At 52.1% G+C, this 113,712-nt stretch carries 125 protein-coding genes and 1 pseudogene; 36 read left to right on the top strand and 90 right to left on the bottom strand.

Going from position 1 to position 113,712, the window contains the following annotated elements; translation table 11 throughout:
* Window positions 1-20 precede the first annotated feature (20 nt).
* Entirely contained in the window at window positions 21-467 is a 447-nt protein-coding gene (locus CE636_RS25935; RefSeq protein ID WP_004203746.1) for a DUF441 domain-containing protein, read from the top strand.
* On the opposite strand, the gene CE636_RS25930 is transcribed toward CE636_RS25935, so the two are convergent.
* A complete protein-coding gene (locus CE636_RS25930; RefSeq protein ID WP_017898612.1) occupies window positions 451-1,245 on the bottom strand; it encodes an AraC family transcriptional regulator in 795 nt (264 codons plus the stop codon). The genes CE636_RS25935 and CE636_RS25930 overlap by 17 nt on opposite strands.
* A 106-nt stretch (window positions 1,246-1,351) precedes the next feature.
* Here CE636_RS25930 and CE636_RS25925 point away from each other — a divergent pair, with 106 nt between their 5' ends.
* A complete protein-coding gene (locus tag CE636_RS25925) occupies window positions 1,352-2,527 on the top strand; it encodes a CynX/NimT family MFS transporter (RefSeq protein WP_164852398.1) in 1,176 nt (391 codons plus the stop codon).
* A 31-nt stretch (window positions 2,528-2,558) separates the two neighbouring features.
* Here the strand turns inward: CE636_RS25925 and CE636_RS25920 are convergent, their stop codons facing one another.
* Complete coding sequence (locus CE636_RS25920; RefSeq protein ID WP_004203741.1) at window positions 2,559-3,251, bottom strand: CTP synthase; 693 nt, start codon at window positions 3,249-3,251, stop codon at window positions 2,559-2,561.
* 145 nt (window positions 3,252-3,396) lie between these two features.
* Here CE636_RS25920 and CE636_RS25915 point away from each other — a divergent pair, with 145 nt between their 5' ends.
* Together CE636_RS25915 and CE636_RS25910 are read left to right on the top strand one after the other, a co-directional pair.
* Window positions 3,397-3,906 carry a DUF523 domain-containing protein gene (locus CE636_RS25915; RefSeq protein ID WP_004203740.1) on the top strand — a complete coding sequence of 170 codons (510 nt, stop codon included), beginning with the start codon at window positions 3,397-3,399 and terminating at the stop codon, window positions 3,904-3,906.
* A gap of 4 nt (window positions 3,907-3,910) precedes the next feature.
* Window positions 3,911-4,249 carry a DUF488 domain-containing protein gene (locus tag CE636_RS25910; protein WP_074186551.1) on the top strand — a complete coding sequence of 113 codons (339 nt, stop codon included), beginning with the start codon at window positions 3,911-3,913 and terminating at the stop codon, window positions 4,247-4,249.
* Here CE636_RS25910 and CE636_RS25905 read toward each other — a convergent pair.
* The 3 genes from CE636_RS25905 to CE636_RS25895 all read right to left on the bottom strand — a co-directional run bounded on the left by CE636_RS25905 (window position 4,239) and on the right by CE636_RS25895 (window position 6,178).
* The gene (locus CE636_RS25905; protein WP_004203736.1) at window positions 4,239-4,478 is read right to left on the bottom strand and encodes a DUF333 domain-containing protein; all 240 of its coding nucleotides are present in this window, start codon (window positions 4,476-4,478) and stop codon (window positions 4,239-4,241) included. The genes CE636_RS25910 and CE636_RS25905 overlap by 11 nt on opposite strands.
* Before the next feature lie 265 nt (window positions 4,479-4,743).
* Window positions 4,744-4,995 (bottom strand): ogr/Delta-like zinc finger family protein, encoded by a 252-nt coding sequence (locus tag CE636_RS25900; RefSeq protein ID WP_004213128.1) that lies wholly within the window; start codon window positions 4,993-4,995, stop codon window positions 4,744-4,746.
* A gap of 43 nt (window positions 4,996-5,038) precedes the next feature.
* Entirely contained in the window at window positions 5,039-6,178 is a 1,140-nt protein-coding gene (locus CE636_RS25895) for a phage late control D family protein (RefSeq protein WP_017898615.1), read from the bottom strand.
* Between the two features lie 154 nt (window positions 6,179-6,332).
* On the opposite strand from CE636_RS25895, the gene CE636_RS25890 reads away from it, so the two are divergent.
* The 8 genes from CE636_RS25890 to CE636_RS25855 all read left to right on the top strand — a co-directional run bounded on the left by CE636_RS25890 (window position 6,333) and on the right by CE636_RS25855 (window position 14,953).
* Window positions 6,333-7,505, top strand: a complete 1,173-nt coding sequence (locus tag CE636_RS25890) for a phage tail sheath family protein (RefSeq protein WP_017898616.1) — start codon at window positions 6,333-6,335, stop codon at window positions 7,503-7,505.
* Entirely contained in the window at window positions 7,505-8,020 is a 516-nt protein-coding gene (locus tag CE636_RS25885) for a phage major tail tube protein (protein WP_004216461.1), read from the top strand. The genes CE636_RS25890 and CE636_RS25885 overlap by 1 nt, the downstream gene beginning before the upstream one ends.
* 45 nt (window positions 8,021-8,065) lie before the next feature.
* Window positions 8,066-8,383 (top strand): hypothetical protein, encoded by a 318-nt coding sequence (locus CE636_RS25880; protein ID WP_004131585.1) that lies wholly within the window; start codon window positions 8,066-8,068, stop codon window positions 8,381-8,383.
* Entirely contained in the window at window positions 8,383-8,541 is a 159-nt protein-coding gene (locus CE636_RS25875; RefSeq protein WP_075604421.1) for a GpE family phage tail protein, read from the top strand. The genes CE636_RS25880 and CE636_RS25875 overlap by 1 nt, the downstream gene beginning before the upstream one ends.
* Window positions 8,528-11,503 carry a phage tail tape measure protein gene (locus CE636_RS25870; protein WP_025999082.1) on the top strand — a complete coding sequence of 992 codons (2,976 nt, stop codon included), beginning with the start codon at window positions 8,528-8,530 and terminating at the stop codon, window positions 11,501-11,503. The genes CE636_RS25875 and CE636_RS25870 overlap by 14 nt, the downstream gene beginning before the upstream one ends.
* A gap of 15 nt (window positions 11,504-11,518) precedes the next feature.
* Window positions 11,519-12,004, top strand: a complete 486-nt coding sequence (locus CE636_RS25865) for a phage tail protein (protein WP_017898617.1) — start codon at window positions 11,519-11,521, stop codon at window positions 12,002-12,004.
* Between the two features lie 292 nt (window positions 12,005-12,296).
* Window positions 12,297-14,438 carry a hypothetical protein gene (locus CE636_RS25860; protein WP_020480995.1) on the top strand — a complete coding sequence of 714 codons (2,142 nt, stop codon included), beginning with the start codon at window positions 12,297-12,299 and terminating at the stop codon, window positions 14,436-14,438.
* A 197-nt stretch (window positions 14,439-14,635) separates the two neighbouring features.
* A complete protein-coding gene (locus CE636_RS25855) occupies window positions 14,636-14,953 on the top strand; it encodes a hypothetical protein (protein WP_017898620.1) in 318 nt (105 codons plus the stop codon).
* Window positions 14,954-15,201: 248 nt separating this feature from the next.
* Here CE636_RS25855 and CE636_RS25850 read toward each other — a convergent pair whose 3' ends face one another.
* The 16 genes from CE636_RS25850 to CE636_RS25775 form a co-directional block, all read right to left on the bottom strand.
* Window positions 15,202-16,299, bottom strand: a complete 1,098-nt coding sequence (locus CE636_RS25850) for a phage tail protein (protein WP_017898621.1) — start codon at window positions 16,297-16,299, stop codon at window positions 15,202-15,204.
* Window positions 16,299-16,511, bottom strand: a complete 213-nt coding sequence (locus CE636_RS25845) for a hypothetical protein (RefSeq protein ID WP_009486478.1) — start codon at window positions 16,509-16,511, stop codon at window positions 16,299-16,301. The genes CE636_RS25850 and CE636_RS25845 overlap by 1 nt, the downstream gene beginning before the upstream one ends.
* Window positions 16,508-19,534, bottom strand: a complete 3,027-nt coding sequence (locus CE636_RS25840) for a phage tail protein I (protein ID WP_017898622.1) — start codon at window positions 19,532-19,534, stop codon at window positions 16,508-16,510. Before CE636_RS25840 ends, CE636_RS25845 begins: the two co-directional genes overlap by 4 nt.
* Complete coding sequence (locus CE636_RS25835) at window positions 19,524-20,447, bottom strand: baseplate assembly protein (RefSeq protein WP_017898623.1); 924 nt, start codon at window positions 20,445-20,447, stop codon at window positions 19,524-19,526. Before CE636_RS25835 ends, CE636_RS25840 begins: the two co-directional genes overlap by 11 nt.
* A 1-nt stretch (window position 20,448) precedes the next feature.
* A complete protein-coding gene (locus tag CE636_RS25830) occupies window positions 20,449-20,799 on the bottom strand; it encodes a GPW/gp25 family protein (RefSeq protein ID WP_017898624.1) in 351 nt (116 codons plus the stop codon).
* Window positions 20,796-21,383 carry a phage baseplate assembly protein V gene (locus CE636_RS25825; RefSeq protein ID WP_017898625.1) on the bottom strand — a complete coding sequence of 196 codons (588 nt, stop codon included), beginning with the start codon at window positions 21,381-21,383 and terminating at the stop codon, window positions 20,796-20,798. The genes CE636_RS25830 and CE636_RS25825 overlap by 4 nt, the downstream gene beginning before the upstream one ends.
* Window positions 21,380-22,015: a phage virion morphogenesis protein gene (locus CE636_RS25820; protein ID WP_004213114.1), complete on the bottom strand. Its 636-nt coding sequence runs from the start codon at window positions 22,013-22,015 to the stop codon at window positions 21,380-21,382. Before CE636_RS25820 ends, CE636_RS25825 begins: the two co-directional genes overlap by 4 nt.
* On the bottom strand, window positions 22,012-22,479 hold the full coding sequence (locus tag CE636_RS25815; RefSeq protein WP_017898626.1) for a phage tail protein: 468 nt from the start codon (window positions 22,477-22,479) through the stop codon (window positions 22,012-22,014). The genes CE636_RS25820 and CE636_RS25815 overlap by 4 nt, the downstream gene beginning before the upstream one ends.
* Window positions 22,480-22,815 (bottom strand): peptidase, encoded by a 336-nt coding sequence (locus tag CE636_RS29460; protein ID WP_164852341.1) that lies wholly within the window; start codon window positions 22,813-22,815, stop codon window positions 22,480-22,482.
* Between the two features lie 186 nt (window positions 22,816-23,001).
* Window positions 23,002-23,547, bottom strand: coding sequence for a lysozyme (locus CE636_RS25805; RefSeq protein WP_004213111.1), 546 nt, complete (start codon window positions 23,545-23,547; stop codon window positions 23,002-23,004).
* Window positions 23,544-23,828, bottom strand: a complete 285-nt coding sequence (locus CE636_RS25800; RefSeq protein ID WP_004215823.1) for a hypothetical protein — start codon at window positions 23,826-23,828, stop codon at window positions 23,544-23,546. The genes CE636_RS25805 and CE636_RS25800 overlap by 4 nt, the downstream gene beginning before the upstream one ends.
* A complete protein-coding gene (locus tag CE636_RS25795) occupies window positions 23,819-24,019 on the bottom strand; it encodes a tail protein X (RefSeq protein WP_004131559.1) in 201 nt (66 codons plus the stop codon). Before CE636_RS25795 ends, CE636_RS25800 begins: the two co-directional genes overlap by 10 nt.
* Window positions 24,019-24,534: a head completion/stabilization protein gene (locus CE636_RS25790; RefSeq protein ID WP_017898628.1), complete on the bottom strand. Its 516-nt coding sequence runs from the start codon at window positions 24,532-24,534 to the stop codon at window positions 24,019-24,021. The genes CE636_RS25795 and CE636_RS25790 overlap by 1 nt, the downstream gene beginning before the upstream one ends.
* A 104-nt stretch (window positions 24,535-24,638) precedes the next feature.
* Window positions 24,639-25,505 carry a phage terminase small subunit gene (gene gpM, locus CE636_RS25785; protein ID WP_017898629.1) on the bottom strand — a complete coding sequence of 289 codons (867 nt, stop codon included), beginning with the start codon at window positions 25,503-25,505 and terminating at the stop codon, window positions 24,639-24,641.
* A 49-nt stretch (window positions 25,506-25,554) separates the two neighbouring features.
* Window positions 25,555-26,589: a phage major capsid protein, P2 family gene (locus tag CE636_RS25780; protein WP_017898630.1), complete on the bottom strand. Its 1,035-nt coding sequence runs from the start codon at window positions 26,587-26,589 to the stop codon at window positions 25,555-25,557.
* A gap of 9 nt (window positions 26,590-26,598) precedes the next feature.
* Window positions 26,599-27,438: a GPO family capsid scaffolding protein gene (locus tag CE636_RS25775; protein WP_017898631.1), complete on the bottom strand. Its 840-nt coding sequence runs from the start codon at window positions 27,436-27,438 to the stop codon at window positions 26,599-26,601.
* A 156-nt stretch (window positions 27,439-27,594) separates the two neighbouring features.
* On the opposite strand from CE636_RS25775, the gene CE636_RS25770 reads away from it, so the two are divergent.
* From CE636_RS25770 to CE636_RS25750, 5 genes are all read left to right on the top strand, one after another.
* On the top strand, window positions 27,595-29,322 hold the full coding sequence (locus CE636_RS25770) for a terminase large subunit domain-containing protein (protein WP_017898632.1): 1,728 nt from the start codon (window positions 27,595-27,597) through the stop codon (window positions 29,320-29,322).
* Window positions 29,316-30,377, top strand: coding sequence for a phage portal protein (locus CE636_RS25765; RefSeq protein ID WP_017898633.1), 1,062 nt, complete (start codon window positions 29,316-29,318; stop codon window positions 30,375-30,377). Before CE636_RS25770 ends, CE636_RS25765 begins: the two co-directional genes overlap by 7 nt.
* 412 nt (window positions 30,378-30,789) lie before the next feature.
* On the top strand, window positions 30,790-32,256 hold the full coding sequence (locus CE636_RS25760; RefSeq protein ID WP_017898634.1) for an AAA family ATPase: 1,467 nt from the start codon (window positions 30,790-30,792) through the stop codon (window positions 32,254-32,256).
* Window positions 32,253-33,164: a DUF4435 domain-containing protein gene (locus tag CE636_RS25755; RefSeq protein WP_017898635.1), complete on the top strand. Its 912-nt coding sequence runs from the start codon at window positions 32,253-32,255 to the stop codon at window positions 33,162-33,164. Before CE636_RS25760 ends, CE636_RS25755 begins: the two co-directional genes overlap by 4 nt.
* 231 nt (window positions 33,165-33,395) lie before the next feature.
* Window positions 33,396-34,229: an HNH endonuclease gene (locus CE636_RS25750; protein ID WP_032446976.1), complete on the top strand. Its 834-nt coding sequence runs from the start codon at window positions 33,396-33,398 to the stop codon at window positions 34,227-34,229.
* 113 nt (window positions 34,230-34,342) lie between these two features.
* Here CE636_RS25750 and CE636_RS25745 read toward each other — a convergent pair whose 3' ends face one another.
* The 9 genes from CE636_RS25745 to CE636_RS25700 form a co-directional block, all read right to left on the bottom strand.
* Complete coding sequence (locus CE636_RS25745; protein WP_017898637.1) at window positions 34,343-34,861, bottom strand: hypothetical protein; 519 nt, start codon at window positions 34,859-34,861, stop codon at window positions 34,343-34,345.
* A gap of 2 nt (window positions 34,862-34,863) precedes the next feature.
* Complete coding sequence (locus CE636_RS25740) at window positions 34,864-37,413, bottom strand: replication endonuclease (RefSeq protein WP_017898638.1); 2,550 nt, start codon at window positions 37,411-37,413, stop codon at window positions 34,864-34,866.
* Window positions 37,414-37,450: 37 nt separating this feature from the next.
* Window positions 37,451-38,386, bottom strand: a complete 936-nt coding sequence (locus CE636_RS25735) for a DNA adenine methylase (RefSeq protein ID WP_017898639.1) — start codon at window positions 38,384-38,386, stop codon at window positions 37,451-37,453.
* 232 nt (window positions 38,387-38,618) lie between these two features.
* Complete coding sequence (locus CE636_RS25725) at window positions 38,619-39,173, bottom strand: 3'-5' exonuclease (protein WP_017898640.1); 555 nt, start codon at window positions 39,171-39,173, stop codon at window positions 38,619-38,621.
* An 8-nt stretch (window positions 39,174-39,181) separates the two neighbouring features.
* The gene (locus CE636_RS25720; RefSeq protein ID WP_017898641.1) at window positions 39,182-39,406 is read right to left on the bottom strand and encodes a hypothetical protein; all 225 of its coding nucleotides are present in this window, start codon (window positions 39,404-39,406) and stop codon (window positions 39,182-39,184) included.
* Window positions 39,407-39,474: 68 nt separating this feature from the next.
* Complete coding sequence (locus CE636_RS25715; protein ID WP_004213097.1) at window positions 39,475-39,747, bottom strand: hypothetical protein; 273 nt, start codon at window positions 39,745-39,747, stop codon at window positions 39,475-39,477.
* Window positions 39,748-39,762: 15 nt separating this feature from the next.
* Window positions 39,763-40,140 carry a hypothetical protein gene (locus CE636_RS25710; protein WP_017898642.1) on the bottom strand — a complete coding sequence of 126 codons (378 nt, stop codon included), beginning with the start codon at window positions 40,138-40,140 and terminating at the stop codon, window positions 39,763-39,765.
* 15 nt (window positions 40,141-40,155) lie between these two features.
* Window positions 40,156-40,374, bottom strand: coding sequence for a hypothetical protein (locus CE636_RS25705; RefSeq protein WP_004131515.1), 219 nt, complete (start codon window positions 40,372-40,374; stop codon window positions 40,156-40,158).
* A 20-nt stretch (window positions 40,375-40,394) separates the two neighbouring features.
* Entirely contained in the window at window positions 40,395-40,673 is a 279-nt protein-coding gene (locus CE636_RS25700; protein ID WP_017898643.1) for a regulatory phage cox family protein, read from the bottom strand.
* 121 nt (window positions 40,674-40,794) lie between these two features.
* Here CE636_RS25700 and CE636_RS25695 point away from each other — a divergent pair, with 121 nt between their 5' ends.
* The 6 genes from CE636_RS25695 to CE636_RS25670 all read left to right on the top strand — a co-directional run bounded on the left by CE636_RS25695 (window position 40,795) and on the right by CE636_RS25670 (window position 43,948).
* On the top strand, window positions 40,795-41,094 hold the full coding sequence (locus CE636_RS25695) for a helix-turn-helix domain-containing protein (protein WP_048024533.1): 300 nt from the start codon (window positions 40,795-40,797) through the stop codon (window positions 41,092-41,094).
* Window positions 41,095-41,209: 115 nt separating this feature from the next.
* Window positions 41,210-42,193 (top strand): tyrosine-type recombinase/integrase, encoded by a 984-nt coding sequence (locus CE636_RS25690; protein ID WP_017898644.1) that lies wholly within the window; start codon window positions 41,210-41,212, stop codon window positions 42,191-42,193.
* A 264-nt stretch (window positions 42,194-42,457) separates the two neighbouring features.
* Window positions 42,458-43,471 (top strand): sensor domain-containing diguanylate cyclase, encoded by a 1,014-nt coding sequence (locus CE636_RS25685; protein WP_017898645.1) that lies wholly within the window; start codon window positions 42,458-42,460, stop codon window positions 43,469-43,471.
* A 57-nt stretch (window positions 43,472-43,528) separates the two neighbouring features.
* Window positions 43,529-43,630, top strand: a complete 102-nt coding sequence (locus CE636_RS25680) for a YoaK family small membrane protein (RefSeq protein ID WP_004150782.1) — start codon at window positions 43,529-43,531, stop codon at window positions 43,628-43,630.
* Complete coding sequence (gene yoaJ, locus CE636_RS29710; RefSeq protein WP_139988883.1) at window positions 43,630-43,704, top strand: protein YoaJ; 75 nt, start codon at window positions 43,630-43,632, stop codon at window positions 43,702-43,704. The genes CE636_RS25680 and yoaJ overlap by 1 nt, the downstream gene beginning before the upstream one ends.
* 118 nt (window positions 43,705-43,822) lie before the next feature.
* Window positions 43,823-43,948 carry a hypothetical protein gene (locus CE636_RS25670; RefSeq protein ID WP_017898646.1) on the top strand — a complete coding sequence of 42 codons (126 nt, stop codon included), beginning with the start codon at window positions 43,823-43,825 and terminating at the stop codon, window positions 43,946-43,948.
* Between the two features lie 59 nt (window positions 43,949-44,007).
* Here the strand turns inward: CE636_RS25670 and CE636_RS25665 are convergent, their stop codons facing one another.
* The 4 genes from CE636_RS25665 to fraE all read right to left on the bottom strand — a co-directional run bounded on the left by CE636_RS25665 (window position 44,008) and on the right by fraE (window position 47,746).
* Window positions 44,008-44,271: a DUF2534 family protein gene (locus CE636_RS25665; protein WP_004203731.1), complete on the bottom strand. Its 264-nt coding sequence runs from the start codon at window positions 44,269-44,271 to the stop codon at window positions 44,008-44,010.
* Window positions 44,272-44,401: 130 nt separating this feature from the next.
* Complete coding sequence (gene leuE / locus CE636_RS25660) at window positions 44,402-45,040, bottom strand: leucine efflux protein LeuE (protein WP_017898647.1); 639 nt, start codon at window positions 45,038-45,040, stop codon at window positions 44,402-44,404.
* An 89-nt stretch (window positions 45,041-45,129) separates the two neighbouring features.
* Window positions 45,130-46,044, bottom strand: a complete 915-nt coding sequence (gene lpxP, locus CE636_RS25655; RefSeq protein ID WP_017898648.1) for a kdo(2)-lipid IV(A) palmitoleoyltransferase — start codon at window positions 46,042-46,044, stop codon at window positions 45,130-45,132.
* Between the two features lie 658 nt (window positions 46,045-46,702).
* Entirely contained in the window at window positions 46,703-47,746 is a 1,044-nt protein-coding gene (gene fraE, locus CE636_RS25650) for a fructose-asparagine asparaginase (RefSeq protein WP_017898650.1), read from the bottom strand.
* Between the two features lie 303 nt (window positions 47,747-48,049).
* Between fraE and CE636_RS25645 the strand changes: the two genes are divergently transcribed.
* The gene (locus tag CE636_RS25645) at window positions 48,050-49,258 is read left to right on the top strand and encodes an HD domain-containing phosphohydrolase (protein ID WP_017898651.1); all 1,209 of its coding nucleotides are present in this window, start codon (window positions 48,050-48,052) and stop codon (window positions 49,256-49,258) included.
* A 73-nt stretch (window positions 49,259-49,331) separates the two neighbouring features.
* On the top strand, window positions 49,332-51,116 hold the full coding sequence (locus CE636_RS25640) for a sensor domain-containing diguanylate cyclase (RefSeq protein ID WP_017898652.1): 1,785 nt from the start codon (window positions 49,332-49,334) through the stop codon (window positions 51,114-51,116).
* On the opposite strand, the gene CE636_RS25635 is transcribed toward CE636_RS25640, so the two are convergent.
* Entirely contained in the window at window positions 51,113-52,012 is a 900-nt protein-coding gene (locus CE636_RS25635; RefSeq protein ID WP_017898653.1) for a LysR substrate-binding domain-containing protein, read from the bottom strand. The two genes, CE636_RS25640 and CE636_RS25635, sit on opposite strands and share 4 nt — an antisense overlap.
* Before the next feature lie 121 nt (window positions 52,013-52,133).
* Between CE636_RS25635 and CE636_RS25630 the strand changes: the two genes are divergently transcribed.
* Window positions 52,134-53,636 (top strand): UbiD family decarboxylase, encoded by a 1,503-nt coding sequence (locus CE636_RS25630; protein ID WP_004203721.1) that lies wholly within the window; start codon window positions 52,134-52,136, stop codon window positions 53,634-53,636.
* 85 nt (window positions 53,637-53,721) lie between these two features.
* On the opposite strand, the gene CE636_RS25625 is transcribed toward CE636_RS25630, so the two are convergent.
* From CE636_RS25625 to CE636_RS25610, 4 genes are all read right to left on the bottom strand, one after another.
* Window positions 53,722-54,132 (bottom strand): Spy/CpxP family protein refolding chaperone, encoded by a 411-nt coding sequence (locus CE636_RS25625; RefSeq protein WP_017898654.1) that lies wholly within the window; start codon window positions 54,130-54,132, stop codon window positions 53,722-53,724.
* A 135-nt stretch (window positions 54,133-54,267) separates the two neighbouring features.
* Complete coding sequence (locus tag CE636_RS25620) at window positions 54,268-54,954, bottom strand: EAL domain-containing protein (protein WP_004203719.1); 687 nt, start codon at window positions 54,952-54,954, stop codon at window positions 54,268-54,270.
* A 434-nt stretch (window positions 54,955-55,388) separates the two neighbouring features.
* Window positions 55,389-55,544: a hypothetical protein gene (locus CE636_RS29045; protein ID WP_032446979.1), complete on the bottom strand. Its 156-nt coding sequence runs from the start codon at window positions 55,542-55,544 to the stop codon at window positions 55,389-55,391.
* A 45-nt stretch (window positions 55,545-55,589) separates the two neighbouring features.
* Window positions 55,590-56,222, bottom strand: coding sequence for a helix-turn-helix domain-containing protein (locus CE636_RS25610; RefSeq protein ID WP_017898655.1), 633 nt, complete (start codon window positions 56,220-56,222; stop codon window positions 55,590-55,592).
* A 567-nt stretch (window positions 56,223-56,789) separates the two neighbouring features.
* Here CE636_RS25610 and CE636_RS25605 point away from each other — a divergent pair.
* Complete coding sequence (locus CE636_RS25605) at window positions 56,790-56,987, top strand: hypothetical protein (protein WP_004203716.1); 198 nt, start codon at window positions 56,790-56,792, stop codon at window positions 56,985-56,987.
* Entirely contained in the window at window positions 56,947-57,426 is a 480-nt protein-coding gene (locus tag CE636_RS25600) for an FUSC family protein (RefSeq protein WP_117131731.1), read from the top strand. Before CE636_RS25605 ends, CE636_RS25600 begins: the two co-directional genes overlap by 41 nt.
* Here CE636_RS25600 and cydB read toward each other — a convergent pair.
* The 7 genes from cydB to CE636_RS29040 all read right to left on the bottom strand — a co-directional run bounded on the left by cydB (window position 57,344) and on the right by CE636_RS29040 (window position 62,539).
* A complete protein-coding gene (cydB, locus tag CE636_RS25595) occupies window positions 57,344-58,354 on the bottom strand; it encodes a cytochrome d ubiquinol oxidase subunit II (RefSeq protein ID WP_017898656.1) in 1,011 nt (336 codons plus the stop codon). The genes CE636_RS25600 and cydB overlap by 83 nt on opposite strands.
* The gene (locus tag CE636_RS25590) at window positions 58,351-59,757 is read right to left on the bottom strand and encodes a cytochrome ubiquinol oxidase subunit I (protein ID WP_004203714.1); all 1,407 of its coding nucleotides are present in this window, start codon (window positions 59,755-59,757) and stop codon (window positions 58,351-58,353) included. The genes cydB and CE636_RS25590 overlap by 4 nt, the downstream gene beginning before the upstream one ends.
* A 54-nt stretch (window positions 59,758-59,811) precedes the next feature.
* Window positions 59,812-60,699, bottom strand: coding sequence for a manganese catalase family protein (locus CE636_RS25585; RefSeq protein ID WP_004140512.1), 888 nt, complete (start codon window positions 60,697-60,699; stop codon window positions 59,812-59,814).
* Window positions 60,700-60,715: 16 nt separating this feature from the next.
* Window positions 60,716-61,222: a ferritin-like domain-containing protein gene (locus CE636_RS25580; RefSeq protein WP_004203713.1), complete on the bottom strand. Its 507-nt coding sequence runs from the start codon at window positions 61,220-61,222 to the stop codon at window positions 60,716-60,718.
* A 26-nt stretch (window positions 61,223-61,248) separates the two neighbouring features.
* Window positions 61,249-61,743 carry a ferritin-like domain-containing protein gene (locus CE636_RS25575; protein ID WP_008807707.1) on the bottom strand — a complete coding sequence of 165 codons (495 nt, stop codon included), beginning with the start codon at window positions 61,741-61,743 and terminating at the stop codon, window positions 61,249-61,251.
* A gap of 90 nt (window positions 61,744-61,833) precedes the next feature.
* Window positions 61,834-62,019, bottom strand: coding sequence for a general stress protein (locus CE636_RS25570; protein WP_004150795.1), 186 nt, complete (start codon window positions 62,017-62,019; stop codon window positions 61,834-61,836).
* 319 nt (window positions 62,020-62,338) lie between these two features.
* A complete protein-coding gene (locus tag CE636_RS29040; RefSeq protein ID WP_139988879.1) occupies window positions 62,339-62,539 on the bottom strand; it encodes a hypothetical protein in 201 nt (66 codons plus the stop codon).
* Between the two features lie 110 nt (window positions 62,540-62,649).
* Between CE636_RS29040 and CE636_RS25560 the strand changes: the two genes are divergently transcribed.
* Entirely contained in the window at window positions 62,650-63,843 is a 1,194-nt protein-coding gene (locus tag CE636_RS25560; protein ID WP_094354852.1) for a zinc-dependent alcohol dehydrogenase, read from the top strand.
* A 111-nt stretch (window positions 63,844-63,954) separates the two neighbouring features.
* Window positions 63,955-64,182, top strand: a complete 228-nt coding sequence (locus tag CE636_RS25555) for a DUF1272 domain-containing protein (RefSeq protein ID WP_004203710.1) — start codon at window positions 63,955-63,957, stop codon at window positions 64,180-64,182.
* 54 nt (window positions 64,183-64,236) lie between these two features.
* On the opposite strand, the gene CE636_RS25550 is transcribed toward CE636_RS25555, so the two are convergent.
* Together CE636_RS25550 and CE636_RS25545 are read right to left on the bottom strand one after the other, a co-directional pair.
* The gene (locus tag CE636_RS25550) at window positions 64,237-64,782 is read right to left on the bottom strand and encodes a cysteine hydrolase family protein (RefSeq protein WP_004203709.1); all 546 of its coding nucleotides are present in this window, start codon (window positions 64,780-64,782) and stop codon (window positions 64,237-64,239) included.
* A gap of 290 nt (window positions 64,783-65,072) precedes the next feature.
* Window positions 65,073-65,714, bottom strand: a complete 642-nt coding sequence (locus tag CE636_RS25545; protein WP_004203708.1) for a GntR family transcriptional regulator — start codon at window positions 65,712-65,714, stop codon at window positions 65,073-65,075.
* A 157-nt stretch (window positions 65,715-65,871) separates the two neighbouring features.
* On the opposite strand from CE636_RS25545, the gene CE636_RS25540 reads away from it, so the two are divergent.
* The 4 genes from CE636_RS25540 (at window position 65,872) to CE636_RS25525 (ending at window position 67,900) form a co-directional block, all read left to right on the top strand.
* A complete protein-coding gene (locus CE636_RS25540; RefSeq protein WP_004203707.1) occupies window positions 65,872-66,345 on the top strand; it encodes an OsmC family protein in 474 nt (157 codons plus the stop codon).
* 136 nt (window positions 66,346-66,481) lie between these two features.
* Window positions 66,482-66,805 carry an antibiotic biosynthesis monooxygenase family protein gene (locus tag CE636_RS25535; protein WP_004203706.1) on the top strand — a complete coding sequence of 108 codons (324 nt, stop codon included), beginning with the start codon at window positions 66,482-66,484 and terminating at the stop codon, window positions 66,803-66,805.
* On the top strand, window positions 66,798-67,190 hold the full coding sequence (locus CE636_RS25530) for an amino acid-binding protein (RefSeq protein ID WP_017899009.1): 393 nt from the start codon (window positions 66,798-66,800) through the stop codon (window positions 67,188-67,190). Before CE636_RS25535 ends, CE636_RS25530 begins: the two co-directional genes overlap by 8 nt.
* Window positions 67,187-67,900, top strand: coding sequence for an ArsR/SmtB family transcription factor (locus CE636_RS25525; protein WP_017899008.1), 714 nt, complete (start codon window positions 67,187-67,189; stop codon window positions 67,898-67,900). Before CE636_RS25530 ends, CE636_RS25525 begins: the two co-directional genes overlap by 4 nt.
* Before the next feature lie 272 nt (window positions 67,901-68,172).
* Here the strand turns inward: CE636_RS25525 and CE636_RS25520 are convergent.
* The 32 genes and pseudogenes from CE636_RS25520 to CE636_RS25340 form a co-directional block, all read right to left on the bottom strand.
* Window positions 68,173-68,340, bottom strand: a pseudogene (locus CE636_RS25520) (isocitrate/isopropylmalate family dehydrogenase); the annotation flags it as partial.
* Window positions 68,341-68,974: 634 nt separating this feature from the next.
* A complete protein-coding gene (locus CE636_RS25510; RefSeq protein WP_017899006.1) occupies window positions 68,975-69,667 on the bottom strand; it encodes an EAL domain-containing protein in 693 nt (230 codons plus the stop codon).
* A 356-nt stretch (window positions 69,668-70,023) separates the two neighbouring features.
* Window positions 70,024-71,082 carry a diguanylate cyclase gene (locus CE636_RS25505; RefSeq protein ID WP_025999132.1) on the bottom strand — a complete coding sequence of 353 codons (1,059 nt, stop codon included), beginning with the start codon at window positions 71,080-71,082 and terminating at the stop codon, window positions 70,024-70,026.
* Window positions 71,083-71,504: 422 nt separating this feature from the next.
* Window positions 71,505-72,929, bottom strand: a complete 1,425-nt coding sequence (locus tag CE636_RS25500; RefSeq protein WP_017899004.1) for a tail fiber domain-containing protein — start codon at window positions 72,927-72,929, stop codon at window positions 71,505-71,507.
* Window positions 72,930-72,990: 61 nt separating this feature from the next.
* On the bottom strand, window positions 72,991-81,807 hold the full coding sequence (locus CE636_RS25495; RefSeq protein WP_017899003.1) for a phage tail tip fiber protein: 8,817 nt from the start codon (window positions 81,805-81,807) through the stop codon (window positions 72,991-72,993).
* 62 nt (window positions 81,808-81,869) lie between these two features.
* Complete coding sequence (locus CE636_RS25490; RefSeq protein WP_017899002.1) at window positions 81,870-82,463, bottom strand: tail assembly protein; 594 nt, start codon at window positions 82,461-82,463, stop codon at window positions 81,870-81,872.
* Window positions 82,464-82,489: 26 nt separating this feature from the next.
* Window positions 82,490-82,912, bottom strand: coding sequence for a hypothetical protein (locus CE636_RS25485; RefSeq protein ID WP_025368256.1), 423 nt, complete (start codon window positions 82,910-82,912; stop codon window positions 82,490-82,492).
* A 41-nt stretch (window positions 82,913-82,953) separates the two neighbouring features.
* Window positions 82,954-83,664, bottom strand: coding sequence for a C40 family peptidase (locus CE636_RS25480; RefSeq protein ID WP_017899001.1), 711 nt, complete (start codon window positions 83,662-83,664; stop codon window positions 82,954-82,956).
* Between the two features lies 1 nt (window position 83,665).
* Window positions 83,666-84,421, bottom strand: a complete 756-nt coding sequence (locus tag CE636_RS25475; RefSeq protein ID WP_017899000.1) for a phage minor tail protein L — start codon at window positions 84,419-84,421, stop codon at window positions 83,666-83,668.
* The gene (locus tag CE636_RS25470; protein WP_017898999.1) at window positions 84,418-84,756 is read right to left on the bottom strand and encodes a phage tail protein; all 339 of its coding nucleotides are present in this window, start codon (window positions 84,754-84,756) and stop codon (window positions 84,418-84,420) included. Before CE636_RS25470 ends, CE636_RS25475 begins: the two co-directional genes overlap by 4 nt.
* Window positions 84,756-88,112, bottom strand: a complete 3,357-nt coding sequence (locus CE636_RS25465) for a phage tail tape measure protein (RefSeq protein ID WP_025999131.1) — start codon at window positions 88,110-88,112, stop codon at window positions 84,756-84,758. The genes CE636_RS25470 and CE636_RS25465 overlap by 1 nt, the downstream gene beginning before the upstream one ends.
* A gap of 232 nt (window positions 88,113-88,344) precedes the next feature.
* Window positions 88,345-88,710, bottom strand: coding sequence for a phage tail protein (locus CE636_RS25455; RefSeq protein ID WP_014228914.1), 366 nt, complete (start codon window positions 88,708-88,710; stop codon window positions 88,345-88,347).
* Between the two features lie 57 nt (window positions 88,711-88,767).
* Window positions 88,768-89,229, bottom strand: coding sequence for a major tail shaft subunit (locus tag CE636_RS25450; RefSeq protein ID WP_014228913.1), 462 nt, complete (start codon window positions 89,227-89,229; stop codon window positions 88,768-88,770).
* A 31-nt stretch (window positions 89,230-89,260) separates the two neighbouring features.
* On the bottom strand, window positions 89,261-89,653 hold the full coding sequence (locus CE636_RS25445) for an HK97-gp10 family putative phage morphogenesis protein (RefSeq protein ID WP_014907811.1): 393 nt from the start codon (window positions 89,651-89,653) through the stop codon (window positions 89,261-89,263).
* A gap of 5 nt (window positions 89,654-89,658) precedes the next feature.
* Window positions 89,659-90,048: a hypothetical protein gene (locus tag CE636_RS25440; protein ID WP_017880258.1), complete on the bottom strand. Its 390-nt coding sequence runs from the start codon at window positions 90,046-90,048 to the stop codon at window positions 89,659-89,661.
* The gene (locus tag CE636_RS25435) at window positions 90,029-90,367 is read right to left on the bottom strand and encodes a head-tail adaptor protein (protein WP_014228910.1); all 339 of its coding nucleotides are present in this window, start codon (window positions 90,365-90,367) and stop codon (window positions 90,029-90,031) included. The genes CE636_RS25440 and CE636_RS25435 overlap by 20 nt, the downstream gene beginning before the upstream one ends.
* Window positions 90,364-90,681: a head-tail connector protein gene (locus CE636_RS25430; RefSeq protein WP_023316689.1), complete on the bottom strand. Its 318-nt coding sequence runs from the start codon at window positions 90,679-90,681 to the stop codon at window positions 90,364-90,366. The genes CE636_RS25435 and CE636_RS25430 overlap by 4 nt, the downstream gene beginning before the upstream one ends.
* On the bottom strand, window positions 90,662-90,922 hold the full coding sequence (locus tag CE636_RS25425; RefSeq protein WP_014907814.1) for a hypothetical protein: 261 nt from the start codon (window positions 90,920-90,922) through the stop codon (window positions 90,662-90,664). The genes CE636_RS25430 and CE636_RS25425 overlap by 20 nt, the downstream gene beginning before the upstream one ends.
* A gap of 58 nt (window positions 90,923-90,980) precedes the next feature.
* A complete protein-coding gene (locus tag CE636_RS25420) occupies window positions 90,981-92,267 on the bottom strand; it encodes a phage major capsid protein (RefSeq protein WP_017898995.1) in 1,287 nt (428 codons plus the stop codon).
* Window positions 92,268-92,344: 77 nt separating this feature from the next.
* Entirely contained in the window at window positions 92,345-93,265 is a 921-nt protein-coding gene (locus CE636_RS25415; protein ID WP_017898994.1) for a S49 family peptidase, read from the bottom strand.
* Between the two features lie 36 nt (window positions 93,266-93,301).
* Complete coding sequence (locus CE636_RS25410) at window positions 93,302-94,561, bottom strand: phage portal protein (RefSeq protein ID WP_025999130.1); 1,260 nt, start codon at window positions 94,559-94,561, stop codon at window positions 93,302-93,304.
* Window positions 94,561-94,740, bottom strand: coding sequence for a hypothetical protein (locus CE636_RS25405; protein ID WP_017898992.1), 180 nt, complete (start codon window positions 94,738-94,740; stop codon window positions 94,561-94,563). Before CE636_RS25405 ends, CE636_RS25410 begins: the two co-directional genes overlap by 1 nt.
* Window positions 94,734-96,455 carry a terminase large subunit gene (locus tag CE636_RS25400; protein WP_012542167.1) on the bottom strand — a complete coding sequence of 574 codons (1,722 nt, stop codon included), beginning with the start codon at window positions 96,453-96,455 and terminating at the stop codon, window positions 94,734-94,736. Before CE636_RS25400 ends, CE636_RS25405 begins: the two co-directional genes overlap by 7 nt.
* Complete coding sequence (locus tag CE636_RS25395) at window positions 96,455-96,889, bottom strand: phage terminase small subunit P27 family (RefSeq protein ID WP_012542168.1); 435 nt, start codon at window positions 96,887-96,889, stop codon at window positions 96,455-96,457. The genes CE636_RS25400 and CE636_RS25395 overlap by 1 nt, the downstream gene beginning before the upstream one ends.
* A 249-nt stretch (window positions 96,890-97,138) precedes the next feature.
* Window positions 97,139-97,570: a hypothetical protein gene (locus CE636_RS25390; RefSeq protein ID WP_017898991.1), complete on the bottom strand. Its 432-nt coding sequence runs from the start codon at window positions 97,568-97,570 to the stop codon at window positions 97,139-97,141.
* Window positions 97,567-97,884, bottom strand: coding sequence for a hypothetical protein (locus CE636_RS25385; RefSeq protein ID WP_014228902.1), 318 nt, complete (start codon window positions 97,882-97,884; stop codon window positions 97,567-97,569). The genes CE636_RS25390 and CE636_RS25385 overlap by 4 nt, the downstream gene beginning before the upstream one ends.
* A complete protein-coding gene (locus CE636_RS25380) occupies window positions 97,836-98,198 on the bottom strand; it encodes an HNH endonuclease (RefSeq protein WP_017898990.1) in 363 nt (120 codons plus the stop codon). Before CE636_RS25380 ends, CE636_RS25385 begins: the two co-directional genes overlap by 49 nt.
* 1,749 nt (window positions 98,199-99,947) lie before the next feature.
* On the bottom strand, window positions 99,948-100,298 hold the full coding sequence (locus CE636_RS25360; RefSeq protein WP_017898986.1) for a hypothetical protein: 351 nt from the start codon (window positions 100,296-100,298) through the stop codon (window positions 99,948-99,950).
* Window positions 100,295-100,792 carry a lysozyme gene (locus tag CE636_RS25355; RefSeq protein ID WP_017898985.1) on the bottom strand — a complete coding sequence of 166 codons (498 nt, stop codon included), beginning with the start codon at window positions 100,790-100,792 and terminating at the stop codon, window positions 100,295-100,297. The genes CE636_RS25360 and CE636_RS25355 overlap by 4 nt, the downstream gene beginning before the upstream one ends.
* Window positions 100,792-101,007 (bottom strand): class II holin family protein, encoded by a 216-nt coding sequence (locus tag CE636_RS25350; RefSeq protein ID WP_017880269.1) that lies wholly within the window; start codon window positions 101,005-101,007, stop codon window positions 100,792-100,794. Before CE636_RS25350 ends, CE636_RS25355 begins: the two co-directional genes overlap by 1 nt.
* Window positions 101,008-101,718: 711 nt before the next feature.
* Window positions 101,719-102,126 (bottom strand): type II toxin-antitoxin system HicB family antitoxin, encoded by a 408-nt coding sequence (locus tag CE636_RS25345; RefSeq protein WP_017898984.1) that lies wholly within the window; start codon window positions 102,124-102,126, stop codon window positions 101,719-101,721.
* 47 nt (window positions 102,127-102,173) lie between these two features.
* Window positions 102,174-102,350 carry a type II toxin-antitoxin system HicA family toxin gene (locus CE636_RS25340; protein ID WP_012542177.1) on the bottom strand — a complete coding sequence of 59 codons (177 nt, stop codon included), beginning with the start codon at window positions 102,348-102,350 and terminating at the stop codon, window positions 102,174-102,176.
* 364 nt (window positions 102,351-102,714) lie between these two features.
* Between CE636_RS25340 and CE636_RS25335 the strand changes: the two genes are divergently transcribed.
* The gene (locus CE636_RS25335) at window positions 102,715-104,499 is read left to right on the top strand and encodes an ATP-dependent nuclease (protein WP_032415155.1); all 1,785 of its coding nucleotides are present in this window, start codon (window positions 102,715-102,717) and stop codon (window positions 104,497-104,499) included.
* 19 nt (window positions 104,500-104,518) lie between these two features.
* Window positions 104,519-105,553: a DNA cytosine methyltransferase gene (locus tag CE636_RS25330; RefSeq protein ID WP_071600377.1), complete on the top strand. Its 1,035-nt coding sequence runs from the start codon at window positions 104,519-104,521 to the stop codon at window positions 105,551-105,553.
* A gap of 24 nt (window positions 105,554-105,577) precedes the next feature.
* Here CE636_RS25330 and CE636_RS25325 read toward each other — a convergent pair whose 3' ends face one another.
* From CE636_RS25325 to CE636_RS25275, 10 genes are all read right to left on the bottom strand, one after another.
* Window positions 105,578-105,919, bottom strand: coding sequence for an antiterminator Q family protein (locus tag CE636_RS25325; RefSeq protein ID WP_017898982.1), 342 nt, complete (start codon window positions 105,917-105,919; stop codon window positions 105,578-105,580).
* 12 nt (window positions 105,920-105,931) lie between these two features.
* A complete protein-coding gene (locus CE636_RS25320; RefSeq protein ID WP_017898981.1) occupies window positions 105,932-106,963 on the bottom strand; it encodes a DUF968 domain-containing protein in 1,032 nt (343 codons plus the stop codon).
* A gap of 199 nt (window positions 106,964-107,162) precedes the next feature.
* Window positions 107,163-107,555, bottom strand: a complete 393-nt coding sequence (locus CE636_RS25310) for a LexA family transcriptional regulator (protein ID WP_017898979.1) — start codon at window positions 107,553-107,555, stop codon at window positions 107,163-107,165.
* 40 nt (window positions 107,556-107,595) lie between these two features.
* Window positions 107,596-107,835 carry a hypothetical protein gene (locus CE636_RS25305; protein WP_050597314.1) on the bottom strand — a complete coding sequence of 80 codons (240 nt, stop codon included), beginning with the start codon at window positions 107,833-107,835 and terminating at the stop codon, window positions 107,596-107,598.
* A 62-nt stretch (window positions 107,836-107,897) separates the two neighbouring features.
* Window positions 107,898-108,131, bottom strand: a complete 234-nt coding sequence (locus CE636_RS25300) for a DinI family protein (protein WP_012542186.1) — start codon at window positions 108,129-108,131, stop codon at window positions 107,898-107,900.
* 410 nt (window positions 108,132-108,541) lie between these two features.
* Window positions 108,542-109,093 carry a toll/interleukin-1 receptor domain-containing protein gene (locus CE636_RS25295; protein WP_017898978.1) on the bottom strand — a complete coding sequence of 184 codons (552 nt, stop codon included), beginning with the start codon at window positions 109,091-109,093 and terminating at the stop codon, window positions 108,542-108,544.
* A gap of 296 nt (window positions 109,094-109,389) precedes the next feature.
* Window positions 109,390-109,977 (bottom strand): hypothetical protein, encoded by a 588-nt coding sequence (locus tag CE636_RS25290; protein ID WP_017898977.1) that lies wholly within the window; start codon window positions 109,975-109,977, stop codon window positions 109,390-109,392.
* A gap of 3 nt (window positions 109,978-109,980) precedes the next feature.
* On the bottom strand, window positions 109,981-111,141 hold the full coding sequence (locus tag CE636_RS25285; RefSeq protein ID WP_228258408.1) for a toll/interleukin-1 receptor domain-containing protein: 1,161 nt from the start codon (window positions 111,139-111,141) through the stop codon (window positions 109,981-109,983).
* A 33-nt stretch (window positions 111,142-111,174) separates the two neighbouring features.
* On the bottom strand, window positions 111,175-112,011 hold the full coding sequence (locus CE636_RS25280; RefSeq protein ID WP_017898975.1) for a toll/interleukin-1 receptor domain-containing protein: 837 nt from the start codon (window positions 112,009-112,011) through the stop codon (window positions 111,175-111,177).
* Between the two features lie 62 nt (window positions 112,012-112,073).
* Window positions 112,074-113,690 carry a CBASS cGAMP-activated phospholipase gene (locus CE636_RS25275; protein WP_017898974.1) on the bottom strand — a complete coding sequence of 539 codons (1,617 nt, stop codon included), beginning with the start codon at window positions 113,688-113,690 and terminating at the stop codon, window positions 112,074-112,076.
* Between the last annotated feature and the right edge of the window lie 22 nt (window positions 113,691-113,712).

Raw genomic sequence — 113,712 nt, 5'->3', positions numbered from 1 at the left:
TTTGGCAAGGACCTCTGTACATGTTTGATACCACCCTGTTGATCCTGCTGGGTCTGGCGGCGCTCGGCTTTATCAGTCATAACACCACCGTAGCAATCTCCATCCTCGTGCTGATTATCGTGCGCGTCACGCCGCTGAACGCCTTCTTTCCCTGGATTGAGAAGCAGGGCCTGACCGTCGGGATCATCATTCTGACTATCGGCGTGATGGCGCCCATCGCCAGCGGCACGCTGCCGCCATCGACGCTGATCCACTCCTTTATGAACTGGAAATCGCTGCTGGCGATTGCGGTCGGGGTGTTTGTCTCGTGGCTTGGCGGACGCGGCGTCTCGCTGATGGGCTCCCAGCCGCATCTGGTGGCCGGGCTGTTGGTCGGTACGGTGCTCGGCGTCGCCCTGTTTCGCGGCGTCCCGGTCGGGCCGCTGATTGCCGCCGGGATCATCTCGCTGTTTATTGGGAAGTCGTAGCCAGGCTGCCGTGATAGCGGCCCGGCGTCTGCCCCAGCCCTTTCTTAAACATGGTGATGAAGGCGGTGGTGGAGTCGTAGCCCAGCACCTGGGCCGTCTGCTGCACCGTCTGCCCGCGGATCAGCAGCTGCAGCGCGAGGATCAGCTGCAGCTGATGGCGCCAGCGGCGAAAGCTCAGCCCCGTTTCACGCACCACCAGCCGCGCCAGATTGCGCTCGCTCATCGCGAACTCCGCCGCCCACTGGCTCAGGGTCTGCCAGCGCGCCGGATCCTCGGCCATCATCGTCACCATCTGGCGAATTTTCGGGTGGTTCGATACCGGCAGCTGCAGGTGCTCCTGCGGCTGACGGGGCAGCTCATCAAACAGAACCTGCACCAGCCGGGCCGTGGCGGGGGCGGCCAGCGACTCCCCGCCGCGTTCCGCCAGGGCGAGGATCAGCTCCCGCACCAGCGGGGAAATCTTTAACGTACAGCAGCGGTCCGGCATCGGCGCGGCGCCCGGCTCGATGAACAGGAAGCACACCTGGGCGCCGGGGGTGGCGCGGTTACTGTGAGAAAGCTGGCCCGGGACCCACACCGCATACTGCGGCGGCACCATCCACATCGCGTTCTCCACCTCGCAGGTTAAGGCGCCGTGCAGGGCGAGGATCAGCTGCCCCTTACGGTGGGAATGCGCCGGAATATACTGCTCCGCCTCCACCACCCGAATACGAAAGGCAATGGCCGATTCGTGGCCACTGTCCGGTTCATAACCATCCAGACCCAGTCCGATCATCATGTTGTCCGATATTAGCGATAATCTGTCATTTTAGCTTGATTTAAACAGAGGACAAAGTCGCTATCGTAACCCCCTCTTTAGTTACCTTGAGAATGATATGTCTTCTGTGACCTCCTCCACCGGCCGCCGCTCCGCGCTGCTGATTGCCGGTATCCTGCTCATCGCCACCACCCTGCGCGTGGTCTTTACCGGCGCGGCGCCGCTGCTGGACGCGATTCGTAGCGACTATGGCCTGACCACCGCGCAGAGCGGGCTGCTCACCACCCTGCCGCTGCTGGCCTTTGGCCTTGTCTCGCCGCTGGCGGCAGGGGTTGCCCGCCGGTTCGGCATGGAGCGCAGCCTGTTGCTGGCGATGCTGCTGATCTGCGCCGGCATTGCCCTGCGCTCCCTGCCCTCCGCTGCATGGCTGTTTATCGGCACGGCGGTGATCGGTTGCGGCATTGCGCTGGGAAACGTGCTGCTGCCCGGGCTGATTAAACGGGATTTCTCGCAGCATGTCGCGCGGATGACCGGCGCCTATTCCCTGACGATGGGCGGCGCAGCGGCGCTAGGCTCGGCGCTGGTGGTCCCCGTGGCGATGGCCGGATTCGGCTGGCGCGGGGCGCTGCTGCTGATGATGATCTTTCCGCTGCTGGCGCTCCTCAGCTGGCTGCCGCAGTCCCGGCGTCAAACGGAGGCCCCGCTGACCGGCTCAGGCGCCATGCATAACCGGGGGATCTGGCGGTCGGCGCTGGCCTGGCAGGTGACGCTGTTCCTCGGCATCAACTCGCTGGTCTATTACGTGATTATCGGCTGGCTGCCGTCGATTCTGCAGAGTATGGGCTATAGCGAAGCGCAGGCCGGCTCGCTGCATGGCCTGCTGCAGCTGGCGACCGCTGCGCCCGGCCTGGCGATACCGCTGATCCTGCATCGGCTGCGCGACCAGCGCGGGATCGCGGTGCTGGTCGCCCTGATGTGCGCCATCAGCGCCGCCGGACTGTGGCTACTGCCAGGGCTGGCGATCGGCTGGACGCTGCTGTTCGGCTTTGGCTCCGGAGCCACGATGATCCTCGGCCTGACGTTTATCGGCCTGCGCGCCAGCTCGGCGCACCAGGCCGCGGCGCTGTCGGGGATGGCGCAGAGCGTCGGCTATCTGCTGGCCGCCTGCGGGCCGCCGCTGATGGGCAGGATCCACGATGCCAATGGCGACTGGCATATTCCGCTGCTGGCGGTGGCGCTGATTTCGCTGGTGATGGCGATCTGCGGCGCCCTCGCCGGGCGCGACCGGGAGATTCATCCCTGAAGATGACCGGCAGCGGGCGCTGCCGGTAGGGTTATTGTGCCGCGGCGCGCAGCAACGCCTGCACCAGCGGCGCAGGACGCCCGTCCAGCGCGTGGCGCTCATGCTGGAACAAGGTGGCGACAAAAAACGGGTGCGTCACCAGCTCGACGGCGCGGATCTCACCCTCTTCATCCCAGCCGGTGACGCGCAGATCGCCCTGCTCCAGCTCCGCGGCAAACGCGCTGTCCACACCGTAGCGGCAGTGGTAGCCCTCTTCAATGCTCTCCCGACCATAGGCGCGGGCAATCAGCGTATTCGCCCGCAGCTCGACGACTGCAGAAGCCTCCACCAGCGAGCAGCTGAGGGGCGCGATCACCATCCGCCCTTCGCTGTCGGTTTCCGCATGACCGGCATCCTGCCAGCCGAGCACGTTACGGGCGTATTCAATCACCGCGTGCTGAAAGCCGCCGCAGGTGCCGAGGAAAGGAATGCTGTTTTCACGGGCATAGCGGATAGCGGTAAACGCGCCTTCCGGGTGACGATACGGGCTGCCGGGAACGACCCAGACGGCATCGTACTCCGCCAGCGCGTCGCCGGAGGCGATCGACGGGGTGGCGAGCCAGTCATATTTCACCGGCTGCTCCAGCACGGCGGCAGCATCGTCTATTGCCAGGGGAATGGCCTGATGGGCAACAATATCGGGGTGATAATCGCCGACAAGGGCGAGGCGTAAAGGGGTTTTCATAGCAGGTTCCTTATGTCTGGACGAGACGAGCAGCACAAGGCACGTCAGGATAGCGATCCCCTCTGTGGAACACAATCCTTATTTTCACCCCACCGCCGTGGCCGGCGGGTGAGGTATACTGGAGCAAGCGCAAAAGGGAGAGAGGATGAAAAGTAAGCTTTTGGTCAGCGCCTGCCTGATGGGATTCCAGGTGCGATATAACGGTAGCGAGAAAGCGCAGCTGGCGGCGACCCTGTCCCGCTGGCAGCAGGCGGATCGTCTGGTGATCCACTGCCCGGAGCTGGCGGCCGGTCTGCCGACGCCCCGCCTGCCGGCGGAGATCGTCGACGGCGCCGGCGGCGATGTGCTTGCCGGGCGGGCGCGGATCGTGGAAAGCGACGGCCGCGACGTCACGGGACATTATCAGCTGGCTGCCTGGCTGGCGCTCAGCGCCGCCCGGGAAGCGGGCTGTCAGGCGGCGTTACTCACCGACGGCAGCCCCACCTGCGGCAGCCAGTTTATCTATGACGGTTCCTTTCGCGGGCGGCGCAAAGCGGGCGCCGGCGTGGCCGCCGAGCTGCTGCGCGCCCACGGCATCACGGTGTTTTCCGACGGGCAGATCCCGCAGTTGCTCGCCTGGATGGCACAGAGGGAGCAGGATGATGATTCAATGTAAACGGGTGTACGATCCGCAGGAAAGCAGCGACGGCTACCGGGTGCTGGTCGACCGTCTCTGGCCGCGGGGGATTAAAAAAGAGGCGCTGGCCTGTGATGAGTGGTGTAAAGAGTTAACGCCGTCCGCTGAGCTGCGGAAAGCCTTTCACGGCGAGGCGATCGATTTCGACCACTTCAGCCAGCACTATCGTCAGGAGCTCGACGCCCATCGCGACACGGGCCTGCGGCTGGCGGCGCTGGCGCAGCGCCAGACGCTGACGCTGCTGTACGCCGCGAAGAACACCGAGCAGAATCATGCCCGGGTGCTGGCCGCCTGGCTGGCGGCCCTGCCGGTTACGATTTAGCCGGATGGTCCCGGCGCCATAGCGCCCACTCATCGAGGGTTTCGCCGCTGGGCAGCTTGCACTGGGTGCTGACGCCCTGCGGCGTTTGCACCGGCACCCGGGTGCCGCCGGATTGCTGGCAGTAGACCGCCGCGGGATTGGGCATGCCGATGGTTTTCGTCGGCGCGGTGGGCTGCGGCTGGGCACAGCCGGCCAGCGCCAGGGGCAAAATAGCCAGTAACTTTTTCATCTTTTCTCCCTTTCTCCAATTCCCGGGGATTTTAGCCTGAATCTCCATGGTTTCTCCATCTTGCCTGCACTTTTCCCCCGTAGAGTAGCCCCTGTTCTCGAACTGACCAGAGAACAGATCATTCCATAATCAATGAGTTTTTCCCCGTCGCCCCCGACGGGGCTTTTTTTTGGGATTTAATAAATTGAAATAAAAGGATTTATTTCAAAAGTGTCCACATATCGACCACATTGACAAGAATAGCCCCCTTTCCAGGGGGCTATTTTTATACTGCAAGACTAAGTTGACTGTTCCCGTAATGAGAAGCCGGGAAAGCGTCGCCGGGGATGAATCCTGGCGGCAATGGATCTGCGCTGGTTGAGCGCTTCGTTACTCTGCGCTCTACGGTGTTAAGTGTCGTGAATGACTCACTGCATTCAAGATTCTGGCATTGATGATATTGCCGGATGGTGAACTCGCTTAACCGGCGGCTGGTGCGGGTACGGGCGTTTGCGCCGCAGTAGGGACAAACAAACATGATGATCTCCCATAGGGAGTTGAACTCACGCCTATTATGGCCGCTACTGTTCAGTTTCTGCAATCCAGTCGCTTATTTTCGCCTCAAGCTCCATTTTCGTGGTAAATCCATTATCACCGATCACATGTTCCGCTCTGGCAATGATCCAATCCTGATTATCGATTTCAGGCTTAAAGCCCGACACGTTCAGATGCATACCCGGATATAAATCGGCGCGGCCGCGCGCCAGGGTTATCGAAAACTGTGCCGCGCCTTTCTGGAGCTGTATCCATTTTGCCGCAGCTGCGCGCCTGGCCGCCGTTTCGTTCTGATAGGTTTTACGCAAAACATACACGTTACCTTCAGCGCCCTCCATGTAATCCCCCTCCGGCCGGCTGCTTTTCTCCTCAGCCTTTTTTCTGGCAGTATTTGTTTTGCGCTTAGTGACCTTGACCGGTTTTTTCTTGCCGAAATTAAGATCCAGCCAGTACGCCCGCACACCAGTGTAAGCATCACGATCGGCAATGCGGAACCTGTGACGATCTCCGCTGGCACGGGTTATCTCAGCCGATGGCAGCGCCCTACCGGATGCACTGACGCCGCCCCCAGGCAGGATAAACAGCAGACAGCCATTTTTCACGGTGGCAATGCCCCCCAACATCTCCGCCATGCGCGTTAAAAACGACATGTCGCTCTCTTCGGTCTGATCCGCATGGTCGATCTCAATGTCGATCAGGGCCTCGCTAATCATCGGCTTCAGGTCATAACGCCGGGCTATGGCCGATACCACCCGCTCTACCGTCACATCATGCCAGGACACCTCCCGCCTGACGTTCATCTCTTCGCGAAAATCAGCGCTGTGCGCGGTGATGTCGATTACATCCGGCGGCCCGCTATGCCCCACCTCGTCAACGGTGTAGAGACCTTTGTAGATCAACGCCTCACCCAGCCAGCCGATGGACACCGCCAGCTCCGCACCGCGTGGGGGTAAATCCGTTACTCCGTCAGAGTCATCTACTGACAGAGTTAGCTGATCAGCATCAAAACCGTTGTTATCTGTAACAGATAGCGAGGTGATGCGGTCGGCCAGTTCAGTCAGGGCGACCCCACCCAACGTGATACTAAAATCCGGTGTCTTTACGACCTCACTTAATTTTTCTAAATACCCTTCGGCTGCTGTTGTTAGCGTGTCTGCTATCGACATAACTCCCCCGTTTTTTGCTGATGATTCCATGCCCGCGCGCGGGGCTGAATCCCTTTTTGTTGTCAGCGAACGGGAAGACCGGCAACCAGGCGACGCCAGCAGATTTAACGTTGAATATTGCCCTGAACTCAAAGAGCAACATGATGGTGAACTTATGTCTGAAACTCGTTTTCACGGCGTCCGCTCTCGCGAAAATACCGACCTACAGCAGGCAATCAATGACATTGATTCCAGCGTGATTGGTATTGTTGCGGTTGCTGATGACGCCGATCCGGAAACCTTCCCGCTCAATACGCCGGTTCTGCTGACACGGGTACGTAACGTCCTCGGAAAGGCAGGTAAAACCGGGTCACTTTACAAAGTCCTCAAAGCCATTTCCGATCAGTGCAGCCCGCGCGTTGTAATTGTCCGGGTGAAAGAGGCTTCCGGTAACGGCGCCAGCCAGTCCCAGGCCGTTATTGGCGGAACAGATGGCGACAGCTATACGGGAATGTATGCCCTGCTGACGGCGGAAGCCAAAACCGGCTATCGTCCGCGCATCCTGGCGGTACCGGACTACGACACCGAGGAGGTAACGTCACAGCTTTGCGTGATTGCCCAGAATCTTCGGGCTTTTGTTTATGCCGGTTGTAACGGCTGCGCGACCATGGCGGAGGCTATTGCTTATCGCAAAACCTTCGCTTACCGCGAGCTGATGCTGATCTGGCCGGACTTCATCGCTTACAACCCCCTGACGGATGAAAACGAAACGTTTCCTGCCCCGGCATACGCCTGCGGCCTGCGCGCCGCTATTGATAACAGCCAGGGCTGGCACAAATCGCTGTCGAATGTTGTGGTGAATAACGTTCTGGGTATTTCGAAAGATGTGTTCTGGGCATTGCAGGCAGAAGACAGCGACGCTAACGAGCTGAACAACAACGAAATCACGACGCTTATCAAGCGTGACGGTTTCCGCTTCTGGGGTAACCGCACCACGGACACCGAAACCTACACTTTTGAGGTGTTTACCCGTACCGCGCAGATCCTGGCGGACAGTATTGCGGAGGCGCAATTTACCTCTGTTGACAGCCCGCTCACTCCGGCCAACGTGAAAGATGTGGTAAGCGGCATCCGCTCTGCTCTCAGCAAAAAAGTCACTGCCGGCCAGCTTATCGGCGCTGACTGCTGGTATGACACGCTGGATAACGGCACCACGGATTTGCGCCAGGGAAAACTGATTGTGCGCTATAGCTACAGCCCGGTCCCACCGCTTGAAGATCTGACGCTATACCAGACCTTTACTGATGATTTTTACGAACCGGCGTTCGCGTCGCTCGGGGGTGAATAATGGCTATTCCTCACAAACTGCGGCTTTTTAGCTGCTTTGTTAACGGCGACAACTATCTGGGAAAAGTGACCTCTTTCACTCGCCCCAAACTGTCACGAAAGGTAGAGGACTATCAGGGCGGTGGCATGCTGGGTGCGGTCGGTGTTGATCTCGGCCTTGAGGCTGGCGCGCTGGATTCCACCATTGTTTTTGGCGGCGTCATTAAGGCTCTGTTTCTCGAATACGGAGCAGAAATTGACGGCACGCGGCTGCGCTTTGCGGGTGAATATTTCACTGATGGCGAAAGCCAGCTTGTCGAGGTGGAGCTGCGCGGGCGATTTACTGAACTCGACGGTGGAGATTCAAAACAGGGAGAAGACACCGAGGAAAGCTACACCTTTAAATCCACCTACTACAAATTCTCCATAGATGATCAGCCCATTATCGAAATCGATCTGCTGAATTTCATCTACAAAAAGAACGGTCAGAACATGTTCCCGGACCGCATCACCTCTGCCCTTGGCATGGGCAATTGATAACCTTTAAGAGGGTGGCAACGATGCCGCCCGGAGATTTTAAACATGGCTAAAAAAACTAAAAACCTGTTCACGCTGATGCAGCCGGTAGTTCGTAAAGACAGTGAGATCGGTCAGGTGGAAATCACTGGCGCCATCAGTCAGGCCGGATCGTTGCGCGGCCTGAATCTTATCCGCGTTGCCAATATGGATGCAGACTCAATTGCCACGCTGTTGACGCGAGTCACCGCGCCTGCGCTGACACAAAAAGAAATCAACGAAATGCACACCCTGGACTTTATCGGGCTGGCAGAGCTTCTGGTCCCTTTCTTGAATCCGCCGGAGCCTGGAGCGTCGAACGTGGCGGAGACGGAGAGCGAGTAATCACCGTTGCGTTTGACCAGATAGACGATCTGGTTGCTGATATTGCCGTTATTTTTAACTGGCCGCCCTCTGAAGTTTTCGGCATGGATCTTGGCGAGGTGATAGCCTGGCGCAAGCGGGCGGCGCTTCGAAGTGGTGCCAGTGATGAAGAGCCTTGATATCCGCGTTGCTTTCAGCGCGATCGACAGATTTACCCGCCCCGTTAATGCTGCCCGCCAGAGTGCGGGCGGCCTATCCGACTCCCTCAGAAAAACACAATCCACCCTGAAAGGACTCGATAAGAGCAGTGCCACTTTTCAGCGAATGACCGCGGCCGTCGGCAAAACCGACCGTTCCATCTCACGTGCCCGTGCCCGCTTTGATGGCTTGTCAGAAGCGCAACGTAAAAACGGAACGCTGACGGAAAAACAGCAAATACTGATGTCCCGATTGGGTGAGCGGCTTGATCGGTTGACCGCAAAACGCGTGACGGAAGTGGCCCGCCTCCGTGAGAGTGCATCAGCCCTGCGCCAGCATGGCGTCATGCTTTCCGGTAGTAGCGCCACCATCGGTAACGCGATACGCCGCACAGAACAATACAACCAATCCCTTGAACGGGAAAAACGGCAACTTGCTGCGGTCACTCAAGCTCGTAAACGTTACGAGGGTGCGCAGCAGATGGCCGGAAAGTTGCGCTCTGGCGGTGCCATAGCATTAGGTACAGCAACCGCTGCCGGGTATGGGGCCGGACGCTTCCTGTCGCCTGCGGTTGGTTTTGATGAGGAAATGTCAAACGTCCAGGCGCTGACGCGGCTCGATAAAAGCGATTCGCAACTGGCCGCCCTGCGTGCTCAGGCAAAAAAACTCGGTGCTGAAACCGCCTTCACCACACGGGACGCCGCCAGCGGCCAGGCCTTTCTGGCAATGGCGGGATTCACACCAGATGCTATCCGTGCCGCACTGCCCGGCGTGCTCAATATGGCGCTGGCAGGCAGCATGGAACTGGGTGAAACGGCAGACATCGGCTCAAACATTCTTTCTCAGTTTTCCCTCGATGCCGGAGAAATGGACCGCGTCAGCGATGTGCTGACAGGTACATTTACCCGTACCAACACCACGCTTAGCAGCCTCGGCGAGACAATGAAAGTTGTCGGGCCGGTAGCCGCGGGACTAGGGATTAGCCTGGAAGAAGCCGCAGCTATGACCGGCACGCTGGCGCGCGTGGGTATTCGCGGTAGCGAGGCCGGTACTGCAATGCGTCGCTCCCTCTCCCGCCTGGCCTCCCCTACTACGGCAGCCCAAAAGGCACTCAAAGAGCTGGGAGTGGAAACTGCCGACGCGAGCGGAAAAATGCGACGTCCGTTCGATATTCTTCTCGATCTACAAAAACGCGTTTCCCGCTTTGGCGAGGTGGATCAGGTTTCATTTTTCAAAGATATCGCCGGAGAAGAGGGTTTTACGAGTCTCCAGTCTTTGGTCAACGGCGCAGGTGATGGCTACCTCCCGTCACTCTATGGACAAATTGCTGAAGCGCATAAAAATCAGGAGGCCTTCGCCGTCGCTAATAAGAAAAAAGACAACCTTGGCGGCGATTTGAAGGAGCTGGACAGCGCGTGGGAGGCGTTCCGCATTTCTGTAGCTGAGACAGTGGACGGCCCATTGCGCAGACTGACACAGGGGCTTAGCCGGGTTATTGGCACTGTTCAAAGCTGGGTAGAAGAAAACCCCAGACTTTCACAAACGTTGTTATTCGCCGGCGGGACTGCACTGGCACTGACCGCAGTAATTGGCGGTATGTCATTAGCTGCTGGTCTGCTGATAGGTCCGCTGGCGAAGCTCAGACTGGGGTTTGCGCTTCTCTCCGGCGGGAGCGGAATCGGAGGTACGGTATCAGCGTTCCGCATATTGAGTGCTGTGGGCAGCAGTTCACTGGCAAAAATTAGCGGATGGGGTGCTTTACTCAGCGGCCTGGCCGAACGCCTCGGCGTATTAACCAGATTGATGGTACCACTGCGCGGCGCGTTACTTGGCGCCTTTACCTCTCCGGGGACTGCTATCAGCACCCTGTCAAAAAGCATTGGCGGGCTGGCGATCCGACTAACGGGGATCCCTGCTCTCTTCAGCATTGTAAAAGGCGGAGTTGCGGCGCTGGGCGGCGGATTATCAATGCTGTTGAGCCCAATCGGTTTAGTGGGTGCTGCGTTTGTAGCGGCTGGGGTACTGATCTGGAAATCCTGGGGACCAATTAAAGCCTTCTTTAGCGGTTTTTTTACAGGCGTCATCCAGGGGTTAGCGCCAGTTCATAACGCATTTTCCCGGCTGGCGCCCGTTTTCGGACTCATTGGGGATGGCGTCAAAAACGTTTGGAATTGGTTTAAAAAAGTATTAACACCCGTTGAGGAGAGTCGCGCGGCGCTAAACAAGTGCGCCAGCGCCGGGCAGACCTTTGGAGAGGTACTGGGGACCGCACTTAGCGTACTGCTTTGGCCGCTTCAGAAGCTAATGGAAGGCGTCGGCTGGTTACTGGAGAAGCTCGATCTCATCCCCGATGGCATTGAAAGAGCCAGGCTGGAAGCGGCCAGACTCAGGGCTATTCCGGTTATGTGGGAATGGGATGAAAAATCCGGGCGCATGGTTAAAAGGGAGTGGCAATGGTCATCTGAAAAGCCTGCAAGCAAAGGCAGCGCCACGCCGCCCAATGTGCTCGGGGGCAACTCAGGAACAGAGCGGCGACTGGGCCAAATCGCAGATAACACTAAAGGCCTTTTAGATGAGGAAAAGCGAAAACGTATCGGGCCGGGTGACATTGTATTTAAAAATCTCCCCCCAGCCTTTGCAGTGCGTGGTGAATGGCAGGAATCGAGGCTTGTCCACCAGGCTGTCAGCGCTCGCCCGGTTATTGCCGCTGGCGAGCCATTAATTAAACAGACGCAGGCATGGCAACCGGTACACCGAAATAAAAGCACCTCCAAGGCGGCTGCGGCTTCAGATGGTAGTTTTTCCGGTGATATTCACGTTCATCTGCACGGCATTCAGAACAGCAATTCGCGCGAACTGGCGCGACTTGTTGGCGAAGCGGTACGCAAAGAAATTGAAAAACAGCAACGCGCTACCCGGGGTTCGTTCCGGGATAACGATTAATAAGGAGTAATAACTATGATGATGGTATTCGGACTTTTTGTATTTGAACTCAGGACACTGCCCTATCAGCAATTGCAGCTGTCCCGTAACTGGCGGCACGTTAAGAATGATCGCGTGGGCAGGAGCGCAAAATGGCAGTACGTTGGCGCAGGTGAGAACCAGCTGACGCTGGGTGGGTTGCTGTACCCTGAAATTACTGGCGGCAACCTGTCGCTGGGTGCTGTCTCAACAATGGCTTACACCGGGCTTGCCTGGCCTCTGATTGATGGCGTCGGTTCCATTTACGGGATGTATGTCATCACGGGGTTGCAGGAGACACATCAGGAGTTTGATCGCTATGGCAAATCTAAAAAGATAGAGTTTACGCTTTCATTACAGAGGGTTGATGAAGATATCCGGGAGCGGCTGCAAAGTTCCTCTGTTAGGGATCTAATGGGCACTATTAAGGAGGTAGCTGGAACAACGCTGGATATAGCTCAAGTGACGCTGGAGAGCCTCTAACAATGAGAAGAACAATTACTTCTGATTGTTAGTTTATTCAAACATAACCGGTAGAGATAACTGAATGTAATTTAACAATTATTCAACAATGCTTTTCATATCATCGTACATCCAAGCCGGCATCAAAGCCTTAACAGGGCGCATTAATAATCAGTAACACTATTTTTTTGCATTCTTATAACTTTTTGATTCTGAAATCTAGTTTACGAACAAACGAAACGGTGCTTATATATAAAGCATTGTAGTTAACATGCCTTTTTTCATAAGTTCAGTCCATTAGAGGGGTTTCTAAATGGATGTTGAAATCAGTCACTGTAACAATATTGATTACGCCCGTATCATACTTTCAGAAAATAAGCTAAACATTAAATTTGCACCAAATGGTACTGGCAAGAGTACCGTTTCTCGCGCGATACTACATAGCGTTGTTGGCGATATACAAAGTCTTAATGCCCTTCTTCCCTTTAAGCTTCGTGCATCAAATCCGTCAAATTTCATACCAAGTGTGCGCGGTGCAGAAATTATTCGCGAAGTGATGTGTTTTGATGAAAAGTATGTTTCACAGTTCACCTTCCAGCCTAACGAGTTAATTAGCAACAGCTTTGACATTTTTATCAAAACTGAAGCTTACAGTCAGACCGAGAGCGAGATAGAAGCTATGGTCATGGCAATTCGGCAAGAGTTTACCAATAACAATGAACTGGAATTATTCATTACCCATCTTCAAGAACTTAGTGGTGCTTTTAAGCTAACTAGCAGGGGTCTTTCGAGAGCCTCTACAGGTATGAGAGGACTGTCTGGCGGTAATAAGCTTCAACACATCCCTCCAGGGCTTGAAGGGTATCAACCATTTATACAAAGCGCACGTAACGTAGAGTGGATTGAATGGCAAACTAAAGGATATGAAAACTTCTCAGAACTTTCAGACGATTGCTGCCCTTTTTGTACAGGCAATTCACACGATAAAATAGAACAAATACGTAAAGTTAGTGATGAATACGACAAAGCTGTTATTAAAAACCTCGTTGTTATTATCAATGCCATTGAAAAACTTGGTGAGTATTTTCATGACGATGCTCGGGCTCGCCTCAAGGAAATAACAACTTTACAGGGCGGACTTGAACAGCGACATGAAGACTATCTTCTAACAATTAAGCGACAGACAGACAGCCTCCTGACTTTACTAAACTCTTTGAAAATTCTTAATAGTTTTTCATTCGAAGATGGAAGCAATGTGCGAGCTTCTTTAGCAGCCTATCGACTGGACCTGCAGTTTTTTTCTGAACTTCAGTCCGACAGAACTAAGCAAATAGTTGATCGTCTCAATGCTTCTCTAGATACACTTATGGCTCAAGCTGGTCAGCTTCAGGGAAAAATCAACATACAGCGTGCCGGTATGAACAGGTTGATATTGAAGCACATGACCGATATCAATACATTCCTTTCATATGCAGGATATAGGTATCAAGTAGACATATCTGGTGACGGTTCTGAGTGTAGACTAAAACTGCGACACGTTGATCATGAGCATCACCTTAGTGGCGGCAGCCAACACCTCAGTTATGGCGAACGCAATGCCTTTGCGATCGTTCTGTTTATGTATGAGTGTCTAGCACGTAAACCCGATCTTATAATATTAGATGATCCCATATCATCGTTCGATAAGAATAAAAAATTTGCCATCCTTGAGATGCTTTTTCGTCGGAATACAGGGGAATGCTTAAAAAACCTCACAGTATTAATGTTGACACATGATGTAGAACCCATTATTGATACGCTGAAATCAGTCCGACAGATGTTTAATAATCAGGTTATGGCATCATACTTACGTTATAGCGCAGGAATTATTACAGAATTGCCAATCCGCGAGAGCGATATAATGACTTTTGCGCAAATCTGCAAGGCTGTAACTGAATCAAACTGTGACGACCTGATAAAACTGATTTACCTTCGCCGACATTATGAGATCATTGACGAGCGTGGCGACGCATATCAGGTACTCTCAAATCTTTTTCACCGTCGAGCTGAACCCATCGATTCACGTGAGGAGGTAGAGGACGGTGCTGGTTATCCTAAAATGGATTCAGTTAAGTTTCAAATAGGCTGCGATACCATCGCTGAACGTATTTCTGGTTTTGACTACGCAAAAATACTTGAGATGGTGACAACTCCTGACTATATAAGAGCCCTTTATCAAAACTGTAGGACCGGGTATGAAAAACTACAAGTTTTCAGGCTATTAGAACCAGAAATTGATAACCGAGTGATTCGTAAGTTTATCAATGAGACTTATCACATCGAAAACGAATTCATTTGCCAGCTCGACCCAGTAAGGTTTGATCTGATCCCTGAGTACGTAATTTTAGAATGTGACAAACTCCTTACCACACCGTTCTCATCCGCAAATGATGAGATAGAGCAGGAGATAGCTTAGCTATGACTATTTAATAATTTTTTCTTGAAGTCAGTCTTTTACACTCGATAGGTAGACTCTAATTATGATTTAATTCAGAACGGAGTTCTGCTTTCACTACCTTATCTTTTCAATTATCGCCAGAGCACCATTTGATCGTTAATTTAAATAATTGCGGCATAAGGTCTTCTTGGTAAAAAACCATAAGGAGTTTTAAAATGTCAAATAACTATGAACTTATAGCTAAAGCAATTAGAGAGAAGTTACAGATAACAGCTGTATACCAAGGTCACTATCGGGAAATGTGCCCGCATGCACTTGGGAAAAAAAAAGGTAGGCAGCAAGCGTTGTTTTATCAATTCGGAGGTAGCAGCAGTAAAGGTCAGGTAACTCCAAACTCACCTTCCAATTGGCGTTGCATACCCATTGATGGGTTGACTGAGATCAAGTTACAAACGGGGGAATGGCATACAGCACAAAATCATAGCCAAGCACAAACATGCATTGACATAATAGACATCGAAGTTCAAATTTAAATATACCACCTCCCGATATCCACGTGAATTTCGCATTTAACCACCTTAAGGGAGGCGGCCCTCCCTTTATTTTAACATGTCACCCAATGTATTTAATTGACATAGCTATCGTAAGGTTCTTCAACTACCAAGAAAATAAATTTATTGCCACCATAGATTATTAACTAATAACTTACCATGTCAGCCTCACTCACCAAAAACACTAAAAATCTCTCAGCTGAAATAAAACAGACTTTAATGATTCCAAATTATGATGAACGTTTCCACATACATATAGAGAAATATTCGTTCGTCACATCTATTGCTTTGTTCTCTGACGCCTTCAGGCCTGCTGCATCAACATAAGTTCCCTCAGTCAGCGCCAACGGGCCACTTTTCTGGTTATCTGTTCCGTGGGTAGTGTTCGGATCCCACGTGGCTCCTGGAGACCTGTCCCCCGAACGGTGCCAGTGTGGAGGCAAATTATCGGCTTCAAGCTTCACCTTGTTCCTTCCGCCGGTAACGCCATACTGAGAACTAATCCTGACAACCCTATCAGCAAAGGTTTCGCTTAAATCCGTCCACGTCTGCCAGGGGAAACGCTCTGCTGGGCTTTTTTCACCTGAAATGATGATCCCAACGTAAAAAATAGCGTCAACAATAGCCCTATAAGCCGCTCCGTCGCTGTTGAGTCCCAGCGCCTTCAGGGCTTCGGATGTATCGCTCAGATCGGAAAGATTATTTTCTTTCTGAAGTGCGCCGGTTATGCGCGAGTCATCCCCCGCAGCTACCATTCCCGTCTCGGTGCCCACGTCCCGCGTAGCTGAGTTACCCAGTTCAAGATTATCCCTGGCCTCTTTGGGATCGTTTAAATCAGAAAGATTTTGTGCTCGCCGCAGATAGCGTTTATCACCTGTTTCCTGCGTGAGTGTGGCAAGCGCCGGATCGATAACAAGCTGCACGTTTGAGCTGTGCGTCAGCGTCAACACCAGCGTCAGAATGATCTCTTTGATAATGGAATCCGATTGCGCCGGGAGGTATGTCGCCGGGTATGTGCCGTAAGCGATGAGCGTACCCTTAGCGCTGACCAGCCCCGCTTCTCTGAGCGTTTTACCCGGATAATCCTGGCAGTTGATAACGATCTGCCCGCTGATAAACCCCTCATAGCTTGAATCAGAGTCAAAGGTTTCACGGCCAAACTGTCCAAAAAGCGCCGTCACCGCCGCCAGCTCATCGGGATCAGCCGGCAATGTCACGCCGCCACCATCGCCGATCAGCACGGAGGTAATATCCACCACCTCCCCCGCCTGATACGCGGCCTCGATTTCGGCGGCGCCCGCCGTGGTTAGTGTCAGTCCCGTGGCCATTATACCTCCTCACTTTTTGTTTCTGGCTCAATGCCGTACACGCTGGCAAGTTGATCATAAAAATCATCACTCACGGTCTTGCGGTCAGCATCGATATCGCCTTCATCAAGATAAATCACACCAGCGATCTGAAGCCGGTTCAGGTGTTCCAGGAAAAACGCATCGGTCTGACAAAAGTCGATCAGGCTTTTTAATTGATTGAATGTTTTCATAGTTTGTTCGTTATCCAGTTGCCGGGTAAATCGTCGTAATCGTCCAGGCCCGCACACGCATAAAACGCGTAATAGTGCGCGGTGACGTTCGGCACTTTGCCCATAAATAGCAGGCCTTTGCCGGCGAGTAATGCGCAGCTCCTGAATATTGCCGTTGTGGTGACAATCTCCGGGTAACTCGCAAGATTAAATATCGTGTTAACATCGCTGTGTAATGACGCACAGCCGTCAAACAGATAACCCACCGTCGTTACCGCCGTGGTGTTGAGTAATCCCGCCCCGACGACTTCCAGCGCACTGCATTCCGAAAAGACATTCGTGAATACCGTGGCACTTATGCTGGCGGCAAAAAGACCGGCTGGCACTGAGCGCAGGTTTTTACAGCCCCTGAAAGTCTGGCCGTAAGAGGTCACCAGCGGGTTGCCGCTGAACAGGTTTTCCGGTATTTCCTCCACGCCGGTATTCTGGAACGTGGCGCCAAACGAGGTAATAAGAGAGCAGGACGCGAACAGCGTCGGCGGAATATTTACCAGTGAGGTGCAACCGTAAAACGTCGATCCGGCGCCGGACAGAAGAATGTTGTTTTTCAGCAAATCGCCAGGCAATAACGCCAGTGAGGTGCAGCCCGAGAATGTCAGCGTTAACGAAGTGAGATTGATGCAACCATCAAGCAGGCCGGATGGTAGCGAGATGAGTGCAGTACAATCCCGGAAAGTCGATCCCATGCCTTTCAAGGACACCATGTCGCTGAATAGTTGTTTTGGCAGTCCAGCCAGCGCGGAGCACTTTTCGAACAAGAAATCGACGGCTGTCACTTTGGCGCAACCGGCAAACATATCTCCCGCGAGAGAAACCAGAGAGCGGCAACCTGAAAACGTATAGCCCAGGCTGGTTAACGCGCTACATCCCCGAAATGCGCCGTTCCCCACAGAAACCAGCGAAGTACAGTTTACAAAAGCGTATGTGAATGTCGTTACCAGCGCTTTCTCAGCAAAAGCATCAGCATCAATTTTCGTGAGCGATCCACAGTTAGCAAAAGCGTATGAGAAAGTGGTGACTTTCGCGCAGTCAGCAAAGGACGGGAGCGCTGTCAGGCTGCTGCACCCATAAAACGTACTGGCAAAGGTCGTCACCTCTACGCAGCCGCTGAAAATATCTTTCGCTACAGTTTCAAGAGAGCGGCAGCTGTAAAATGCAGAGGCGAATGTCTGCGCCTGGCTGCACCCGGCAAATAAACCCGCGCCGACCGTTTTCAGCGAACTGCAACCAGAAAAGACTGTCCCGAAATAGGTGACTTTCGACAGACCTGCAAACAGACCGGCAGGAACAGAAAGAAGCTGCGAACAGCCAGTGAATGCACCGCCAAAATGATTCGCTTCAGAACATGTTTTAAACAGGTTGGCGGGAATTGCCGTCAGTGCCGTGCAATTCTGGAATACGCCGGTGAATGCGCCGCCCGGAACATCCGCAAACATATCAGCAGGCAAGACAAGAAGATTTTTACACGCCCTGAAGCTATAAGAGAATGTCCCTGCTGAACCGCATCCTGTAAATATTCCCGTGCCGATATTTGCAAACATTGAGCAACCATCAAACGCGTAACTGAAATTCACCGCAGATACACAGCTGTGGAACAGATTATTGCCGATACTGATCAGGCCGGTGCAGCCTGCAAATACCGATGAGAAGTCGATCGCATCAGGCTGGTTTGCAAATAGCCCCGATGGAACCTCAGTAAGCGATGTACACCCTCTGAATGCGTCTGAAAAATCCTCTATCTTCATGCGAGAAAACAACGATGCCGGAATACCTGCAAGCGACGAGCAGTTGGTAAAAATATTTTTGCAGTTATTCACGTTTGGCAAATCGTCAAATGCTCCGGGACGAATAGCCATTAATCCGGTGGTATCCAAAGCGAACCCTGAAAGATGACCTCTTTCCCCTGTAACACTAATCAATTCCACAACAGGGTTCAGTTTCGAAGAATAGTTAGATAAACGGCTGCGCAGACAGGCGGTTTCCGTGTTCTTAACCGTGATGGTGTATTCCTTTCCCTGTACTAATTCACGTGTAGGAATAACCCAACCTGAAGCTTCACTGGCGGGATCGAAACGGTAGTCCCGGCTGTCAATGCCGTCGCCATAGTCAACCGTGAAACCCTCGTCCATATGAGCAAAGAATATTGGCCTGGTTGCACTGTCGATGCGGGTAATGAACTTCATTACCGCGACCACTTTTATGCTGATTACCGCACTGACGCCATTAGTCGTCGTAACGGTGACCGAACAGGTACCTCGCTTCATGCCCGTAACCAGAATATCGCCGTTGACTATTCTGGCGGTCGCGATTGTTTGATCCGATGTAGTTACCGTAAAGGTTTTATCTTCCGCGTATTCGGGGAGAATTGTCACCGTGACCCTTTCCGCGTCCCCGGGGGCCAGATTCAGCTCGTAGCGGGATAAAACCACCTGCAACGGGACAAAGCGCGGCGTGATTTTCTCCGTGGCGTACATGTAACCGGCCGCATACGAGGTTCCCTGAAGTCGGCCAAATACATGAACGGAAAACCAGCTGCGCAGATTCCTGGCGCGCAGCACCGCCAGTTTTAGATCCTGCTGGTCGTATTCCGTCACCGGCAAATCGTTCTGATACACGTTCAGGCGAAAGGTATACGGATCCCCTTTCGGGTTCTGATTGAACCATTCAACAATATCCGTCCCGAAAGGACTGTCCACCAGGGCATGACGGACGGCGGCGACCGTACCACGATGGCGGTGGATGTAGTGGGCGCGCTTGATCGCATCGCGTTTCTTTTGTTCTGACCAGTTAATATTCCAGGTATCAACCTGATATTCCCACGCCAGCCACGGCAGCAGCGCCAGCGGGCAACTGTCCGGATCTTTAACCCAACGGATCAGATATACCGGCAACCTCTCCAGTGCGGCGGCGCTGGCCCTGTCTATGGCCCGTTCCACGGCGGTGGCGTTGGGTGGCAGAATGCTGGCGGGATAATTAGCGGTCATAGTCCATCACCACAAGATTGATTTTCACAGAGGTGCAATGAGGCGCTTCGCCCATCGTCGCAACGACGTCGGCGGCCGGTGAATGCAAATCGACGGTAACAACGCCGTCCTGATGCAGCGCCCCGTCTATGCCCGACCGTGCAGCGGTGGCGTTGATAAGATGCACAGAGGCGGTGTATTCGTTCAGTGCTGCGGTGGCTTTTTCCAGCACCGTGGCGGTGTCCACGCCGTAAGGGACGTAAATGTCAGCAACCACCTGATAATTCACAATCACGGCGGAACGGACATAATCAGCCACATAATCCGTAATCGGGCGCACGTCCTCCGGATTCACCGCTGCCAGGACTTTATCGAGCAAAGCCTGCGGGGCGGTTCCATCCCCGGTGCGTGACAGCACGTAGAGGAAAACGCGGCCCTCCTGGTTATGTGTTTCAGGGCCATAGGCGCGCACGTCGAGCACATCCGCATCAGCCCCGCGCGCAAAATAGTGATAGGCATTACGGGCACCCGCCGTGCTCAGGCGCGCCCATGAGAGCAGCGTGCGGGCGCGCAGCTCTTCGTCACTTTCGTATAAGGCGTCCGCCTCGTCGGTGGCTTCAGTAATCAGCAGACGTTCAGTGTCAAAATTACCCGAGACCTGATCGAGATCCGCCCCCAGGGCGCTGGAAAGCAGCACCGCTCGAACGGCTTCATTGATGCGTTGCAGCAGATGGATCTCGTGATAGGTGAAGGCCTGAGCCAGTGCCGCCATCGGTTCAGATTCCAGCAACAGCGCAGCAGACACAGAAGCCTGAAGTTCCGCAGGCATGGCCGCCACGATAAGCGCCCGGATATCAGCCAGCACCGTTTCAAAATCGGGCACCTCGACGATATCAGGCTGCGGGATCTGAGATAAATCGACGGACGTTTGCACACTAGCTCCTTAACCTGATGGTATTGCTGGTTTCTGTCATGGTTTCCGTGATGGTCCCGCTCAGCTCGGCGGTCACTGCGCCTGTTTCTGAAAACACCACGTTGACGGTGGTCAGGCTGATCCGCGGCTCCCACTGCGCCAGCGCGATAGCGGCGGCGCCCATCAGCTGCATGCGGGTGACGGCGTTCTGCGGCGCATCGAGCAAATCAGGGATCGCGCTGCCAAACTCCCGGCGCATCACACGGGAGCCTGTTGGCGTGGTGAGGATTTTTGTCACGGACTGCCAGAGCTGATCGTGATCGGTCAGCGCGCCGGTGCCTTCCGGGTTCATCCCGGTATAACTGGCTGTCATTGCGGGTCTCCCGTGGTACTCCCGCCAGACTGCACGCCACCGTGTTTATGTTCGTGTACGGTGATCCCGTTTGACTGCAACACGCCGCCGGAGTGGATCACATCACCGGCCATCGTTCCGCCGTGGGTCAGTTCGAAAGTGCGAGCTTTAAGTTTTTCTGTGCATTCCACCTCGGGCGCGTCCAGCGTGACGCGGGTTTCTGCCTGGATATGCGCGGTTTTAATGCCGGTAACGGACAGCGCTCCGGCATCGGCGGCAGCGTCGTAATGCAGGCGCGCGCCATCAGGTGCGGTGATGCTGATTTCCAGCAGACTGCTGCCCGTTGGCGGGTTATCTGCGCTGTATGCAGAGCCAATCACAAACGCGTTTTCAGGGTTGCCGCCCGGGCAACCTATCCAGACCTGCTCCCCTATGGAGGGCGGCAGCCAGATGCTGAACGCCCCGGCGCGGGTGACATTCCAGCGGATCCAGGTGGTCAGCAACCTGCCGGAGCGAACGCGCACCGCTTTCTTGTCGGCGCTGATTTGCTCCACCACACCCTGGCGCAGAATGTTTTCCAGCAGGCGCATCAGTTCGGCATTCATGACGCACCGCCCAGACTGCTGATAACGGCGTTTTCCGTAGCGATCAGGTCTGCCGGGGTCATGCCCAGCAGTTCGCGCGCAGGGTACTGCGCGTAAGCGCCCGGGCCAACTTCATCCTGGAGGCCGTACTGGTGAATACGGGCAATGCGCGCGGCGATGCCATCAAATCCTACGGTGACGCCGCCCGCGTCCGGTCTGACTTTCATAAAACGCAGGGTGCGCAGGCGGGTAAACATCGGCGCTTTTTTTGTCTCTGTCTGCGTCGCTGATTGCGTTTTGATTTCCAGATAGCGCTCGATATCGGCCCGGTAGAAGGTGCGTATACCGCTGCGTTTCTCATCAAAGCCCGTGATTGTCCGGCCATATTTACCGCGCCCGCCCCGCCAGTTTTTCAGCGCCCGGACCTCATTATTCCAGACGAACTTGATCCCCTGCTGGGTGCGGTAAACTTTGCGGCGGCGTGCCGTGTAGCGCCTGCCGTCCGGGTTTTTCTGTGATGCGATGCGGCGTTGTTGACTACGGCGCAATGCCAGACCAATTTTGCGCGCAGTACGGGTGCGCCCCGCCGGGCTGACGCCGTCGAGAATGTCCTGAAAGACCTGATCCAGCTCGCTGAACATCCGATCGCTCACGCTCCGGCCTCCTGAAGCATGCCTTCAAATACCAGCCCCCAGCCTGTGGCGTGGGGGGCCAGCACGTGCGGGCGCGGCTCCGGCAAATGCTCGGCGCACGGCACGCCGTTTTCATCCAGTTGAACCAGTACCCGCTGACGCACCGGCAGCTCAAACATCAGATCGGCGGTGTCGTCGTTGTTAATCAGTGTGGTGAATTTTATCTGCTGGTTTTTATCCGGGTTCAGCAGCAGATCGGGCTGATTAAACCAGAGCCAGGCCATCAGCGGCAGCGTGAAGTCGTCAATGCTCCCGGCGTAGTTCATGACGAACAGCACCAGAGAATAGCGATACATGAGAGACGGTGTTTCACCGGTGGTTTCAATGCCACCCTCTTCAACAAACACCGTCCAGGCTTCCGGGTTCGCCCGGCACCAGGTGTTTGCTTTCTCTATGGCGGCGCGGAGTGTGTTTATCTTCAGCATTTATGGCTCCTTTCGGGTGTTCTGGCGCAGCCTGTCCCACTGGCGGATCGCCGCTTTGTCAGCATTGCAGGCATCAAGCGCATCCATCAGCCTGTCGCTGAATATCGCCACCGCGCCCCAGGTCACTGGCTTATCCAGCGCCGGGCGTGGTGTCTCTTCGGTCAGACTCTCCGGGACGGGTTCACGGACCAGCTGAATGACCGGCGCGGGCGGCGCGTTTTTGCAGGCTGCGACTGACAGCGTCAGGCACAGGAGTAACAGCGCACGCGTCACCATTGAACGCAGCCTGCATTGCTTCACGTCGGCGCTCCCCTTCTGCATTACGCTGTTGCTCACGGACTTTCACCTCTGCCAGTAACTTATGGGTTTGTATGGCGGTCGCTTTCACTTCCTGGATAACCTGGTCGTAACCGGTCGCCGTTTCGGTCAGCAACTTGTTGCGGGTCCTGGCCTCGCTCAGCTGGTCGGTCTGCCACCAGACAGCAGCCAGAAGGACAAGCATCACAATCACACTGCCCGCCCTCATGACGGCGTACTCAGGCCCAGCAGGCACCAGGCTTTAAAATCATTGCGCCGGTTAACCAGGCCGGCGGAGCGCTTACCGCCCACATTGACGAAATCAGTCAGCCTGTTGCACATCTGCGGCCATTGTCTGGCCTGGGCATGCTTCCAGATCGTGGTCCTCTGCTTGCGTCCGTTTTTATCGGTGAACCACATCAGCCCAGTGCAGCCCAGATTCAGGGCCGCATCCGTCATAGCCTCAAAGGTGAGTTGCGGCATGTCGGCACCATGGAAATTGTTATTGATGCAGTTCTCCGCCCGTTGCAGATCGTTGATCCAGCGCCGCGCTATTTCCTGGTTGCTATATTCGCGGTTTTCCACGCCGCCCGTGGAGCCAATGCCAACCGTCAACACCCCCGCCGTGCAGTAATAAGGCGTGCTGCGGCAGTCTTCCCAACCTGCAATTTTCTGCTGCCCTTCTTTCGATGTTCTGACGCTCCCGGGCGCCAGCGAAATGCCCAGAGCCACTATCACCGCAATCGAACATTTTTTGATGATGTTCTTCATGCAGGTTTGTCTCCGTGCAGTTGCTCCAGCAACTGCCGCTCGCGGTCCGACAGGTTGCGGGTTTGCGCCTGGCGGAGAATCTGCTCGATCAAATCGTTACGGCGCTGGCTGGCCTGCTCAATGCGGCGGCGGTGAATCGCAAGCCGGACGGCGGAAACAATCCCCAGAAGAAGGCCAGCCAGCGCCAGTTTTTCGCTGACGGTCATGACGCCCACGCCGGTCACCAGGGCGGATGTTGCAAACGCAAAATATTCGTTAATACGATCCAGAGTCATTCCCATAACTGGACGGTTACCCGTTCCACCTCGCTGGTTATCACGGGCATTTCGATCTCCTGCCCGGCATTTAAAAATATCTGGTTGCTCAGTCCCGGATTGGCTTCGAGCACCTTCTCCGTGACACCTGCGGTTTTGCCGTAATGACGCCAGCAAAGCTGATCAACCGTGTCGTTTTGCAGCGCCCTGACTTTCATCAGAACAGCTCCGCATAGATCCGGGCTTCTTCCCGAATGTCTGCGATACTCCAGCGCCCATCCCGCCAGAGATCGTCGATCTGCCTGTCCAGAGCCTCCGCGTCCTTGTCGCCCTTTGGCGTGGTGCCGACGTCCCTGTAACCTTCCAGTACGCTGGCGCGCGTGAAGGAGTAGACCGCACGCCGGAAGCGGTAAACTTTTGCGCTTTCGCCGTTAATCAGCTCGACGGGTTCACCGGCGGAAGTCAGCAGTACAGAAGCCAGCGATTCCGCGCCTTCCGCCTCCCTTTGCTTCCGCCAGTCCTTCAGTTGATCCGCGACATGCAGCGCGGCCTCCGTAGCCATATGCATCAATCGGGAAGTCGTAATATCACCGGCGATGCGGGCCGCGAGGCGCAGATCGTGGAGTTTTACCGTCGGCCAGAAAGTACCGACGGCAATCTGTGCGCCGCCGTCGTCCACGTCTGTCACATCACTTTCAGCAGGTCTGACGGGGCGCTGCGCGATAAAACTCATCGTCGTTTCTCCGGTAGGTCAGGCGGTGGGCTCCCGGTAAAAAGACCGCATAACGGGCAGATCGCCGGGCGCGCCGCCTGTGGCGCGGGGCCAGTTCATTACGCTCAGGCGTTTACTTTGACGGCGGTTTTCGTTGTCTTTTTTGCCGCCGTTTTGCGGGTAGCTTTTTGGGTGCCGGCCGCCGTTTTCGTCTGCTTGCGCGTTCGTGTTGTTTTTTCTGCTGCGGGTGTTTCGGTTGCCGCTGTATCGCTGGATGAAGGCTCATCTTCCGCATCACCACTCGCCGTGCTGGTCAGCGGCGCCTTCTTCAGCGCGCTGACCAGAGAGGCGATCTCCCGTTTCACGCCTGCGCCCGGGTTCAGGCTCATGGCTTCCCGGAAGAGTTTCAGCGCTTCGCCTTTTGTTTCCGCGTCTTCCGTGTCGCGACGACAAAACGCCCTCACCTTGCACAGCTTCGCGCGGACCTCATCCGGCATATCACTGTCAGCCACAATTTCGGCCAGCTCGTCCAGCATGGCGATATAGCCTGACAAATCGGCTCCGGCGTCCGTGGTGGCGAGGTTCAGAATGGGATTGCAGATTTCTTCGGTCAGCACCGTCGGTGCCGGGCGGCGATAGTTGTCATCCGGCATGCTCAGGCCATGCTTAACGACATAGCGCCCGATACGCAGCGCCAGCGCATAGTCGGAGCAGTCCACCGCCCACACCATCAGCGTGGTGATGACAGGATCCGCGCGCCCGCTGTCGCCCTCGATCGTGCCGTCAATCCATCCCTGAAACTCAGGAAGGATGCTGGCCTTTACAGCGGCCTTCGCCTGGCGGGACTGGATTTGGCTTAGCGAAGATTTATGCATATGCAGGCGAAAGAGGATCTGCTCATGCGCGGTGCGCGTCTCCGCGTCACGCTCATCACTGATGCCCCGCCTCTCTGCCATGACCTTCTGAAAGTGTCTTTGTGCCGGTGTCAGCATGGGTTCATTCTCCTGGGCGGGCTTGCTGCCCGCCATGTGATGGGGATTATCAGGCGAATGTCACGCCGTCGATCATGGCAATCATGCCGTACTCTTCAATGACATAGTCATCATTGCTGGACTGGTAAGTCGCCACGCGGTTGTAGTGCGGCTCTTCCCGGATAGAGCGACGCAGGGAGCCTTTCTGGTAGTACACAGAGAGGTTTTTAAGGTTGGTGATCAGCACTACATCTTCAGGAATACCCGGGACAAAGACCGTCGGCAGACCGCCGATCTTTTCCTGGCTGACAATGAGCTGCGCGGCCAGCAGTTCGGTATTCGGATTGGTCTGGCTGAGCGCGTTCACTTTCGGCAGGTTCACTTTCAGCAGCAGATCGGACGAGAGCACAGTCACCAGGCCGGGAGCGCGACGGAACCAGGGATCCATAAGGCTGTGACGCGCATCAAGCACGGCGGCATCAATATTGCCGTAGGTGCCTGACGCAATTACCGAGTTATTCTCATCACGGGAGGTCAGCGTGATACCCGGCATAATGCGCTGCGGCGCTTCATTGCGGATTTTTTGCAGCCAGCCAACGCCGCAATCCTGCAATAACGGGTAGGTCGTGCGGTCGGAGTTTTCAGAGTAATGCGTGCCATTAAAGCCAATCATCTGGCGATCCAGCCCCAGCTGACGAGCCATCGCATTACTGATTAATGACTGAAATTCAGGGTGACCGGCCCACGCGTCCAGCTCCGCATACGAAAGCGCATAGTCATAGTTGGTTTTGCGGCAGTGGTAGTTCTGCGGCTCTTTGTTATGGTTCGGTGCAGGGTTACGGCGGTTGGTGCCGTCCGAGCTGTTATTGGTGCTCGCCATCGGTCCCTTACTGCCAATTTTTACTTTCTGCCCTTCCTGCTCTTTAACCCCAAAGTGGTTAACCAACTTCATGAAGTCATCCGACTCCATGGCGGCCTGTTCCAGTTTTTGCTGGATAGTAGGATCGACGCTGAAACGATTGGCAACGGCTGAGGGTGAGACACCGTTCAGATGTGCCTGGCGCACAATGTACTTATCAAATAGTTCGCGGGTCTGGTTTTCCATGGTTACCTCTTAGAAGTCTGCAAGCTGCGCGCTGCTGTTGCCGGTTGCCGCCGGTCTTGCGCTGTAATTTTCTGCGGGCTGGAGCTGAAGCTGACCGCGCAGCTCGTTAAGTTCGCTGGTCAGTTGCTGAATGGTGGCTTTATCCTGTTGGCGGTCCTGTTCCAGGGCACTGAACCGGTCAATCTGGTCTGCCTGAGATTGAGCAACGGCTTCAACAACCTGATGCAACTGACTGAAACGCTGATCGTCGGTTTTCTGGCCTTTGCCAAGGATGCCCATCACGCGGTTGAACCAGTTGACGCTCTCCTCGCTGCGATGAGCTGCCAGTTCGATCACTTCAGCTTCAAGCGCATCAGAGAACAGCGGCGCCTCGATCTGCTGGTTATTGAACGCCATCACCTGCGCGCGCTGCTGCGCGGCAAATCTAAGGCGCTCAGTCCCCAGACTTGCCGGAGTGTCGGTCATCGCCAGGCCGACCACATACGCCTTGCCGTTAAGGGCAAACTGCGGATGCAGCTCAATACTGGAATAGATTTTTTTTCCTTCATCGGTGAGCTGCTTCATTCGTGCCGACGCGTCGATCTCGGCATAGAGCGCCGTACGACCGGCCAGCGGCCCTTCGGTGATATCCTCCGCGCTTAATGCCACAACATCCCCCATGGCGCCAAAATTGCTGTCAGGAAGCATGGAGAGATAGTGCTCCACGTTTACGCGGGCGCCGTAAACGTCCGGGTTGTAGCTCGCCGCCGCATCGCGGAGGTGCTGCGGCTGGATCTCGCGCCCGTCAACGGTGGCGCCGGAAACCGCAACGCGAAACTTTTTGCGGGCGGGTTTAGTCGTGCTGGCCATGTCGTTTTATCCTGTTGATTTATGTCAGTCGCTGCATCATCGCAGAGCCTAAAAGCCCGGCGCCACGCGGTTTTGTTGTCGGAGAACGGTCAGACCTGAAAGCCCGAGCCGCGGGGATCGCGCGCAGGTAATCTCCCTGCTCAAAAGGGGGAAGTGATGATTCAGGATGCGTTTATTCGATTGAGGGCAAAGCAGCTCTACTGGCAGGGTTACCCGCCCGCCGAAATTTCGCGACTCATGGGTATCAACTCAAACACGGTTTATTCGTGGAAAAAGCGTGACGAGTGGGACGACACAACGCCTATCAAACGGGTGACGCAATCCATTGATACTCGTCTCTGCCAGCTGAGCGCGAAGGACAATAAAACCAGTGGCGATTTCAAAGAGATTGATCTGTTAACCCGGCAGTTGAAAAAGCTAGATACCGGGCAGGCCTCCACTATCACCGGCGTAAAAAAAACCAGTCGTCGCAAGAAGAAAAACCACTTCTCCGAGGAGCAGATCGAGGCGTTGCGCTTAAAAATTCTCGACTCTCTCGCATGGCATCAGCGCGGCTGGTACGAACAACGAGATCAGCGTAACCGGATGATCCTCAAATCACGGCAGATTGGGGCAACCTGGTACTTTGCCCGCGAGGCATTGCTGGGCGCACTGAGAACAGACGTTAAGCACGACTACCAGCGCAACCAAATCTTTCTGTCAGCATCACGAAAGCAGGCGCTACAGTTCCGCAACTTCATCCGCAAAGCGGCTGAAGAGGTGGACGTCGAACTTAAAGGCGGCGAGCAAATCACGCTGTCAAACGGCGCAGAGCTGCATTTTCTCGGTACGTCGGCGGCGACGGCGCAGTCGTACACCGGCCACCTGCGATTTGATGAGTTTTTCTGGACAGGAAACTTTATCAACCTGCGTAAGGTCGCCGGCGCCATGGCAACACTTAAGGGCTTAACGCGTACTTACTTCTCTACTCCATCCAGCGAAAGCCATGAAGCCTATCAGTTCTGGACCGGCGATCGATGGAATGCGAAACGGCCTAAAGCGCAGCGCGTTGACTTTGACGTGTCCTGGAAGAAAACCCATAGCGGCGTGCTTTACCCGGATAAAACGTGGCGGCAGATCGTCACTATTCAGGACGCTATCAACAACGGCTGGGACTACACCGACATTGATGAAATCAGGGACGAAAACAGCCCCGATGAATTTGAAAACCTGTACATGTGCGAGTTCGTCAAAGACGGCGAAAGCGCGTTCAATCTTAGCCAGTTACTGGGGTGCGGCGCTGACGGGTATGACGACTGGCCCGACTGGAAACCGTTCGCCAGTCGCCCTATAGGCCAACGTGAGGTGTGGCTGGGCTACGACGCCAACGGCGGCAGCGGCAATGGTGATGCCGGTGCTCTGTCCGTAACTGTCCCTCCCCTTGTGGCTGGCGGCCGGTTTCGCACGGTTGAATTGAAGCAACTGCGAGGGCTTGAGTTTGAACAGCAGGCGGCGGTCATCAAAGAGGCTGCCGAGCGCTACAACGTCACTCACATCGCCATTGACGGTCAAGGCGTCGGGGAGGCGGTCTGGCAGATTGTTAAAAACTGGTTCCCGGCGGCTATTTGCTACCAGATGAGCCTCTCTTCCAAGCGCGCCCTTGTCCTCAAAATGTTGCAGGTCATCCGCGCCGGCCGCTGGGAATATGACCGCAGCGAGCAGGGCCTGGTCAGAGCCTTTAACTCTGTTCGCAAAGTTGTTACGCCCGGCGGTTTCATCACTTACGAAACGGACCGATCGCGCGGCGTAAGCCATGGTGATATGGCGTGGGCAACCATGCTTTCGATTATTAATGAACCGTTGGGCCAGGAAAGTGGCGGCGGTGGTTTCGCAATGGGATGGTAACTTTGAAAAAGAAATACGGAAAAAAGCCGATAGCCAGCACCGCCGGCCCTGACATTGTGGAGTCACTGAAGGCCGATCCCGCTTTGACAGCGTTCAGCTTTGACGGCCCTTATCCCGTGCGGGATATGGCCGATTTGCTGGACAATCTCTATTGCATGGATAACGGGCGATACTATGAGACACCAGTAGATTTTTACGGACTGGCTAAAGCTCCGCGCCAGAGCGCCTGGCATGAGTCGGCGTTGTATTTCAAACGTAATGTGCTCACCGGCTGTTTTATCCCGCACAAACTGCTCAATCGCCAGACCTTTTCCGCGTTTGCGCTGGACTGGTTCACGTTTGGCAATGCCTATCTCGAATTGCCGCGTAATCGCCTGGGCGGCCCGCTTCCCTTCAAACACTCTCTTGCGAAGTACACCCGGCGTGGGAGCACAGATCTCGATCAATACTGGTTTATCCGGCGCTGGAAAGAAGAGCACACATTCAAATCAGGAACGGTTTGTCACGTTCTGAACCCTGATATTAATCAGGAGGTCTACGGTATGCCGGAATATATGGCAGCACTGCTGGCCGCCAGCCTGGCCCACTCCGCTGACATGTTCCGTAAGTTGTACTACGACAACGGATCGCATGCTGGATGTATCGTCTATATTGGCGCTGGACAGGTTGACGATAAAAGCATGAAGGCAGTCAAAGAGACGTTGACCGGTGCACGTGGGAAAGGCGCATTTAAAAATCTGCTGCTGCATGCGCCAGGCGGCGGCAAAGACGGCGTACAAATCCTCCCCTTCCAGCAGATCACGGCGAAAGATGAGTTTATCAACATTAAGAACGCCACACGTGACGACATACTCGCAGCGCACCGTATCCCGCCGCAGCTGATGGGCGCCATGCCAGAGGGAAACGGATCATTTGGGGATATCGAGAAAGCCGCTCGGGTCTACGCTATCAACGAACTGACACCCGTGATGGAAGCGCTGAAGGTGGTCAACGAGTGGATCGGAGAAGAAGTGATCCGCTTTAACCCTTACGCGTTGCTTACCCCTGAGAAATAACCGCCAGAAAAATTCAGTTTCTTTAAACAACATCAGCCATCTATAACAGGCCAGCGTTTTCGCTGGCCTCATCTTTTCTGCTTAAAAAATCCCGCATCTGCTGCCCTCTACGCATCGCTGCTTTTTTCCTGCGCGAGGCATGCCTCTACCTAAAATCACCGCTCACCGTGACGCAGAACCCGTGAAATTGCGTATTCTGCCGCCTTCCCTACCCTGACCCGCTTGCGGGGACTTGCCCCCCGTCACCTGCGCGCAGCAATCCTCTCATTTTTCGTGCATGCATAGAGTCGCCTCAGGTCTCGCCCAAGAGTGGGTTTAAACAGAATATAATGCTTAAAAAAAATGTGCATTTTTTGGCATTTTTATGCGAAGCTACACCTGCTTGCCAATTAATAAAACGAGGGCTATTTATATGGAATTAAAGCGTTTCTCACTGAAAAATCTTTACGGTTATAAAAATATTGAGCTAGTTTTTAATAATGAAGCAACAATAATTATTGCAGAAAATGGGGCAGGAAAAACAACACTTATAAACTCATTAAATGCAGTATTAAGAGGTAATGCTGATGAGTTAAGAAAGCTGAAGTGTGATTCAATAGAAATTGATTTCAAAGATAAAAGCTATGAAATAAATATATCTGAACTGAATTTCTCTGATTTTCTAGCCACTGCACCCTTACCTACACAATTTTTAAAAATGATGTCATTCCTAAAACCATCTCAAATTGATGATTTGTTACATGATATAAAGAGCAGATCCGTAAGGGAAATAAGGGAATCAAGAAATAAGGAGTGGTACCGCCTTATATATAACTCAACCCCATATGGATACTCCGAGATTGATAATATATTAACCAATATAAAAAGGCTTCTTAACAATCACTACTCTCAGCAGCTTGATATCTTTCAAAATCATGAACTAGGAAATGGAAATCAAAAAAACAAGTCAACTTTAGCGCTTGAAGAAATAAAAAATAGAATGCGTAATTTTGACATAATATATCTTCCAACCTACAGGCGAATTGAAAAGGCGACATTAAGAGATAAATATACAATCGAGTCAGATGAAAAAATGCAATTCCGTGATGGAGAGCTTGTAAAAATCCGCACATCTTCTGCTAACGGTACACATATTGAGTTTGGTCTTTATGATGTCGAATTAGAACTTAAAGACATTAGTGAATCAATCGAACGTCGTTCAAGTCTAGGGTACAGAACATTAAGTGCAAACATTATCGAAGACATGATGACTGGAAAAATAGACGATAAACGCACTCGATATAGAATACCTGCTATTGATGAGCTTTCAAGATTTTTAGGTAGGGTTGTTAACAAAGATAAAGAAGGAAATGAAAAAATAATCGGGGAAGTAACGCGCATAATGAAAGATAAAGCTGCATTAGCATCTAATGGCAACTTAATCTACTTTTTGTCTAAATTAAAACCGGTTATAGACTCTACAAAAGAGCTTGAAGAGAAAATAGAATCTTTCGTGTCAATGTGCAATAAATACCTGCAACTCTCTGATGATTCTAAGTTTTTAGATTATGACGTTGAATCATTGCAGGTTATTGTAAAAGATTTACATACCAATAACCCCATAGGCTTGGAAGATTTATCATCCGGAGAAAAGCAAATTATATCTCTGATGGCACATATGTACTTAGATGATACAAAAGCAAAGATAGTACTTATAGATGAGCCTGAACTTTCATTATCAATCGAATGGCAAGAACACGTACTTGTAGATATAGTGAATAGCCCTTCTGTTTTACAAATGTTTGCCATTACTCATTCTCCTTTTGTTTTCAATAATGAACTGAAGAAAAACGTTAAATCTTTAAATGTTAAAAAGAATTTAAGGAACTTTGACAAATGAACAGTTCACGCTTTGAAATGATGATGCATTCAATAAAAAAACCATGCGTCTTACGTTTAAAATTAATTAAGGATAAATCACCAAACAAACCACTTTTTATATTTGAAGGCAGTGATGATTATGATTTTTATTATCACGCAATGAATTTATGCGCATTCGATAAAGATTTTTCACATATCAAGGGCTCTGGTAAAGATCAGTCCATAGCTCTGTATGATGAACTATCTTCTGAAAATAGTGAATTTCTTGATGGCACTTATTTTTTTGTTGATCAAGACTATTCATTATTTTGCTATTCTAATAAAAATATATTCACACTTCCATTTTATGCTATTGAAAGTCCATTATCTGACAACAGAGTAATAAAACATTTTTTGATATCTTCATTTAAACTTGACGAGGCAAACAAGGAATTAATAGACCGATTGATGACATTTTATGAGTCTGCTAAAAAAGATTTCCATGAAGGCATAAAAAAAATATCAATACAACTATACATGTCTAGAATTCTTAACCTTAGCGTGGAATTTCCAAGCAACGCACAAATATTCAAGGCAATTAAAAAAGACAGCGTGACATTCAAATTAAATGACATTCCTGAAATCACATCCAGACTCAACAATATGTCTAACGATGAAAAAACCTATCACGATATTATCTCTAATTTAGACGAAGAACTATTGATTAGAGGCAAGTATGTTTATTACTTTATATGTGAGTGGCTTATGGTCATAAAAAAATACATACATAATCGAATCGACTCCGCCATAGCTTTAGACAATACCAGAGCACTGCCACTTTGCCAAGTACCAAAAGCTCAATATAACCACACCGATCTTTCCATATCTAGATTAGCTCCCTCATGTAAAAAGGTTAAAGAGTTTGGAGAATTCCTAAGGCAAATTTAAATTACTATTGGCCTCTTTTTATGTATTGAGGCCATTTACAATAAGACTCACAACGACAAAAAAATCAGAATCTGCTACCCCTAAGGGGATTCCACAAAGAGGTAGTAGTGTCAATTAAGTAGCACAGAGGATCATTTTCGCATAACTTAGATACGTAATGAACTGAGTCAAGGCCAGTACAGGCCTGTAGACTAAGCAATTTAAGTCAGAACATTTAGAGTCGGAGTATTTATGCCAATTCCAGATAACATTGCTGCCAAAATACTTGTTAAATCAGCTAGGCATTGCTGTATTTGCAGAAGATTTTCACCATTGCAAATTCAAATACATCATATCGTCGCGCAGAGTGAAGGAGGTTTAGATGATGAAGACAATCTAATACCAATTTGTATTTCATGCCATTCATCTGTTCATTCAAAGATGCACATGACGAAAGGATTTAGCAGGGCAGAATTAAAAGGACATCGCGATGCTGTGTACGATATGGTTGAAAAAGGAAAGCTTCCTGCACAACCTCAAGTAACCGGCGATGAAATGCATGCATTATCAACAGTTATTATCGAAACATTGAAAGCAGAGGGGAAAAGTCAAGACCTTTCTGAGCGTGCGACAGAGATTCTATTAGCTGCTGCATGCGAGGAAAGCCCAGCATTAATTAATAGGACAGATGATGGAATTATTATCGAGTCCAACGGACAGACCTTTCATTTTTATTCCAAGGAAGTAAAACAGTATCCTGATGAGCTATTTGAACTTGCGCATGCTGGTTTCATGAGCCTTGATGGGGCGACATCAAGCATAACGAACGCCGGTATTGCTCATGTGCAAAAGATTGTAAAAACAACAGCCAAATATACAGAGAAAAAAGTCAGATGCATGAAATGCAGTCTACACTTTACTATCTTTTCTTGGTATCCAGAACTGCATCGAGCTAACACTCTCCATTGTCCAGAATGTGGACAATCTGAGGGATTGTTTATTGTTTGGGCTCAGCAGAAATTTGGTTTTATTTTTCAGAAGGTGCCGGGTAATTCATCGCTATGGGACATGGGGAATCTTCCCTAGTAGTCACTCAGCCACAAATCTTAACTTTTCTATTTTCTCCAGCCCACTGTCTTTACGTTATTTCTTGACTGAGCTGGAGATTCAATTATCATCTTGGAAAGTTGCTCTTTGATTTAAATTTTCCGGTACTCTCTTACTTCCCAAAGCAATGAAATTAACTCTTCAACTTTAATATTCACTGCCCCATTCGCATCATACTGATTAATCAGTTCTGCTATGCGCTCATCAGTAATGATCAAACTATAACTAGGGATTTGAGTAACAAAGTTTATTTCCTCAGGCCGTGGATGAGCTGCATCCCAATCTTTTTCCGCTTTTTCTCGTAACAATTGCCATTCGGGATAACGGCTAAAGACCTGCTTCTCAAAATCAGACCTGTTTTGCTGCCCTTTGTCCTCATACTTTGATAAATCGAGATTAATAATTGGAAAAGGTGACTTAACCTCAGATTCTACCTCTGGAACGTCCTCACTATCGAACGGTTGAAGCCCGCGGCAGAGATTGCAAATTCGATCTGTGTAATAAAACTTCTCTTTGTAGTCCAGCTCACGACCACATTTAATGCATCGTTTTATTTTGTTCGACAGGAAGCTGGCAATATTCGCCTCTCGCTTATCATAATCGTCATACATGTTCACCCCCTGTTCTTATCTCCCCCAAAGAGTACAGCCCATCCTCTAGTGTCCAGAGACCTGAGCATGTCGGAATAATGCCCTACTGGATTATCTGTGATGTGACCTACATCTACTTTATTGTGTTTTTTCAATAGTTTCCACACATTCCGAATTTGAACATCTGAATTCTCTGGTTCCATACTGCGCAGCGCCCCATCGTGAGTCGCGTAGTAAATGCGATCACCATAACGTATGCGTTTACCATTAAATAAATGATTAACCTGGGATTCACTAAGTTCGATGCCAATAGATGAAGCAAAATTGCTCAACAAGACCTCATACGGAGAGTAATTGCGTGATTCTACGTGACCCTGCGCTTTCTTCTTGTTATAGATCTCCTCTGTAATCCTTCTCAGTATAGCCCGGCGCTCTTTTGCGGATAGTTTACTCACATCAAGCGCTCCCGTTACTTCACCGGGGGTCATTATCTCGGGTACAGCAACGTCAGTTACCATCTCTTTTTTGCGAATTTTTGGGTTTGGGGGACAGTTATTGCCACGAGTCCAAGGGGCGACGGGGTCGCCCTGGGCGGCGCTTTCAGCGCCTGGGTTAGCGGGAGCCTTCTTCACCATCTTCCAGGTATGGACATGCGTGCATATTTTGTTTTCCTTACCGGTGATTGGCGACCAAATGCCATAAATACGAATCCCGTGATCGCCATAGGTTCCTGGTTCGACTGTCGGCTCGTAGGCGGTATGAATGAGGTAATTTTTGCGGGGAACAAGTACACCGCCCTGCTTCATGATGTAAGTGGCAAAACAGCCAACATCAGCAGCTGCGAGCACAGCGTCCAGTTTTGGATCCATAAGTACCGGAGCACCCGGTTTGCTGGTTTTCATTGCACGAGTTGCCTGCGATGCGAACAATCGTAACTCGCGGTACGCCTGGCGGCCTGGAATCCCAAAAAAACGAAATTGTTGAACACGGTGCAACGATGCCCATGCAGTGACGTACTCGGCACTATCACGTAGTGATTTACCCGTCTCCTTGCTGACGGTGTCACCCAGCCCACGCCCATCGATGTTTTTACTGACGTACTTTGCAATATAACTGGCCGGAGTCCCCTTTCGCGGGTCTATCAGCTTTGACTTGAAACGAGCGCCAGTGTTATTGCCAAGTTCGGCGCGATCTTCTCGGATAGCGAAACGACGCAGCAGCTCTGTGATTGCACGTCGATGTTTTTTGCGCATAAAACACAATAAATGCCAGTGCACAGTTCCATCGTGATGTGGTTCGGCTACGCGGACGCCGTACCAGCGCAGCTCTTTTTTGTGCATTGCCTTACGGAATGCCGCAAACGTATCAACCAGATAGTCGCTGCTTTTCCTAACTGTCGAGTGATCCCATGTAGGATTAGGCTTCCCGTTCATCAGTGTGGCGTGGTACTTAGAAGGACAGGTGATGGTATAGAACATGGCGCAGTCGCCACGCATTTCAGCTATCAATTCCAGGCCTTTGACACAGGCCATCATCTCATTACGACGGTGCGCTGGATTGCTGGCACTTGCAAGCACCACATCCTCCATGCTGAGCGTGTCGCCATCTTCGTTAATCAGATCATGGTTGCGGAAAAAATCCATCGCCTTACGGCGTTGTTCCCGCTTCTGCAACAGAATGTCATGGCTGACATAAGGTGATGCGTGCCGATGAACAAGGCACGCAGCCCGAAGTAACTCTTCCCGCCATTCGTTGCGGAGTTGCCACAGCTTACGTTGCCACCAGTCAGCACAACGCATACGGGCAAGCGCGCCCGGTATCAGCTCGTAATTAATCGGGTTGCGGCGATTATGTTTGCTGCGGAGCGCTTCATAACCCGGCGGGATAACATCAAGGCGTGACACTTCGGCCGCCACACGACAATAGAGCTCCAGTATTACGATGGGAGAAGCTAATTCATCGGTCAGCATCTCACCGCAAAGCTGGATAAAAATCATATCAATGTGCGCTGCGACCAGCGTTGAAAGCCGCTTAACCTCCCGCTGATTCAGTTCAGCAAGTCGAAGGAGTTGATCAAGGCTATCCCTGCCAGCCATGGCCTGGAATGACAGCGACGCCTGGTTAGCGCGGACCTTGTCAATTCTCACTAATGAGGGAGTAATGACCTCATTCAGATAGGTAGGCAAATGGCGCGGATCTTCTGATTTTTCCAAATACTTAATCCTTGTTTCCAGCGGCTTGCGCAGGAAACCAGGCAAGCTGGCGACGTCATCACGAATCAGGGTAAGAGGATCAACACGATGGAGTTCTGCATGTCGCTTAGCCTTCTCAATCAGCGCATCATTCAATTCGTCATAGTGCCAGGGATCGCAATGTGCAACAGAAAAGAGGTACTCTTCTGCTGCACGACTCATTGCTTCAGCCTGCTCGCGTTGATCGCTTTTATCCTGCTCATAAAGCGCAATCCAGACGGCCAGCGCAGAGGGTTTCCGTGCAGGCACATCAACAGCATAAGGGTTTACTGGCTGCTTTCTGGCATTCCAGCTCCATGCCAGGGATGTGGAGTCAGGCATAACTCACCTTCGAATCTTATTTTGCAAAGCCAACGCTTTAACAAGCCGGCGTGCCAAACATTTCGGCATATGTCGCATCACCCATCACCGCCCCACAGTCCGGGCAACCTCCACCACCAGAACGACCGCAACCACCACACACGCGAAGAACGCCAATCACTTCACCGGCCATATCGCGGGTTTTGGCGCTAACGGAACGTCGAACTCTGAAGGCGTGGAGATTGAAAGCGGAGTAGATCTGGCGTGTTTCTAGTGTGTCGCTATTCGAGATGGCCGATCGCGTTCCATGCTGGCGATAAACGTCCAGCAACGCCGTAACCAAAGCGCGGTGATCATCCAGGGTAAATGGCTTGCCGTAAGCGGTAAAATTGGCTGTTTTGCTAGTCGGGATGTACGGTGGATCGCAGTAAATCACGGAGTCCAGGCGATTCCTGGCGACGTACGGAATGGAAGTACGAAAATCATTACAAAGAAAGAGCGCGTGAGTATCCCGCGCCTTTTCGGCAAATAGGCGCATTTCTGCTTCTGGAAAATAAGGCGCCTTATAGCTGCCAAAGGGAACATTGAAACCGCCATCCCTGTTGGTGCGATAAAGCCCGTTAAAGCAGTGGCGGTTCAGGTATAAAAATGATGCAGCCCACCGTACAACGTAATCATCTGCACACTCGTCATCCCACGACAGGTGGTTGAACAACTTGCGCTCTTCGTAATAGCTATCTTCGTTATTGCCATTTCTGAATACGTTCCTGGCGATCAGTATCAATCTTTCAGGGTCTTCCCTGAGCGCGAGGAAGAAATTGATCAATGCGCGATTGCTGTCACAAAGTACATAGCGGCGGTATTCCGTATTCATAAAGACTGTGCCACTGCCTACAAAGGGCTCAATCAAGCAATCGGCTTTAGGTAAGTGCTTCAGCAGCTCCGGCAACACGCGGGTTTTACCGCCAGCCCACTTAAGAGGTGACTTAATCATTTGCGGCATTCCTGGTTATAGGTTTCATGGGTCATCAGTCGCCACTGCTTACCACCGTTTTTGCTGAGCAAACGCCAACGGAGGCCAATGCGGATCACGAGATAGGCGTGTGGCTTGACTCGGGTGTAATTACGCTGTCCACGAGCAAAGCAATTCAGGGCGGCAAGCGCCCTCTTACAAACCGGCAACGGCGCGTTACAAACAACAGACAGATGCGAATGCATGGCGGCCCTCATAGCGATCCAGTGTGTGGAGAGGTCAAGCGCTGCCAGATTTCGCAGACTTGCTCTGCTTGATATCGCGCGTCAGTGAGCGTGTAACGTGCCAGGGCGCTTCTCGCATGAGGCGCATAGTCTGTGGCAGCAGCAAGGTCGAGAAGTGAACGAATGCAGCGGTATTTTGTGCCTTCAGGGAAAATGCCTGACACCTCTAAGCGATCCACGGCATAACGAAGTGAAACCAGTTTTTCCGGGGCATCTTTGAACCATACGAATAACGCCGCGTTCCGGGGACAGGTATTGTCGGCGATGAAAGCAGCAAGGCTGCAAAGTGCATCTTCTTCAGCTTCGGTTGCGCTCATTACTTCGGCGCGCCAGTGAGAGTCTTTTTTCATCCAATCGAATGCCGTACTAATGCTGATACGGCCCTTCAAGCTTTCAGATTTACGAATGTCTATCGAAGAATAAAAAACCTTTCCGATCTGCCCTGTTGAGGGCTCAAAAAACACAGCTTCAATGGCACACAGAGGTGATGACGGTTTCTTATTAACGTTAATCAAATCGATCATTAAGTGATTCATGGTCTACTGCCCTCGCTGGTGATTGTTTCGTGGTTGGCTATCCACTGCTCAAGTGCTGAATAAATCTCTTCGGGGGTAAGGCCTTGCTCTTTCAGCAGGCCCATACGGATGCGCAGCAATCCGAGTAAATGGGCGCGCTCGCCTTTGCGCGCATTGGTGCTGATTCCCATAAACTCTGGATCGCTAATTCCGCCTTCCGGCTTTATTGACGTAACCAACATGCAACCTCCTGAAAAAGGCAAAACAAATCCCCGGCAAAGTGAATGCCGTTATTTTTAAAGCGGGTTAATTAATTGTTTGGACGCGATTTTCTTTTAATCTGCTTAAATATCCTTTCATGCCAGTAATACATGAAATCAATAAAGGTCATTCGCGCGCGATCGTGATTACCGCGAATTGCTTTTTCGAGCCCGTAAATTATTAAATCTTTAGACGGGCTTTTTGAGCTAATGGTGATACGAGCACCATTTTTTAGATGTACAGTGAACCCCTGCTCGGCACTTTCCACTGCTTCTCGAATCAGCATTTCCTGTTCCCAAGATGTTTTTTCTTCGGTGAACATGGCGTACTCCGATGATCAGTAAAAGCGAGGGGGCTCCAGCCGCCAGGAGGCTCTAGATCCCAGTTTCAGGTGTTCCAGGATCTCCGGGGTAACTTCTACGGTGACCGCCTGCGGCTGAACAAACTTCATAGCCTTCTTCAGTTGTTCAGCGTCCAGAGATAGCAGGTCGTATGGTTTAGGGATATCACCATCGGTCACGGAAATAATGATGTTGCGGAGTTCTTCAAGAGTGCATTCATCATTCTCGCCTTGAAGCATTGCGAAATGATAAAGGTGGGATACGCCGTGGCGTAAAAGCTGGAGAGAGTAATCATGATTCCATTCCAGAAACTCTTTATTGAAATGGAAGCATTGTAAAAGCGAGTTAATTTTGTCTGCATATTCGAGTTTCATTTTCGCCCCCAGAGATTAAAAAGCAATAAACCGCTTTTTACTCATGATTCTGTCAATCGTTCGGCATGCTTCTGATAAAGCAAAGTCAATGCCGTAATAATGGCCTGTGTGCGTAATTTGATAGCGCTGGCGGTTGTACGGTTTTTTGCGTGGGAGTTTCAGAATAGTAAAACCACAGTAGAGGCTGGTTTTGCTATTGAGCTGTGATACTGATCCGCGGCTACCGTTCTTCATGTTTCCTCCCCTGAAACCGGCTATCGACCTGACTCACCGAGACCAAGCCACATCAACCACCCTTCCCTGATCTCCTTTGGACGACTTTCGTAGGCCAGTTTCATGCCGTTGTTCCAGGCTGGAAGGTAAACCCAGTATTCGCCGGCACGGCCAGAAGTAGACTGGGGATCGGTCATCTCGATTACAGGAAGCTTCCCTTTCTCGATCATTCCTCTTACCGCAGCCGGCGTTTTCCCGATGAGTCTGGCAAATTCCTGATAAGGAACCGCATCGGTCGTGCTTGTGATTTGCTTTACCATTAACATTTCCTCGTTATTCGGTTCATGAATTGCTCTTAATGGCTTATAGTTGGCTTTAGTGTTCAATACTAAACACTTAACTGTTTACATCTAAACACCATACTATTGAGATCTAAACACCATGTCAAACGCGTTAAACGAGAAAATCGTCTTAATAAGAAAGTCTGAGTATCTAAGTAGACAGCAACTCGCTGATCTAACAGGAATTCCTTATGGGACTTTAAGTTATTACGAAAGCGGACGCTCAACCCCACCAACCGACGTAATGATGAAGATTCTGCAAATACCTCAATTTACTAAATACACACTGTGGTTTATGACCGATCAGGTTTCGCCTGAAGCCGGTCAAATCGCACCGGCACTCGCACACTTTGGGCAAGACTTAACAACCTCGCAGCACTCAGACCAAAAGACTGGTTAACAATTAACCAGTCCTACATACATTTCAAATGTCTATTATTGGTCGAAAAGTATTCATCACATAATTGCAACGCGTTGAGGCCTAAAGGCAAACGCACCCATCGGAGGGTTTTCTTATGACTATTAAGAAACTCGATGATGGTCGATATGAAGTGGACATCAGGCCTGCTGGTCGCAATGGAAAGCGTATCCGCAGGAAGTTTGATAAGAAAAGTGAAGCGGTAGCTTTCGAGAAGCATACCCAGTTCAACCATCACACCAAAGAATGGTTATCAAAACCGACGGATAAGCGGCATCTGTCTGAACTGATACAGCTTTGGTGGAATTTGAAAGGCAAGCATGAGGAGCACGGTCGGATAAACCGCAACAAGTTAGACGTGTTTTGCAGGATTACAGACGATCCTTGTGCTTTTCAGATTACGAAAGCGCTGATTAGTCAGTATTACGCGGCAAGAAGAAGCCAGGGTATTAAAGCTTCCACCATTAACCGCGATCTCAACAGTATCAGTGGTATGTTCACAGCGCTTATCGAGGCCGAGTTGTTTTCGGGTGAACATCCGATCAGAGGGCGGAAGAAGTTGAAAGAAGAAGTCCCAGAAACTGGCTATCTGACAGAGGACGAAATCAAGCACTTGCTCTTTAAACTGGATGGCGACAACAAGAAGATAGCTGTTCTGTGTTTAAGTACTGGTGCTCGCTGGGGCGAAGCGGCTCGACTCAAGGCGGAACACATCATACAGAACCGTGTGACGTTCGTTAAAACCAAGAGTAACAAGCAGCGGACTGTTCCAGTTTCAGCGGAAGTGGCAAAACTCATAGCGGATGGTAAGCGAGGGTTGTTATTTGGTAAGGCGTCTTATTCTGACTTCAGGCAGATACTCAGGGAGGTAAAACCTGATCTTCCGACCGGCCAGGCGACGCATGCACTACGCCACAGTTTCGCGACGCATTTTATGATTAATGGGGGGAGCATAATTACATTACAGAGGATCTTAGGACATGCGCGAATTGAGCAAACTATGGCCTACGCTCACTTTGCACCGGAATATCTTCAGGACGCGATCTCGCTTAACCCGCTGAGAGGTAGCGCTGATGTATGAAACGTCCACATAATGTCCACAGATGGGTAATTAGTTATGGCTTTCGATGGTCTTGCGTGCCGCGCAACTCCGCATTGTACCGTTGAAAGCCCCTTGTTCCGGGTGTCTCCAACGCACCCGACGGGGCTTTTTTCCCGGCGAGTCGACAAGTATTCCCCAGAAAGATGTGATAAATTTAAAAATATCACTGTTTATTCGACGCTGATGTCCGTTTGCAGCCCAATATGCTGGGGTGACGTTTGGCGTGCTGGAGCTGTATTATTCATGTCAGATTTTATTCTTGCCCGGGTGTCGCAAACCCTCGCTACGGAACAGTCCCTGGAAACCCTGGTGCGCCAGCTGCTGGAGATGCTGGAGGCGGTGACGCGAATGGAGTCCACCTACCTTACCCGCATCGATATCAACGCCCAGCGGCAGCAGATCATGTTCGCCCACAACAGCAGCGAAATGCAGATCCCGGAAGGGTTTTCCGTCCCCTGGGATGAATCCCTGTGCAAACGCGCCCTTGAGGATCAGTGTACGTTTAGCAATGACGTCGCCCGTCGCTGGCACTCCTGCATCGCCGCCCAGGAGCTGGGGATCGCCACCTTTTTAAGCATTCCTGTGCGCCTGGCCGACGGATCTCTGTTCGGTACCCTCTGCGCCACCAGCCGGCAACAACAGCCTTATAACCTTGAAGGTGAACAGGTCATGGGCCTGTTCGCGAAGCTCATTTCCCACTACGTGGAAAAAGACACCCTGGTGCAACAGCTGCAGGCGGCAAACGTCGCGCTGGAGCTGCACTCGTCTACCGATGAGCTCACCCAGCTCCCTAACCGCCGCGCGCTGTTTAAGCAACTGGCGCTACGCTTTGCCTCCGCCCGCGCTCAGCAGCAACAGGTCGCGCTCATTTTTATCGATCTCGACGGTTTCAAAGCCATTAACGATCGGTTCGGCCATCCGTGCGGCGACAGCTTTCTGGTGCAGGTCGGTGAACGACTCACCGCCGTCGCGCGCCGTGAAGATATCGTTGGCCGCCTTGGCGGCGATGAGTTTTTGATCGTCGGTAGCGCCCAGCCGCCTGCAGCGCAGCAGGCGTATGTCACCACCCTGCGCCAGGCCCTGTGCGGGGTCTACTTCCTCGGCGAACAGCGTATCAACTATGAGGGCGCCAGCTTCGGGGTGGTCATCTGCGATCCGCAGAGTATCGATGTTGAAGCGGCCTTACGCGCTGCCGATGAGGCGATGTATCAGGATAAAAAGTCTCGCCGGCAGGAGAATTTTATTCATATTGACTAAAGTCACGCGATATCCAGTATCATGCAGGGCATCATTCGTGGGTACAGGGACACTATCATGAAATTGGGTATTCTTTTCCCGGTGGCGATCTTTATCATCGCCGTCGTCTTTCTCGGCTGGTTTTTTGTCGGCGGCTATGCGGCGCCGGGCGGGGCATAATGAAAAAAAGCACCATTATTATGCTGGTTGTCGCCATCGTGGCGGTGGCCGGCGCCCAGATCGGCTGGTGGTGATCGCCGCGACGATATTGCGGAGTTGTCCTATCCCATCAATAAGTTAACGCTTTACACTCACGTTATCCGCCGCGGCATTCTCGGCCACGGGGAAAGAAAAATAGCGGGAGAAGTAAGGATGAAAAAGCCGATCGTGTTACCGTTGATTATTGCGCTGTGCACGCTGTTATCGGGATGCATTGTTGACGATGGGTATCACCACCATCGCAACCACCACCATCACCACTATCATGACGATGATTAATGCTTCACGCTGTTGATGAGCCGATAAGACAGGGCGAACCGCGGTTCGCCCGTTGACGCTTAATCCTGACGCTCGTCGCCGAGGAAAATAAAGCCGAGCGGAATAGCGAAGAGCGCGGTAAAGACGATGCTGTAAACTGTCACCATCGCCCCCTGCAGGAAGAACATAGACGTCGTCCACTCCGAGTACGGCATATTGTACTCGCTCACCACGCCGCCAAAGGTCGCCCGTCCCACCACCGCCAGCGCGATAGCAAACACCGCCGCGAGCGACAGACAGTATTTTTTGCAGTTTTTATTGCTGAGGAGTTTTTGCAGAATCATCCGGGCTTCCTTTTTGCTGAGCGATAAACGGCTGTATATGTAACACCAATGCAATAAAAAATGAAGGGTTTTTGTTACAGGACAGAATAAGAGGCGGCGGGCCGGTCTGTGGGTAACCGGCCCGTGAGGATCAGGACTGCAGGGTAGCCAGGCGCGCGGCGAACCCAACGAAAACCAGGCCAATCAGGCTGTTGCCAAGTTTAGCCAGCTTCTTGCGGGTTTTGACGTAGCGGGTGACAAACGAGCCGGAGAGGATCAAAAAGCTCATATAGCAGAAGCTAATCACCTCAAGGGTCAGCGCCAGAATAAAGAACGCCACCCCGGGGGCTTTGGCGTTGACATCGATAAACTGCACGAAAAACGACACATAAAACAGAATCGCTTTCGGGTTGGTCAGGCTCAGGGTCAGGGAACGCTTGAGGATCGCGCTCGCCGGCTCTGCGCTGGCGTCAGCCTGGCCGTCACGCTGGGTCAGCACCGCATAGAGCATTTTGCCCCCCAGCCACAGCAGGTAAATCGCCCCGAGGTAACGGACGACGTTAAACAGCACCGGCGTGGTCTTAATCAGCGTCGCCACGCCGGCAAAGGCCAGAAACATCAGCACCGCGTCGCCAATAAAGACGCCCGCCGCCGCCAGATAGCCTTTCTTCACGCCGTGGGCAATGCCCGTCTTCAGCACAAAAAACGTATTAGGGCCAGGGACGAGGATGATAAACACCGCCCCGACCAGGTAAGTCAAATAACTCAGAACACCAAACTCAGCGAACACTCTGCACTCCTTCGCGCACGACTAAAACATGATCCGGCTCACGTTACCCCAACTGTCGGGATTTTGAAAGCGCAGCCTGTGCGGGAAGGTTAATAGACGGAAGGTTCACCCAGCGGGCGGGTTTTAAAACGGCGATGCACCCACAGATACTGCTCAGGGGCGCGGAGGATCTCGCGCTCAATCACCTTGTTGATATAGCCGGCGGCGATCTGCTTATCCTCACCGGGATAGTCATTCATCACTTCGCTAATGTGCAAGCTGTAGCCCTGGCGATCCAGCTTGCGCACCATGCTGATGCTCAGCATTTTCGCCCCCGATAAGCGGGAAAGCACATAGGTGCCGTTGGTGGTTGCCGCCTGCGGGACGGAGAAAAACGGCGCAAACACGCTGCCCTTGGGGCCGTAATCCTGGTCCGGAGCAAACCATACCGCTTCGCCTGATTTTAAGGCATGTACCAGGCCGGTCAGGTTGTTACGATCGATCATCGCTTTGTTCGAGCGCAGGCGACCGCGGGTTTGCACCCACTCCATCAGCGGACTGTTATGCGGACGATAGGTGGCCATCATTGGACGACACAGCCCCATGGCGCGCCCGCCCAGCTCCAGCGACATAAAGTGCACGCCGACGACCATCACCCCTTTCCCGCCGCTAAGCGCATGATTAAGGTTGGCAAAGCCCTCGACATCAAACCATTTTTTGACCCGTTCGTCGCTCCAGAACCAGGCCATGCCGGTTTCAATCAGCCCCATTCCCAGCGACATAAAGTTTTGATCGATCAGGGTCTCGCGCGCCGCCGGCGACATCTCCGGGAAGCAGAGTTCAATATTGCGCCGGGCGATATGTTCGCGGCGTTTGAGAAAACGTCGGGAAAGACGACCCGCGCTGGTGCCGATAAAATGCAGCAGCGGATAAGGCAGTTGTACAATCAACCAGAGGATGCCGAGCCCAAACCAGGTCAGCCAGTTGCGCGGGTGTAAAAGTTGTTTATTAAATACGCAGGCCATGATTTTTCCTGTAAACATTAATTATGTGGTAACGCTTAAGGAAAACAGAATCCATTTATCATCATTAGGCGGTACGTACAGCAAGTAGGACAATACTAATCCGCTGAAATTCCCTCCGGCAAGTAAAAAACAGCGTGCTGACAAAAAAACATAATTGCGGCACAAATGTTACTAAATGTAAACTTAAATCTTATCCTCTTCTTAATATATTCATCGTGCATATCATTTTCACGCTAATCATCAGCGTTACTACCGGACATAATCGAAACCCGACGCGAGAACGCCTTGTCTGCCGGGGTCTGATGCCCGCTCAGCCACACGGCCCGCAGCCTGCCCGCGTCTCCAAGCTCTTCGTCTGTGCCGCGAAAAAATAAAAGGGTTCCCCCTTCAGCGTGACTCATTTTTTATCCGTGAGCATAAGGAATATTAAAATCGCCTTAAGGGAATAATTAAGAATAGACTTATTTAAAGATGCTTTAAAAATAAGCGCCCTGGCAATTGTTTGCGCGTTAATACCGCCCTTACCCGCCGCTGAAAAAATATTTCTTTACGCCTTACCGGCATAAAGCACCGTGTTTAGCGCGGACAGTGACCCGACATCGGGTCACTGTAGGGCAAACCGCAGCGAAGACGTGATGGACGCCCCGGCGGCAGAGGATCAGTAGGTGTGGAAATATTGCTGGATCAGCAGCGGATCTTTGGTTTGCGTCAGCGCCGTCATCAGCAGAATACGCGCTTTCGCTGGATTGAGGGAATCGGCCACCAGCCCGGGCTGGCTGTCGTCCGGCGGCACCACGCCGCTGCCGGTGCGGGAGGCGCGCACCACCACGATGCCCGCTTGCTGCGCTTTTTTAATACCGGCGGCGCTACGTACCGACACCGAACCTGCCCCCGTGCCGGCGTAAATAATACCGTCGGCATGATGGGCGATCGCCGCATCGTACATATACTCCGGGTCGTCCTGGTAACCATAGATGATCACCACTTTCGGCAGAGCCTTCAGCTGACGCACATCGAAGACCGAGCGCAGGGTGTGGACCTTATCCACCCGCGTTTCAAACTGGGGTTTTCCCCCCACCACGACGCCAAGATAACCCTCCTCCGACGCCCGGAAAGTATCCAGCGAGGTGGCATTGGTTTTGGTGACGAAGCGCGCCGCGCCGATGCGGTCGTTAAGCACCACCATTACCCCGCGCCCGCGGGCATCCGGGTCGGCGGCGACGGTGACGGCTTCCAGCAGATTCATCGGCCCGTCGGCGCTGATCGCCGTCGCCGGACGCATCGCGGCGGTAAAGACCACCGGTTTATTGCTTTTCACCGTCAGATTGAGGAAATAAGGGGTTTCATCGAGGGTGTCGGTGCCATGCGTGATCACCACGCCATCGACATCATCCCGGGCTAATAACGCATTCACCCGCTTCGAGAGCTGCAGAATAATATCGCTGGTCATATTCTCACTGCCGATATTCGCCACCTGCTCACCTTCGACGTGGGCAATTTTACTGATTTCCGGCACGGCGTTAATCAGCGTCTGCACGCCAATTGCCCCGGCTTTATAGCCCGTCGTCTGGGTATTGCTGGCCGCCGAGCCGGCAATCGTCCCGCCGGTGGCTAAAATGACAATATGCGGTAAACGCGTCTCGCTAAACGCCAGGCTGCTTATCGTCAGTAACGCAATGGCAAGTAATGCTCTAAAATTCATACAGGTCACTCCCTTCATAGACATTAATCAAACTTACGCTTGCTTAATGCAAAGGGCTTGCCAGAATTGATATCTTTTACGAGGGGTAAATGGTTAACTATCAGACAATAATAAGGTTCTCGCCTCAACATCGCCCAAATCTGGTGCATGACTGGATCTGAACCGGGCAGGCGCCATGACCCCATACATTATGAGATTTTACTCGTTCAGCAACACACAACACGCATTGCGATCAGATTATCGACACTTCCGTCACCCTCGAGGTCATTTATGCCCGCCAGGTGACGCGAACGGAGAACAGAAATGCGCATTGCCCTGAAGTCGGCCCTGATGCTGACCACCAACGTCATTCAGATCATTAACCCTGAACTGCACCGGCATATGCAACGAACGGCCTTAATCGCGCTGACGCTGGCGCAAAGGCTGGGGCTGCCTGCCGAGCGTCAGCAGACCATTTTTTGCGCCGCGCTGCTGCACGATATCGGCGTACTGGGTGATAGACGCACCATCCATTCGCTGGATGCCATCGATAATATCCACGATCCGCATCAGCGCCAGGGGGCGGCGATGCTTGAGGGGTTAGCAACCTTCCAGCCCATCGTCCCCTTTATTCGCGACCACCACTTTAGCCCGGAGCACCGCGGCAGCCGCGAACAGCATATTGTCTATTTCGCCGATGCCTTTGAACGGCTGCTGCCGGCGGATAGCCGCGTGGCCGCGTGGCCCATGCGGGCAGTGGTGGAGCAGTTCGTCACCCTGCACCGGGAGATCGATCCGCTGCTCTGCGATACCCTGTGCGAGGTCGCTGAAAATGCGAGCTTCTGGCAGCACCTGCATCCCGGGCATATTCAACGGCTGCTGGAAATTATTGCCCCCATCAACACGCTATATCTGGATATTGACGGTCTGAAAGATGTCTGCCTGCTGATTGCCAAAATTGTCGACACCTACAGCAGCTTTACCGCCAGCCACAGTATTATGGTGGGGGAAATCGCCCGCCAGCTTGCCCATTGGATGCAGCTGCCAGAGCCCACCTGCCAGCAAATACAGGTTGCCGGCTATCTGCATGACATTGGTAAAGTTTATATCCCTCTTTCTATTCTGGAAAAAGAGGGCGAGCTGGATGACGACGAGCTGAGTCAGGTACGCGAGCACAGCTACATGACCGGAGATCTCCTGAGCGACTACAGCGAGCTTGGCGACATTATCAACTGGGCCTCGAATCATCATGAAAAACTGGACGGCAGCGGCTACCCTCTGCATCTCGAAAAGGATCACCTGACCCTCGCCGACCGGATTATCTCCATCGCCGATATTTTCACCGCCCTGACCGAAAATCGCCCTTATCGTAAAGGGATGGCCTGGCAGGAGGCCTTACAGATTATGGAAACGGATGTTATAAATGGCGCTCTGGATCGCGATGTCTTTCTCGTTTTACGCCACCATGCGGAAACGCTACACGCCATCATTCTTCAGACCCTTGAACACCCCCGCAGCGAGCACCGTCCCTGAAGCGGGCCGCCGTCATAACCGGGGGCGGGTTCTATAATTAAAACCGCTTCATCTGCATGCAAGGAAACACAGGGTGAGAATCGCCACCATCACCAACTGGGCCTACGGGATCACCGTCGGCCTGACGCTGGCATCCGGGAGCGCCATGCTCATGGCCTCCAGCGCTGACCGCGTCGAACGCCAGGCGGTACAGCAGCGCCAGGTCTTTGATACCCTCTCCGACGAGGTGGAAAACGACGCCTGGGCGCTGTCTGACCTCGCCCGGCTATACGTGGTTAAGCCCTCGCCGGAGACGCTGGAGCAGTATCAGCAGCTGCAGCGGAGCGACAAAAGCATTGAGCTGCGGCTGGCCAGATTGAAAGATAACGGCGCCAGCCGCGAGGAGCTGGCGCTGCTGCACGATGGCCTGCAGATTGCCGCTGAACTTCAGGATGAACAGCAGGCCGCCCTGGCGCATGTCGCCAACGGCGATGCGCCAGCGGCCATCGCGGTGCTGTACGGCAATGCATACGAGACCGAGCTGGAACGTATGCAGACGCAGATCGATCGCTTCCGCCAGATGCTCGAAAATCGCGCCGCCGTTGCCATTGACCAGGCTACCGACCGCTCGCGGATCTGGCGAACCCTGTCGGAAATCATGGTCGGCCTGACCGCCCTGATGTTTTTGTTCGTCCTCGGCTTTATTCTCAAACGCCGGGTGCTCTACCCGGTGGTTCGCCTGAGCGACGTGGTGCAGCGTCTCGCCTCCCAGGACTATGCGGTGGAGACGCCGCAGTTCACTCAGGTGGATGAGATTGGCGATATGGCCCAGGCCATCCGCATTTTTCGCGAGAACGGCCTGGCCCGCCAGCAGCTGGAGCAGCAGCGCGACGCCGACTGGGCGATCCGCGAACTGCTGGCGCGCATGACCCAGCGGCTGCAGGGCTGTGAAACCATTGAAGATGTGATTAAGGTGGCGGAACTGTTTGCGCCGAATATCGCCCCGACGATCCCCGGGAAACTGTATATTCTGGATACCGATCCCTGGCAGATGCGCTGCGTGGCGCAGTGGCTGGCGCCCGCCGGGGAGACGACGCCCTTTTCACCCGACGACTGCTGGGCGATACGTCGGGGACTCAGCCATCCGCCGGTGCAGGGCGAACCCGATATCACCTGCTATCATCTGCCAGAGGCGCACGCCGGCCAGTCGCTCTGCGTACCGCTTATCGCCCAGGGCGAAGCCATCGGGCTGCTGACCTTTCAGAACGTTACCGCCAGTGACGCCCCTTCCCGGGCCTACCTTGAGCTGATGGCGGAAGCGCTGGGCCTGGCGCTGGCCAATCAGCGCTTACGCAGCGCCCTGCTGGAAAAAGCGCTGTTCGATTCCCTGACCGGCCTGCGTAATCGCCATCATCTTGACGAAGCGCTGCATTCACAGATGGCGCTGGCGGTCCATACCCACACCCCGCTGAGCTGTCTGATGATCGACATCGATCATTTTAAAGCCATCAATGATCGCTACGGCCACGAGGCCGGGGATCTGGTGATTAAGAGCGTCGCCACCATCGTGCAGCGCGCGGTGCGCGATATCGGCATGGCTTTCCGCTACGGCGGCGAGGAGTTTCTGGTGCTGCTCCCCGGCATTGACGAAGCCGAGGCGCACCAGTGCGCCAGCGAGATCTATACCCAGGTGCATAATATGACGCTGCGCGATGGTCTGACCGAAATAGGTCAGGTGGATGTGTCGATTGGTATCGCCAGCTATCCGCAGCATACCCAAAGCGACAGCCTGCTGCGCGCGGCGGACGCTGCGCTGTACCGGGCGAAAGAGCTGGGCCGCTCAAGGATTGTCAGCTTTGGCCGCCTGAAGACCGGTTAACCGGGTGAGTGCTCAGTCGCATTGAGCAGCGAGATGACTTTCCGTACTACCGCCGAACGGATATGGCGGTGGTAAACCATGCTCAGCTCACTCTCCGCCAGCCGGTCCTGAAGATCGATGTACACCACGTTATCGAGGCGTAAGGCCCGCGCCGAGACCGGAACCAGGGCCACCCCGACCCCGGCGGAGACCAGGCTAATCATCGAGGTGACGTCGTTGACCCGCTGCGCCACCTGCGGCGTAAAGCCCGCGACGCGGCAGGCGTCAATAAATACCTGCTCCAGCCCGGTGCCCTGCGGATCGTTAAGAGAGATCCAGTTATCCGCGCGCAATGAGGCCAGATTGAGCGCCCCTACCCCTGCCAGTGGATGCTGCTGATAGAGCGCCAGACAGAGCTTTTCCCGCACAAACGGCCTGACCACCAGCGCGTCCGGCGGCGAGGCCAGCGGCGCGCGGATGATGGCGATATCCAGGCGCAGATCCAGCAGCGCTTCGTAGAGCATTTGCACATCGCCATGCACCAGCGACAGCTCAATCCCCGGCCAGTCGGCGCGCAGCTCGCGCAGGAGCCCCGGCAGTTTGCTGTCGTACATCGCGCTGGAGACATACCCCAGATGCAGTCTTCCCTGCTCGCCCCGCGCGGTGCGCTGGGCGTCCAGTGCCGCCTGGTCGACCATCTCCAGCGCCAGCCGCGTCTTCTGCCAAAAGGCCTCGCCCGCGGCGGTCAGGGTCAGACGGCGGTTAGCGCGGGAGAAGAGCACCACCCCCAGACGCTGCTCGAGCTGTTTGATCTGCTGGCTGAGGGCGGGCTGGGCGATATGCAACCGCTCCGCCGCCCGGTGCATATGTAACTCTTCGGCAACGACCACAAAGTGGCGTAACGCTCGCAAGGACATGGCCGGACTCCGGTGGGTTTGATTGATAATAAAAATATTATCAATAAAGCATAAATGATGCAATTGATAACCATTAGCCTGCGAAGCATACTGTGCGCATCGACACGCTAAGGAGAACATCATGACCGCACCGATTCAGGATCTGCGCGACGCCATCGCGCTGCTGCAACAGCATGACAATCAGTACCTCGAAACCAATCATCCGGTGGACCCTAACGCCGAGCTGGCCGGCGTCTATCGCCATATCGGCGCCGGCGGCACTGTGAAGCGCCCCACCCGCATTGGCCCGGCGATGATGTTTAACAATATTAAGGGCTATCCGCATTCGCGCATTCTGGTGGGCATGCACGCCAGCCGCCAGCGGGCAGCGCTGCTGCTGGGCTGCGAAGCTTCGCAGCTGGCGCTGGAGGTGGGTAAAGCGGTGAAAACACCGGTCGCGCCGGTAGTGGTCCCGGCCGACAGCGCCCCCTGTCAGGAGCAGATCTTTCTGGCCGACGATCCGGACTTTGATTTGCGCACCCTGCTCCCGGCGCCCACCAACACCCCGATCGACGCCGGCCCCTTCTTCTGCCTGGGCCTGGCGCTGGCCAGCGATCCTGACGACGCCTCGCTCACCGACGTCACCATCCACCGCTTGTGCGTGCAGGGCCGGGATGAGCTGTCGATGTTTCTTGCCGCCGGCCGCCATATCGAAGTGTTTCGCCAGAAAGCCGAGGCAGCCGGAAAACCGCTGCCGATAACCATCAATATGGGTCTCGATCCGGCCATCTATATTGGCGCCTGCTTCGAAGCCCCCACCACGCCGTTTGGCTATAACGAACTGGGCGTGGCCGGCGCGCTGCGTCAGCGCCCGGTGGAGCTGGTGCAGGGCGTCAGCGTCCCGGAGAAAGCCATCGCCCGCGCCGAGATCGTTATTGAAGGCGAACTGCTGCCCGGCGTGCGCGTCAGAGAGGATCAGCACACCAACAGCGGCCACGCGATGCCGGAATTTCCCGGCTACTGCGGCGGCGCCAACCCGTCGCTGCCGGTGATCAAAGTCAAAGCGGTCACCATGCGGCACAATGCGATCCTGCAGACGCTGGTGGGACCGGGGGAAGAGCATACCACCCTCGCTGGGCTGCCGACGGAAGCCAGTATCTGGAATGCCGTCGAGGCTGCCATCCCGGGCTTCTTACAAAATGTCTACGCCCACACCGCGGGCGGCGGTAAATTTCTGGGGATCCTGCAGGTGAAAAAACGTCAGCCCGCCGACGAAGGTCGTCAGGGACAGGCTGCGCTGCTGGCACTGGCGACCTATTCCGAACTGAAAAACATCATTCTGGTTGATGAGGATGTCGATATCTTTGACAGCGACGATATCCTGTGGGCGATGACCACCCGCATGCAGGGGGATGTCAGCATCACCACCCTCCCCGGTATCCGCGGTCACCAGCTCGATCCTTCCCAGACGCCGGAATACAGTCCGTCGATCCGCGGGGAAGGTATCAGCTGCAAGACGATTTTTGACTGCACGGTCCCCTGGGCGCTGAAGCCACACTTTGAGCGTGCGCCGTTTGCCGATGTCGACCCGCGTCCGTTTGCTCCGGAGTATTTCGCCCGTCTGGAAAACGGCCACGGTCAGTAAGTCAGTCAAGCTGGGCGACTGGCGCCGGACACGCGGCGTCTGTCGCCCGATTCAGCGCCATCCGGAGCGGATGGCGAAGGCCGGGTTAATTAATCGCCGCGGCGAGGTCTTTTTTCACCTGCTCACGCTGCTCGGCAGTCAGCACCTGGCTGACGTCAAAGTAGTATTTCACACGATAGTAGCGCACCTGCTGATCCAGCTGGCCAAAAGCAGCCAGCTGCTGTTTGACTTTAGCTTCATCCCATTTCCCGGAGTGAATAACGTCGGCCAGGGCGCCGTCCTGATAGCCGCTGATTTTAATCTGGCTCACATTGTTTTCGAATCCCTGACGCAGCGCCTGGATTTTGGCGACCTGCTCCTCACTCAGCTTCAGATGCTGGACGACCGGGTCCTGCGAGACAGACGGCACGTCAGCCGAGGTCGACGCCTGGCTGGCGGCGGTGAAGCAGGTGGTCAGCGCAATGGCGATCAGGGTATTACGCAAGCGTGTATTCACAATGAGTTATCCTTCAAGCAAGTAAAAGAGACGGGATTATCATCGCGGGAATAAAGCCTATCTGTAACAAAGCATTCGTTTAAAACTGGATAAGAAAAGAATGGCAGGTCACCGAAACCTCGCCCCGGTGGGGGCTCAGCAGCAGAGAAAGATATATTCATCCTTCCAGTAACGGCCCTGACCAATGATATCCCCGGCCGCAGTGATTAACCGTTTTTGCTTTTCGGTTTCGATCCCCTCCACAATCACATGCCCGGTCAGGGTATGAATAGCCTGTAACAGCCCAGGCAAAGCTGGATCGTTTTCTTTGTCCCAGAAATAATCTTTATCCACTTTGACGCAATCGAAGCGAAATCGCTCCAGCAGCCGGAAAGTCGTGCGTCCGCGTCCAAAGTCATCCAGCCAGACCGGGCAAAGCGCCGCCAGCGTGCTCAGCGCCGTCAGTTCGCGACCGGCGATAAACTCATGAAAATTCTCATTTATTTCCAGGGCGATGTATTTACTGGCGCGCAGAAAATCACACAGATAGCGATCGGTCAGAATAAAATGGCTTAATAAATCATCAATATTCAGCGAGATCGGCTTATTATCGACCTGGGAAAAATCAAAGACGGAAAGCAATTCGATTTGCCGGGTAAATAGTGCAAGCTTGTCGCGTTCGGTGAGCGTGGAGAAAGAAAACGTGGGCGCGGAGGTGTTATTTTGTGCGGGTGCTATAATGTCTTTAGTGAGCAATTCCCACGAGTGGTAGGCACCATCATCGCTAATAGCGGGCTCCAGAACGAAGCGATAAGAGGTATTTTTCACGTTTTCTTTAACCATTTAAAAAATACCAGAAATAAGAAAGGGTTAAAGCATGTCATATATTTCCCGCCAACAAAAATAGTTTAAAATGATCGATAAGAAACATTCGATAGCTAAAAGCTATCAAGATATAATTTATTGATCGGTAAAGTGAATTAATATAAATTTGCCACCGCTGTCATCCCCACCTAAGTCAAAATTAAAATATCGTTTCAAACCAGCCAGTTACAAAATAATCCATCACCAGGCATTGCGGCTTCATGCTTTTTCCCTACGGGGAAAAAAGCATGGAGTAATAAAACCGAAAAAAACAAGCCGCCAGTTTTTGGCATTTTTATGCCGAAGATCAATAACGCATCACCCGGCACGGCCCGCCTGCCACGCCTGCCACGCCGTCTGCAGGCGATAAATCAGGCAGACGGGTCAACGAAACGTCATATTTTCCCGCTATCTTACTGGCAAAAGAGGCGAAGTGGGAAAAGGGTAGTGAGAAGAATATACGGGGTTCCGCTGGCGCTGATGCTGATCATGCTCAGCGCCAGCGCGTGGCTGGAACCGGCTCCGCGGCATGCCGCCAGAGGGCTGTGCGTCTGGTTTGATGGCGCAATGGTCGACTGCCTGCAGAGGCAGCGGCTGGGCGAAGCGAGACCCGCTCACGCGCTGGTCAGACGATAAACCGGTACCCGCCGGGTGGTATTGAACAGATTGTCGCTGACCTCCACCTCCTCAGTGACAATAGCCATACCGGACCGGCGCAGCTGGGCAATGTCCGCCGCTACCCGCTGACTGCCGAACCAGAACAGGGCATCAAGCGCGGTAACCGGCAGGCCGGCGATTAATGCCTGCCGGAGTCGATCCCGGGCAGGTTTAATCTCCCTGGCGATCTGCTGGTACGGCGCCGCCGTCAGGCCCGTCGCTTCGACGCGACGAATGCGGTTTGTCAGGTGGTAATGGAAGCTCTCCGGTACAGCCTGTAAATCCTGCTTCAAACTGTAGACGCAGCCGTAACGTTTGCCGTTGAAAACGGCGGCTTTACGGCTGAGCTGCAGCGTCTCGCGGACGTCGGCGATCAGCTGCGGCGCGCGCACCAGCAGCAGGCGAAAAGGCAGCTCGAAGCTGGTGACATAGTCGACGTTCAGTAACGCAATGCGCAGGCGCTCCTCTGCCCCGGCCTGCAGCTGACGGCACTCCTGATAGACTTCGCGCCACTGCTCCCGCAGCCGCGACGTTTCACCGGCTTCGGTAAACTGGTATTTTTCAATATCGTAATCAATTCTCCCGAGCACCGCACATTCCTTCCTGAATCAGTCCCGGCGTTATACTATCATCCTCCGGCGCGGTACCCTATGCCCAGCGCCGTCGCCTCTGTCGGTTATTTACGATAAAGATAACGGGTGATGACCACATCAAGAACAAACAGCAGGAAAATAACGCTGCTTAACCACAATAAGCCTGCGAATAAATCAAGTAATTGCATCGTTGTTCCCTCGCCGTTGGCCATAAAAATAAAGCCCCATCACCATAAGGTAGTTAAGAACTACCTTAACAGCCACAGATTAAAAATTATTTAGCGATATGAAATCCCGAGCCCTTGCAGGTTCATTTTACTGACATCAAATTGTCATCAAACAATGTCTATCATCAGCCGACACCGCAGGATGGTTCCTGCCGTCATGGTATCGCCGGCAAACGCGCGACCGCACGGTTTAACAACACGGAATAATATCGCCCTACCTCACTCTTACTGTCATTGCATAATCTTATATCAGGCGCCATTACCATTCTGCTGAATAATCCGGAATGCGCTATAAGTCATAAACGCCCTGCTGATTGGTTGACCATGGAGAAATACGATGCCCAGCGAAAAAGCCCGCAGCCTTGACCATTTCTATGAGTTACTGGCGACAGGACAACATCAGAAAATCGAACTCGATTTTGACGTCGCCGCAGACGATTTTTTTAAAATCGCCACCGAGTTTGGCGACATTGGCGCGAGGATCACCCGGGTGAATGAGCGATTTATTATTAAGATCAAGTCGCCAAAAGCGTAAGCCTCTGCCCGCCTTCCCCGGCGGGCGTCAGGCCAGCATCATGCGGGCTCTGTGGCTCGCAGGGAGTCACAGCCTGCCCCTGATTGAACGCCCATCGCGTGGGTACGCTTTCCTGTTGGCGGGTGACACCTTGCGCCTGTTGGGCTTTGCCGCCGTCTCCAGGCCCGGAACCCTTTTTGACCCTGCGGTGATCCGGGTGGAGAAGATAACGATCGGTATCTTAAGCGCCGACCTGACCGACGGCTTCGGGCTGCCGGTGCGCCCCCATATTGACACCCTGCCCAAGCAAGAAGGGAACGGGGCCGGTCTGCCCGCGACTATCTGGTTCATTCCCGGGCCGCCGGCGCGTATCTCGCTCAGTGATAACCTTCGCTGCCGGACACTTTGCCGCGAAAGACGTAATAGCTCCAGGCGGTATACATCAGGATCACCGGGATGATCAGCAGCGCCCCCGGCAGCATAAATACCTGACTGGAGGGCGGCGCGGCGGCATCCCACAGGGAGATGTGCGGCGGAATAATGTTCGGCCAGACGCTGATCCCCAGCCCGCTGAAGCCGAGGAATATCAGGCCCAGCGTCAGGATAAAGGGACGAGCGTGGCTGGCGGGGCGCGCGCTCAGGCGCCAGATCCACAGGCTCAGGGTCAGCACCAGGATCGGCACCGGCACAAACCAGAAGAAATTGGGCAGCGTAAACCAGCGTTCCGCCACATAGCGCCAGCCCAACGGCGTCCAGACGCTGACCACCGCGATCACCACCATCAGCGCCAGCAGCGCCTTGCGGGTCAGTTCGCGCATCCGTTGCTGCAACGCGCCTTCGCTTTTCATGATCAGCCACGTGGTGCCCAACAGCAGATAGGCTACTACCAACCCCAGGCCGCAGAACAGATTGAAGGGGGTAAGCCAGTCCAGCGTCGAGCCGGCGAAGCGGCGGTCAGCCACCGCAAAGCCGTTGATAAACGCGCCGACGACAATCCCCTGGCTGAAGGTCGCCAGCAGCGAGCCGCCGGCGAAGGCATAGTCCCAGAAGGTGCGATGCGAGGGAACCGCTTTAAAGCGAAACTCAAACGCCACGCCGCGGAAAATCAGGCCGATGAGCATCGCCGTCAGCGGGATAACCAGCGCATCGGTGATCACCGCGTAAGCCAACGGAAAGGCGCCGAACAGCCCTGCCCCGCCGAGCACCAGCCAGGTTTCGTTACCATCCCAGACGGGCGCCACGCTGTTAACCATCACGTCGCGCTCTTCGGCGTCATGCACCACGCTGAACAGCATTCCGATGCCTAAATCGAAACCATCCATCACGATATACATCAACGTGGCGAAGACAATGATGACAAACCAAATCACCGAGATATCGATGCTCATGATGCGTTCTCCTCATCCCGCACCGGCTCTGCCGCCGAGAGCGGACGCGCCGGGGTGCCTGCGGTTTGCGAGGTCAGCTCCGTCACCGGCTGCGGCCCTTTTTTGATAAGCCGGAAGATATAGTAATACCCCACGCCAAACACCGCGCAGTAGACCACGATAAACACCAGCAGGCTGATGGCCATCTGCAGCGTGCTGTGCAACGACACCGCGTCCCGGGTGCGCAGCAAACCGTAGATCACCCACGGCTGACGGCCCATCTCGGTGGTCACCCACCCGGCGACCAGCGCAATCAGACCGGCGGGCCCCATACAGAGCGCAAACCACTGGAAGGGACGCGAATGGTACAGCCGCCGCCGATAGCGAAGCCAGGCGCTGCAGATCCCTAAGGCGATCATCAACACCCCCATCCCAACCATAATGCGAAACGACCAGAACACGGCGGGCGAATAGGGCCGGTCCTCTTTCGGGAAATCTTTCAGGGCCGGCACCTGCTTATGCAGGCTATGGGTGAGGATCAGGCTGCCGAGCGCCGGGATCTCCAGGCCATAGCGGGTGCGCTCCTGCTCCATATCCGGCAGACCAAACAGCAGCAACGGGGTGGCCTCGCCGGGCCGGTTTTCCCAGTGCCCCTCAATCGCCGCAATCTTCGCCGGCTGATGTTCGAGGGTATTAAGACCGTGCATATCACCCACCACCGCCTGGATCGGCGCCACCAGCAGCGCCATCCACATCGCCATCGACAGCATTTTGCGGATGGCCGGCGAGTCATTGCCGCGCAGCAGATGCCAGGCGGCGGAGGCCCCGACGAACATGGCGCTACTGAGAAACGCGGCGATCGCCATATGGAATAAGCGATACGGGAACGAGGGATTAAAGATAATCGCCAGCCAGTCCTGCGGGATGAGGTGGCCATTTTCGAGGGTAAAACCCTGCGGCGTCTGCATCCAGCTATTGGAGGCGAGGATCCAGAAGGTGGAGACCAGGGTGCCAAGGGCTACCATGCAGGTGGTAAAAAAATGCAGCGCTGGCGGCACCTTGCTCCAGCCGAACAGCATCACGCCGAGGAATCCCGCTTCGAGGAAGAAGGCTGTCAGCACTTCATACAGCAGCAGCGGGCCGGTAATACTGCCGGCAAATTGAGAGAATCCGCTCCAGTTGGTGCCGAACTGATAGGACATGACTAATCCGGAAACCACGCCCATACCAAAATTGACGGCGAAAATTTTCAGCCAGAAGTTGTAGAGCGAGCGCCAGACGTTATCCCGGGTTCTCAGCCACATCCCCTCCAGCACCACAAGGTAGCTGGCAAGGCCGATGGTGATGGCCGGAAACAGAATATGGAAGGAAACGGTAAAGGCAAATTGCAGTCGGGCCAGATGAAACGCGTCAAATTCAAACATAATCCGCACCATCATTGTGAAACGCCCCGGCCGCAGCCGGGGCTTATGCGAACATCACTTAGCCGATGATGACGTGTTTTGCTTACCGGCGCCGAGTTCGGCGCCGGTCAAAGGATCACCCTGCGGGTCAGACTGTGTTCGCTTCAGCATCGCTTTGCACAGCGCTTCCTGCTCCGGCGTCAGGCCGACAGAGGCGCTGCCATCTCCGCCATCCACGGCCGGCTGCGGATCCTTGACATAATCGAAGTGTTTGTCACTGTTCCAGCTGCCGCGTACTTCTCCACCCTCAGACATATTGTAGTAGGTGTTCGCGTACTCGCTAATGGGCGGCAGTTTGCCCGGTGGATAGTTATTACGAATCGACTGCAGCGCTTTCTCAAAAGAGAGCTGATGCGCCGCTTCGCGAGTCATCAGGAACGCCAGCGCGTCCTTCACGCCGGGATCGTCGGTCACGTTGATCAGCCGTTCATAGACGATCTTCGCCCTCGCCTCCGCCGCGACGTTCGATCGCAGGTCTGCGGTGGGTTCGCCGATAGTATCAATGTAGGCCGCTGTCCACGGCACGCCCGCCGAGTTGGTCAGCGGAGTACCGCCGCCGTAGAGCAGCGACGTAATATGGCTGTCGTTGCCGTTGGCGGTGAGCGAACGATAGAGTTCCGCCTCGCTCTCGGTGCCCTCCGCCAGCGCCCCTTTGGCGCCTTTATTTAGCATGCCGACCAGGGTGCCAATGATCTCCAGATGGCTTAGCTCCTCTGTCGCGATATCCATCAGCATGTCTTTACGGCCGGGATCGTCATCGCTTAATCCCTGAGTGAAATAACGACACGCGGCGGCCAGCTCGCCCTGAGGGCCGCCAAACTGTTCAAGCAGTAAATTCGCGAGCCCCGGGTTGGGTTCAGCAACGCGCACGGTATACTGCAGTTGTTTCACATGACGAAACATAGGCCTGCCTCCTGGGTTATTTTTTCGCTTCTACGCCGTCAGCATCTGAACGCAGGAGAAACTGCTCCGTGGTCTGAGGAATATGTTTGATCAGCCAGTCGGCCATTTCCCGCTCTTCCGCCAGGATGGCCTCAATGGCTGGGATGGAGGCGGTATCGCCCGCTTTTTCAGCGGCCGCCAGCAGAGAGGTATAGCAGGCGATCTCAAACTGCTCGAAAACGTACCCGCTGATCGAGCCTTTGACGATTTCATCGGAAGGAAACATTCCGCCAATGGACTGGCCAAGAGCCGCCATTTTACTCATCGAATCTTTAATCACCGAGCGCGAAATGTCGTTGCGGTCGAGGATCTCTTCCAGCACGGTAATTTGCCGTTTGGTCTCATTAATATGCTGCTCGATTCTGGCACGGAGATCCGGATAATTATCGATACGGCCAGCCATTGATTCCAGCATGGATTCTGCCTGTTTTTCCATGGCATGCGCATCTCGTAGCCAGTCATGATAATGTTCAATGTGATTCATCGTGATTTCCTCGTGTCAGGGAGCGTTTATTTTTCCGCTTTTTTATTAATATTACCTACCGCCAGGTCGGTTAATTTAACATCGGTTTGCTTTTCTTCTTCCAGGGTTTCGGCCAGCAATTTGACCGCTTTTTTATAACCCAACTGTTCCGCCAGGGTAACCAGGGTACCGTAACTGGCAATTTCGTAATGCTCGACCTTTTGCGCAGCGGCAATTAACGCGGCATCGCGTACCTCATTTTTTTCCGTGCTCTCAACGACTTCATTGGCCTCTTCGATCAATCCTTCCATGGCCACGCATTTCATGCGTTTGATTTTCAGACCAGATTCCTGCTCAATAATCTGGTCGATACGTTCAATCTGGCCCTGGGTTTCTTCAAGATGAGCATTGAACGCCGCGCTGAGTTTTTCACTGGACGCCGCTCTGGCCAGTTTTGCCAGCCCGCGGGTTAATTGTTTCTCTGCGCTGTAGGTATCTGAGAGCAGGTGAATAAATACATCTTCAATGCTTTTCATATTCATAGAAATACCTTCTGGAGTCAGAAAATAACTGCGAGTCTGTGACAGACTCGCAGGAGATACTTTCACTTCAGGGTGCAAGGAAAAGGATAATCAGGAATTATCGGACTTGCGGCCACCACCGTGGCTGTTTTGTCCGCCTTTTTTACCCGCTTCAGACGCACGCTGCGGATCATTTTTAAAGTTCCCGCCGCTGTGCTGACCACCTTTACGACCTGCTTCAGAAGCTTTTTCACGGTCTTCAGCAAAATTTCCGGAACCACCACGATGCTCTGCCATATTTCACCTCATGTATATCGGTTATGTCAGTACGATACGAAAATATTCCGTATCACTCGTCGTTCGATATTTAAATCTAGCGGGTAATGCTGGTTAGTCAAATTATTATCCCGTGTTTTTGATGCCTTTTAGGAGTAATTCGGAATAATTCTACAAAACACATCAAAAATAACCAGACGGTACATTACCGCTAACTTACTGTGTTCAGGGAAATAATGCACACAGAGCACCACTGTGGCAAAGAATTATTTATACTGGCGGAGTACTCCTGTTGGGTTATATAACGAAGCGGCAGTACTGCCCTTAGTCTGGTTGAAATTCAGATTTTTTCTTTTTTTAAGGCCAAAAAAAAGCCGCTGGGGAAGCGGCTGGAAAATAAAACGGAGCGAATATCATGCCCGATTAAGCCTGGCATACATAAGGGGAATAGGCAAATAACCTCAAATAACCTCAACAAACCAGCCGCTAAATAAGCGAAGCGTGGAATACATTCACTGAGTGGAATATCACGCAGTTCCATTATAAGTACTCTACGCTTTATTTTTACTGTGGTTTATCGGCGGCAATAACGTTAGGTCACAATGCCTTTTCGCCTGCTGCTATCAGCCATTCTCTCCAGGAGAAGACTTTATGAAAGCACTCACTTATCATGGCCCCCATCATGTCAGCGTCGACACCATGCCCGACCCGGCCCTTGAGGCGCCGGACGATATTATTCTGCGCGTCACGGCGACGGCGATCTGCGGTTCCGATCTGCACCTTTACCGCGGTAAGATCCCCGGCACGCACCATGGTGATATTTTCGGCCATGAATTTATGGGGGAAGTGGTGGAAGCCGGTTCCAAGGTCACCGCGGTTCGTAAAGGCGATCGGGTGGTTATCCCGTTTGTCATCGCCTGCGGAGACTGCTTCTTTTGTCGCCTGCAGCAATATGCCGCCTGCGAAAGCACCAATAGCGGCCAGGGGGCGACGCTCAACCGAAAAGGCATTTCGCCACCGGCGGCCCTGTTCGGCTACAGCGATTTGTACGGCGGGATCCCCGGCGGCCAGGCGGAATATGTGCGCGTTCCCAAAGCCAATACCGGACCGTTTAAAGTGCCGGACACCTTACCCGATGAAAAGGTGCTGTTTCTGTCAGATATTCTGCCTACCGCCTGGCAGGCGGTAAAAAACGCCGAGGTCAAACCCGGCAGCAGCGTGGCTATTTTTGGCGCCGGCCCGGTTGGCCTGCTGTGCGCCTCCTGCGCCAGGCTCAATGGTGCAGAGCAGATATTTATCATCGATCATAACGATTACCGACTCGACTTCGCGCAGCAGCGCTATGGCGCGATCCCGATAAACTTCGACCACCATGACGATCCGGCGCAGTGCATTATCGACAACACCGCCGACCATCGCGGCGTCGATGCGGTGATTGACGCCGTCGGCTTCGAGGCGAAAGGCAGCCTCACGGAAACCGTCCTCAGCACCCTGAAAATCGAGGGCAGCAGCGGGAAAGCGCTGCGCCAGTGCATCGCCGCCGTGCGCCGCGGCGGCATCGTCAGCGTGCCCGGGGTTTACGCCGGTTTCATTCACGGATTTATGTTTGGCGATGCCTTTGATAAGGGGCTGACTTTCAGAATGGGGCAAACCCACGTCCATGCCTGGTTGCCGGATCTACTGGCGCTTATTGAGCAAGGGTTGCTCACCCCGGAGGAGATTGTCACTCACCATATGCCTCTGGAGGAGGCCGCGCGCGGCTATCAGATCTTTGAGAAACGTGAAGAGGCATGCCGCAAAGTGATCCTCGTGCCGGGGATGCAGCCCGGAAAGGCAACGCTTTGAGGCGGAGATTAACGCAGCGAAATCCCTCGGAGGCCAGTCTGCGCCGTGCTATAAAAACAGCATGCGCTGGCCGGCCGTCGCTGATACAGCCGTTAACCACAGGGGAAGGAAATGCTCGAGTTACGCCCGAATTGCGAATGCTGTGATAAAGATCTGCCGCCAGACTCACGCGAAGCGTTTATCTGTTCGTTCGAGTGCACCTTTTGCCAGGACTGCATGACGGCGCGGCTTAACGGCCATTGCCCGAACTGCGGCGGCGAACTAGTGCGGCGTCCGGTGCGTCCCGAAGAGGCGCTCCGGCGCCACCCCGCCTCCACCCTGCGCCGCCATGGGCAGTAAAACCGGATGAGCAGGCGTAGCGAAAAGGAGCCCTCGGGCTCCCTTTCTTCATCCTTATTTCGCTGCCGAAAAGCGCCACTCTGCGGCGGTCGACAGCGTCACAAATGGCCCGGCAAGGGTGACAATGTGATGGCCAATGATGTCAGGCGCTGATAAACGTTCGTTATCCATGGTTGAGTGCGCATCTGAGATCAGCACCGTCCGTAATCCCAGCGCCGATGCCGCTCGGCAGGTCGTGTCCACGCAGAATTCGGTTTTCATCCCGGCAATAACCAGCTGTTTTACGCCGGCCTGAGCGAGCTGATGCGCAAGGTCAGTTTGCTGGAAACAGGAAGGGTACTTTTTAATAAAGACGATATCCCGCTCGCCGTTAACACCCATCTCAGGCAGCAGTTGAGTTAATGGACTTTGCGCGGAGAACGGAGAGTCGTCAGCTCCGGTATGGCGGGCAAAGAAGACGGGCACCTCAGCCTGTCTCGCTTTTTCAATCAGCAGGCAAACGTTCGCCAGAAGCGCATCGGCCTGATACGGGGAAACCGGGCCACGGAAAAGCCCCTGCTGCATATCGATAATTAACAGGGCATCCTCAGATGAAATCATGATGGGTCTCCATTCAGTCTGTCACGAACGGAGAGGTCTCTCCCCGTCCACATTGGCGGGGAGTGAGGATCTGTTTGTCAGGAGCCGGTCACAGATACGCCCACACCACCGCAGGTTACGGTCGTGGTGGTGACGGTGGTGGTTGGCTGCACTGACGTAATCATTATCTGACCTTCACTTATTCCTTACAGATAAAACATAAGCGCCATTAAAACGGCTCTTTTCTTATAGCATTGAGCTGAGACGGATGGCAATTTATGCGTGAACAACGCAGCCGCTTTACGCAACCATTAACGGCTTACAATATAGGCGCGAAGGATTTCACCTGCTGAAAGAATATGTTTCACAGTATATGCCCGAGCCTCCTGTGGATTATTTTGCTGGCAGGCCATCAGGATCTGCTGATGCTCATCCTGGAATTTCAGCGTATCCGACAGCAGTCTGTTCTGAAAAAGCTCATATCTTTCAATCTGCTCGCGCAATTCACCGATCATCTTCAACAGGCGCTGATTGTTACACTTCCGATACAGCAGTTCATGAAACTCCCGGTTATACCTCCCCTGCAGCTCGGGTTCAGAAGCGCTACTCAGCAGCTGATGCACCAGCTCTGCCCGGGCAAGCGTTTCCGGGTCCATATTCTCCAGGCTATGAAAAATGGCTTCACCTTCCAGGAGTGCCCGCAGCTGATAAATTTCATCGACATCTGCGGCCGTCAGCGTTTTCACCACCGCGCCACGATTTCTGAAAATCTCAACCAGACCTTCGCGCTCAAGCTGCTGTATCGCTTCTCTCATTGGGATACGGCTGACAGAAAACTGGCAGGCCAGGTCGCGCTCTACAAGCCGGTCGCCATCTCGCAATGCCCCCTTGTTGATTAAGATTTTTAACTCACTGGCAAGGATGTCGGCGGTCGAACGGGTAGCAGCGTTCATTTGGCTCTCTTTACATCATTCATAAATGGTATACCATTATGCCATTCTAGCCAACGTCATGACAACCTTGCGATTCTACCTGCAGCTTCGTTCAGGCAATGCACCTGGACGATACCGCAGTGAAGAAATTCATCCCTCTATAGAGAAAGGCAAACCAATGGAACACGCTTATACCAGTCATATCACATGGACCGGCAATCAGGGCACGGGTACCTCGGGTTACAAGGCTTATGCCCGAACCTGGGATATCGCGGTAAAGGGAAAAGAACCCATTCATTGTTCAAATGATCCATTACTGGGCGGCGATCCCGGCAAAATGAACCCGGAAGATCTCCTGCTCTCTTCTCTCTCTGCCTGTCACATGCTGTGGTACTTACATCTGGCCTCAGATGCCGGCATTACGGTCATGGAATATCAGGACTCGCCGGTGGCAACGGGCGAAGTATTAAAAGGGGGCGCGGGTCGCTTTATTTCTGCTACCCTCCGGCCGAAAATCACCGTATTACCAGGTACCGATCTCGACGCCGCCGCGGCCCTTCATCAGCAGATCCATCACGTCTGTTTTATCGCCCGCTCGGTCAATTTCCCGGTCAGCTACCAGCCTGAATTTATTATCTTTAACGCAGAGTAACTCGTTTCTGGCGCGGTCATCCGGCGCTCAGGAAATGTGGCTGGGGTATCCAACCTCAGCCACACTTCGCTGCACGCCGAAGCATCCTGCTCTGGCCGTCATTAGACTGCAGGGAAATTCACCACGGAGCAGACTTATGATTGCGGTACTTTTTGAGGCCGACGCCTTACCGGAAGCACAGGAAAGATATCTTCAGCTGGCGGCCGGGCTGACGCCTTTGCTTTCAGACACGCCGGGGTTTATCGCCATCGAGCGTTTTCAGAGCCTGAATTCACCCGGCAAAATCCTTTCGCTATCCTGGTGGGAAGATGAAGCATCGGTGGCCAACTGGCAGCAAAATGAGCGGCATCTGGCTGCCCAGCGCGAAGGCAAAGCATCGATTTTTTCATATTACAGAATACGCGTTGCCCGCGTGTTCCGGGATTACTCATCGGATCGGGGAGCACAGCCAGATGTATGATATTCACGTCATTCTCAGCAACACGCCGGGCTCGCTTGGCGCAATGGGTATAGCGCTGGGCAACAACGGTGTGGGCCTCGAAGGTGGTGGGGTATTCACCACGCCTGATGCCGGACATGCGCATTTTCTGGTGGAGGACGGTGAGACAGCCCGCAGGGTGCTGACCGAGGCCGGCTTTACGGTCAGCGATGTATGCCGTCCTCTGATACGTAAGTTACCCCAGGAACGCCCCGGGGAACTGGGAGACATTGCCGACACCCTTGCCCGCAACGGTATTAATATTCTGGTACAGTACAGCGACCACCGTAACCGGCTCATTCTTCTTACCGATGATGACACCCGGGCAGCGGAAGTGACCAAAAAATGGGCCATACTTTCTGAATGAATCTCCTGAAAACGCAGCAAGACAGTGAGCCAGAGGCGGCACTGGAAACCGCGATGGCGATGGTGGCCTCTGCCCTCTCTGACCCGTCAAGGGTCAGTATTCTCTGCGCGCTGATGGACGGGCGCGCATGGACGGCGACCGAGCTCAGCACGGTCGCCGAGGTCTCCGCCTCCACCACCAGCGGACATCTTGCCCGGCTGCTCAGCAACGGGCTGGTGGTGTGTCTCGCGCAGGGGCGCCACCGCTATTACCGCCTGGCAGGCGCGCATATCGCCGGGCTGCTGGAAAACCTGATGGGCGTCTCAATGCAGTCGCATAAGGCGCTGGCCACCAGCACGCCGGTGACACTTCGCTACGCTCGCACCTGCTACGACCATCTGGCGGGCGAGCTGGCGGTGAAGATTTATGAGTTTATGCTGCGGGAAAAATGGCTGACGGCCGATGGCCTGGCCCTGACGTCAGCCGGTAAAACCCAGCTTGAAAGCCTGGGCGCGGTACTTAACGCTCGCCCGCGACGTAAGCCTTGTTGCCCCTGTCTTGACTGGAGCGAAAGACGTTTTCATCTGGGAGGCGACGCCGGTTCGGCGGTGATGGCGCTGTTTGAGCAGAAAGGATGGATAACCCGCGCGCCGGGATATCGGGAAGTGCAAGTGACGGATAGCGGCAGAGCGGCGCTGTCCCGGCTGTTTAATCTGAAGGTGGGTGGATAGCCTGAGTTTAGGCTACATCACATTTTCGCCGAACGGCACCGGTTTAAGCCGGTCGGGCCATCAGTAAGACCCCTGGCGTTCAATCCATACCCACTTGCGATCTCGCGGTAAACTGAGCTAGCCCTGTTGTAAGCGCATGGCTTTGATGGACATTGTGTTGCGGGAAATCGACCATGGTACCGCGCAGCGAGTGTCCGGCAAAATAACGGCCTGAATGCGATAAAAAAACGGGAGCCCATCGGCTCCCGCTTTAACTTAATCCACTAACGGGATTACATGTTCGCGATAATCGCGTCGCCAAACTCTGAACATTTCAGCAGTTTAGCGCCTTCCATCAGACGTTCGAAGTCATAGGTCACGGTCTTGGCGGCGATAGCGCCTTCCATGCCTTTAACGATCAGGTCTGCGGCTTCGAACCACTGCATGTGGCGCAGCAGTAGTTAACTAATAACATCATTACTTATTGATTAAAAAAGGAAAATAGGTGTTTTTGATGCGTGGTCAATGTTTTTAGTCTAATCTCTAACCTATTGAAATTCATTAGTATATTTTTAGTTTTGATAACCAGCTTTGAGTCTTTCAGCTCATCTGGATAGTGAATTATTAGCCAATAATACTCACTCCCTGTGAGTCGGGTTAAATATTTCCGGTGTTATAACTCATCATTTGAAAAGAAAATAAAAAAGCCTCGAAATCCGAGGCTTGCATTGGAACCAGCAGCACCATTATAGTATTTAATTACTACCTACCATGTAATGATTGCTCTTTTCCATACCATCTTCCCTTTTTTTTCTTCTTTTATATACAGAATCCTTTTCATAATGAAATATAAAATAAGCGAAAACGCAATGATAGCAATATACGTCCCGATACCGAAAGATACCAGAAACATAACCAAGATCCCAAAGAATGCTACCAGTAAAGATGTGCAGATAGATATCAAATTAATTGTCTTGCGTGCGTCTCTTGATACATAACCTTTAATCTTAAAGGCATGGCAACTGTGGCAGCGGTCCTCATTAATTAAATTTGCACCACAAAATGGACATTTATCATCTTTTGTTGTCATTTATTTTAAATCTCAATATAATAGTAATCACTCATCCACAACCTTCCCTGGCAAGCGCAATCAACAACAGAATGTACTTTATTTTTTTGTTCTATTGTCTCAACTCCCTCAACAATCACGAAATTGCAGTATGATTTTACTTTATTTATTACGTTAAAGAATTCGCTCTCACTCTGTATTTCCCAGAAATAATCTTTATCAATTTTTATACATTCAAAATTAAACATATCTATAATTGTTAAGCTTGTTAAGCCGCTCCCAAAATCATCCAGCCATACTGGACACAATTTTGAAAGACACTTTAAGTCAACCATAGAGCATTTAGTATTGAATTCATGAAAATGCTCGTTAATCTCAAAAGCAATGTTTTTTTGGTTTTTTAAGTAATCACCAATATATTTATCGTTCAAAATACAATCGCTAATAAGACTATCAACATTCAACGAAACTGGCTTGAACTTCAATTTTGATGTGTCAAGCCTTTCAATTGTCAATATCTGTTTCTTAAACACATCGATTTTTTCTTTATCGCTTAATGAAGCGAAACAAAAACCAACTTCATTAGCAAGGTAATCATTGCAATAATTTTTTTTAACATTTTTCGTGAGAATTTCCCAAGAATGAATAGAACCATCTTTTTTAAAAGATGGTTCTAAAACAAATCTACAGGAATCTATTTCCATACTGTTCTTTATCATTAAAAAAACACCGGAACTAAGAATAATCCTAATCGTGTCATAATTAATAATGAAAGAGAAATAGTTTAAAATGATCGATAACTATCGAACAATAGGCAAAACCTATCACATTTCATAAACTGATCGATTATTCAAATCAAATGACTCAAAAGGGAAAAGAAATTAACACGAGCCCGTCATTAATTATAATAAAATCATACAGTTAAGTGGTGACACTGATTTGGTGGCAGGTATCAAACGTTAGTTGAGATGGTGTCTGTGGTTCCGAATAAATTTATCCGTATTGGTAATGCCGATCATAAACTATCTTTAAAATTTATAAGCATAAAATCATGAGAAAAGAAATCATATCATCTTCAATTATTCGGCATGCAATATCCATTCTTCCCGTTACGTTTAACTTCATATAGCATTTCATCAGCCTCTTTGATCCACTCGATGATTGATTCTTTATTTTCTGCGCAAGAAATACCGATACTGACAGTACAGTAAATATCTTTGTGAGAAGGTAATGAAAGATCTTTAATTTTTTTCTGAATTATATGAACCATAGCTATAACAAGCTTATTATTACTATTGTTAACAATAATAGCCAACTCATCGCCACCAAATCTTGCTGGTACGTCCTTCTCGCCAGCGCAGTCTCGTAATATTGATGATATACGAGATAACACCGCATCACCTACTTCATGCCCATAGGTATCATTAATTTTTTTAAAATTATCAACATCAATGAGCATAAGATAAGAATGCGTTCTCTTTTTACGTGTCGCACGATAAGCACTTTCCATTTTCTGCTCAAAAAAACGGCGATTTGGCAGATCTAAGCCAGGATCCATCAGAGCCTGTTTTTCCAGTAACTCCCTTCTTTTCCTCAACTTTATAGATAAGTGCCTTGAAACAATACTCAGTAATATGGGATAACAGGTCGCCAAGGGTAAAGAAAGCAATACCGTTCGGGTACTGAATTCTATCGTATATGTGAAATCATTTACTAACCAAACTGTCAGGAAACTAATCATCATCCACATTAATGCTGGTTTTAAAATTTTCCATCCACCAGCAGCATAGCGATCAGCTATTTGAACTGAGATTATGAATAATGATGGAATTGGACTAACTTGCATTACGGCTATCCAGATTCCAGCCCAGAATGAATCAAGTATCATATTCTTCTTTTCAGTACTCAGCATATCCTTCGACATCATGCTTGCAAGATAAGCAACCGATGGCCAGATGAGTGCATTCAGAATTAACAAGGCTGTTGTTATTTTTTGATGTGACTGTTCCTGGAGGACTGAATATATAGGAAGAAAGCAAAGAACGACACCAATCTGACGTAAAAAATATACTCGCTTAATGAACGATGAATTTCTATCAGATATGTATTTTTCATCCGGGAAATTTGTTAACATAGAAAGCCTATTATAAATCACTAAGAGCCGCCATCACTTTAACCCACTAAATAACAAGATAAAACCACCCTGCATTACAAAGTTATAACACGGATGTGAAAATTACAAGATTGCACTTCAATTAATGATAAACGTATCAATAATAACATTTGGCATCCATTTCTTTGAATCCATCCACACGATTTATATCTGATACTTAGCAATACTTTAGGGTTATATTCTTAAATAAGAATTTCCAGTGGAGCTTAGAGCTACTGCATTATTAATTTTGGTAGGCTATTAAAAAATAACACAACATCTGACCAGTAAAACTTTACTTGAACTTACTTATCGTTTACTGCAAATTGTTTTGTGATGTACACAGCAATTAATGTCGTTTCAGTTGCCCCCGGCAAGTGCCTCCGGGGGATTTTTTATGTTCCTCAACTTTCTAGTGCGTCAACTCGCCTAATCAAATCCTGTACCACGGTCACCAAATCGGCAATGATTGCCGTGTAATCCACATTCATCACCCTGAATTTTTCACCATCGATCTCCTGCTCGATGCCGAGGAAGGTATACAAGTCGTCAACTTTTTCAGCCTGCTGGGCGATAAAGCCACGCCTCCGGCGCGTTTCGCCTTTCATATTGAACTCGCATACTCCCAGCGAGTTAATGCGCCTGGAGGCCCCTTCTTGAGGCTCCATGAACGCATCTTTCAGCCGGACATCTGAGCCGGTGGTCAGGACGTCACCCTTACCGGTGGAGATCGTGCCGCCAGCCCGGAAAATCCATGCATCGGTTCGCCCGAATCCGTCAGCGTACAGAACAAGTCGGTGTTCGGTGCCTACCTGCTCCTCCATGTACATTTGGACGTAAGCGCCATCCACGTCACCATAAGCTCCTCGCCCTGCCATCAATGAGCGTACCGGATTGGAGGTCAGTTGCGTTCCGATGGCTGGGTTGGCTGGCATGGTCGATGATGCTGTGATCCTCCCGTCCGTTACCCAAAAACTTTGTACCTGCGCGTTCAGGCGGTTCTGCCTGTCGTGGATAAGGCGAGCAGTATAATCCGCACTGCTGCCGTTGTAGTGGAAGTCAATGTAAGGCGTGCTCATTGACAGCTCGATCGCCTGCGTCAGAACCTTCCCCTTTGACGTGTTATCGATGTTGCCGCCAGCTGATAACCCACCGGGCAAAGTCGTCTGGTTATCGGTCCCAATAACGAAGATGTCATCAAAGGTATCTGACGGTGACACAGTGGTCGCTCTTGAACGCTGAACTCTGAACGGTGTTCCCGAGCCAACGGCAATTGTCCCGCCTTGCCCCTGTTTTTTGAGCAGAGCCAGATCTGAGTTCTTACCGAGAATAAAACCGGCATTATCGCTGGTTATAACCTGCGAGCCGTCGAGTTTGTTTCCTCCGGTGAGTTTTGCCAGCGCGTTAAGATCCGATGCCTTCGCCATCCCGGCTATCGCCGGCACGGTCACCTGCTTTCCTGTGATCGGGTCAGTCAGGGTGATATTGCCGCTGCCGGTCAGGGCCATCGACCAGCCCTCCACCACACTACGCCAGAATGCAAATGCGCTGGCCAGCTGGTTAGCAAACGACGAGGTGCTGGCGGTTTCAGCGGTAATAATGCCGTAAGAGGCGCCGGAAAATGCGGTGGTGATATTCCGGGTCAGCGTCAGCTGAGTGTCACTGTCCACGGATTTGATCGCATACAGGTCAGCACTACCGCTGCGGTAGACCACCAGAATCGACCCGGGGAGTATCCCCAGTGCTACCTGTGACCATTTTGTTGTCGCACCTGTCACCCGTGCCTGCGACGCTGCCCCCGTGACGTTGCCGACTTCATACATCGCCATAATAAAGTTCCTCCTGGATGGTTATCTCTGGAAAAAGAAAAGGCCCCTTACGGGGCCTCTGTTAGCTAAATGAACTGCTGTCCGTCCGAAATGCGGTTGCGGTGATGTTCTCGACTGTGCAGGTGTAATCAATCGCGGCAGTACGACCTGACGCTCTGATAAAGAAGCCGACATTGTTGTAGTCAGCATCCAGGCGCGCGGCAAACCGCAATTCAAAGGCCGTGGTGCCGCCTGTGATATTACCGGCATCGACGAAGATACGGCGGGTTACCTCCTGCCCACCAATGTTGAACGTAATATCAGAGGTATACCCCAGGCCACTGCCCGTCCCATAGGTCTGGCACACCAGGGTGCAGGCCAGAACCACTGTCATGCTATACCCCCTGTTCTGATACGCACCGTTCCGCTGTACCGTCTGGTTGCGGCGGAAAGTCAGGCTGTCGTAACTTTTGGCCACCGCAATGTCACCAATGAACGAATCCGCCTGGACAGTGCCACGGAACACGCCGCTATTCGCTTCAACCCTGCCACGGACGATCACGTTATTGAACTGCGAAGAGCCATCCTTGGCGATACGCCAGCCTTGCGAGCCATCAACAAAGTTATTCGAGCGGATCTCGTTACCGATCTTCGCGTTCGTAATGGAACCGTCCGCGATTTTGGCAGAGGTCAGGGAACTGTTTTTGATACGAGCCGTATCGATATACAGCTCATTGCCTTCGGCAACCATCACCGGAACAGCCGTCGCATTATTACGGTTAAACAGCGAGAAGCGGTCAGCGTAGAGGATCATGTCGCTCGTTTCACCATTGCTGCCCAGCGTAATCCCCGCGCCAACCTTCTTCCCGTTAACCGTCTCAACCTTCATCGACCACAGAGAACTCACCGTACCATTCACAGCCGCCACGGTTTTGGCGGTATTCTGAACGGAAGCACTGAGATCCCCGACACTGGATGTCAGGGTCGTCTGCTGCGTTGCCAGCGCCTCCAGTGCCGTTGCATGCGTCTGCTGGGTACTGGTGATACTGGCCACCGATTTAATCGTGTTGTCCAGCGTCGTCTGGTTTTTGATGTTGGCGGCCGCCTGCGCGTCAATCTGCGACTGAAGCGAGGTATTCAGACTGGCCTGTGTGTTCTGGCTGTCGCTCAGCGTCTTCGCCATGTTATCGACGCGGGAGTTGGCATTATCCACTTTCGTGGCCAGTGCCGCCTGCTGCTGCGCCTGGGCGGTGATTTTCCCTTCGGCATCCGTTACGCGAGCCGTCAGACCGCTTACGGCACTCGCCGTCGCGTCAGAGGCATCCTGTGCCGCTTTCGCATCGGTAACATCCGTGATAACCAGATCGTCGATATACAGCGAATAACCGGGGGTGCCGCTGCCGGAGGCGCCACGGGTGGAGATCCAGACCACCGCGCGTGTTCTGCCACCCCCGTTGTTACTGGCAATACCCGTAAATTTCACCCACTTATCACGCGCACCAAGAGCGGCTTCGCTGACAGTGACCGCCGACTGCCAGGAGTTTTGACCAGCAGCATTCAGTGAGTTGATACCGACCAGCGTTGTCCACCCGGATGAGGGTTTCTGATCCGACGGCATCATGGCCCAGAACTCAAACCGGAACTTCGCATCCTCACGGACTGACTGCCAGCTCCCAAGCTGTTTATCGCTGTTGCCGTTATTGTTCGCTCCCCGGCTCACCTGCAGGCTCTTATTGCCGGTGAATTTCTGCGACTCCACCACAACGGCGGTGCCGCCCCCGCCCAGCACATGACCATCTCCGTAGCTTTCGAACGTACCGTCAACCCACGGATTAGCTCCCTGAGTGCGGATGGTATTGATGGTGCTGGTCAGCGACGTGATGCTCTGCGACTGGCTGGTGATGGTGTTTTCCACCTGGCTTACGCGACCGGTCAGTGAACTCACCGCGGACGTGTCGGCCTTTTTACTCACCGTATCGTTTGTCGACCTGAGGCTGTTCTCCAGCGCCGTTACCGAGGAACTCAGGGAGTCAATATTACCCCCCTGGGCCTTCACTGTGTTCTGGAGCGTGGTAATTGCCGACGCGTTCGCATCAGCCTTCATCATCACACCGCCGGCGGCGCCCAGTCCCATCATTACCCCGTTCACAAACTCGACTGAGGTCGAAATGTGGGCAGTGGCGTCACCACCGGTTGGCGCACGCAGTTCCAGACCATCGCCCGGCCTCATGCCTTTGCGGCCAAGGAGAATATAGGCACCACGATACGGCAGGGAGTTGACGACTTCGGATGTACCACCAAGAGATTCCAGAGCAGACAATATCTTACCTCGGTTGCCAGATGGCTCATCGAATGTCAGGACGCAAACGTAAGTGCCACTGGCCAACGCCTCGATATCAGCCGACATCGTGGCACCATTATTCGCGCTGCCAAAGACATCGTATGTTTTGGATGTCGCAATCACCGTTGATCCGTTGCTGTGTTTTGCAAAAGTGACCAGTGCCCAGCTGCGACCAGGGGTAAACAGGTTTTTGCCGCTTTCATCAAAAACCCCAGGAGTTACGCTGTTGCCATTCCCCCGTGCAGTGACAGTAAACACAGTGCGACGGTTCATCGAGGCCTGCAGGCTGGTAATGCTACTGTTCGCCGCGGTTAAATCGCCCCCCTGAGATGTCACCGTGTTCCGGAGATCCTGCAATGCAGAAGCATCAGCCTTCCTGGCAATGTTGTTCTGAGCTGTCGATAACCTGTTTTCCAACGATGTGGTGCGATTTCCGATAGAGCTAATGGAAGTGCCTTGCTGATTCACTTTCGTTGTCAGCGAATCCACAGCCGACGCACTGGCGCTATCAGACGGAGACTCGTTCCAGTCGGAAACAACGTTACCTACCTCAAACTTCGGACTGTTGATGTACACCGTCTGGTCTTTGGAGGTATTGCTCTCGATACGGCACAGAATCAGGCGCTTGGTGCCCGTGGTAGGTGTCTGTTTCCACTTAACCCAATAGCGGGCCCATGAAGTGGTCAGCGTGAACTGCGCACGACCATCAGTGTTGTTACCTTTCGCACCCTGGCTGGTCTCGATAGACGTTGTGGTGTTCGGATTGTAGAAGAACGCCGTCATCGTCTGGCCAGCAACGCCGCCTTTCGCATAGAAGCTGTAAACGTACTCCCCTGCATCGAGCGGCGACTCAAGCGTGATTTCCCGCAAATCCCTGTAACCGGAGCCGGCTTTTACAGTTGTGCTAATTACCGCGTTACCACGATACGTATCGCTGACAACGTTCGACCAGCCGGTCATATCGCCGGAGTTCTTGATCAGGTTTGTACCGCCGACAGAAATTGCATCAACCTTGTTGTTCAGATTCGTGACAGAAGAACTCGTTGAGTTAATGTCTTTTTCGGTCTGGGTAACACGGTTGGTCAGTGCCGTCAGAGCATTAGCGTCTGCTTTATTGCTGACGTTATTATTAGTCTTCGCCAGGTCATTTATCAGTTTAGTGATGCTGTTACCCTGACTGGTGATCTGGCCGCCCTGTTGGGATACGGTCGAGTTCAGTGTCGAAATCGCATTAGCGTTAGCATCTGCTGTACTTTGCGCATTGTAGGCATCAGTCACTTCGGTAATGACCAGGTCATCAATGAGGAATGAGTTACCCGCCTTAACGCTGCTAACGTTAGGAATAGAAATCCTGACCATTGCCTGCTTAATACCGCTCTTCGTTGATTTCAGGTAACCAGAAACCTTCGTCCATTGAGTTGAAGAGAGATCCTTTGCCGCTTTGGTAACTGCCGGCCACTGCCAGGAGTTGTCCTGATACTGGAGCGATAAGCCGACGGAAATCTGCACGTTCCCGGCCATAGCGGTACTCCTGGAATCCAGCTTAACCCAGCATTCCATATAGAAGACTGCGTTATCGCGAACCTGGAATCCGCTGAAAATGTGGGTGTCAGTGTTGTCAGTTGCATTGGCATTGTAGTCATTCGGACGCGTCACACGAATGCATTTATTGCCGCCATGCGAGTCGTCAGTGGTCACGATGGCACGGTTATTCGCCAGATTGTGACCAACCGCGTAACTTTCAAAAGTGCCATCAGGAAGCAGATTAGCGCCGCGTTTGGATTGCTGGCTCAGAGAGCTGCTGAGCGACGTAATGTTGCTGTTCGCCGCCGTCAGACCGGACTCCGTCTTCTCCACTCGTCCGGTTAGGGAGTTCATCGCCGTCTGATCCGCTTTGCTGGCCACATTCGCGTCTGTCTGCGTCAGCGCATTCCGGAGCTGGGTGATGCTCTGCGAATTGCTGACCACATGGTTGCCAATCTGGCTGACATTCGAGCTGAGTACGCCGGCTGCGTTTGCCAGCGCGGAAACACCGAGACCGGAGTACATCTCAGCAACCTTGTCTGACAGCTTCAGTCCCAGGTTGATATACGCCTGGCCAGCCCACTGATTCACCAGAAACTCAACTGTGTTCCAGCCGGCTTTCAGATCAAAACTGACGGTAGTCCAGCTGGCGTTTCCCCAGGCAACCTGAACGCCATTTACAAATACAGCACCGGTATCATCAAAAACCCTGTTACCGGGCGTCATTGTGATGGTGGTATCGGCCGCCACTTTCACCTGGCAGGAATACAGCGCGATCAGATAGCTCCCGGCGGACGTAAAGTCCAGTCTGGTCGCGTCGGCCACCTCATCCACGACCACTGGCGCCACGGCGCGAATATCGCTGAATGACGGGACTGTCACGGCGTTAGCCAGCTGCACAGGATAGATCCGACGGGACCAGCTATTCGGCTGGCCATTGACCAGCTGATTCGACAGGCGGGTGATACTGTCAGTATTGCTGCGAATATCCCGCCCGTTTTGCTCCACCTGCTGCGTTAAGGCAGTGACCGCAGCCGCTTCGGCTTTCTTCACCAGCGCGGAATTTGTCGTGCCCAAATCGCTCGTCAGTTTTGTGATGGACTGACCCTGGCTGGTTATCCTGTCGCCCTGACGGGTAACAACAGACTGCAGCCCGCTCAGCGCCTCATTCGTACCAGCCAGGCCCGTTTCCGTCTGGCCCACCCGGTTAGTGAGTGATGTTAACGCGGCGCCCTGCGATGTCAGCGTGGCACCCTGTTGCTCAACTTTCTGCGTCAGGGACGTCAGCGCGGTCGCATCGGCTTTTTTCCCGAGGCTGGTTTCCAGACCACCGATACGGCTCGCCTGCGCGCGCTGCTCTGTCGTCAGAGAACTCAGTTCACCAGAAACAGCAGCTTTGTTGTCGTTAAACTGCGTCTGAAGGGACTCTCTGGCCTTAACTTCCGCCTGGATGGCGGTAACGCGCGCCGTTTTTTCCTGGTATAGCAGCCCGGAGGTGACTTTCTCCAGATCGCTGCCATCATAGGAGCCACGCATCTGCGCCGCCAGCGTGCTGCGTGCCTGTGCTTCGGAGGTCAGCGCGTTACTCAGCGTACTGCGCACATCCTGCAGAGCCGCCGTACTGGCGCCGGGTGCTGGCCGGCCAACGGCGATCCAGTCGAATTCGATAAAGTTGCTGGCATCCTGCTGGTTCGTCAGGTCCAGGCGAATACGATCAATGTTCCCTGTCCACGGAATATCACGCACCGTCAGGGTTGCCACCCCATCGGCATATTCCGGCTCAGCAACAATGTATCGCTTCGTGTTATTAAAGTTTTCGCCGGCAGACACCCAACGGATCTCACCCGCCCAGACTGGTTTGCCGGTTTTACGAAAGCGCAGCATGATGAAGCGGTACGCTGCACCATCGACAGCCAGACCGCCGGGAGAGGTAATGTACGGATCGGTGGCGCTGTCCGCAGGGCGTAACCAGCCATCCCGGGACACACCCGGTACGCCGGCGCTGCCGGTCCAGCCCTCGGTCGTCTGACTGTTGAAATGCCAGATAACCTGCGAATCGAACTGGATATTGGCGCCGGCAGCGAGGCTGGACATTTCCCGCGCCAGATTTTCATCGGCACTCTTCATTACCTGAGTCAGGCTCTCGATACTCGCCTCAATCCCCTGCGTTGCCGCCAGCAGTTCATCAGCAGCCTGTGCCGCCTTCGCGTTAATATCTGCGATACGATCCGCAGTTTCCTGCTTAACCGCATTGGTTAACGTGGTGTTGACCTGAGACAATGACTGCTTCAGGCCATTCTCGGCAGTTTTAATCTGCGCATTCAATGCGGCATCGCCGTCGGCAAGCGACTTGCTCAAAACTGCTATCTGCTGATTCACATCAGCAGTGATGCTTTTCGCCGATGCATCAATATTCTGGCTGACCTGCTTCGCCTGATCTGCGGCTTCCTGACGCAGCTCTTCAGCGGTCTGCTCCAGTTCCTGCTGCGTATTGCGGATACCTTCCTGCGTTTCGCTAATGGTACGCTGCGTTTCCTCCCAGGCAGCCGTATCCTTGATCGCGTCAGTCAGGTTTTCGTAGTAGTCATCAAAGTTATCGCTGGCCATCCCCTGGACCCAGCCGGTCCACGGGCTTTCATTGCCCAGACGATCAACAAGGCGCGCCCGATACCAGAATTCTGCGCCCATACTGAGGCCCATCTGCTGATAGCTTTTCCCCGGATAGGCCACGTCTGATAACGGCATCGGCGCACTGCCGTCCTGATTTTTGCTGTACTGCAGTTCCGTGCGCAGCGTATCCCCGGAGCCGGTCGGGAACTCCCAGCTAACCTGGACCCCATGAACCAGCGAACGGGTTGCCAGCGCCAGCGGTGCCAGCGGCTCGCCGACCTTGCCGGTCAGGGTTTTCTCTTCGGAATACGCCCACCCGCTCGAAATCTCCGCCGCATTGATCGCGCGGACGCGAACCAGGTAACGACCGGCATAGATGCCGCTGACCTCAAACGAGGTGGTCGAGCTGCGCGGCACATTAATCCAGTTCCCGTCGTTACGGCGCCACTGCGCCTCGTAGGCAATAGCACCGCTGACCGCTGACCAGTTAACCTGCATCGTTTCGACGCTGATCCCCTGATTCACGACCGAGCGGGATGTGATGACAATATCGTCAGGAGGTGACTGGTTGCCCGCCGGCAATACGCTAACCGGGCGTTGGTCGATAATAGCGCCGGTATCGATGCGGGCGAATTTATCCGGGTCATGTGCCACGCCGGTGATCGTGAGGGTGGCATCGTTGTTCTCTTTTACCCCTGTAACCCGGTACTGCTGCAGGAAGAGGTCATCGGATTCAATGGCCCAGACGCATTCCCGTTCCGGCGTCTCACTGTACGCCGTTGTGACCGTAATCTGCCGGCGTCCATTAACAGCCTGAATGGTCCGGCTCTGTGAGATCCCTGATGGCAGGTTTAGCTGGAGGCGGTCGCCAGGTTTGGCATCCACATCACGATCCAGCGTAATCACCCGGCCATTCACCGCGCTGATTCGCCCGCCGTTGACCCGTCCGGCCAGCAACTCATCCGCCAGGGCAATGATATAACCGGGTTGAGGAATGCGACCGTCCAGCCCCACATCAATTTCGACCATGCGGTCCTTATTGTTGGTCAGTATGCCCCACAGTCCCTTACGGTGGGCTTCGCTCTGGCGCGTACAGCCAATCGCGGTCATTTCGAGCTGGTTAAAACTGTAGCGGGAAACCAGTTCAGGGATAAACGCAGGCTCCATCGCATCAGCATAAGCATTATCCGGATCAGACCAGGAAACCAGGGCGTTGGTGTACCGAACCTGGCTGCTGCTGCTCGAATAACGGGGTTTGCCGACAATATTGGCGCGCGTATAAGTAAAATCGACATCACGCGGCATATCAGCCAGCACAACAATCTGCTCACCGTTCCAGCAGGTCATGCCCCGGAAGATGGCGGCAAAATCTCGCAGCACGGTGTAAGCATCGTTGCGTTCCTGGACATAGACGTTACAGGTATAGCGCGGCTCCATGCCGTCACCACCGCGCCCGTCAGGAACCAGCTGATCGCAGTACTGTGCAATCTGGTACAACGTCCATTTCGAAATATTGGCGCTGCTCAGACGATTACCGAGACCAAAACGGTCAGCGATAACAATGTCGTAATAGATCCAGGCCGGGTTATCCGTCCAGGCCCATTTAAACCCGCCGGTCCAGACGCCGGTATATTCGCGGGTTTCCGGATTGTAGTTATCCGGCACCCGGATCACGCGCCCACGCGGCTCACAGGAAATTTGCGGAATGGAGCCATTAAACTGGCTGGAGTCGAACTCGATATAAAGCAGTGCGGTGTTGGGATAACGCAGCTTCGCGTCAATCACTTCGGTATAGCTCTGCAGCGTCATCACGTCGCCAACTTTGACACTGTTTGCATCCGGAGAGATTTTACGCAGGCGTAGCGTCCAGGTACTGCCGGCATGGGGCAGATCAATACGATGGCTCCGCTCATAACCGGAGGTTGTTTTACCCGTGACAGCGGTTTCCAGCACCGTCTGCCAGGCGCCGCCGTCGGTCTGCAGGTCAATCGCATACTTGACGGTATTGCCCACCACGTCGCCGTCATCTTCCTGTTTCATCAGGGACGGCCATTTCAGGCGGACACGAACGGCAGAAAGCTGGGTATTAGTAAAGGTATGGGTCCAGGCTGTCTTGCTGGAAACTTCCGTTCCTACACTGATTTCATTTTCAGTACCGGGAATACCCTGAATATAAGTCTGAGCCTGCGTGCCGGGGCGAAATTCCCAGGACACGCCACTGAAGTTTTGCGAACCATCAGCATTTTCAAGCGGGGTGCCATCAAGATAAATATCTTTCCCGGTTAAACCACCTGTAAATTCACCCTCACCTAATGCGAGCAGAATTTTGGCTTTCGCAACGGACTGTAAATCATCCGGCTGTTCCGTCGGTGTACGCTGCTTTGAGCCGCCACCCTTGCGCCCTTTAATTATGTTATTTGCCATATTACGCCCATAAAAAAAGCCACCGCAAGGTGGCCTGAATTGGATGGTTTACTGAATAAAACTTATTGCTGGTCTTCTACGTAAATACCGGCAGATATAATGGCTCCGCCAATTCGGCGTTTGCCATAAAGCAAAGGGACCGGGTATCCCTGAGAGGCAGTATTCGTCACGCCCCCAAAGGCGTAGGACGCTTTATTGTCAGCGGATTCTTTTCGGGCCAGGCCTGCTGGCTGTGGGGAGAGCATCTGAACAACGCCGCCGAGCATCATAGCAGCCCCCATTTTATAACCAAATGCTGACACGGGGTTGCCAGGAACAAAGTAAGAGCCGACAGCAGAGGCAACAATAATAACTGCTCCAAGAATTGTTTGAAGCAGCCCCGCCTTTTTACTACCAATTAAAACAGGAACAATTCTGATAACTTCACCACCAACGGGGAATCCTAAATCATCCTTACCGATATTTTTCTTTCCTTTGAAAACAGCAAAGGTCAACCCTTTTTCTTTGCTGTTATTCATGAAATTTTCAAATCCAGGGATGGTTGCAGCCAGCGCTATGCCTGCTTCTTGGACTGTTGAAATCAACCGATGATGAACCTTCCCGAAAGTTTTGCCAAGAATTCCAGAAAGCTCAATTCTTGTCATTATTTCCTGCATAATAGCTCCAGCTGGTGGGAAACGAGTTAATTAATAGTGGTTGGCCTTATATCCAAATCGCCATTAGCATCCGTAAAAACTCTTGCTGCTTTTTTCTCTCCAGCTTTAATATTGAAAAATCGTTCTTGTCTCTCTCGGTTTAAACTGCAAAGTCCTTTACCTTCAAGATTAGCACCGACAGCCCACTCTCCTTCTGATAAATAAAATGTCGCTTTTTCTTTCGGATCCAGTTTCGCTACTCGTTCACCATTCAAATAAACTGTTGCATAGCATCCTGCTCCCACGAATCCTGAATCACGAACGATTGTCAGGCTACCGTTATTACCTTCGTTTTCTTGATATTTAAAAACATGCTCTTTTGAGGCGGAAATAGCTTGGCTGGGAGGTACAACTGTTGTCGAACAGCCTGTTACTGTGACAATTGCCAATGCTAGAGCTATTTTTTTCATTTCAGTATCCCTTGGATTTATAGTTAAAATTCCACAAGAGATTAACACAGAGAATGGTATCGGACGATTTTCATCGTCCTGTCTAACCAGTATCCACCATACGGCACGCGCTTGCTGAGATGGCCATACAGGTGATGCAGCAGCATATTCCCTTCCAGCAGAATCCCGGCGTGGTTCCACTTATCCGCCTGCACCTGCATGATCACCATATCACCCGGTTGCGGTGGACCATCAAACTCACGGAACCCGCATTCATACCAGCAGTCCTGATAAAAATTGTCCGGATACTCCTTTTCCCACCACGGATAATCGACGCGGTAATCGTGCAGCTCGATGCCGTGGGTTTGCCGAAAATAGCTCATCACCAGGCCCCAGCAATCGTAGTGGCCCAGCACGAATGGTCGCTCGAGGAGCGGCAACTCACCACGCGGATGGATGGTACGGAGATCGCCTTCTGGCCAGCTGATAATATGCCAGGGGAGAAAGGTCGCGTCGCATTGCGCTTTATCCAGTTCGCTCGGCTGGGTGGTGGCATCAGGATGGCTGTGAACAATACCGGTGATCGTTCCCCATTCCTCAACCTCCGCATAATCCTCCGGCGCCAGCACAAAATTATCTTTCGACTCTGTGGACAGGTTCCGGCAGGGGAAATAACGCTCCGCTCGGCCCCTCTGGGCGACGAGGCCGCAGGCCTCGCGCGGATATTCTGCGGCCGCATGTTCCTGGATGGCCTTAATCGTTTTCTGACGCATATCAGCTCCTGATTAATGAGGTGCCGGGGAACCCGCCAAACGGCAGTTCACTATTCTCACCATGACGTAATTTACAGGCCGTGAGCGTTCCGTTGCAGACATCCTGCGACGGGTCATCAACTGGCTGATTGTTCCTGTCAAAATACCGGGTGCCGGCATAGTCGCACCCGTTACCACTGCGGTACTGATTGCGGATACACCAGGTGCAAATCGCATGCAGCTGGCGAGTGGGGATCATCATCCCCTGCAGGGCAAACGGGCTGGAGAGAGTAAATTCCACCTTCTCATCGTCTTCATAATGCTTTACGTCAATGAAGAAAAGGCGCCGTTTCTCCTGAGTCGGATCAGCTGAGGCATTCCCGTCCGGAAAGTTCTTCGCATCGAGATACTGTTTTTGCGTGTCGTGGATGACAACCCGCGCCAGAGCCAGATCGTCGTAATGAAGACAGAGCGCGGATATCTTCCCGTCGATGTTCCCTACCCGCAGCGTTGGCTGCGCGTCACTGCCCGTGGTGGAGGACTCGATCCCTTCGATTTCACATGGCCAGGCTTTATACTCCCGCCCCTGCCACCAGATGCTTTTCGCCGGCAGCTTATGCAGGTCGCCGCCAGCGGCGAGGATTTCGGCTGCAGTATGGGGAACGTTATAGCCGTGGAAATACAAAACCTCATCCAGGCCAAACGCCTGTCCATCGATCTCCAGGAGACGAACCTCATCGCCTGGCTCTAACTTCTGATAATTCGCGTTAAGGCTCATGGTTTAAATGCCTGAATAAAAGTGGCTGAAAGTGAGTAATTTCCGCCGCCCAGCGGCACCGGTTTGTATTGTTCGCAGCGGTAAAGCCCCACCTCTTCCAGAGGCGGGGTCCACTGAAACGCGCGGGTGCCGGCATGACGGTCGAAGAACTGCTTAATCGGACGGATATAGTCCTCCGTACCGACAAAACTCAGCTCCCAGTCCTGTGATCGGGTGTTAATACCATCGCCGGATACCTGCGCATACCCGTCACCGAACTGCGCCTTCCGGACACGAAAGTTAACGGTCTGCTGGGGATTAACCCGCGGACTCCAGGTGAATATCTCAATAGCCATCAACGTTGCCCTTTAACTGCATTCCAGACCATCCCGCCAGGGCGCATATCCTGCGCCATCAGCTCCCTGTATTTTTTCTCCACAAACGAGCCGATCTGCTGGCCAAACTGCTCAAAACCAGACGGCGCCTGCGTTGAGGTGTTTCCGCCTTCAATCGTGATATAGACTTTTGGCCCTTCCGACGCGCCGGCGTTCTGAACACCACCGACAGCGCGTACACCCAGCGAACCATCGCCGGCACGCGTCAGCGGCATGATGGCCTCCGGCCCGGCCTCGCCAAATACGCCGGCCCCTTTTGCGAAAGCGAAGAGCTGCGGAGAGTCGTAGACCTGGTTGCTGTAGGCACTTAATGAAGGAGAATCGAAGACACCGCCTTTGGCATAACCCGGTATTTGAAAGTTAAAGTTATTACCCGCATTCTGAATCGCAGTTCCTGCGCCGACATCAGCCGCTCCAGAAACACCACCTGCAATACTCACTCCAGCTCCCACCACACCCATGATGGTTTGCATGACAGAACTGGTGACCAGCGCCTGTGCGGCCATATCAACGAGGTTTTTTATGATTGACTGTGTGAGCGAGGAAAACAGGTCAGCCATGTTCTCCTTAAAGCTTCTCGTCCGCGTCAGCATGCTCGTCAGGAAGTTGCTTGAGCGCTCATGGGCCGTTTCAAATAACCCGACGGCCAGGCTCTGGAATTCTCCCTGTGATCGGTATAACTCCAGTGACGTCTGATACTGCGCATCGGCGGATTCTTTCGTCGCCTTCTGCATAAGCATTTCGTACTGTTCTTTGCTGATCGCGCTGCCCTGGTAGTACGCCTGCAGCAATGCCTGCCGCTGCGCAAGCTGATTGCGCAGCGAGACCAGTGGATCAACTTCGCCGGCGATATCCAGTGCCGGCGCAGCGATTTCATCGGCATGCGCCTGCAGCAGCTCTTTCGCAGTATCTCTGGCCAGCGTTATTCGTGCGGCCTGGTACTCTTTTTCATCAAGAAGGCGGGCTTTGAAAAGCTCAGCCAGGTCCCGGCTGGCTTCCTGCTCTTTTCGCAGGGTTTCCTGGGCGGGGGAATACTGCGCGGCCAGATCCAGTCGCTGTTTCTGGTAGTTCTCTGCATTCATTAACAGCGCGCGCTGCAGGTCAGCATCACTGGCGCCATTTTTCTTCGCCGCTTCCTGCAGCTCCCTGTTGCTGTCCTTTTCCTGCAGGTTAATTCTGGCCAGGCTGGATGCATGGGCTTCTTCAATTTGCTGCCGCAGCGTTTTGAACTGGTCGACCTGGGACTTACTGCCTTTCCCCGTGCCGGTACCGCCATCGCCGCCCCAGGGATTTCCATCTCCGGTCTCTTTGGGGGGCGTGCTTAACGCTCCTTTCAGATCGTCCGTAAGGGAGGTTATTTTTCCCGATAAACCCAGCTGAGCCAGTGTTTTTGCATCACTGACACGCTTAATGTTTTCCTCGGTTTTGCGGAGTCCCTCGTTAACGCTATCGAGATCCGCCCGCGCCCGCGTCTGGTCTTTTGTCACCCCTTCCAGCTGGCCGAAGGGGTCAAACCCTTTCAGGCTGTCGATACGACTGTCGGCATCCTGAATCTCTTTTATCAGCTGGTTACGCTGCACGACCTGGTTTTCGTACTTATCCTCCAGGTCGAACTGCTTCACATTTAACTGGTTAAGCGAGAGGCGCATCAGCGCTTCACTGGTTTCCACTACGGCATCTTTTAAATCAATGGCCGATTGCCGGGCTTCTTTTGCTTGTTGATGGAAATACAGTAATGCAGAGCCAGCCAGCGTCGCCGCGCCAACCGGACCACCAACAAAAGCCAGGGCGCCTCTTGCCAGGCCCACCGCAACGGAGGCCGCACGGGCTGATATCGACAATTGCCGGTTTGCCGCTGCCAGTTTCAGTTTCGCCTGGCTGGCCAGATTGGTTTGCTCAGTTTCCTGTCGGATGAGGCGGGTAAACTCATCCTGGTAACTGATATTCATCCCGTACTGTTTAGCCGTCCGCTCCATCTGCCGGTAGTGGCCAAACTCAGCGTCGTTCTGTTTCAGGATGGCCGCTGTCGAATCCAGCGTTTTGCGGGCAATATCCGCATCAGCCTGCGCCCGCGCTTTTACCGCCGCCTGGCTTTCCCGCCAGGCCGCGATATTCTCCCGCAGCCCTGCAGTCAGTTTCGTGGATAACACGGGGATCAGGCTGTAAAGCGCCACGCTGGAGACGGTGTTGAAATTGTCTGCCAGGCTGTTCAGTGCCTCCGTGGCAACCTGAATCCCGCTGCGGAGTGGCCCGTTACTGCTCTGGCCGATCTTAATGACCATCCCTTCAAACGCACTGCTCAGCCCCAGCAAATCGCCGTTCAGGTTGTTAACCCTGATGGATGCCTGCTCATGCGCCGTTTTGGTACCGGTCAGGGAAGCGGTCAGTTCATCAAGCTTTGAACGGTTCTGGACCAGGATAGACGCCGCATTCAGGTTCTCCACGCCAAACAGTTTTACGGCCTGGGCCGTGGAGAGATTTTTCCCGGAAAGATTGGTCAGCGCCTGGCTGAGACCAACCACGGACGGCTTGAGGCTCTTGTCCGTGCCCTTTTCCAGATTCAGGATGACGTTACGCAGCGCCGTGCCGGCTTCACCGCCTTTAATTTCACGCTCTGCCAGCACCTGAATCGCGGCATTCAGCTGCTCAAAACCAACGCCGGCCTGTGCGGCTGCGACGCCACCATTTTTAATGGCGGCCGCTGTATCCACAATCTCCGACGACCCGTACTTCGCGCCGGCGGCCAGCACGTTGATATAACGATCCGCCTCCTGCGCGCTCGCCCCGTACTGGTTTAAGGAGAGCGCCAGCGTTCTGGTCGCATCGGGCAGCGTTGTGCCGGCGGCCTGCGCCAGGATAAGCGCGCTGTTCGTAGCCTTCTGCAGTCCATCGGACGTTTTTAAAAGCTCCGGTTTAGCCGACGCCATCAGCTTTAACGCCTCGGCGGCCTGGCTGGCGCTGTACTCTGTCGTGCGCCCCATTTCCTGCGCAGCCAGATCCAGCGCTTTCATTTCAGCAGCAGTCGCACCGGTGATGGCCTGCAGGTCTGATAATGCCTGTCCATATTGTCTGGACGTGGTGACGATCGTGCCGATGGAAAGGCCGGCTCCTGCCAGCCCCGCCAGCCGGCTGGCCATCCCGGATATCGACAGACCGACCTTTTTATAGGCGTCCTCCGTCTTTTTCGCGTCCGCCTGGGCATTACGGTTGAACCGTCGTGACTGGTTCTCCGCATCGCCATACGCTCCCAGCAGCTGGGATTTAAAACTGGCTGCGTTCAGGTGCAGCCCGACCGCTAAAGATGCGACGTCTGCCATTACATTAATGCCCTCATGACTGCCGCGCATTCATCATCGACCCGGGATGGCGCAGGTATGGTTTCGGTAGGTGGCGCGTTTTCATCGCCAGGACGGCGGAAAGTGCCTTGTTTCAGGAAGTAGGCTCGCCAGTGGTACAGAGTGTTGGCCGGCAATGCGGCAATTTTGGATGGGTCAGGCTCGCCCCAGCGGTCGGCCAGCCAGAAGATCAGCTCCAGCCAGGGCGAGTCACTCAGTTTTTTTCCGCTTCCTCCAGCTTGCCGATTGCGTGTTGCTTCACTTTTTCCACAGCGGCCAGCAGTTCGGGGTTTTCATGGGCCTTCAGCAGCTCGGCTGCCGTGGGTTTAAATTCATCCGGAATGGCCGTTCCATCCGGCTGAACCAGTGCATCGATGACGATCTGAATGACTTGCTCCGATGCCTCGCGCGCTGCGCCAGCTTTTGCGGTTTCAGCCATTTTCTCTTCGTAGCTGATGAGGTAATCCCCGGTCAGGCGGCGGATGAATACGGTGGCGCCAAATAACTCGGTTTTAATGACGGTTGGCTCCGATTTAAGCAACGCGGATTTCAGCGTGGACAGGTAATCTTTATCTTTCACAGGTAGTCCTTAAAAATAAAAAGCCACCCGAAGGTGGCTGTTTACAGGTTAAGTTAATCAGGCGCCGCCGGAGACAGCGACGGTTCCCCAGGTGATCTTGTTCTGTTTACCCTGAACAGTGATCTGGATGACCTCATTCGCCGGAGCGGCGATTTCATTCATCTGCCACCCGGACAGCGCCAGGAGCATCGTCGCTGTTCGCTTGTTGGGTAATTCGACGTATAACTGGATGGTCTTGCGGGCCTCTGCTGCGTTCAGCAGCGCGGCAAAATCGGTATTGCCCGGATCATCAATGAAGCCCAGCGACTTTTCAGGCCCGTCAGGCAGATCGCTGATGGACTGTTTCTGCTTATCCAGTAACGTGGTGCAGTCGACAAAGCCCCCCGTCTGCCCCATTGCACCCAGCGCTTTACAGTTAATCAGCGGTTTCAGCGCTGACGTGGCAGCGCCAGGCTCCCCGTATTTCACAATGGTGCCCGCCGGCAACATCGCATATTCAGGCGAAGTTTTATCAGCCATGTTTCTCTCTCTTTTTATACGGCAGCGGATGCTACCTGTTTTCAATGCCGTTTCGGATTTCCACGGTTAACACGCGCAAAACGGTCTGGAGGTTGTAATCCAGGGCGGGTCGGATAAAGGGGTCTGCAACCTGTTTAACCGTGCCAAACTCCTGCGCCAGCGCCTTCATATGGTGCTGCTTGCTGGGGCCAACACGGAGCGTTACAACCGCGTTCCCTTTACCCTTGCGGGTGGAAGAGCGGATTTTGATTGAGTCCCGCATGTGCGGCCCGGCAGACGTTTCGTCAAAGCCGGCATGCTGCTTCATATCTTCCTCGACGACCTTTAGCGCTTCGCGCCCGGCATCCCGCAATACCTTCGTCGCCACTTTTTCGCCCAGGGCCATTAACTGCCGCTCCAGCTCATCCAGCCCTTTAACTTCCATTCGGATCACGAGGAGTCCTCCACGTAGTGAATGATGAAATCGCGGGTCAGGCGATACTGAATGCGACGATTCGTCAGCTGGTTTTTATCCTGATGGATGCCGCCTCGTTCCACATACTGAACCGGAATACCCTCCAGCTGGCCATGAACGACGGACTTCAGTTCCGTCCAGATTTTTTTATCCAGCTGCAGCAGTGAGGTGTAATCATCGAGACGGTACAGATTCACCTGGATACGGGCAGATACGATCCCCGTTCGCAACATTCCAGAGACCATTTCCGGGTCAGAGATACGCTGAAAGGTCGCTCCTTCCTGGACCGTGTCCGGCAGTAAAAGCGGATACGCATTCATGCCGGTGATGCGCTCCAGCGCACCCTTAATCGCCAGCTCTATCATGCCGCCCGTCAGCCTCCCCCGTGATAATGATCCGGTCCGTTTTGCGGTCGATATTCCGGACGGTATAAACCAGATTTTTCGTCGTAATTTTCCAGTCAATATCAACCAGCACACCCGGATAGACCGTAAACAGGCAGGTTTCCACCACCTGCTGCTGATCCAGCGTGCGGACTTTCCGCCCCGATACCAGCTCCCGTTTTGCCCACGCTTTTCCCGATTCAACCTGCTTTTCCGGTAGCGGTTCGCCCAGCGGCCCCCGACCGGACTGAACGTAGCTAATTGCAATGCGACAGTTCATATCACCCGGTTTCAGGCTCATAGCGTATGCTCCTGCAGGGGGAAAAGAAGATGCCTCACCGCATCGGTTTCCAGCCACTGTCCGGTATGGCCATTCAGATACGCATCGCTGACCAGAAACTGAATAGCCAGCCGGATATCTTCATCCGCGATGAATCCGCGGACGGTCTCCGGGAGCGCCTGCAGCTCTTCATCACTGGTGACCAGCTTGCAGTAGTAATCACGCTCGATGCTCCGCTGCGCGGCGTTCACCATTTGCGTGAGCATGGCATCATGCTCCGTGAAGTCCAGTTCCAGGCGTAGCTGGGTTTTCACATCATCCAATGTCAGTATCAAAATCGCTGTCTCCCGGCTTCGGTTTCAGCGCACGTTCGGCATCCTCCGGCCATACCGCGATACGCCGCTTAACCAGTTCTTCGGCGCGCGATCCTTCAAAGCACGCGATATCTCCACGGGAATAACGGTGGTGCGGCCCAAGGAACACAACGGATTTACGCTCTGCCTGTGCGACCACGGTCGCATGGTTGTCCTGTGTGCCTGTTTCTTCCGGCTCCACTGCTTTATTTTTCGCAGCCATAACATTCTCCTGAAAGGGAAAAGCCCGCATATGCGGGCCGTATTTACTGAGGGATGGGTTAGAACAGGACGCCGGTACCCAGCACCAGGCCTTCCGGATGACGGAAGCCAATATCATGCTCAGTAACAACGCGGATTAGCGACTGGTTACGGGAAAACGCAGATACCAGGGTGCCATCGGCATCGATGTAAGAGGCTTCCTTCGAGAAGTCGACTTTCATATTGCCGTCTTCAGCGATAACCACATCATTGAAGTCAGCAAAGTAAATCTCAGTCTCCTTACCCCCGGTCCCCAGATTCGCAGGGATCGCGCTGGTACGCTGAACCGGATATCCTTTAAGTAATCCCTGAGCCATTTCCGGATAGACTTTGTTGCCGTTGCCGTCACGCAGCCCAAACAACTTCATATAGGTACGGTTCGACATGCCCCAGCCGCTGCTGATCATATTGCTGTTGCCGTCCATCGCCATCAAAATGATCTTGTCCAGGTACTCGTCAACTGTGTTCAGGTTGATCGCTGCATCAGCTTCCCACGGCAGCAGGCGGTTCCACTGCGTCGCGCGCGCCTTCATACCAATCGGTGTATCGCCGGTACCGTCATCGCGCATAAAGGCTTTATCCTCACGCACTGAGATGGCGGTCAGAATATCCTGCAGGACCAGCTGCTCGACGTTGAATCCGGCGCGGCCAATCAGTGCATTGGAAATAGGCACCATCGCAATCAGAGTTTTCGCCGTAAGTTTTACATCATCAAAGCGTGTTTCTGATGTCTTGGCGTCTTTGTTTTCTCCTGTGTAGCTTGCCGTTGCTCCACCGGCCACGCGTGGTAGCGTCATATTACCGTTAGGCAGCGGAACGGGACGGGCACCCAGCTTGCGGACGATGGTTCGGTCGCTCAGTAGCTCGATCACCTCACTGTGGAGGTTCTGCGGAATAAGCACACCACCGGACGCCGCTGCGGTGGAAATGGCCATCGATACGGACTGGTCATTCAGCTCTTCTGAAGCGAATTTTGCCGCGTCCTGCAGATTCCCTGCGCCTGCGGCGACAGACATAACCAGTCGGGTCATGCCAGCACCGGTGTACTGTTTAGGCTCCTGCTTAACAATAATGCCGGGGGCCTGCTGAGTCGCTTTCACGGGTTTTGCGACCAGCGCCGCAGCACGTTCGGCGGCTTCCAGGCGTTCAATTTTGGCGCTGATATCAGTGAACTGCTGCTGCAGGTTCGCAAACTCCGTCAGCTGCTCCGCAGTCAGCGTGCTGCCGCTGGCGTCAATGGTTGCCAGGGCCTGAACCTGTTCGTTGATACCCGCACGCTGACGACGCAATTCTTCAATCTGTGGCATTTGATTTCTCTCTTTTTAGACATAAAAAAAGCAGCCTGCTGGCTGCTTAAGGTGACGCGGTTTGTGTTTGCGCCGGGTTACATTTTGGTTTGCAGGTCCATCGCGGCTGCCTGCATCTGAATGGAGGTTTTTTGACGGGGTTGCTGATACTTTGCCGCGATAGCATTGATCGCCGCGTGGGGGTCAGAGACTTCATCCGCCAGGCCGGCAGACACCGCGCCAGGGCCAAAATACAGCCCCGCCTGCGTATCAATGACGGCCTGCTGCTTCAGGCCGCGATATTCGGCCACCGACCCCGTAAACGTCTCGTACATTTCGTCGATCATGCCCTGGAACATACCCAGCGACTCTTCACTCAGTGGTTCATGTTGGGTGCCGTTATTTTTGTTATCTCCCCGGTAAATGGTGGTGAACGTCAGCCCCATTTTTTCTTCCATCTTCGACGTATCTAGGTGCTCCATGATCACACCAATCGACCCCACGCCACTGGTCTGGCTGACGATGATTTTGCTGCAGGCCGATGCGATGAAATACGCGGCGGAATACGCGCTGTAGTTCACAATCGCCGTGATGGGTTTCGTGTCGCGAGACTGATAAATGTAATCGGCCAGCTCCTTGCACCCCACCGCTGCGCCGCCGCCGGAGTTAATATCCAGAACGATTTCGCTGATTGAGGGGTCGTTTAACGCCGCCTGCAACTGCCCGCGGATCCGCTCGTAGCTGGTCAGCTCGGAGCACATCGCCGTAATCTGCCCCCGGCGTGGAACAAGAATGCCGTGAACGGGGATCACCGCCACCCCGCCGGTGGGCTGGACCTGCTCAGCAGCAGGTGATTTACCCGGATTCAGCGCCATCTGAATGACGGCATCTTCGGTGATCCCCTGAATACGGGGGATGAGCACCGCTTTCACGGAGTCCATTGTTTGCCGCGTCACGTAATGCGGCACACCAAAGACCATATCTGCCAGGTGCGGCAGGTTAATTAATTTCGTTGTCATGTTGTCTTCCGGGTCATCCCGCGCGGCGGGAAATAATCAGGCTCTGGCCAGAAGGGTTTCGATTTCGGCCAGCTGTTTTGCTGTCGGCGACTTATCGCCAGGAAGGATCTGCGCGCTGTCGACCATATTGAGCGGCGTCAGGTATTTGTCCCCGCCGGCAATTGGCGGCAGATTCTCCATACGCCGGATATCGTTAGTGGATAGCCATCCCCACTGGCGGCCCAGCGCATACGATTCATAGCGTGACTTCTGGTCGCCTCGCATCAGCCCGGAAACGTTGAACTCGATGTACAAATCGCGGCGTTCGCTGGGCAGAAGCAGATCGCGCTGCAATGCACCCTCATGGCGTTTCAGCCAGGCCAGCAGCGTATACATCACGAACTGTAGGCCCTGGTGCTCGATGTTGTTGTTGGTCGCTTTCGCCAGCATCTGCACCATATGTGGCGGGATTTTATAGAGCCGGCAGACCTCTTCCACGCCCCACTGCCGCGACTGTAGCAGCTGCGCCTTTTCGTTATCCTGCGACAGTTGTTTGTAGCTCATGCCCTCCTGCAGCAGTGCCACAGAGAACATATTGTGAATACCGGAATGGCGCTCGGTCCATTTCGCCAGCAGGCGATCAATAGCATCCTGGCTTTTAATGGTCGCAGCCTCTTTCGGTCGCTCTATCACCCCGCTCATCGTTGTCCCGCGCCGAAATGTCGCTGCCGCATGCTCCTCAACGGCCAGATTCAGCCCCAAGACATCGGCGTTCGTCTGAATGGGGGAACTGCCGATATAGCCATCCAGAGAAAAGACCTTCACATGGTGCATCATGCGCATCGGCAAAATTTCACCGACTTCCGGGAGTTCGTAATACGGCATACCGTCCGGCCCTTTCAGCACAATGACCTTTTTCGGGTTAATGGGGATCAGCTCTTTCGGGTAGCCTTTTCCGTCCCGTTCGATGATCGAGTAGCAATTTCCCTCCAGCCCCAGCAACCCCTGCTGCTGCTCGAAATACTCGAATGAGGTGTCTTTTCTGTTGGGCTGGGAATGAATCAGGTCATAAACCGGGTGGTCCGTCGCACGCTGGCGCCCGCCATTTTTATCCCGCCGGTAAAGTTCGCACGGCAGCTGCGCGACGGACTCAGCCAGGAGGGTGACACAGGCCCGGACCGCTGAAAGTCCCAGAGCGGTTTCCGGCGTGATTATGATGCCAGTTTTGCTCTGGCTTGAACGAACCCCGCCCAGCATAGCTTCCCAGAAGCTATTACCCGAGTATTGTCGGCCCCTGAACATCTGGGGTAGGAACATTATTTACCTCCGCCATTGCTGACGCCGGAGGAAAAGGCCCGGGTTGTCATATATGACCAGCCCAGACAAATAATCCCTCCTGTTATCAATCCCACTGATGGAGAAATAAGCCAGGCACCTGCGGATAACAATCCAGCACCAGTGAGGCCGACAATAAAACTCAGAACTGAAATTAGCATGCTATATCTTCCTCATCGTATACGGATGTCATCACTGAACTGTTAAGCATGGCGCGCCCCAGCCCCATCATTAAACCAACCGCACCATCTATCTTATTCTGCCGCCCTTCTTTCCCGGGACGCACAATATCGTCACTTCCGGGAAGGTACTGGCCGACGATATTGGAAATACACCAGTTCATGACGGGGTGTCCGTCATGATGAAATCTCCCCGAGATGAGCGCAGCCTCAATCTCTCTCATAGGATCACTCATGTGGGTAAAATTTTGTCTTATCTCGACAGGCTCAAGCCCCTCTTCCTCAAGCATGTGACGTAATGAAGTCGCGCCATAAGGATCAATGGGGCATTGGGCAATTTTTACGGTATTCCGCAGCTTCAGGATCGTTTCAAATATCAGCCTGTAATCAACTTCACCACCATCGGTCGGGATCAACTTACCCTGCCGGACAAAGGACTGATAACGTTCTGCGGTACTTTTCAGCGCGGTCTCCTGCGAGTAAATGGTTTCTTCGGGTGCCCAGAACAGAGGAGAAACACAGTAAAAATGTGTTATTCCGTCTATTTCACGACGAAAAACTGGAACCACGGCATTGAGGTCAACTTTCGAGGCCAGATCGATACCCAGCCAGCATTCTTCCCCTTCAAAATCTGACAACTTAAGGTTTTTATCGGCTGCATCCATCCATTTTCTCAGGTCGTAATAAGCTGATTTTGCGCTTACCCAGCGATTGAAATGCTTGGTCAGAATCTTGTTTGTCTGCCCGGGCGTCGACATACCCAATAATTGTTTAGCCCGGAGAAAATCTGCTTTTACCGAAATGCCATAGTTGGGGTTTGCCTTGATTAATGCCTCAGGAGTCGTCCAGTCATCATCGTCATCAAGGCCATAAATCAGCCCAAATATGGTTTCATTTTCCTCGCCATTACGGGTTCTCCGCAGGATCTCGACAACCTGAGTACGCTTTTCATAGCAAGGGGATGTAATGTCATAGCCGGCGGTGGTGATGATCAGTGTCATCGGTTGTTCACGAGCCCCCATACCGGTGGTCATGGTAGTGTAAAGCGCATCAGTAGTATGTTCGTGATATTCATCAATGATGGCGCATGATGGCGAATCACCATCCCCCGGGTCACCGATCACAGGCGCAAAAACCGAACCGTCAGGGCGCGTCATTTTTTTTGCCCAGGGTTTTATCGAGAATTTTTGCCGCAATGCCGGCAGCTTTTTCACCATTTGCAGCGCCGGAGAAAATACCTTCCATGCCTGTTTTTCAGTCGTGGCGCCGCAATAGACTTCTGCACCATGCTCGCCATCTGCACAAAACATATAATTTCCTACAGCAGCGGCAATAGCGGATTTCCCGTTCTTCCTGGGCACCTCGATATAGATTTCAGAGAAACGACGCAGGCCTGTCTTCTTGTGTACCCATCCAAACGGTACGCCAAGAGCGAACTTCTGCCAGGCTTCAAATTCAATCCGGAGTTTACGCCGGGCCCATTCCCCTGAGGTATGAGGCATTTTCTGGGCAAAACGAAGAAATCGTTCTGCTTTGTTTTTATCGAAGCGGTAGGGCCAGTGGGGATCCTTTGCTCGTTCGAGGTCGTCCAGATGTCGCTGACAGGCAAGTACCGTTAACTGACACGCCAGAATCTTCCCGCCAACGATATCCCGCGCATACTGGTTCGCTGCATTGACGTTCGGATAGGTTGCCATCAGTCAAACTCATCGAATTCATTCCCGTCATCGTCCGGATCCTTTTGTCCGCTGGTCATGCGAAGACGACTGAGCGGATCTAACCCCAACAGAGAGCCCAGGCGGGCAAGCTGGGAAACCGAGTCATTCCGGACATTAACTGCAGGGTGTTTTTTCAGCCCCCCCATTTCACTTTCTGAGGTCAGTCCGCTGGCCAGCATTTTTTCGGCTTCGAGCATCAGATGAAAAGCATTGCAGTAAGCCAGCAACAAAGGTGCGTCCTCCAACTCAAACACCCCTCGGTCGATGAGTATTTTGCTTTGCGTCTTCCACATTCTTATTGCCGCCTCCCCCATTAACTCAGCGGGAGGCGCAATACGTGTTAATTTGCTTTTTTGCCCGGTGGGTAAAGTGGGTTTTCGGCCACCACCGGACGATCGAATTCCTCCGGCCATAAACGTTCCTTTGATAGATGAAACCTTCCGGAAAAAAGTTTCTTATTTCTGGCGTGTAAAAATAGACTTCAACGGGCAGTCCCGAAGTGCGAAAGGGGTCAGGGATTTGATCCCCCCTTCCCCCTGGCTGCAGCTGCCTCAGTCGAGGTGGAGGTCGTCATTCCGGCTGCGCCGGCGGCGAATACGGTTCGCACTGCGTGGGCCGGCATATATCAGACGTTCAATGAACACCAGTTGTTATACCGGCGGTCAGGATCCTGTCGCTGTAGCAGATCCTCCATCGGCCTGCAGTACGCTTTCTGGAAGCCGTTCATCTAATGGCTGGTTCTCGAAAACCTTCATCCCAAACTGACCAATCCAGGTGCTAACTGAGTTGATGTTCCCTGCGATGAAGTCGGTCACCTCGGCGATCAATCCTTTAACGACGACATCCGTGCTCTGACGCCAGTAATTCTCAATCGCGACCAGCAACGGATCGGAACCATTACTGACAGATTGTTCACCTACGCTATACGTTTTTTTCTTCGCGCTATCGGTTATACATCGCAGCTGGCTGGTCTGGACGGCTCCAACCTCTGCTGCAATTACCTGCATCGTCAACGTAGCCACTTTGTTCCCGTCTGCATCAGCGCTGGATGCATAGAACATGGAGAGCGTCAGATCCGTGCGTTTATACATCATTGCTTACCTCCCCTACGATGGCGGGAACGACGACCGCCGGGAAACGGAGATTGTTGATCCTGTACCAGCTCACCCACTAAAGGTTCCTGGGCCGACTCAGCAGCCGGTGCCGGTGCAATATCATGCGCAATCGTCAGTTTCAGCAGTGGGCGGCCGCCCTGGACATGCTCAAAATGGATGCCATGCACGGCTTCATTCATTCGTGACTGACCATCAGTCTCCAGAACGGTCAAAACGCCATCAACGTATTCAATTTTGAAACTCTTCATCGGGTTCTCTCTGTTGCTGTTTTCTTGCTGTGGCAGGTCCAGCACAATGACTCCAGATTAAAGTCATCATCGGTACCACCATGAGCTTTAGGAATGATGTGGTCGACACTTGAAGCTTTCGTGGCAATACCGTCTCGCCTGCAGTTCTGACAAAGGTATTTATCCCTCTTCATGATACGGGCCCGTTTAATTTCCCACGGACGACCATAACCACGTTCATGCCGAGTTTTTCCGGGCTGATAGTTACGCCAGCCATCACCGGCGTGTTGCTGCCGATGGATCTCACAGAACCCACTGACATCATTCGTTACTGCCGTGCATCCTTTGTGCCGGCAAGGTCGTTTAGCGCGTGGAGGCATAACTTTTTCCGAAGTTAGTGATAACGCAGTCGTTAACACCGTTTTGTGTTACAGGGATGATGCCAGGGTGAACTTGGGTGAACTTGATGCCATATTCACCCCAATAAAAAGCCCCGCATAAGCGGGGCTGTAGATTCAGAAATATGGTTTTGGCTACTGGTAGGTATATGCGAAATGCCCTTCGATCTGAGATCTGACATCAACAGTTTCGTCTAACTTTAAGGAATCATAGCCCTTAATATGGAAATGAGGCTCATATGCATAAATCGTAATAAATGCATATGACCCTTCATCTCCCGTGAAAATCTCATATTTGACGCGAGAAAGACCGGCACCAACTAACATGTATGTATCCAGAAGCTTCTGGGTATTCATCATCCATTCCTTTTCCTTTAAAAATCCTTATCAGCATACATGAATTCGATGGATGACGACTGCAATGAATTCTTGCAGGCTTCAAAAAAACCTCAATATCAGTAAGTTAATACCCATACAGCCCCCCAAATATGCCAAAAAATAAAGCAGAAAGCAGCCAGGCAAGTGCAGTCTTCTTCATTAGCACTCCGTAAAATGCTATAGACATTGCTAGACACATCGTTATAAAAACTGGCCACATAGTCAATAAAAAAAGCAAATAACCAAAAAACCCACTATTAATAGTTATATTCACCGCTAACTTAACCCTGACGTTCTAAATATGAGCTGTATCGCATGACACCATGCAATCTGTTCTTTCTGGCGAACTATAGCATTATCAAAGACACTTAGTGAATGCTTGATGCCTTAGCCGCTGAGCTCCGTTAACTGATTTATACCCGCTACGCTTGTTATATCCGGAGTGTTGTCTAAACTATCTAATGACTTTGCTCTGCCACGACAAAGTCCGTCGTTCTACCTGTGAGCTTAGGGATGAGCCACTTCCTGTAGTATCTGGCCTTCCATTTTTTCTCAAAACCAGTAGAAAAACATCCCGCAATCTGACTATACTCCTACATTGGCTGCCCCTGCAGCACCCCGTCAATCTGTCGGATTTACTCCACGGGGTTTTTTATAACCTGAAACTGCTGGACAAAAGACTCCAAGAACTAAGCCCACCAGCAGCACATTTCCAGGATATCCATAAACAGGATACCTAAGAGTTGTTATGTCCTTCGAACATATAAGGCGCGTATGATGATTAGTTATATTCAAACCTGAGCTCATCAAGCCTTAATGGTTTTCTTATAAAAGTATTTTTGCATTAGATAATGAGTATCTGCCCCTCGCACAATGCGCAAAGCATAGGGGAGGATTCATCGTAATCACCATTTCCATCGGTGTAATTATTAACCACCCAAAGAGTGTAATCAATCGTGTCATCTCTGACAAGATTGATATTCCCAGCATTCTGTTCACCTCGTAAAATATACTTACCTTGCTTATCTTTTATACCATGAGAGAGAGTCCCACTCCTTTATTAAAATAATAGATAAAATCTTAAGTCCACCATCTGATACAAGTACTTCCAATGACAGTTTGTCACCTGAAGCTGGATCAGACATTCTTGCATAACATTTTCTAATCACAACCAACCTACTCATTTTTGGGTAGGGTATAAGCAAGGCAGGGACTGAATTCAACAAGAAAATAACCTATCGGGCTATCGCTTTATAATAAGCCTGCCAGCGGTACTTATCCAATCTCAGTTGCCGCAAGCACTGAGTGCTTTCAATATCAGCCTGCAGATCTTCGTCGCTGTCCTTCGCGGCGTCACTTGCTTTGCACGGCGGGCTCATCAAATCCGGGGATGGAGTTGGCAGCATCGATGGCGCGCTGACGCAGCTGCACAGCATCATCATCAAACCTGCATACAATACGATTCGGAGACTGAACATATTTCACCACGTCACGGGTTATTGTTTTGTAGATGACCTTACCCGCTTCGTTAGCAGTAGCGGCCTTTTCCTCTACAGGCTTAATGGTACTCTCGGCCTTCTCTCTCTTCTTTGAAGCTTGAGCATTGATGTGATCAGCGTGAGAACTCCAGCCTGAGCGCCACGAAATCACGTTAGAGGCCAGCAGGATTGTTATAGCGATGATAACGGCGGTTAAGCGACTCATCTTTGCTCCCATAAACAAACTTCACGCTCAACTTCCCTCCGGGTAATAAGTCCTTTCCACTGCTTACCTTTGGCATAGGTCCAGCGGAGCAGTTGATCGCACGCTCCTTTAGGGTCACCCTGGTTGATTTTGCGAAGCAGTGTGGAGGTCTGGAAGTTACCAGTTCCGACGTTATAGGCGAACGAGTACAAAGCCCCACGCATAGTATCTGGGATCGGTTTTTTGATGTAAGGGTTGATCTGCCTGGCGACGGTATTCAGGTCTTTATTTAGTAGCGCCCGACACTCTGCCTCGGTATAGGTTTTGCCGAGCATGATGTCTTTACCTGTGTGGCCGTAGCAAACCGTCCAGACACCTACCACATCCTGATAAGGGTCGTATCGCACTCCCTCAAGCCCATCATTACCCGTCGGGCCAGTAATGAGTGCAGAGGCAATCGCAAAGGCTCCACCGCCGACTGCAGCAAGAACGCTTTTACGTAGTGTCGGAGACATTATTCACCTCGCACAGCTTTTCGCCGGTCTTCTTTAATTTTGAAATACAGATTCGTCAGGTATGTCAGCAAGCCAAATACCAGACTTCCCAGAACACCAATAGCGGCCCACTGGGATGGGGATACTTTGTCGAGCAATTGCAACATCCAGAACCCCGCGTTACCTGCGGACGTTCCGTAGGCAATACCTGTTGTTAGCTTGTCCATTCGATACATACTCCACCTCCGGATTAACGGGGTGCTTTGTGCGTGTAGGGGGTCAGGCCCATCGGGCTGATTTAACAATGAGCCGTATCGATGATGATTCCCGTGAGCCTGAAATGAAAAAGGCCACGCAAAGCGCAGTCTTCAAATGATGTTTACCTTTTCTTTCTGAAGCGCCCTATTGATGGCGTAAAAAAGCCCGCCTGAAGGCGGGCAGAAAGTAGGCATTCTAGGTAGTAACGAAACGAAGGAACTCCTAATAGTCCGAGCTACCGATTTACCAGGAAGCATTCACTTTTGCCGTTACGTTCTATAAACATAGAAGGGCAACCGCAAAAGTAAACCTGCCATAAATCTTAAAAATGTTTAGTGGCAGTGTGGTGCCGGGTGCCTCCCGGTGAGCATGCCCCAGTCGGCATGGCCCGCGCTGCATTTACAGGTTTCTGTAACTGACTGGTCGCCCCTCCGCACAGGGGGATTCACCACATCAATACCTTATGATGGGAAGATTCTATACGTCAATACCATAGGCGTATCGCTAAGCCACCAGCTATGCAGCAACTCCATCAGAAATAACCAGTTATCGAGGTAATGGCATTTTCAGAGCCCCCCGGATTACATTAGGATGGTTTGGATAAAGGACTCAGCTGATTTAGCAACAAGCCGTATCCATAAATGAAAAAGGCCGCCAGTACGGCGACCTTTGATTAGGATATATAGAGATTAGTGGACGACAATTTCCATCTTTTGCCCCAACGCTGATAGCGCTTTTTGGATCGTATCGATTTTGGTACTGTGACCAAGAGACACGATGCGCTGCACTTCCTGTGGGCGCGTGTTAATCAAGCGGGCGAGATCAGCATTGCTGGTGTTGGTGCTGACCAGACGGTTTAACAGCAATACTTTAGCTGCCACGCTGGCCGGAACCTCAACAAACGCATCACCTTCTGCTGATGGAGCGGGAATCTCCCGGCGGTCGTCAAAGTAAAAATCAAACGCCGTTACCAGGGCATCTTGCGCCATTTCTAACGCTTCCTCCCTGGTCTCTCCTCCCGTCATTGCCTCTGGGATATCCGGAAAGAATACCGCCCAGCCGGTTTCGTCATGCTCAAAAATTACCGGGTATCGCATATTGATTAAGTGAACCTCCGCGAGTACCAGCCCCGAGGGGCTGGATTTTATTTGATACCGAGTTGCTTAAGAATTGCCTTCCTCAGCGGTTCCGGTATTTCCTTCCCCGGATGTCTCGGCATTACCGTTTGCTTGCCGTTGAGATAGATTTTCAAGTGGTTAGTACCATCTTTAAATTCTGCCCCTTGAGCTGCAAGCCAACGCCTCAACTCGCTTTGCTTCACTTCCTCCTCCTGTCTGTTTAACTTGAGACAAGTATAAACATTTTTGTTTATAGCATCAAGCAAAGAATAAACATTTTTGTTTATATAAATAACAGAGGGAGCTATTGCCCAACACCTCTACGCCACGGTGAGGCGAAGCAAATCAATTATGCGATATACGACGATGTGACAAGGGTACTGATGCAATGCATCTCGAGAATACCCCCTGTCGTATCGCCGGAAAGCAAAAACCCCGCCGAGCGGCAGGGTTCTAATGGTTAAGCGGTGTGTCGAAGTGACCACTCTTAACAGATTACGATAGTTTTTGCGTACGCGTTAGTGTTTTTATATGATATTAGAAAATATCAACACGGAAGTACAAAACGTGAGCGAGATCATAAAATTAAGAGGGCTGATGAGTTCAAAAACCATAGAGCCGTTCATCCGACACATTAGGTTTCCTTTCTATAAAAATCTTGAAGAGTTCAGTGTAATTAATTTTAATTATCCTATCACAGCATTAGTAGGACAAAACGGAACAAATAAGAGTTCGGTTTTAAGGGCCCTCTATGGCTCTCCTAATAACTACTCTCTTGGTAGCTTGTGGTTTTCCACTGACATTGATGAAATAAAAGATGATGGAAGATCAAGATTCATATATGGTTATTTCGATTATTCAATCAAAGAAGTTGTCGAAGTAATTAAAACAAGGATCGTTGACCCTGATGATCCTGATCTTTGGGAAACATCTAGACCACTTGCAGGTGATGGCATGAAAAAAATGCCAAAAAATATTGTTTCCCCAAATCAACAAAAGTCGCGATGGAAACAAATTGATAAATTAGTTACCTATATCGACTTCAGGGCATCAATAAGTGCTTTTGACAAATTTTTTTACCACTCTGACTTTAATCTTTATCCTAAGAAAACTTTTTTACGTAAAAGAAGCCACATATTAAAAGATGTAATTGAAAACAATTCATCCAGCTGCAAACCTTTCAAGGGTAAAAAGGAGAGGTTATATAATAACGAACTTCTTTCCAAAGAGAAAGTTGAAATTATAAGCCATATTTTAGGTCGAACTTATAAAAGCATCAGACTAGTGGAGCATGCCCTCTTCACTAATGATAAAGCATCTACAGTTATACTGGAATCAAACAGTCTTAACTATTCTGAAGCCTTTGCAGGCAGTGGGGAATTTGCAGTAACTTTATTGGTTAATCAGATAATAAACGCCCCAAATGCTTCTTTAATCTTATTAGACGAACCAGAAGTTTCGCTCCATCCTGCTGCACAAATAAGACTCATGGAATTTTTAAACCAAATTTGTCTTAAAAACAAACATCAGGTTGTTATTTCGACCCATTCGTCATCAATTGTAAGGGATCTTCCTCAAGAGTCTATAAAACTTTTTACATTAAATTCCACAACAGGCAAAGTAAGTATTCTTGAAAATGTTAGTCCAGAGGAGGCATTTTTCACTCTCGGTGACAGACTGTCAAAAAAAACAATTTTCGTCGAAGATAAACTCGCTCAGAAATTCGTTGAAAAGGCTTTAAAAACTGGTGGTTCAGCTTTAGTCAATACATTTGATATAATTTACTGTCCTGCTGGAGCAACCACTTTACTAGGTAATATTGCTGTCCCGTTATTTTTATCCAATGTAACTAATGCAGTATTTTTATTGGATGGAGATCAAAAAACACTTACTGACTTTATAAAGTCCACCCAAATTCCAGAAGACCAAGATCCTGCTCTATCTGAAATATTAAAAAGCATCCTTGGGTGTGAAATAAAAATTCCGACAGATGGAAATGGCGGCAAACCTAATGAGAAGCAAAAAAAGCTTCTTCATCGTGGATTTATTGATTTCTCATATAATTTCATAGGTTATTTACCGGTAATAAACCCAGAGGTTTTTTTAATCGAAAACCTACCTGACTTTTATTTAGATTTAATCAAAGACAAGGACACAGCAGGCCTATCACCCAAAGAAATAACCGTGGAAATATGTAAAAATGATATTGGGAGCAATGAAATTACATCAGATGATATATTTGCCACGCAAATCAGAATCCTATCAAAAATACCTGATAATCATCCTGCATTTATAGAAACAAGAGAGATGCTGAAATTTTTTCTTGAACATGGTATGATCAGGGATAAGTAAAGTTATGGCGGGTTTTATAATGAGCAAAAAGATCAGAGTTTTCGATTTTTTCTCTGGCTGCGGTGGCACTAGCCAAGGTCTAAAAACTGCTGGTTGTGAGATTGTTTTTGGCCTAGATTTTGATTATGACTCAAGCGAAACCTTTAAGGCTAACAATCCTGATGCCGTATTCATCAATGATGACATTAGGTCAGTTGATGTTGCTGACATCTCTCAATTAGTTGAAACGGCAAAAAAAGATGCAAAGATTCTGTTCTGCGGGTGCGCTCCATGCCAACCTTTTTCAAAGCAAAATCAGAATAAAACCACTTCAGATCCCAGAAGAGGTTTGTTATCAGAATTCGGTCGCTTTGTCGAATTCTACGAACCCGATTATGTATTGATAGAAAATGTGCCTGGTTTACAAAAAGTGGATGTAAATGACGGTCCTCTCTATGGTTTTATTTCTATTCTAAAAAATAGGAATTACAATCTTGTTTATGGCGTTATTCCAGCATTATGGTATGGTGTTCCGCAAACGCGTGAAAGATTTGTTTTAATGGCCTCTCTTGAATCTCAAATTCATTTACCGGAGCGCACTCATAATGGAACTGATATTCCATTCGCTACGGTTAGAGATTGGATTGGTAACATACCCTCTATTGAAGCCGGGGAATCTCATCCGTTGGTGAAAGACCATGTTAGTGCAAAACTTTCAGAGCTGAATTTAAAACGAATTAGATGCACCCCTGAAGGTAAAGGACGAGAATATTGGCCAAGAGAACTTTTGCTTGAATGCCACAAGAAGCATACAGGTCATAGCGACGTTTATGGGCGTTTGGCATGGGATAAACCAGCAAGTGGGTTAACTACACGATGCATTAGTTACTCAAACGGCCGGTTTGGACATCCCGAACAAGACAGAGCTATTTCTGTTCGGGAGGCGGCCCTACTTCAAACGTTTCCAATAGATTACATTTTTAAAGGCTCCATGCTATCTAAGGCGAAACAAATAGGTAATGCTGTTCCGCCAAAAATGGCTGAGTCAATAGGAAATGTTTTTATCAAAATTTAAGCTGGAGCCCTAGCTCCAGCTAGTCTAAAGCATCATTAAAACCCCTTCAATAAACCCCATGGCATTATGCAATTCTTTCCTGATGGTACCATCAGAGCATTTAAGTTTCTTAGCGATGCTACGTAAGGAGATTCCGATAATAAAATGAGCAATAATTAACTCATACTCTTCTGGCTTATATTTCCGCAATCGCGCTACACAACCGTCAATCATGATACCTTCATCATCATCGCATTGCTGGCGTGTTTTCTTTCCATGAGGTAGCAAACCTTTAAACCCAGCAGCAATGGGTTGCCAGTCAACACCACTATTGTCAGATGCCGCCCAAGCTCCCCAGCGGTCCAATATTTCGTACATATCTCTCATTTTTAAAGCTCCTCAGGAAAGAACGCCGAGCGCGTATGCCCGGTCCAGCAATTTAATAATCAATACCGGCTGGGTGCCGTATTCACGCTCAAAAGCGGCAGGGTCATGGTGCAAAGCACGGTGGTGCTTGCGGCATAATGGGATCGTAAAAATATCGTGGGCCTTGGTGCCTACGCCGCCCTGCCCCCAGCCAATAAGGTGGTGTGCATCATCTGCAGGCTGCCCGCAGCACATACACGGCTGTTTTTTAACCCATGAGATAAAGTCAGCTGATAACCATCGGCTCCGCTTAGGTCTCGCGAATAGTGTCGCCGGTGCAACAGGATCGACGTTCACAGGAACCAGAGGTTTGCCCGGCGTGGTTATTGCCCTTGGCTTGATTGTTTTTTCGAGACGGGGAGAAAGAATACTGGTGGCCGGTACCGACGGAACAATCTCACTCTCCCTGTAAACCGATTTAATGTTATCGTCTTTAATACGCAGGGATCGGCGCGCCATTTCTTCTGTAATTTCATCGCCAATCCCGGCGACTACCGCCCACCAGCATAGCTCCGCTAGTGACAATGAGCGCTGAGCGTCCAGACCAAGAGCGATGCGGGCAGTGTCGATTACCCAGTCAGCGTTATTAACACCTACCAGTTGATCGAGGGTTTGTTCCGTTTGGTTTTTAAGCTCATTATCACAGTGCCAGCATGCGATTATTACACCCGTCGAATGGCGAAATGGGACAAGCTCATGGTGATGGTAATCGGAATGTGTCCACTGACAGTTTTTAACTTGCCTACGCAACCACGCCTCGAGGGCACTAACCCCACCAGCTGCAGTGATAACTGCCTTCTTCATGAAAAAAGGTCTGATCCCCATATCATCCCGCAACGGCTGCCGGGCATCAGGAAGACGTCCACTGGGTATCTTTTTCATATTTGCCGGCGGCATTTCAACAAGAACCCGGCCGGCACCGAATAACGGCATTAATTCACTACCCGGCTTAAGCAGCACAATTCCAAGATGGCGTGCAATATCCACGTTAAGCAAAGCTCGCATCAGTCCCTCCACATCTTCTGTATGTAGGTCCTGTCAATCCGTGGCGGCTTCTTCGATTCCGGCAACAACACGCGGATCTCCCACGATGCAAAGTCTCTGGATAAGCTCTTCTCAACCACACAGTTATTTTTACGGTATCGCTCCACCAGCTCTGTAGCCTCAGCCTCTGAAAGTTGCTCGTGTAAAAACCAACTTTTCTTCATGGCTGATCACCGAACAGTTGCAAAAACTCAATCGCTCTTTCCCGCGCTCCGGGTTCTTCAGCGATCATTTCCTGCAGCAGCTGCACGGCGAGCATAGGCTCCTTTCGCCCGACGATGGAAATTCCTCTGGAGACACGGCGAGAGAGTTTTATAAAATTTTTTCTCTCTAACGCACGTAGATGCAACAGGACCGCATTAGACGAGCTAACGCCGAGCATATCGGCCAGCTCAGATAGCGTAGGTGGGTAGCCATGCTGATTGATGTAGGCCACCAGCAGATCGAAAACTTCCTGCTGGCGAAAAGTTAGTTTTGAAGACGAAACCAAACCGGCGCTCGATGAAGGAGCACCAGTCTGATGGGATTTTGATACTTCGGGGGTTTGCGTCATGGTTTCTCTCCGCGACGCAGCAGGTATAGGTTGTTCAGGCCTATGACGGGATTGTAACAGAACCAGGGGGAACCTGGTAACCAACTCCAGACTTAGCCTTTTCAATCATCTGTGAAAAAAGAGAGAGAGTCCCCACGATCTCATCCGGCTGCAAAGGCATAAACGAAACAGTGTCGCCGCGCCGGTACATTAAAGCGCGCTCGCACACAGGAAAGGATGTAAGACGAGCAACGATCACCCCATCGTCGCATCTGATAATTGCATAGCCGGTGTTCGGCATTTCTTGTTTTTTACTCACAGTAAAATCCTCAAAATAAACCAGGCAAGCTACTGGACCTCAACTTAACAGAACCAGTCATCAGCGCTTTCCCAGGTGTCCTGCAGGATTTCCTCTACACGTTTTTTATCTCCGTCCATTCCACCAAGCACGGTCAATCCATCAGAGCTGGCCCGACGAATCACAAGACTGCAGTTATTAAAGTTTTGATCCAATCGCCGCAGTAGCTCCTTCTCCAGAGCAGGCACAGCGCCATCCGGCAATTTTTTTTGGCGATCAATTGTGATTTCCACTTTCATAACTAGCTCCTTACGAAAATACTGTACAAATACACAGTATACCTCTTAGATAAAATGTTCAAGCCCTTAATGCTACTTTTCGCTAATCCATCTCCATGTTTAGATTGATTTTTTCTCCATGAATGGCAAAATTCGCCGTGGCGGATCGAGGTTTAAATTACAGGAATTTTGTCATTTTCGCGGTTTAAAACGCAGTTGATAGGTAAGTTTCCATCTCGGGCACGCACTCCAATTCATTAAGCTGGTTAAGGACACGCCTGAAAGCAACCTGTCAGGTGTTCTTCCTGCGACAATTGTTCCTCACTGCGGTGCAGAAAACTATTACGATTGATGGTATTAATCAAATTGCGGGATGGTTATCAAGATGGGGTAAGTCAAGCCAATGTGCATATCATGTCATCGAATTGCAGTCAGTACCCCGATAACCAAGCTCTTAATGGAACAGCTGTATTGGCTTTTGTATCAAGCACCATCCAAAGTTCCAGAGGATATCCTTTCAATAAACCCCAGACTACTCTTTGGTAAAGCCCTAGGTACTCCCAACTAACCCAGCTATCGTCGTGTGCAGTATCCGAGGCAGGAAATATTGCAATTTTTGAGAGCCCTTTAGCACCGTCAGCGATGCCTAACTCCCAAGGTACCCAACGACTTTCCTTGCTATTTTTGGTAGTAAGGAGCACGAATCTTTTCGTCTGCGCAATACGTTGTTTAAGTAAAGCTGCTGTTTCTTCGGACGTATATGGCGGCATTTCGGGATCAATTTCATCAATGTACACAGATGCTCCATGATTCTGAAGTACCTGAATCGCCCCAGGTAGAATTTCCTTGTCTTTGCTTGAGTGAGATAGAAACGTACTCATCGAAGCCGTAGCAGCCAAAGATTTGAATACGTTATCGCGAGTAGCTTGAGAGCTGCTAGCTGAAATGTTTCTTAGCTCTGCGGTTGTGACGTTACGAGCCATACATCTTTTTTCCTCAAAAGATAACACTAACTAAGATGAGCGCCCTATGAGGAGCTAGAATATTAGATTTTCCTGTATGAAAGATCAGCTAAAGGCGTACAGTGTGTCATTTTTGAGCATGACTGCATCGCAGGGTAAGATACAATCAGCGCCAGAGTTATTCTGGGAGCTATCCTGAAGACGTTTGAACCGAATAGTGACAACAACTTTTACTGCATTTCCCTAGCAACCTCTTCCTTTATCTCCCTCTATCCACCGACGCGTAGCCGATCAACCCTAAGCCACCATATGGCTTGTCAATCGGATTGAGAGCCCAGTATCTTATTAAGATAACGATCAAATAAAGATGCGAAATCCACGTCTCCCAGACGGCCTCCATCTAAGTAGCTATGATCCCTTGCTAGTCTCAGTGCTGCGCCTCCAGGGGCGGCGACCGGTAGAATTATTGCGTCAGGATGAAATTGCTTAAATAGCTCATACTCAACCTGAACTCCCTCCATCCCCCCTACAAAGACTGCGCCAACTAAGTCACATCGAGACAACATTTCCTGCCGCATAAGATGTAGGCTGCCGGCTAGATCATCAGGCACTGCATCGGTGTAAACGACATTGTCGAATCGCTCATTTTCTTCAGGATACTGGCCTTCGAAAAATCGGCTCTGGTACAATACTACGGAGCGAGTGTAATCGACGCCCAGATCTTCGCAAATGCTCCAGATCATGGGTGTTATGGCAGGGTGCCCCCCCCATACGATTTTCATTTTTCTTACGACCGCGATGGCAAACTCACGTACAGCACACTGAATCAGGAACGGATCAGCAGTTTCGTAATAATCACCTCGCCCATTGACCGGGACGCTTGCTGAAAGAAAAATAGAATCCACTTTTTAAACCTCCCAATCTGCAAACTGCCAGCCGGCCTCGCATGCTTTCACCCACTTCGTTGCCTGGATGTGCGAGCCGAGCCAATCCAAATGATTCAGCCACTGAGGATGTAGCCCCACATGGTCATACAGTATAGCAACTGATTCATCTGGATAGTTCATTGAGGCTTGGTGCATGGTTGATGACGTCGGGACCCCGACCGTCGGGTAAACCACTATAATTCGTCCTGTGGGCAGACGAACTTTGATTTCCCGCCCCACTCCCATACCAATGACTTCACCACCTATTGCCTCAATTCCAATACGCAAATTGCTGACTAGGTTGATAGTCCTCACAGCATGACTTTTGCTGCGCACCGCCTCAAGTTGTAGACAAATGCGGTCGATAGCGGAATTCTCGATATGTCCTGTTCCGCCGTCCAACTCGCCTTCAGCTAACTCAGCAAGGCTTGCAGTACCCAATCCACGAGACTGCTTCGTTTCAGGCCAAGCGACTCGAAGAACACTTATACCTTTCGCGAGAGCCCTCCCAAACTCAGCTGATGTCCAACGACTATTAAAATAGTCAGGAGTATCTAGCATCAACAGCACGTCAGAATCGCAGAGTCTATGCCACAACATGGTCTGAAAATCTTCTGCTGGCGCAATACTATGAGTGTCAAGGAATACGTCGAAATGGCGCTCTGACAGAGCATCGAACATCTGGAGCGCGGCAACTCTGGCTTCATCCCGGCGGTAGCTTACGAAGACCCTTCGTTGTTTCGGAAGCAATCCAGCGCATTCAAGAAGAGCTATCGAGACACGCTTAGCACCACCATTTGCGTAGGCCAGACAGTTCAGCGGTCGCAGCAGCTCAGGAATCTCCGCAGCTACATGTCGTAGATCGGATACAATTGGAATTACAGGAGTACCGCTGCGAAGCAAGCTCGGTAAACTTGGGTGTTCTATGCCCTCTCCTCCAAAAAAAACAACCGCGCTCGCTCTCAACTGATTTGGTGTAAACATATCAGGAGCTATTTCCCAACTGATCTCCTGACCGAGTCGTAGCCCGTACATCTCCACTGCAGTTTTAACCGCATCCTCCAAATCGCGCAGTTGCTCGTCTGAAGGGGAGCCTATAACAGCAAGCTGATAGATAGGAAGCATGGTTGCCCTTTTATGCAATTACAGTTATCGTCAAACGGTGTAGTTTCTAAGCTACATCCGGGGTGCCTTTAGTAGCTTCTCATCGACCCCCAGTTCCATATAAAGCTTATCAACATGATGGAGCCCGCTGAGCCTCCTAATGAAATCGGAGTCATCCGGCAGGGTATAGGAGCTTAGCCACTTCATAAACTGTTCATAATCCATTGAGTAAGTGGATTGAGGGAGTATGTATCTAAACTCAGCGTGTTTACTATCAAACGCGGCTTCTTCTATTTTCCGATAACCCTCCATACCCATCCCGTATTCGAGTCGCTTGCGCACTGTTCGTTTCACATTTCGTGCAAACATAAGTTCGGAGAAAATCCAGGGAGAGGAAAGTCGCTCCCTATCCGACATGTATTCATCAATTTTGATCGAACTTTCCGTGCCTAAGAAAACGAAAAGCTCAGAGCGATGGATCATCTGCTGGAGCGCTGCGTTTAAGATTAAGTGAACATTAGTTGTCGTTCTGTTCCTCAGTGCGTAGCTATAATTTTCCCAACCTGTAGGGATACAGAATTTGTTATCAATCTCCTGAAGCAACTCATCAGCGAAGCCCCAAACGCATGAATCGACGAAAGGCTTCAGGCCAATTCTTTCTAGGCTTAAAGCAATACGAATAGCCTGATCTTCATCGTTATGTGAGTGGGAAATGAATACGTCAATCTCCGTCTCTGGGAATACGCTTTGCTGGATTTTCTCTGCATCCAGCAGGTTGTTACCATTCATCAGGTACTCTTCAAGCCTGATGGCAATGTGGTCATTTTTCGCTTTGTAGGATGCGACGTCAGAATCACTCCATTCTGAATCGAGCGCAACGACATTTTCAATTTTCAAGTCCAGGAACATACAACCCCCATTTATGCAAAGGAGCTTAGGATTATGTGTACTGATTTCTCGCAAAGTGCCGGTTAAAAACGCACCCATTCATCTGCATGCCGACCATCAAAAAACCTTGAGCGCACTTCTGCAAAGTGTTCTTTTCCTGCTTCATTCCCACGTGCAGCCATTTCCTGAATTGCCTCTCTGTCATCAAGCTTGATTTCGGCAGGGGTTTGTTGGTTGATACGCAAATGACGAGTGGGTCCTAGGAAACTTTCAGCAAGTGCGAGTGCACCGTGCTCCTGTGCAGCAAAAAACAGGTCAGCGCTATGAGGTGCCCATCCGGCTTTGCCCTTCCCCAACTGGTCAGTAAAATCGCTTTCACTGCTGAGTGTTCCAATGCTCAGCACATCGATACGATCCAGTGGAATTTTTAGGTATCTGACAGCTTCCGCAAGTGCAGGCAAAATAGGATTGTTTGCCCAAACTCCCCCGTCAAGGAACGTTTCGAGGGCGATTGGCCCCTCCCATGTCGACTCGTCGAAGAATGTTGGTGCTGCTGACGAAGCCAAGGCCGCATCGACTGCAGAGATATCGCGATACGCAGTACGATCTGGACTGTGAGGCGTTACTATCGCTTCTGCTTGTCCCTGCTTCGCTCTTACCGTAGGTATGACCAAACGACAGCATGAATCTTCAGCCAGTGTCTTTTCACCGTACACCTCTGTAAGTAGCTGTCGCAATGTGGTTGAATCATGCTTGGATTTGAGCCAATGTCTCAGCTTTCGATCCTTAGGAAAAATTTTAGGGCCCTTTTCTTCGTAAAAAGCCAGAATTTCACTTGGGTTCAGACCAAGGGCTAGACCGATGGCAAGGATAGCGCCAGTCGATGTACCTGCAACTAAATCGAAATGAGAGATGATGCCATTTCCGCCACCAGCTTTGAGCATATCGTCCCACTTGGCTAGCACAGCTGCAGTAAATGTGCCTCTCAGTCCGCCACCGTCTAAAGCCAAAATTCGGAAATTTCGGCCTTGAGTTACATTCCTTCGTGAGAGGGGCAAATTTTTGAGCTGCTCGACAATCAGATCGACAACCGAATCAACATTAGTGCAACGCGCAATGACTTCGTTATCTTCCTGACTTAGTCCGTTTTTCAGACGTCTTAATAGCGACGGATCTTCATTGAGATAGCCAGCAATCGCGCCGCCAAAACCTGCGGCCACAAATCCAGGCTTTCCAAGCTCCAGCATGGTATCTAGTTCATTGGGCACACCAGCATTCGTTTTATTGACATCCCACCAGGCGCCACCGACGCAGACAATCGCATCTGAACGATCGGCCATCCAATCGCGCATGGGAGTCAAACCACTTTTCGGATTTCCCTCTTCGAACTCTGCCGGTACTATCTCGACAGCCGCATACATTTGTTGCTCCTCGATTTCAGCGGCATACTGAGCTGTAGCAAAGCTTTTTGCTCGAACTAGTGTGAGTGCACCTTTGTCTCCACCTGCATCAATAAAATTTTCTGCTGCTTTTTTTAGTGGAGCGATAAATGAAGGGTGACTGCCATGCACTATTGATCCCCCTTCGCTGAAGATTTTTGCCGCCAGTTTGCTAACAAAATTGGCAATATCTTCGTTATGCTCCTTATTCGAGCCGGATAGGTGGATTCGCACGCCCGCCAGACGTTGTTTAATTATCACTCTAAGCACCCATATTTATCTA

This window comes from Klebsiella sp. LY (assembly GCF_004010915.1).
GTDB lineage: Bacteria > Pseudomonadota > Gammaproteobacteria > Enterobacterales > Enterobacteriaceae > Klebsiella > Klebsiella quasipneumoniae.
This window is presented reverse-complemented; position numbering and strand designations above follow the sequence as displayed.

Coding starts and splice junctions, on each gene's coding strand:
- CE636_RS25670 (WP_017898646.1), top strand. CDS start 43,823: ATGAAAAAGCCGATCGTGTTACCGTTGATTATTGCGCTGTGCACGCTG.
- CE636_RS25415 (WP_017898994.1), bottom strand. CDS start 93,265: ATGACAACGAAATTAATTAACCTGCCGCACCTGGCAGATATGGTCTTT.
- CE636_RS25425 (WP_014907814.1), bottom strand. CDS start 90,922: ATGGCTGCGAAAAATAAAGCAGTGGAGCCGGAAGAAACAGGCACACAG.
- lpxP (WP_017898648.1), bottom strand. CDS start 46,044: ATGGCCTGCGTATTTAATAAACAACTTTTACACCCGCGCAACTGGCTG.
- CE636_RS25855 (WP_017898620.1), top strand. CDS start 14,636: ATGTCAAATAACTATGAACTTATAGCTAAAGCAATTAGAGAGAAGTTA.
- CE636_RS25540 (WP_004203707.1), top strand. CDS start 65,872: ATGGAACACGCTTATACCAGTCATATCACATGGACCGGCAATCAGGGC.
- CE636_RS25575 (WP_008807707.1), bottom strand. CDS start 61,743: ATGAATATGAAAAGCATTGAAGATGTATTTATTCACCTGCTCTCAGAT.
- CE636_RS25480 (WP_017899001.1), bottom strand. CDS start 83,664: ATGCGTCAGAAAACGATTAAGGCCATCCAGGAACATGCGGCCGCAGAA.
- CE636_RS25765 (WP_017898633.1), top strand. CDS start 29,316: ATGGTAACTTTGAAAAAGAAATACGGAAAAAAGCCGATAGCCAGCACC.
- CE636_RS25920 (WP_004203741.1), bottom strand. CDS start 3,251: ATGAAAACCCCTTTACGCCTCGCCCTTGTCGGCGATTATCACCCCGAT.
- CE636_RS25725 (WP_017898640.1), bottom strand. CDS start 39,173: ATGATCGATTTGATTAACGTTAATAAGAAACCGTCATCACCTCTGTGT.
- CE636_RS25405 (WP_017898992.1), bottom strand. CDS start 94,740: ATGCTAATTTCAGTTCTGAGTTTTATTGTCGGCCTCACTGGTGCTGGA.
- CE636_RS25585 (WP_004140512.1), bottom strand. CDS start 60,699: ATGTTTCGTCATGTGAAACAACTGCAGTATACCGTGCGCGTTGCTGAA.
- CE636_RS25630 (WP_004203721.1), top strand. CDS start 52,134: ATGACCGCACCGATTCAGGATCTGCGCGACGCCATCGCGCTGCTGCAA.
- CE636_RS25475 (WP_017899000.1), bottom strand. CDS start 84,421: ATGAGCCTTAACGCGAATTATCAGAAGTTAGAGCCAGGCGATGAGGTT.
- CE636_RS25465 (WP_025999131.1), bottom strand. CDS start 88,112: ATGGCAGACGTCGCATCTTTAGCGGTCGGGCTGCACCTGAACGCAGCC.
- CE636_RS25830 (WP_017898624.1), bottom strand. CDS start 20,799: ATGACAGCCAGTTATACCGGGATGAACCCGGAAGGCACCGGCGCGCTG.
- CE636_RS25710 (WP_017898642.1), bottom strand. CDS start 40,140: ATGAAACTCGAATATGCAGACAAAATTAACTCGCTTTTACAATGCTTC.
- CE636_RS25410 (WP_025999130.1), bottom strand. CDS start 94,561: ATGTTCCTACCCCAGATGTTCAGGGGCCGACAATACTCGGGTAATAGC.
- CE636_RS25555 (WP_004203710.1), top strand. CDS start 63,955: ATGCTCGAGTTACGCCCGAATTGCGAATGCTGTGATAAAGATCTGCCG.
- CE636_RS25470 (WP_017898999.1), bottom strand. CDS start 84,756: ATGGCTATTGAGATATTCACCTGGAGTCCGCGGGTTAATCCCCAGCAG.
- CE636_RS25780 (WP_017898630.1), bottom strand. CDS start 26,589: ATGGAAAACCAGACCCGCGAACTATTTGATAAGTACATTGTGCGCCAG.
- CE636_RS25525 (WP_017899008.1), top strand. CDS start 67,187: ATGAATCTCCTGAAAACGCAGCAAGACAGTGAGCCAGAGGCGGCACTG.
- CE636_RS25320 (WP_017898981.1), bottom strand. CDS start 106,963: ATGCGAGCTTTGCTTAACGTGGATATTGCACGCCATCTTGGAATTGTG.
- CE636_RS25355 (WP_017898985.1), bottom strand. CDS start 100,792: ATGTCTCCGACACTACGTAAAAGCGTTCTTGCTGCAGTCGGCGGTGGA.
- CE636_RS25755 (WP_017898635.1), top strand. CDS start 32,253: ATGAACAGTTCACGCTTTGAAATGATGATGCATTCAATAAAAAAACCA.
- CE636_RS25770 (WP_017898632.1), top strand. CDS start 27,595: ATGATTCAGGATGCGTTTATTCGATTGAGGGCAAAGCAGCTCTACTGG.
- CE636_RS25915 (WP_004203740.1), top strand. CDS start 3,397: ATGAAAAGTAAGCTTTTGGTCAGCGCCTGCCTGATGGGATTCCAGGTG.
- CE636_RS25560 (WP_094354852.1), top strand. CDS start 62,650: ATGAAAGCACTCACTTATCATGGCCCCCATCATGTCAGCGTCGACACC.
- CE636_RS25445 (WP_014907811.1), bottom strand. CDS start 89,653: ATGGAAGTTAAAGGGCTGGATGAGCTGGAGCGGCAGTTAATGGCCCTG.
- CE636_RS25530 (WP_017899009.1), top strand. CDS start 66,798: ATGTATGATATTCACGTCATTCTCAGCAACACGCCGGGCTCGCTTGGC.
- CE636_RS25545 (WP_004203708.1), bottom strand. CDS start 65,714: ATGAACGCTGCTACCCGTTCGACCGCCGACATCCTTGCCAGTGAGTTA.
- CE636_RS25880 (WP_004131585.1), top strand. CDS start 8,066: ATGGCTAAAAAAACTAAAAACCTGTTCACGCTGATGCAGCCGGTAGTT.
- CE636_RS25310 (WP_017898979.1), bottom strand. CDS start 107,555: ATGACGCAAACCCCCGAAGTATCAAAATCCCATCAGACTGGTGCTCCT.
- CE636_RS25620 (WP_004203719.1), bottom strand. CDS start 54,954: ATGGTTAAAGAAAACGTGAAAAATACCTCTTATCGCTTCGTTCTGGAG.
- CE636_RS25580 (WP_004203713.1), bottom strand. CDS start 61,222: ATGAATCACATTGAACATTATCATGACTGGCTACGAGATGCGCATGCC.
- CE636_RS25400 (WP_012542167.1), bottom strand. CDS start 96,455: ATGGCAACCTATCCGAACGTCAATGCAGCGAACCAGTATGCGCGGGAT.
- CE636_RS25935 (WP_004203746.1), top strand. CDS start 21: ATGTTTGATACCACCCTGTTGATCCTGCTGGGTCTGGCGGCGCTCGGC.
- CE636_RS25390 (WP_017898991.1), bottom strand. CDS start 97,570: ATGATGTATAAACGCACGGATCTGACGCTCTCCATGTTCTATGCATCC.
- CE636_RS25775 (WP_017898631.1), bottom strand. CDS start 27,438: ATGGCCAGCACGACTAAACCCGCCCGCAAAAAGTTTCGCGTTGCGGTT.
- CE636_RS25440 (WP_017880258.1), bottom strand. CDS start 90,048: ATGATAGAGCTGGCGATTAAGGGTGCGCTGGAGCGCATCACCGGCATG.
- CE636_RS25305 (WP_050597314.1), bottom strand. CDS start 107,835: ATGCCGAACACCGGCTATGCAATTATCAGATGCGACGATGGGGTGATC.
- CE636_RS25800 (WP_004215823.1), bottom strand. CDS start 23,828: ATGGGAATGACTCTGGATCGTATTAACGAATATTTTGCGTTTGCAACA.
- CE636_RS25890 (WP_017898616.1), top strand. CDS start 6,333: ATGTCTGAAACTCGTTTTCACGGCGTCCGCTCTCGCGAAAATACCGAC.
- CE636_RS25690 (WP_017898644.1), top strand. CDS start 41,210: ATGACTATTAAGAAACTCGATGATGGTCGATATGAAGTGGACATCAGG.
- CE636_RS25720 (WP_017898641.1), bottom strand. CDS start 39,406: ATGTTGGTTACGTCAATAAAGCCGGAAGGCGGAATTAGCGATCCAGAG.
- CE636_RS25750 (WP_032446976.1), top strand. CDS start 33,396: ATGCCAATTCCAGATAACATTGCTGCCAAAATACTTGTTAAATCAGCT.
- CE636_RS25850 (WP_017898621.1), bottom strand. CDS start 16,299: ATGGCCACGGGACTGACACTAACCACGGCGGGCGCCGCCGAAATCGAG.
- CE636_RS25715 (WP_004213097.1), bottom strand. CDS start 39,747: ATGTTCACCGAAGAAAAAACATCTTGGGAACAGGAAATGCTGATTCGA.
- CE636_RS25635 (WP_017898653.1), bottom strand. CDS start 52,012: ATGTCCTTGCGAGCGTTACGCCACTTTGTGGTCGTTGCCGAAGAGTTA.
- CE636_RS25295 (WP_017898978.1), bottom strand. CDS start 109,093: ATGGCTCGTAACGTCACAACCGCAGAGCTAAGAAACATTTCAGCTAGC.
- CE636_RS25740 (WP_017898638.1), bottom strand. CDS start 37,413: ATGCCTGACTCCACATCCCTGGCATGGAGCTGGAATGCCAGAAAGCAG.
- CE636_RS25510 (WP_017899006.1), bottom strand. CDS start 69,667: ATGATAAAGAACAGTATGGAAATAGATTCCTGTAGATTTGTTTTAGAA.
- CE636_RS25330 (WP_071600377.1), top strand. CDS start 104,519: ATGAGCAAAAAGATCAGAGTTTTCGATTTTTTCTCTGGCTGCGGTGGC.
- CE636_RS25495 (WP_017899003.1), bottom strand. CDS start 81,807: ATGGCAAATAACATAATTAAAGGGCGCAAGGGTGGCGGCTCAAAGCAG.
- fraE (WP_017898650.1), bottom strand. CDS start 47,746: ATGAATTTTAGAGCATTACTTGCCATTGCGTTACTGACGATAAGCAGC.
- CE636_RS25930 (WP_017898612.1), bottom strand. CDS start 1,245: ATGATGATCGGACTGGGTCTGGATGGTTATGAACCGGACAGTGGCCAC.
- CE636_RS25870 (WP_025999082.1), top strand. CDS start 8,528: ATGAAGAGCCTTGATATCCGCGTTGCTTTCAGCGCGATCGACAGATTT.
- CE636_RS25760 (WP_017898634.1), top strand. CDS start 30,790: ATGGAATTAAAGCGTTTCTCACTGAAAAATCTTTACGGTTATAAAAAT.
- CE636_RS25745 (WP_017898637.1), bottom strand. CDS start 34,861: ATGTATGACGATTATGATAAGCGAGAGGCGAATATTGCCAGCTTCCTG.
- CE636_RS25395 (WP_012542168.1), bottom strand. CDS start 96,889: ATGGCCGGAGGAATTCGATCGTCCGGTGGTGGCCGAAAACCCACTTTA.
- CE636_RS25380 (WP_017898990.1), bottom strand. CDS start 98,198: ATGCCTCCACGCGCTAAACGACCTTGCCGGCACAAAGGATGCACGGCA.
- CE636_RS25885 (WP_004216461.1), top strand. CDS start 7,505: ATGGCTATTCCTCACAAACTGCGGCTTTTTAGCTGCTTTGTTAACGGC.
- CE636_RS25605 (WP_004203716.1), top strand. CDS start 56,790: ATGCCCAGCGAAAAAGCCCGCAGCCTTGACCATTTCTATGAGTTACTG.
- CE636_RS25790 (WP_017898628.1), bottom strand. CDS start 24,534: ATGAGTTTTATCGCGCAGCGCCCCGTCAGACCTGCTGAAAGTGATGTG.
- CE636_RS25435 (WP_014228910.1), bottom strand. CDS start 90,367: ATGAGCCTGAAACCGGGTGATATGAACTGTCGCATTGCAATTAGCTAC.
- CE636_RS25865 (WP_017898617.1), top strand. CDS start 11,519: ATGATGATGGTATTCGGACTTTTTGTATTTGAACTCAGGACACTGCCC.
- CE636_RS25280 (WP_017898975.1), bottom strand. CDS start 112,011: ATGTTCCTGGACTTGAAAATTGAAAATGTCGTTGCGCTCGATTCAGAA.
- CE636_RS25805 (WP_004213111.1), bottom strand. CDS start 23,547: ATGAAGAACATCATCAAAAAATGTTCGATTGCGGTGATAGTGGCTCTG.
- CE636_RS25815 (WP_017898626.1), bottom strand. CDS start 22,479: ATGCTGAAGATAAACACACTCCGCGCCGCCATAGAGAAAGCAAACACC.
- CE636_RS25825 (WP_017898625.1), bottom strand. CDS start 21,383: ATGAATGCCGAACTGATGCGCCTGCTGGAAAACATTCTGCGCCAGGGT.
- CE636_RS25325 (WP_017898982.1), bottom strand. CDS start 105,919: ATGAGAGATATGTACGAAATATTGGACCGCTGGGGAGCTTGGGCGGCA.
- gpM (WP_017898629.1), bottom strand. CDS start 25,505: ATGCTGACACCGGCACAAAGACACTTTCAGAAGGTCATGGCAGAGAGG.
- CE636_RS25360 (WP_017898986.1), bottom strand. CDS start 100,298: ATGAGTCGCTTAACCGCCGTTATCATCGCTATAACAATCCTGCTGGCC.
- CE636_RS25695 (WP_048024533.1), top strand. CDS start 40,795: ATGTCAAACGCGTTAAACGAGAAAATCGTCTTAATAAGAAAGTCTGAG.
- CE636_RS29040 (WP_139988879.1), bottom strand. CDS start 62,539: ATGGAACTGCGTGATATTCCACTCAGTGAATGTATTCCACGCTTCGCT.
- CE636_RS25345 (WP_017898984.1), bottom strand. CDS start 102,126: ATGCGATACCCGGTAATTTTTGAGCATGACGAAACCGGCTGGGCGGTA.
- CE636_RS25300 (WP_012542186.1), bottom strand. CDS start 108,131: ATGAAAGTGGAAATCACAATTGATCGCCAAAAAAAATTGCCGGATGGC.
- cydB (WP_017898656.1), bottom strand. CDS start 58,354: ATGAGCATCGATATCTCGGTGATTTGGTTTGTCATCATTGTCTTCGCC.
- CE636_RS25845 (WP_009486478.1), bottom strand. CDS start 16,511: ATGAAAACATTCAATCAATTAAAAAGCCTGATCGACTTTTGTCAGACC.
- CE636_RS25600 (WP_117131731.1), top strand. CDS start 56,947: ATGAGCGATTTATTATTAAGATCAAGTCGCCAAAAGCGTAAGCCTCTG.
- CE636_RS25550 (WP_004203709.1), bottom strand. CDS start 64,782: ATGATTTCATCTGAGGATGCCCTGTTAATTATCGATATGCAGCAGGGG.
- CE636_RS25535 (WP_004203706.1), top strand. CDS start 66,482: ATGATTGCGGTACTTTTTGAGGCCGACGCCTTACCGGAAGCACAGGAA.
- CE636_RS25500 (WP_017899004.1), bottom strand. CDS start 72,929: ATGGCGATGTATGAAGTCGGCAACGTCACGGGGGCAGCGTCGCAGGCA.
- CE636_RS25350 (WP_017880269.1), bottom strand. CDS start 101,007: ATGTATCGAATGGACAAGCTAACAACAGGTATTGCCTACGGAACGTCC.
- CE636_RS25665 (WP_004203731.1), bottom strand. CDS start 44,271: ATGATTCTGCAAAAACTCCTCAGCAATAAAAACTGCAAAAAATACTGT.
- CE636_RS25485 (WP_025368256.1), bottom strand. CDS start 82,912: ATGAAAAAAATAGCTCTAGCATTGGCAATTGTCACAGTAACAGGCTGT.
- CE636_RS25450 (WP_014228913.1), bottom strand. CDS start 89,229: ATGGCTGATAAAACTTCGCCTGAATATGCGATGTTGCCGGCGGGCACC.
- CE636_RS25420 (WP_017898995.1), bottom strand. CDS start 92,267: ATGCCACAGATTGAAGAATTGCGTCGTCAGCGTGCGGGTATCAACGAA.
- CE636_RS25505 (WP_025999132.1), bottom strand. CDS start 71,082: ATGTTAACAAATTTCCCGGATGAAAAATACATATCTGATAGAAATTCA.
- CE636_RS25570 (WP_004150795.1), bottom strand. CDS start 62,019: ATGGCAGAGCATCGTGGTGGTTCCGGAAATTTTGCTGAAGACCGTGAA.
- CE636_RS25705 (WP_004131515.1), bottom strand. CDS start 40,374: ATGAAGAACGGTAGCCGCGGATCAGTATCACAGCTCAATAGCAAAACC.
- CE636_RS25905 (WP_004203736.1), bottom strand. CDS start 4,478: ATGAAAAAGTTACTGGCTATTTTGCCCCTGGCGCTGGCCGGCTGTGCC.
- CE636_RS25860 (WP_020480995.1), top strand. CDS start 12,297: ATGGATGTTGAAATCAGTCACTGTAACAATATTGATTACGCCCGTATC.
- CE636_RS25735 (WP_017898639.1), bottom strand. CDS start 38,386: ATGATTAAGTCACCTCTTAAGTGGGCTGGCGGTAAAACCCGCGTGTTG.
- CE636_RS25895 (WP_017898615.1), bottom strand. CDS start 6,178: ATGTCGATAGCAGACACGCTAACAACAGCAGCCGAAGGGTATTTAGAA.
- CE636_RS25685 (WP_017898645.1), top strand. CDS start 42,458: ATGTCAGATTTTATTCTTGCCCGGGTGTCGCAAACCCTCGCTACGGAA.
- CE636_RS25795 (WP_004131559.1), bottom strand. CDS start 24,019: ATGAAAGTCAGGGCGCTGCAAAACGACACGGTTGATCAGCTTTGCTGG.
- CE636_RS25840 (WP_017898622.1), bottom strand. CDS start 19,534: ATGACCGCTAATTATCCCGCCAGCATTCTGCCACCCAACGCCACCGCC.
- CE636_RS25900 (WP_004213128.1), bottom strand. CDS start 4,995: ATGTTTGTTTGTCCCTACTGCGGCGCAAACGCCCGTACCCGCACCAGC.
- CE636_RS25700 (WP_017898643.1), bottom strand. CDS start 40,673: ATGGTAAAGCAAATCACAAGCACGACCGATGCGGTTCCTTATCAGGAA.
- CE636_RS25680 (WP_004150782.1), top strand. CDS start 43,529: ATGAAATTGGGTATTCTTTTCCCGGTGGCGATCTTTATCATCGCCGTC.
- CE636_RS25645 (WP_017898651.1), top strand. CDS start 48,050: ATGCGCATTGCCCTGAAGTCGGCCCTGATGCTGACCACCAACGTCATT.
- CE636_RS25590 (WP_004203714.1), bottom strand. CDS start 59,757: ATGTTTGAATTTGACGCGTTTCATCTGGCCCGACTGCAATTTGCCTTT.
- CE636_RS25490 (WP_017899002.1), bottom strand. CDS start 82,463: ATGCAGGAAATAATGACAAGAATTGAGCTTTCTGGAATTCTTGGCAAA.